The sequence below is a fragment of the Saccharothrix xinjiangensis genome (assembly GCF_039527585.1).
In the GTDB taxonomy this organism is placed as follows: Bacteria; Actinomycetota; Actinomycetes; order Mycobacteriales; family Pseudonocardiaceae; genus Actinosynnema; species Actinosynnema xinjiangensis.
On record NZ_BAAAKE010000027.1, the window covers coordinates 57,672 to 146,639 of the forward strand.

Annotated in this window: 82 protein-coding genes and 1 pseudogene (1 of these 83 cut by a window edge); 31 read left to right on the forward strand and 52 right to left on the reverse strand. The window is 74.0% G+C overall.

All coding sequences use genetic code 11. The annotated features are described in order from the left end of the window. The 6 genes from ABD223_RS35190 to ABD223_RS35215 all read right to left on the reverse strand — a co-directional run. Positions 1 to 310, reverse strand: partial view of an ABC transporter ATP-binding protein gene (locus ABD223_RS35190; RefSeq protein ID WP_344041063.1) — the 5' portion only. It extends 683 nt beyond the left edge of the window; only the first 310 of its 993 coding nucleotides appear in the window; it begins with the start codon at positions 308 to 310; its stop codon lies off the left edge, out of view. Continuing rightward, the gene (locus tag ABD223_RS35195) at positions 303 to 1,277 is read right to left on the reverse strand and encodes an ABC transporter ATP-binding protein (RefSeq protein WP_344041064.1); all 975 of its coding nucleotides are present in this window, start codon (positions 1,275 to 1,277) and stop codon (positions 303 to 305) included. Before ABD223_RS35195 ends, ABD223_RS35190 begins: the two co-directional genes overlap by 8 nt. Positions 1,278 to 1,285: 8 nt before the next feature. Beyond that, entirely contained in the window at positions 1,286 to 2,185 is a 900-nt protein-coding gene (locus tag ABD223_RS35200) for an ABC transporter permease (protein WP_344041065.1), read from the reverse strand. Beyond that, positions 2,178 to 3,101, reverse strand: coding sequence for an ABC transporter permease (locus tag ABD223_RS35205; RefSeq protein WP_344041066.1), 924 nt, complete (start codon positions 3,099 to 3,101; stop codon positions 2,178 to 2,180). The genes ABD223_RS35200 and ABD223_RS35205 overlap by 8 nt, the downstream gene beginning before the upstream one ends. A 66-nt stretch (positions 3,102 to 3,167) precedes the next feature. Beyond that, positions 3,168 to 4,793, reverse strand: a complete 1,626-nt coding sequence (locus ABD223_RS35210; RefSeq protein WP_344041067.1) for a peptide ABC transporter substrate-binding protein — start codon at positions 4,791 to 4,793, stop codon at positions 3,168 to 3,170. A 466-nt stretch (positions 4,794 to 5,259) separates the two neighbouring features. Further along, complete coding sequence (locus ABD223_RS35215; RefSeq protein ID WP_344041068.1) at positions 5,260 to 6,177, reverse strand: LysR family transcriptional regulator; 918 nt, start codon at positions 6,175 to 6,177, stop codon at positions 5,260 to 5,262. 137 nt (positions 6,178 to 6,314) lie between these two features. Here ABD223_RS35215 and ABD223_RS35220 point away from each other — a divergent pair, with 137 nt between their 5' ends. From ABD223_RS35220 to ABD223_RS35235, 4 genes are all read left to right on the forward strand, one after another. Next, the gene (locus ABD223_RS35220; protein WP_344041069.1) at positions 6,315 to 7,118 is read left to right on the forward strand and encodes an inositol monophosphatase family protein; all 804 of its coding nucleotides are present in this window, start codon (positions 6,315 to 6,317) and stop codon (positions 7,116 to 7,118) included. Between the two features lie 23 nt (positions 7,119 to 7,141). Next, positions 7,142 to 7,738: an NADPH-dependent F420 reductase gene (locus tag ABD223_RS35225; RefSeq protein WP_344041070.1), complete on the forward strand. Its 597-nt coding sequence runs from the start codon at positions 7,142 to 7,144 to the stop codon at positions 7,736 to 7,738. Positions 7,739 to 8,047: 309 nt separating this feature from the next. Next, positions 8,048 to 8,593, forward strand: coding sequence for a carboxymuconolactone decarboxylase family protein (locus ABD223_RS35230; RefSeq protein ID WP_344041071.1), 546 nt, complete (start codon positions 8,048 to 8,050; stop codon positions 8,591 to 8,593). Positions 8,594 to 8,724: 131 nt separating this feature from the next. Then, positions 8,725 to 9,342: a MarR family winged helix-turn-helix transcriptional regulator gene (locus ABD223_RS35235; RefSeq protein ID WP_344041072.1), complete on the forward strand. Its 618-nt coding sequence runs from the start codon at positions 8,725 to 8,727 to the stop codon at positions 9,340 to 9,342. Positions 9,343 to 9,483: 141 nt separating this feature from the next. Here ABD223_RS35235 and ABD223_RS35240 read toward each other — a convergent pair whose 3' ends face one another. Then, a complete protein-coding gene (locus ABD223_RS35240; RefSeq protein ID WP_344041073.1) occupies positions 9,484 to 9,792 on the reverse strand; it encodes a hypothetical protein in 309 nt (102 codons plus the stop codon). A gap of 665 nt (positions 9,793 to 10,457) precedes the next feature. Here ABD223_RS35240 and ABD223_RS35245 point away from each other — a divergent pair. The 10 genes from ABD223_RS35245 (at position 10,458) to ABD223_RS35290 (ending at position 23,092) form a co-directional block, all read left to right on the forward strand. Continuing rightward, positions 10,458 to 11,384, forward strand: a complete 927-nt coding sequence (locus tag ABD223_RS35245; RefSeq protein ID WP_344041074.1) for a carbohydrate ABC transporter permease — start codon at positions 10,458 to 10,460, stop codon at positions 11,382 to 11,384. Between the two features lie 56 nt (positions 11,385 to 11,440). Continuing rightward, complete coding sequence (locus ABD223_RS35250; protein WP_344041196.1) at positions 11,441 to 12,250, forward strand: carbohydrate ABC transporter permease; 810 nt, start codon at positions 11,441 to 11,443, stop codon at positions 12,248 to 12,250. 35 nt (positions 12,251 to 12,285) lie between these two features. After that, positions 12,286 to 13,629 (forward strand): ABC transporter substrate-binding protein, encoded by a 1,344-nt coding sequence (locus tag ABD223_RS35255; RefSeq protein ID WP_344041075.1) that lies wholly within the window; start codon positions 12,286 to 12,288, stop codon positions 13,627 to 13,629. A gap of 74 nt (positions 13,630 to 13,703) precedes the next feature. Then, positions 13,704 to 15,464 (forward strand): glycoside hydrolase family 35 protein, encoded by a 1,761-nt coding sequence (locus tag ABD223_RS35260; protein ID WP_344041076.1) that lies wholly within the window; start codon positions 13,704 to 13,706, stop codon positions 15,462 to 15,464. A 112-nt stretch (positions 15,465 to 15,576) separates the two neighbouring features. Further along, positions 15,577 to 16,632 (forward strand): LacI family DNA-binding transcriptional regulator, encoded by a 1,056-nt coding sequence (locus tag ABD223_RS35265; protein ID WP_344041077.1) that lies wholly within the window; start codon positions 15,577 to 15,579, stop codon positions 16,630 to 16,632. Positions 16,633 to 16,852: 220 nt separating this feature from the next. Further along, the gene (locus ABD223_RS35270) at positions 16,853 to 17,959 is read left to right on the forward strand and encodes a serine/threonine-protein kinase (protein WP_344041078.1); all 1,107 of its coding nucleotides are present in this window, start codon (positions 16,853 to 16,855) and stop codon (positions 17,957 to 17,959) included. A 10-nt stretch (positions 17,960 to 17,969) separates the two neighbouring features. Then, positions 17,970 to 18,794: an FHA domain-containing protein gene (locus ABD223_RS35275; protein WP_344041079.1), complete on the forward strand. Its 825-nt coding sequence runs from the start codon at positions 17,970 to 17,972 to the stop codon at positions 18,792 to 18,794. Then, positions 18,791 to 19,912 carry a hypothetical protein gene (locus tag ABD223_RS35280; protein WP_344041080.1) on the forward strand — a complete coding sequence of 374 codons (1,122 nt, stop codon included), beginning with the start codon at positions 18,791 to 18,793 and terminating at the stop codon, positions 19,910 to 19,912. Before ABD223_RS35275 ends, ABD223_RS35280 begins: the two co-directional genes overlap by 4 nt. Continuing rightward, on the forward strand, positions 19,909 to 21,567 hold the full coding sequence (locus tag ABD223_RS35285; protein ID WP_344041081.1) for a substrate-binding domain-containing protein: 1,659 nt from the start codon (positions 19,909 to 19,911) through the stop codon (positions 21,565 to 21,567). Before ABD223_RS35280 ends, ABD223_RS35285 begins: the two co-directional genes overlap by 4 nt. A 22-nt stretch (positions 21,568 to 21,589) precedes the next feature. Beyond that, a complete protein-coding gene (locus ABD223_RS35290) occupies positions 21,590 to 23,092 on the forward strand; it encodes a substrate-binding domain-containing protein (RefSeq protein ID WP_344041082.1) in 1,503 nt (500 codons plus the stop codon). Between the two features lie 208 nt (positions 23,093 to 23,300). Here the strand turns inward: ABD223_RS35290 and ABD223_RS35295 are convergent, their stop codons facing one another. The 7 genes from ABD223_RS35295 to ABD223_RS35325 form a co-directional block, all read right to left on the reverse strand. Next, a complete protein-coding gene (locus ABD223_RS35295; protein WP_344041083.1) occupies positions 23,301 to 24,167 on the reverse strand; it encodes a hypothetical protein in 867 nt (288 codons plus the stop codon). A gap of 159 nt (positions 24,168 to 24,326) precedes the next feature. Continuing rightward, positions 24,327 to 24,635, reverse strand: a complete 309-nt coding sequence (locus tag ABD223_RS35300; protein ID WP_344041085.1) for a DUF3140 domain-containing protein — start codon at positions 24,633 to 24,635, stop codon at positions 24,327 to 24,329. Continuing rightward, the gene (locus ABD223_RS35305) at positions 24,632 to 24,847 is read right to left on the reverse strand and encodes a hypervirulence associated TUDOR domain-containing protein (protein WP_344041086.1); all 216 of its coding nucleotides are present in this window, start codon (positions 24,845 to 24,847) and stop codon (positions 24,632 to 24,634) included. Before ABD223_RS35305 ends, ABD223_RS35300 begins: the two co-directional genes overlap by 4 nt. Positions 24,848 to 25,145: 298 nt before the next feature. Continuing rightward, on the reverse strand, positions 25,146 to 26,705 hold the full coding sequence (locus ABD223_RS35310) for an alkaline phosphatase D family protein (RefSeq protein WP_344041087.1): 1,560 nt from the start codon (positions 26,703 to 26,705) through the stop codon (positions 25,146 to 25,148). A 95-nt stretch (positions 26,706 to 26,800) separates the two neighbouring features. Beyond that, positions 26,801 to 27,736: a sigma-70 family RNA polymerase sigma factor gene (locus ABD223_RS35315; protein ID WP_344041088.1), complete on the reverse strand. Its 936-nt coding sequence runs from the start codon at positions 27,734 to 27,736 to the stop codon at positions 26,801 to 26,803. 10 nt (positions 27,737 to 27,746) lie between these two features. After that, entirely contained in the window at positions 27,747 to 28,937 is a 1,191-nt protein-coding gene (locus tag ABD223_RS35320; RefSeq protein WP_344041089.1) for an NAD(P)/FAD-dependent oxidoreductase, read from the reverse strand. An 80-nt stretch (positions 28,938 to 29,017) separates the two neighbouring features. Beyond that, positions 29,018 to 30,223 carry an MFS transporter gene (locus ABD223_RS35325; protein WP_344041090.1) on the reverse strand — a complete coding sequence of 402 codons (1,206 nt, stop codon included), beginning with the start codon at positions 30,221 to 30,223 and terminating at the stop codon, positions 29,018 to 29,020. A 57-nt stretch (positions 30,224 to 30,280) separates the two neighbouring features. Here ABD223_RS35325 and ABD223_RS35330 point away from each other — a divergent pair, with 57 nt between their 5' ends. The 5 genes from ABD223_RS35330 (at position 30,281) to ABD223_RS35350 (ending at position 34,109) form a co-directional block, all read left to right on the forward strand. Continuing rightward, complete coding sequence (locus ABD223_RS35330; protein ID WP_344041091.1) at positions 30,281 to 30,898, forward strand: TetR/AcrR family transcriptional regulator; 618 nt, start codon at positions 30,281 to 30,283, stop codon at positions 30,896 to 30,898. Positions 30,899 to 31,124: 226 nt separating this feature from the next. Next, positions 31,125 to 31,463 carry a hypothetical protein gene (locus tag ABD223_RS35335; protein WP_344041092.1) on the forward strand — a complete coding sequence of 113 codons (339 nt, stop codon included), beginning with the start codon at positions 31,125 to 31,127 and terminating at the stop codon, positions 31,461 to 31,463. Next, entirely contained in the window at positions 31,403 to 32,665 is a 1,263-nt protein-coding gene (locus ABD223_RS35340) for a helix-turn-helix domain-containing protein (protein ID WP_344041093.1), read from the forward strand. Before ABD223_RS35335 ends, ABD223_RS35340 begins: the two co-directional genes overlap by 61 nt. Positions 32,666 to 32,813: 148 nt before the next feature. Then, entirely contained in the window at positions 32,814 to 33,197 is a 384-nt protein-coding gene (locus tag ABD223_RS35345; protein ID WP_344041094.1) for a hypothetical protein, read from the forward strand. A 549-nt stretch (positions 33,198 to 33,746) separates the two neighbouring features. Then, positions 33,747 to 34,109, forward strand: coding sequence for a DUF1304 domain-containing protein (locus ABD223_RS35350; RefSeq protein ID WP_344041095.1), 363 nt, complete (start codon positions 33,747 to 33,749; stop codon positions 34,107 to 34,109). Between the two features lie 17 nt (positions 34,110 to 34,126). On the opposite strand, the gene ABD223_RS35355 is transcribed toward ABD223_RS35350, so the two are convergent. Further along, positions 34,127 to 35,077 carry a helix-turn-helix transcriptional regulator gene (locus ABD223_RS35355; protein WP_344041096.1) on the reverse strand — a complete coding sequence of 317 codons (951 nt, stop codon included), beginning with the start codon at positions 35,075 to 35,077 and terminating at the stop codon, positions 34,127 to 34,129. Between the two features lie 126 nt (positions 35,078 to 35,203). Between ABD223_RS35355 and ABD223_RS35360 the strand changes: the two genes are divergently transcribed. Continuing rightward, on the forward strand, positions 35,204 to 36,163 hold the full coding sequence (locus tag ABD223_RS35360; protein WP_344041098.1) for an alpha/beta fold hydrolase: 960 nt from the start codon (positions 35,204 to 35,206) through the stop codon (positions 36,161 to 36,163). Positions 36,164 to 36,274: 111 nt separating this feature from the next. Here the strand turns inward: ABD223_RS35360 and ABD223_RS35365 are convergent, their stop codons facing one another. The 17 genes from ABD223_RS35365 to ABD223_RS35445 form a co-directional block, all read right to left on the reverse strand. Beyond that, positions 36,275 to 37,423 carry an ABC transporter permease gene (locus ABD223_RS35365; protein WP_344041100.1) on the reverse strand — a complete coding sequence of 383 codons (1,149 nt, stop codon included), beginning with the start codon at positions 37,421 to 37,423 and terminating at the stop codon, positions 36,275 to 36,277. After that, a complete protein-coding gene (locus tag ABD223_RS35370; protein WP_344041102.1) occupies positions 37,420 to 38,613 on the reverse strand; it encodes an ABC transporter permease in 1,194 nt (397 codons plus the stop codon). The genes ABD223_RS35365 and ABD223_RS35370 overlap by 4 nt, the downstream gene beginning before the upstream one ends. A 26-nt stretch (positions 38,614 to 38,639) precedes the next feature. After that, entirely contained in the window at positions 38,640 to 39,578 is a 939-nt protein-coding gene (locus ABD223_RS35375; protein WP_344041104.1) for an ABC transporter ATP-binding protein, read from the reverse strand. A gap of 14 nt (positions 39,579 to 39,592) precedes the next feature. Further along, positions 39,593 to 40,621, reverse strand: a complete 1,029-nt coding sequence (locus ABD223_RS35380; protein ID WP_344041106.1) for a right-handed parallel beta-helix repeat-containing protein — start codon at positions 40,619 to 40,621, stop codon at positions 39,593 to 39,595. Next, a complete protein-coding gene (locus ABD223_RS35385; protein ID WP_344041108.1) occupies positions 40,612 to 41,115 on the reverse strand; it encodes a holo-ACP synthase in 504 nt (167 codons plus the stop codon). Before ABD223_RS35385 ends, ABD223_RS35380 begins: the two co-directional genes overlap by 10 nt. Beyond that, positions 41,112 to 41,885: an alpha/beta fold hydrolase gene (locus tag ABD223_RS35390; RefSeq protein ID WP_344041110.1), complete on the reverse strand. Its 774-nt coding sequence runs from the start codon at positions 41,883 to 41,885 to the stop codon at positions 41,112 to 41,114. Before ABD223_RS35390 ends, ABD223_RS35385 begins: the two co-directional genes overlap by 4 nt. Before the next feature lie 19 nt (positions 41,886 to 41,904). Next, a complete protein-coding gene (locus tag ABD223_RS35395) occupies positions 41,905 to 42,753 on the reverse strand; it encodes an ester cyclase (RefSeq protein ID WP_344041112.1) in 849 nt (282 codons plus the stop codon). After that, positions 42,744 to 43,202, reverse strand: coding sequence for a holo-ACP synthase (locus ABD223_RS35400; RefSeq protein ID WP_344041114.1), 459 nt, complete (start codon positions 43,200 to 43,202; stop codon positions 42,744 to 42,746). The genes ABD223_RS35395 and ABD223_RS35400 overlap by 10 nt, the downstream gene beginning before the upstream one ends. Beyond that, positions 43,199 to 44,113, reverse strand: coding sequence for an ACP S-malonyltransferase (locus ABD223_RS35405; protein WP_344041116.1), 915 nt, complete (start codon positions 44,111 to 44,113; stop codon positions 43,199 to 43,201). Before ABD223_RS35405 ends, ABD223_RS35400 begins: the two co-directional genes overlap by 4 nt. A gap of 98 nt (positions 44,114 to 44,211) precedes the next feature. Further along, positions 44,212 to 45,093, reverse strand: coding sequence for an alpha/beta fold hydrolase (locus ABD223_RS35410; protein WP_344041118.1), 882 nt, complete (start codon positions 45,091 to 45,093; stop codon positions 44,212 to 44,214). Next, positions 45,090 to 46,358, reverse strand: a complete 1,269-nt coding sequence (locus ABD223_RS35415) for an NAD(P)/FAD-dependent oxidoreductase (protein WP_344041120.1) — start codon at positions 46,356 to 46,358, stop codon at positions 45,090 to 45,092. Before ABD223_RS35415 ends, ABD223_RS35410 begins: the two co-directional genes overlap by 4 nt. Next, positions 46,337 to 47,068, reverse strand: a complete 732-nt coding sequence (locus ABD223_RS35420; protein WP_344041122.1) for a nitroreductase family protein — start codon at positions 47,066 to 47,068, stop codon at positions 46,337 to 46,339. Before ABD223_RS35420 ends, ABD223_RS35415 begins: the two co-directional genes overlap by 22 nt. Beyond that, entirely contained in the window at positions 47,065 to 49,323 is a 2,259-nt protein-coding gene (locus ABD223_RS35425; protein ID WP_344041124.1) for a beta-ketoacyl synthase N-terminal-like domain-containing protein, read from the reverse strand. Before ABD223_RS35425 ends, ABD223_RS35420 begins: the two co-directional genes overlap by 4 nt. A gap of 45 nt (positions 49,324 to 49,368) precedes the next feature. Further along, a complete protein-coding gene (locus tag ABD223_RS35430) occupies positions 49,369 to 50,442 on the reverse strand; it encodes an aminomethyl transferase family protein (RefSeq protein WP_344041126.1) in 1,074 nt (357 codons plus the stop codon). A gap of 7 nt (positions 50,443 to 50,449) precedes the next feature. Continuing rightward, the gene (gene fabZ, locus ABD223_RS35435) at positions 50,450 to 50,929 is read right to left on the reverse strand and encodes a 3-hydroxyacyl-ACP dehydratase FabZ (protein WP_344041128.1); all 480 of its coding nucleotides are present in this window, start codon (positions 50,927 to 50,929) and stop codon (positions 50,450 to 50,452) included. Then, on the reverse strand, positions 50,926 to 51,225 hold the full coding sequence (locus ABD223_RS35440; RefSeq protein WP_344041130.1) for an acyl carrier protein: 300 nt from the start codon (positions 51,223 to 51,225) through the stop codon (positions 50,926 to 50,928). The genes fabZ and ABD223_RS35440 overlap by 4 nt, the downstream gene beginning before the upstream one ends. A gap of 41 nt (positions 51,226 to 51,266) precedes the next feature. Continuing rightward, complete coding sequence (locus tag ABD223_RS35445; RefSeq protein WP_344041132.1) at positions 51,267 to 52,013, reverse strand: 3-oxoacyl-ACP reductase family protein; 747 nt, start codon at positions 52,011 to 52,013, stop codon at positions 51,267 to 51,269. 142 nt (positions 52,014 to 52,155) lie between these two features. Here ABD223_RS35445 and ABD223_RS35450 point away from each other — a divergent pair, with 142 nt between their 5' ends. Then, positions 52,156 to 53,772, forward strand: a complete 1,617-nt coding sequence (locus tag ABD223_RS35450) for an FAD-dependent monooxygenase (RefSeq protein WP_344041134.1) — start codon at positions 52,156 to 52,158, stop codon at positions 53,770 to 53,772. Positions 53,773 to 53,862: 90 nt separating this feature from the next. On the opposite strand, the gene ABD223_RS35455 is transcribed toward ABD223_RS35450, so the two are convergent. Both ABD223_RS35455 and ABD223_RS35460 read right to left on the reverse strand, forming a co-directional pair. After that, on the reverse strand, positions 53,863 to 55,353 hold the full coding sequence (locus tag ABD223_RS35455; protein ID WP_344041136.1) for an AfsR/SARP family transcriptional regulator: 1,491 nt from the start codon (positions 55,351 to 55,353) through the stop codon (positions 53,863 to 53,865). Then, the gene (locus ABD223_RS35460; protein ID WP_344041138.1) at positions 55,350 to 56,567 is read right to left on the reverse strand and encodes a macrolide family glycosyltransferase; all 1,218 of its coding nucleotides are present in this window, start codon (positions 56,565 to 56,567) and stop codon (positions 55,350 to 55,352) included. Before ABD223_RS35460 ends, ABD223_RS35455 begins: the two co-directional genes overlap by 4 nt. Before the next feature lie 257 nt (positions 56,568 to 56,824). Here ABD223_RS35460 and ABD223_RS35465 point away from each other — a divergent pair, with 257 nt between their 5' ends. Continuing rightward, positions 56,825 to 57,934, forward strand: coding sequence for a DegT/DnrJ/EryC1/StrS family aminotransferase (locus ABD223_RS35465; protein WP_344041140.1), 1,110 nt, complete (start codon positions 56,825 to 56,827; stop codon positions 57,932 to 57,934). A gap of 45 nt (positions 57,935 to 57,979) precedes the next feature. On the opposite strand, the gene ABD223_RS35470 is transcribed toward ABD223_RS35465, so the two are convergent. The 5 genes from ABD223_RS35470 to ABD223_RS35490 all read right to left on the reverse strand — a co-directional run bounded on the left by ABD223_RS35470 (position 57,980) and on the right by ABD223_RS35490 (position 64,992). Then, complete coding sequence (locus ABD223_RS35470) at positions 57,980 to 59,374, reverse strand: NDP-hexose 2,3-dehydratase family protein (RefSeq protein WP_344041142.1); 1,395 nt, start codon at positions 59,372 to 59,374, stop codon at positions 57,980 to 57,982. Positions 59,375 to 59,392: 18 nt separating this feature from the next. Next, complete coding sequence (locus ABD223_RS35475) at positions 59,393 to 59,959, reverse strand: dTDP-4-dehydrorhamnose 3,5-epimerase family protein (protein WP_344041144.1); 567 nt, start codon at positions 59,957 to 59,959, stop codon at positions 59,393 to 59,395. An 80-nt stretch (positions 59,960 to 60,039) separates the two neighbouring features. Next, the gene (locus ABD223_RS35480) at positions 60,040 to 61,011 is read right to left on the reverse strand and encodes an NAD-dependent epimerase/dehydratase family protein (RefSeq protein WP_344041146.1); all 972 of its coding nucleotides are present in this window, start codon (positions 61,009 to 61,011) and stop codon (positions 60,040 to 60,042) included. Positions 61,012 to 61,013: 2 nt separating this feature from the next. After that, positions 61,014 to 62,240 (reverse strand): methyltransferase domain-containing protein, encoded by a 1,227-nt coding sequence (locus ABD223_RS35485; RefSeq protein WP_344041148.1) that lies wholly within the window; start codon positions 62,238 to 62,240, stop codon positions 61,014 to 61,016. Between the two features lie 34 nt (positions 62,241 to 62,274). Further along, on the reverse strand, positions 62,275 to 64,992 hold the full coding sequence (locus ABD223_RS35490) for a helix-turn-helix transcriptional regulator (RefSeq protein WP_344041150.1): 2,718 nt from the start codon (positions 64,990 to 64,992) through the stop codon (positions 62,275 to 62,277). Positions 64,993 to 66,006: 1,014 nt separating this feature from the next. On the opposite strand from ABD223_RS35490, the gene ABD223_RS35495 reads away from it, so the two are divergent. The 6 genes from ABD223_RS35495 to ABD223_RS35520 are packed head-to-tail and all read left to right on the forward strand — an operon-like array spanning position 66,007 to position 71,133. Further along, on the forward strand, positions 66,007 to 67,173 hold the full coding sequence (locus ABD223_RS35495; RefSeq protein ID WP_344041152.1) for a glycosyltransferase: 1,167 nt from the start codon (positions 66,007 to 66,009) through the stop codon (positions 67,171 to 67,173). Next, positions 67,170 to 68,489 (forward strand): aromatic ring-hydroxylating oxygenase subunit alpha, encoded by a 1,320-nt coding sequence (locus ABD223_RS35500; RefSeq protein WP_344041154.1) that lies wholly within the window; start codon positions 67,170 to 67,172, stop codon positions 68,487 to 68,489. The genes ABD223_RS35495 and ABD223_RS35500 overlap by 4 nt, the downstream gene beginning before the upstream one ends. Next, complete coding sequence (locus ABD223_RS35505) at positions 68,486 to 68,998, forward strand: aromatic-ring-hydroxylating dioxygenase subunit beta (RefSeq protein ID WP_344041156.1); 513 nt, start codon at positions 68,486 to 68,488, stop codon at positions 68,996 to 68,998. Before ABD223_RS35500 ends, ABD223_RS35505 begins: the two co-directional genes overlap by 4 nt. A gap of 7 nt (positions 68,999 to 69,005) precedes the next feature. Further along, on the forward strand, positions 69,006 to 70,214 hold the full coding sequence (locus ABD223_RS35510) for an MFS transporter (RefSeq protein WP_344041158.1): 1,209 nt from the start codon (positions 69,006 to 69,008) through the stop codon (positions 70,212 to 70,214). A 3-nt stretch (positions 70,215 to 70,217) separates the two neighbouring features. Further along, positions 70,218 to 70,610: a carboxymuconolactone decarboxylase family protein gene (locus tag ABD223_RS35515; RefSeq protein ID WP_344041160.1), complete on the forward strand. Its 393-nt coding sequence runs from the start codon at positions 70,218 to 70,220 to the stop codon at positions 70,608 to 70,610. Continuing rightward, positions 70,600 to 71,133, forward strand: coding sequence for a hypothetical protein (locus ABD223_RS35520; RefSeq protein WP_344041162.1), 534 nt, complete (start codon positions 70,600 to 70,602; stop codon positions 71,131 to 71,133). The genes ABD223_RS35515 and ABD223_RS35520 overlap by 11 nt, the downstream gene beginning before the upstream one ends. On the opposite strand, the gene ABD223_RS35525 is transcribed toward ABD223_RS35520, so the two are convergent. From ABD223_RS35525 to ABD223_RS35570, 10 genes are all read right to left on the reverse strand, one after another. Further along, entirely contained in the window at positions 71,079 to 71,732 is a 654-nt protein-coding gene (locus tag ABD223_RS35525; RefSeq protein WP_344041164.1) for a flavodoxin family protein, read from the reverse strand. The genes ABD223_RS35520 and ABD223_RS35525 overlap by 55 nt on opposite strands. Positions 71,733 to 71,993: 261 nt before the next feature. Then, positions 71,994 to 73,049 (reverse strand): aldo/keto reductase, encoded by a 1,056-nt coding sequence (locus ABD223_RS35530; protein ID WP_344041166.1) that lies wholly within the window; start codon positions 73,047 to 73,049, stop codon positions 71,994 to 71,996. Then, complete coding sequence (locus ABD223_RS35535) at positions 73,046 to 74,035, reverse strand: lysylphosphatidylglycerol synthase domain-containing protein (protein WP_344041168.1); 990 nt, start codon at positions 74,033 to 74,035, stop codon at positions 73,046 to 73,048. The genes ABD223_RS35530 and ABD223_RS35535 overlap by 4 nt, the downstream gene beginning before the upstream one ends. Further along, positions 74,032 to 75,051 (reverse strand): glycosyltransferase family 2 protein, encoded by a 1,020-nt coding sequence (locus ABD223_RS35540; RefSeq protein ID WP_344041170.1) that lies wholly within the window; start codon positions 75,049 to 75,051, stop codon positions 74,032 to 74,034. The genes ABD223_RS35535 and ABD223_RS35540 overlap by 4 nt, the downstream gene beginning before the upstream one ends. 10 nt (positions 75,052 to 75,061) lie before the next feature. Next, a complete protein-coding gene (locus ABD223_RS35545; RefSeq protein WP_344041172.1) occupies positions 75,062 to 76,054 on the reverse strand; it encodes a UbiA prenyltransferase family protein in 993 nt (330 codons plus the stop codon). Beyond that, the gene (locus ABD223_RS35550; protein ID WP_344041174.1) at positions 76,051 to 77,187 is read right to left on the reverse strand and encodes a glycosyltransferase family 4 protein; all 1,137 of its coding nucleotides are present in this window, start codon (positions 77,185 to 77,187) and stop codon (positions 76,051 to 76,053) included. Before ABD223_RS35550 ends, ABD223_RS35545 begins: the two co-directional genes overlap by 4 nt. A 162-nt stretch (positions 77,188 to 77,349) precedes the next feature. Further along, positions 77,350 to 78,582, reverse strand: coding sequence for an endonuclease/exonuclease/phosphatase family protein (locus ABD223_RS35555; protein WP_344041176.1), 1,233 nt, complete (start codon positions 78,580 to 78,582; stop codon positions 77,350 to 77,352). Between the two features lie 104 nt (positions 78,583 to 78,686). Continuing rightward, the gene (locus tag ABD223_RS35560) at positions 78,687 to 79,790 is read right to left on the reverse strand and encodes an NAD-dependent epimerase/dehydratase family protein (protein ID WP_344041178.1); all 1,104 of its coding nucleotides are present in this window, start codon (positions 79,788 to 79,790) and stop codon (positions 78,687 to 78,689) included. Further along, positions 79,787 to 81,217 (reverse strand): aspartate aminotransferase family protein, encoded by a 1,431-nt coding sequence (locus ABD223_RS35565; protein WP_344041180.1) that lies wholly within the window; start codon positions 81,215 to 81,217, stop codon positions 79,787 to 79,789. The genes ABD223_RS35560 and ABD223_RS35565 overlap by 4 nt, the downstream gene beginning before the upstream one ends. A gap of 273 nt (positions 81,218 to 81,490) precedes the next feature. After that, positions 81,491 to 82,480: a hypothetical protein gene (locus ABD223_RS35570; RefSeq protein WP_344041182.1), complete on the reverse strand. Its 990-nt coding sequence runs from the start codon at positions 82,478 to 82,480 to the stop codon at positions 81,491 to 81,493. A gap of 223 nt (positions 82,481 to 82,703) precedes the next feature. Here ABD223_RS35570 and ABD223_RS35575 point away from each other — a divergent pair, with 223 nt between their 5' ends. Next, entirely contained in the window at positions 82,704 to 82,886 is a 183-nt protein-coding gene (locus tag ABD223_RS35575) for a hypothetical protein (protein ID WP_344041184.1), read from the forward strand. 78 nt (positions 82,887 to 82,964) lie between these two features. Here ABD223_RS35575 and ABD223_RS35580 read toward each other — a convergent pair whose 3' ends face one another. Beyond that, on the reverse strand, positions 82,965 to 84,035 hold the full coding sequence (locus ABD223_RS35580; RefSeq protein ID WP_344041186.1) for an aspartate-semialdehyde dehydrogenase: 1,071 nt from the start codon (positions 84,033 to 84,035) through the stop codon (positions 82,965 to 82,967). Between the two features lie 211 nt (positions 84,036 to 84,246). Next, a complete protein-coding gene (locus ABD223_RS35585; protein ID WP_344041188.1) occupies positions 84,247 to 85,008 on the reverse strand; it encodes an HpcH/HpaI aldolase family protein in 762 nt (253 codons plus the stop codon). 204 nt (positions 85,009 to 85,212) lie between these two features. On the opposite strand from ABD223_RS35585, the gene ABD223_RS35590 reads away from it, so the two are divergent. Further along, a complete protein-coding gene (locus ABD223_RS35590) occupies positions 85,213 to 87,522 on the forward strand; it encodes a hypothetical protein (RefSeq protein WP_344041190.1) in 2,310 nt (769 codons plus the stop codon). A gap of 580 nt (positions 87,523 to 88,102) precedes the next feature. Next, positions 88,103 to 88,468: a hypothetical protein gene (locus ABD223_RS35595; protein WP_344041192.1), complete on the forward strand. Its 366-nt coding sequence runs from the start codon at positions 88,103 to 88,105 to the stop codon at positions 88,466 to 88,468. A 310-nt stretch (positions 88,469 to 88,778) separates the two neighbouring features. Here ABD223_RS35595 and ABD223_RS35600 read toward each other — a convergent pair. Further along, positions 88,779 to 88,968, reverse strand: a pseudogene (locus tag ABD223_RS35600) (hypothetical protein); the annotation flags it as partial.

An 88,968-nucleotide genomic window follows, 5' to 3' on the forward strand; every position in this document is an offset into this window, starting at 1 on the left:
TGTACGGGTCCTGGAGCACGATCTGCATCTCGCGCCGCCAGGCCTTCTGCGCCGCCCCCCTCAGGGCGAACATGGGCGTGCCCTCGAACAGGGCCGTGCCGGCCGTGGGCGGTTCCAGGCGCATCAGCACCTGGGCGAGCGTGGACTTGCCGCAGCCCGATTCGCCGACCACGCCCAGCGTCTCGCCCGCGCGCAGCGAGAAGGACACGTCGTCCACGGCGCGCACGTGGCCGATCGTGCGCCGGAACAGCACCCCGCGCGTCACCGGGAAGTGCTTGACCAGGTTCCGGACCTCCAGCAGCTCAGCCACTGACGACCTCCTCCGCGAAGTGGCAGGCGCTGCCCCGCCCGGGTCCCAGGGGCACGAACGCGGGCACGTCCACCGCGCACACGTCCTCGGCGCGCGGGCACCGCGGGTGGAACGGGCACCCCGGCGGGATGCGCAGCAGGCTCGGCGGCAGCCCCTTGATGGTCTCCAGCGCCGAGTGCTTCGACGAGTCCAGGCGGGGCAGCGACCGCATCAGCGCCGCCGTGTAGGGGTGGCCGGGCGAGCGGAACAGCGACACCGCGTCGGCCTGCTCCACGATGCGCCCCGCGTACATGACGGCGATCCGGTCGGCGACCTCCGCGACCACGCCCAGGTCGTGCGTGATCAGCACCAGGCCCATGGACCGCTCGCGCTGGATGTCCCGCAGCAGGTCCATGATCTGCGCCTGCACGGTCACGTCGAGCGCGGTCGTCGGCTCATCGGCGATGAGCACCTCGGGGTCCAGCGCGAGCGCCATGGCGATCATCGCCCGCTGCCGCATCCCGCCGGAGAACTGGTGCGGGTACTCGCGGACCCGCTGCGCGGCCGACGGGATGCGCACCAGGTCCAGCAGCTCGATCGCCCGCGCCCGCGCCTCCTTGCGGGTCATGCCGCGCCGCAGCCGCAGCTGCTCCTCGATCTGGAACCCGACGGTGAACACCGGGTTCAGCGCGGACAGCGCGTCCTGGAAGATCATCGCGACGCCGGACGCCCGCACCGCGCGCCGCCGTTCCGGCGAGGCGGTCAGCAGCTCCTCGCCGTTGAACCGCACCGAGCCGCGGGTGACGAACGCGGGCGGGGTGTCCAGGATGCCCATGACGGCCTGGGCGGTGACGCTCTTGCCCGACCCGGACTCGCCGAGCACGGCCAGCGTCTCGCCCGGCGCCACGTGGTAGCTCACGCCGTTGAGCACCCGCGCCACGCCGTCGCGCGTGCGGAACTCGACGTGCAGGTCCTCCACTTCCAGCACAGCCCACCTCACCGCAACTTGGGGTCGAGGGCTTCGCGCACGGCGTCGCCCAGCATCACGAACGCCAGCACGGTGGCGGTCAGGAACCCGGCCGGGAACAGCAGGGCGTGCGGCGCGACCCGCAGGTAGTCCTTGGCGCTGTTGATCATCACGCCCCACGACACGACCGGTTGGCGCAACCCGATGCCCAGGTAGGACAGGGTCGCCTCGACGCCGATGAACGCGCCGAGCGCGATCGTCGCGTACACCAGCACGGGCGCCACGCAGTTGGGCAGCATGTGCTTGGAGATGATCCGCGACGGCGGCGCGCCGAGCGCCCGCGCCGCCTTCACGTAGTCCTGCTGCTTGGCGGCGATGGCGGTGGACCGCATGATCCGCATGGACACCGGCCAGGACAGCACCGAGATCGACAGCACGACCTGGGCGACGATCCGGACCGTGCCCGCGTCGCCGCCGGCGTTCAGGGTGGTCAGGATGACGATCGCGCCGAGCACGAACGGCACGCCGACGAACACGTCGGCGATGCGCGACACGATCGCGTCCAGCCACCCGCCGTAGAACCCGGCGAGCATTCCGACCGTCGCGCCCACCAGGACCACGCCGATCGTGGACAGCAGCCCGACCACGAGCGTGGCCCGCGCGCCGTGCACGACCCGCGTGTAGATGTCGTAGCCCTGGTTGTCGTAGCCGAACCAGGCGGCGGCCGACGGCGCGCCGCGCGAGCGGGACAGCTCCGCCAGGTTCGGGTCGCCGGACGAGAACAGCCCGGGGAACAGCGCCATCAGCACGACCAGCGCGATGATCGACACGGCCACCCAGAACAGCGCGCGGCGGCGCAGGACGTGCCAGGCGTCGCCGAACAGGCCCCGCGGGCGTTCCTCGACGAGCGAGGCGATCTGCTCAGTCATAGCGAATCCTCGGGTCCAGGACGGCGTAGAGGAGGTCCACCAGCAACGTCATCAGCAGGTAGACGAGCACCAGGACGGTGACCACGCCGGTGACCATCGCGCCGTCCTTGGTGAGGATCGAGCGGAACACCAGACCGCCGACGCCGGGCACGTTGAAGATGCCCTCGGTGACGATCGCGCCGCCCAGGAACGCGCCCAGGTCCGTGCCGAGGAACGTGATCACCGGGATCAGCGAGTTCCGCAGCAGGTGCACGCCGACCACCCGGCGCTGCGGCAGGCCCTTGGCCAGCGCGGTGCGCACGTAGTCGGCCCGCCTGTTCTCGGAGATGCTCGCCCGCGACAGCCGCGCGACGTAGGCCATGGACAGCGACGCCAGCACGAAGCCGGGCACGATCAGGTTGCCGATCGTCGGGCTCGTGACGGTCGGCGAGATCCAGCCCAGCTGGAGGCCGAACACCAGCTGCACCACGTAGCCGGTGACGAACACCGGGATGGAGATGAGGAACAGCGTCGACACCAGCACCAGGCTGTCCAGGAACCCGCGGTTGCGCAGGCCGGACACCACGCCGGCGGTGATGCCGATGACGGCCTCGACGACCAGGGCCACCAGGGCGAGCTTGAGCGTGACGGGGAACGTCGCCGCGATCCGGTCCGCGACCTGGAGCCCGGACGAGGTCAGCCCGAAGTCGCCCTGCACCAGGTTGCCCAGGTACTTGGCGTACTGCACGAGCAGCGGGTCGTCGAGGTTGAACCGCTCCCGCATCGCCGACACGTACGACTCGGGGCAGTCCCGCTCGCCGCACTTGCCCTCGAACGGGTCGCCGGGCACCGCCCACACCATCACGTAGATCAGGAAAGTCGTCCCGAGGAACACCGGGACCATCTGCAAGAGCCTGCGCAGCACGTAGCGCCCCAACGGAGCCTCCCACCGCCGGGGGCCGGCCCGGGTGGCGCACCCGGACCGGCCCGATCACACCGAGCGCTATGCCACTTCCACGGTTTCGAGGTCGAGGGCCCGGAACGGGTCGAGGTTGGCGACCTTCAGCCGGTCGGACTTGCCGCCGATGGTGAACTGCGTCCACAGCGGGATGGTCGGCATGTCCGGGGCCATGATCCGCTCGGCCTCCAGGTACAGCCCGATGGCCTCCTCCTCGCCCGGGGCCTTGTCGGCCTCGGCGAGCTTCGCGTCGAACGCCGGGTTCGAGTAGAGGCCGTCGTTGGAGGACGCGCCGGTGCGGTACAGCGGCGTGAGCCAGTTCTCGATCGACGGGTAGTCGGCGATCCAGCCCGCCCGGTACATGCCGGTCATCTCGTGCGCGTTGACCTTCTGGCGGAACTCGCCGAAGCTGGTCGACGGCACGAACCGGGCTTCGACGCCGAGCGTGTTCTTGATGCTGTTGGCCACCGCCTCGGCCCACTCCTGGTGGCCGCCGTCGGTGTTGGACAGCAGCAGGATCTCCCCGGTGTAGCCGGACTTCGCGAACGACTCCTTGGCCTTCTCCGGGTTGAACGCGCAGTAGTCGCCGCACTGGCCGGGCTGGTAGCCCTTCATCAGCGGGTGGACCCAGCCGTCGGCCGGTTTGCGGGTCCCCTCGAAGATGCGCTGGGTGATCTCCTCGCGGTTGATCGCCATGGAGATCGCGCGCCGCAGGTCGACGTTGTCGTAGGGCGGCAGGTAGAACGGCATGGCGATGGTCTGCATGTTCAGCGTCTCGCGCTGCACGACCCGGTCGCCGAGGTCCGTCTCGTACTTCTTGCCCGCCAGGGCGTTGGGCGGCAGCTCCTCGATGAAGTCGAGGTTGTTCGCGACGAGGTCCGCGTAGGCCGACTCGCGGCTCTGGTAGACCTTGAGCGTCAGGTCCTTGAACTTCGGCTTGTCGTCGCCCTTGTAGTCGTCGTAGCGGGTCAGCTTGATGTCGGTGCCGACCGCGCGCGAGACGAACTTGAAGGGGCCGTTGCCGATCGGGCTGTCCTCGAACGCCTTGCGGTCCTTGAAGAACGCCTCCGGCAGGGGCGCGAACACCTCGTAGCCGATGGTGACGGGGAAGACCGAGAAGGGCTCGGACAGGGTGATGGTGAACTGGTGGTCGCCGTCGACCTTGAGGCCCGACATCTCCTGGACGGTCGGCGTCGGCGCCTCCTGGGGGCCGTCCGCGCCGTCGGGGTCCTTCGGGTGGACCTCGTCGTAGCCCTCGATCTGGGAGAAGAAGCTGGCGCCCTGGGTGCCGTTGGGACCGTAGGCGGTCCAGTTCCAGGCGTCCACGAAGCTCTTCGCGGTGACCGGCGTGCCGTCGTGGAAGGTCCAGCCCTGCTTGATCTTGACGGTGAAGACCTTGGAGTCGGTCGTCTCGATCGACTCGGCCATCGCGTTGACGGGCTGGGCGTCCTCCGCCCGGTACTCGACGAGGCCGGTGAAGAGCGGGTCGAGCACCCGGCTGCCGCCCACCTCGGTGGTGTTGCCGGGTACCAGCGGGTTCTCCGGCTCGGTGTTGAAGATGGTGATGGCGGCGTCGGTGTTCGAGCCGGCCGGCGCCTCCTCGGCGCCGCCGCAGCCGGCCGCCACCACGGCGACCGCGACCGCGGCGGGAACTAAGCGTGCACGTGACATGGGTCCTCCCCACCTGTTCGGGTGTGCCCGAGCAGTGTTGACCGCGTTCCACAACGTTGGGAGGACGCTATGGGGCAGTGGCGGCGGCCACATGGGTGAGGTGATCACAACCTTGTCACGACTGATCCCAGTTGACAGTTGCGCGACAGGGCACCGAAGTCGATCACCGGGCGTCCCGAAGGCAGTTGTCCGGGGCGGTCCGCCCCCGCCCGGCCTGCGAGAACGTCCTTGTCAGCCGGCCGGTTGCCCGATGCCGGACAACGTCCGGGATCGAGGTGGATCGTCCGGACAAGGCTTGTCGCGCCGCCGGCGGGCGCTAACGCCCTGCCGGCGCCCGTGTCCTGTCGGCGCTCATGCCCTGCCGGCGCCCGTGTCCTGTCGGCGCTCATGTCCTGTCGGCGCCCGTGTCCGACTGGTGCTCATGTCCTGCCGGTGCGCGTCGACGTGATAGCGGGGATCGTGCGGGTCACGCTTCGATCCGGTCGCCGCCGCGACGCCGTGCCAGCGCGGTCCGCGCGAGGTCGCGCAGCCACGCGTGCGCGCGGTCGGTGTCGTAGCGCTGGTGCCACGACAGGTACACCGGGGCGGGCGGCAGGTCGAGGGGCAGCGGGAGCACGGCCAGGCCGGGGCCGGCCGCCGCGGCCGTGGTGGAGCCGGGGGCGGTGACGAGGAGGTCGGCGTCGCGCGCGAAGGCGAACGCGGCCGCTTCGGTGGGGACGGCGGCCACCACGCGCCGGGTGAGCCCGAGGCTGGCGAGGGCTTCGTCGAGGGCGTTGTCGAGCCTGCCCCGCCGCGAGACGGTGATGTGCTCGGCCGCGGCGTAGCGCTCGGCGGTGACGGCGCCGCCGCGGGTGAGCGGGTGTTCGCGCCGCACCACGACGACGTGGTGGGTCTCGGCGACCTTCTCGGCGCGCAGGTCGGGTGTCGTCGGGCGGCTCGCGTTCGCCTCCAGGTCGACCTCGCCGCGGCGCAGCCCGGGGGTGTCGGTGGCGGATTCCGCGATGAAGCGCAGCCGCACGCCCGGCGCTTGCTCGCGCACGGCCGTGAGCAGCGCGGGGCCCGCGAGGGAGATGAGCGAGTCGTGCCAGCGCAGGGTGAAGGTGCGTTCGAGGGTCGCGAGGTCGAGTTCGCGGCTCGGCGCCAGCACGCCGCGGACCTCCTGGAGCAGTTCGTGCACCTGTTCCCGCACGGCGATCGCGTATGGCGTGGGGGTCATCGTGCGCCCGGTGCGCACCAGGATCTGGTCCCCCGTGGTGCGGCGGAGCCGGCCGAGGCTCCGGCTCATGGCGGGTGCGGTGACGTGCAGGCGCTCGGCCGCGCCGGCCACGCTGCCCTCTTCGAGCAGGGCGTCGAGGGCGGAGAGCAGGTTCAAGTCCAATTGCACGGGAGTAATCCTAGCCGTGTTTTACATGCACTTGAAGTTAATCCGGAGCGTGAATACCGTCGAGGCACGGGCCCGGAGAACCACCGGAATTCCGCCCGATCGACCACGAAGTCCCTGTTCAGACGGGAAGCACCGCCATGCCCGAGAAGTCCCCGACCACCGATGCCGAACTGCTCCCCCGGGTCGCGATCGCCGTGCGCGAGGCCGGCGCGGTGCTGCGCGAGCGGTTCGGCGAGGTGGTCCGCCACCGGACCCGCGACGAGTTGACGGGCGCGCTCGCCGCCAACGACGACGCGGCCCTCGACGTCCTGCGGCCCCTCCTCACCGGCCTGCGCCCGGACGCCCGCTGGGTGCAGGACGAGCTCGCGGGCGGCGCCCTGCCCGCCGGCGAGTGGTGGGTGGTGGACCCGGCCGAGGGCAACGTCAACCACCTGCGCGGACTGCCGGGGTGGGCGGTCACCGCCACCCTCGTGCGCGACAACCGGCCGGTGCTCACAGCGGTCCACGTGCCGTTGGCCGGCGAGACGTACACGGCGCTGGCGGGCGCGGGCGCCCACCTCGACGGCCGGCCGCTGCGCGTGTCCGACACCGAGGACCTGGAGCTCGCACTGGTGGCGACGAGCCAGGCCAGGCCGGACGAGGACGACGAGGTCGTGCGGCGCGTCGGCTCCTCGATCACCGCGATGCTCCGCGACGCGCTCGTCGTGCGCACCTCCGTGCCCGCGACCCTGCACCTGCTGGACGTGGCCGCCGGCCGCGTCGACGCCTTCTGGCAGTTCGCCGGCGCACGCGCCGACCTGCTGCCCGGCGCGCTGCTCGTCACCGAGGCCGGCGGTCGGGTCTCCGACGCCTCGGGCCGCCCCTGGACCCCGGCGAGCGACGGCTTCCTGGCCGCCGCGCCCGGCGTGCACGCCGCGGCCGTCGCCACCCTCTCCCGCTGAACACCCCCCGGAAGGACCTCGCCATGACCAGGATCGCCGTACTCGGGAACGGCCGCGTCGGCGGCGCCCTCGCCGCCGCGCTCACCGGGGCCGGGCACGAGGTGACCGTCGCGGACCGCACGCCGGGCGCCGCCGCCGAGGCCGCCGGCGGGGCGCAGGTGGTCGTCAACGCCACGCCGGGCGCGGGCTCGCTCGACCTGCTGACCGGGTTGCGCGAGCAGCTGCGGGGCAAGGTCCTCGTCGACGTCGCCAACGCCACCTCGGACGGACCGGACGGCCTGCCCGCCGACCTGCTCCACCCCGGTTCGAGCCTCGCGGAGCAGCTCCAGTCGGCACTGCCCGGGACGCGGGTGGTCAAGACCCTCAACACGATGCTCCACCCGGTGATGACCGCGCCCGCCTCGCTCGCCCAGCCGCCCACCGCCTTCCTCTCCGGCCAGGACCCGCTGGCCAAGCAGGTCGTGCGAGGGCTCCTCGTCGACCTCGGCTGGCATGAGGAGTGGATCGCGGACCTCGGCGGGATCGAGACCGCGCGGGCCACCGAGGCCGCGATCCTGTTCGTGCCGCACGTGATCCGGTCGAGCGGGTTCGCGCCCTTCGCCATCTCGATCGCCCGCTGACACCGCGCCCTTGGGGCCCGCCGGGTGTCGACCCGTCCACCGCTCCGCGGGCGACACGCCGGGGAGCCCCGCTTGCCGACGAGGGCGGGCGCGACGGGATCGGACATGCGCCGGGAGCTCCGCCCCGGACCGCCTGGCATTCCTCGTCACCGGGTCCGACCCGCGACGGGCAGGGCGCGTGTGACCGGACCCACTCCACCTAGTTGTTAGGAGTCCTACCAAGTTTGTGAGAGGATCTTCCCCGTCGGCACCACGACGAGGAAGCCCGCGACGGGCGCCTCACCACACCACGACGGGAGAACCACCCCGATGTCCCGAGTTCCGCTGATCGACGCCCGGAACGCCTCCGACGAGGCCAAGCCCCTGCTGGACGACATCACCTCCGCGTTCGGCACCACCCCGGCCATGTTCAAGGCCGTCGCGAACTCGCCCGCCGCGCTGAAGATGATGTGGGCCGGCTTCGGCGCGCTCGGCGGCGGACGCCTGGGCGCCGCCCTGGGCGAGCAGGTCGCCGTGCTCGTCGCCGACCGCAACAGCTGCGAGTACTGCCTGGCCGCCCACACCGCCCTGGGGCGCAAGGCGGGCGTGTCCGCCGAGGACATGGGCCACGCCCAGGCCGGCCACTCCCACGACCCGCGCACCGACGCGGCGCTCCGCTTCGCGGCCAAGCTCGTGCAGGACCGCGCGCAGGTGACCGACGCCGACGTGGAAGCGCTGCGCACGGCGGGCTTCGACGACGAGGAGGTCGTGGAACTGGTGGCGCACGTGGCGCTCAACCTCTTCACCAACTACGTCAACGTCGCCCTGTCCGTCCCCCTCGACTTCCCGAAGGTCGCCCTGCGCCAGGCCGGCTGAGCCCGCGCGGGCGGACGGCGAGGCGCCCGCCACCCGCCCGCGCCGGCACCACCGGACGGATCGACGACCACCCCCGCCCACCCGATCAGTACCATCGACCGGTTGGGAGTCCTACGCTCAAGGCGGGTGGCATGACCGAGCACGTGGCCGGACCCGGCGGCGCGGCCGACCTGGACCGACGCCTGGCCGACGCGATCGAACGACTCGGCCACGGCCTGCGCTCCCTCGCCCAGCGCACCGCCAGGGAACACGGCCTCACCCCGCTGCAACAGCAGGTGGTGCTCACCCTGTCCCGCCAACCCACCGTCCGCCGCGAGGTCAGCGCGCTGGCCGCCGAGTTCGACGTCACCAAGCCGACCATGTCCGACGCCGTCACCGCGCTGGAGCGGAAAGAACTGGTGACCCGGTCACCCGGATCCGACGGCCGCCGACGACTGCTCACCCTCACCCCCACGGGCGACGAGGTCGCACGACGGCTCGAACCGTGGGACGGCCCGCTGCTCGACGCACTCGCCGGCGTGCCCGCCGACGACCGCGCCACGACGCTGCACAGCCTGCTCCGGGTAATCGCCGACCTGCAACGCCAAGGCGTGGTCAGCGTGGCCAGGACGTGCACCGGCTGCCGCTTCTTCCGCGCCGACACCCACCCCGACCCCACCGCGCCGCACCACTGCGGCCTGCTGGACGTGCCGCTCCCCCTGGCCGACCTGCGGACCGACTGCCCCGAGCACCAACCGGCCACCGCCTGACCCCGCCGCCCAACGGTCGGCGACGCGGCGAGGACGCGCCGCACCACCTCCCCGGGCGACCCCGCCGAAGAACTCACCCGTGATCCGCGCAGCCGCCCGCACCGGCAGGACCCGACCGAGCACGAAGGATCGCGGCCCCGATCAGCGGTAAGCCCACACGGCCTCGAAGCCGTCCGGGGCGACCAACCTGATCAAGACGCGGTCGGCGCCGCCCACCACGTTCGCCGGGACCGGGATGTCGATCGGCCAGTTGCCGTCGCAGCGCGGAGTCGAACTCGCGCTGCCGAGGTGGTTGCTCCCCGCGTAGGAATCGCCGTAAACGGCTCGGTCACATCCGACGGCGTGCAGCGTGCCCTCCAGGATCACCCACCGGTTGGTGAAGGTGGCGGTGCCCGAGGCGTAGCTGGCCCCGTAGTCGACGTAGAAGTCCCGGACAACGGACGCCGACACAGCCGTGGCGGCAGGCGTGCTCGCGAGGACAAGACCCATAGCCGCTGCGCAGGCCCCGACGGCCGTGCGACGGCGTCGGGTGCGGCTCGCGGTCGTTGGCGCAGACCTCGGCATGGAGAACAAGGCAATCCCCCCTCGTCATCAACTCGGCGCCCGAGATCGGGCCCGGATCCCACAATGCCGGTGTTGCAGGCCGTGTTGTCGCCCGTGGAGTGGTTTCACCCGAACGAGGGCACGCGGGCAGTCGGTTCTTCGCGACGCAGGTGACTCACCTGGATCCGAACACCGCCGGCGACCCCGCCAACCAACCCCGGACACCGCCACCTTCAGCCGGTCGGGACATCGCCGCACCCCGACCGACCCCCGCCACGGCTCCCTGCGCCCCGAGCACTGCGCACTCGTCCCCGAAACCGCCCGCCGGTGCGGTCGTCCTCGTGGCCGGTCTCGTGGTCACGGCCTGCCAATCCTCCAGGAAGTCATCGGCCTCCCGGAAGTCGTGAGCGCCCTGTGAGGTCGATATTTGTTATTGGCCTTCACTGAAGTAATAGTGACTGGCACATAGTCGTCGAACCCGACCTGGACACGCCGTGGTCCGCCCGCTAGCGTCTGCGGCCAATGTTTACGTAAACATCGCTGCCGCCGCGTTCGAGCAGGGAGAAGAGACGATGACGTCCACCCCGGTCCCGGTCGAGAGCCCGCCACCTCGGCGAGGACCCTCCCGTCGACGGCGGCTCGACCGGAAGGGCTGGTGGTTCGTCGCGCCGTTCCTGGTGGTGTTCGCCCTGGTGTTCCTGGCCCCGATCGCCTACGCGCTGTGGTTGAGCCTGTTCCAGGAACAGGTGTTCTTCGGCGGCACGCGGTTCGTCGGCCTGGACAACTACGCCACCGCCCTCGCGGACGCCAAGTTCTGGGAGTCGTTCCTGCGGGTGCTGCTGTTCCTGGTGGTCCAGGTGCCGGTGATGCTGCTGCTGGCGCTCGTCGCCGCGCTGGCCATCGACAGCGCCCGGCTGCACGCGGCCGGGTTCTTCCGGATCGTCATCTTCCTGCCCTACGCCGTGCCCGGTGTGGTGGCGGCGTTGATGTGGGGCTTCATCTACGGCGACAACTTCGGCCTGGCCGCCGACCTGAACGACCTGCTGGGCACGCGGGCGGTCCAGCCGCTGTCCGGCGACTGGGTCCTGTTGGCCATCGGCAACATCGTGACCTGGGAGTTCGTCGGGTACAACATGTTGATCTTCTACTCGGCGCTGAAGGTGATCCCCGGCGAGCTGCACGAGGCCGCGGCCATCGACGGCGCGGGCGCGTTCCGCACGATCGTGAGCATCAAGTTGCCCTCGATCCGCGGTGCGGTGATGATCGCGACGATCTTCTCGATCATCGGCAGCTTCCAGCTGTTCAACGAGCCCAACATCCTGCGGACGTTGGCGCCCAACGCGATCAACACCTCGTACACGCCCAACATGTACGCCTACAACCTCTCGTTCGGCGGCCAGCAGTACAACTACTCGGCCACCGTCGCGATCGTCATGGGCGTCATCACCGCGATCATCGCCTACGTCGTGCAGCTGCGCGGCGCGCGGAAAGGTGCGTGACGGCCGTGGCGAGCACCTCCGACCCCCGCCGCAAGTCCCCCGTCCTGACCGCCGTCATGGCGGTGTACCTGCTCTACACCCTGGTGCCGCTGGTGTGGCTGCTGATCAGCGCCACCAAGACCCAGCAGGCCCTGCTGACCACCTCGGGCCTGTCCTTCGGCGGCCCGTTCGCGCTGGTCGACAACGTCGTCCAGACCTTCACCCACGACGGCGGGATCTTCCTGCGCTGGCTGGGCAACACGCTGCTCTACGTGGTGGTCGGCGCGGGCGGCGCGACCGCGCTGGCGACCGCGGCCGGGTACGGGCTGGCCAAGTACCCGTTCCGGGGCCGCAACGCGGTGTTCGCCGTCCTCCTCGGCGCGATCGCCATCCCCGGCACCGCGCTGGCCGTGCCCACCTTCCTGCTGTTCAGCAACCTCGGCCTGACCAACACGCCGTGGGCGGTCATCATCCCGTCGCTGGTCAGCCCGTTCGGGCTCTACCTGATCTGGACCTACACCGCCGAGGCCGTGCCCGACGAGCTGCTGGAGGCGGCCCGCATCGACGGCGCGGGCGAGCTGAGGATCTTCCTCACCGTCACCCTGCGGGTGCTGCTCCCGGGCGTCGTGACCGTGGCCCTGTTCACCGTGGTGTCCACCTGGAACAACTACTTCCTGCCGCTGATCATGCTCAGCGAGCCCGGCTGGTACCCGCTCACCGTGGGCCTCAACCAGTGGAGCGCGCAGGCCACCGGGGTGGGCGCCCAGCCGATCTACCACCTGGTGATCACCGGCTCGGTCATCACCATCGTCCCGCTCGTCGCCGCTTTCCTGCTGCTCCAGCGCTTCTGGCAGTCGGGGTTGACCGCCGGCAGCGTCAAGCGATGACCTCCTCCGCCCACCGTCGCGAAAGGACCTGCCCCATGTCAACGACCAGGCGTCCCCGGAAGGTCGCCACCACCTTGGCGGCCGCGCTGCTCGCGGTCCTGTCCGGCTGTTCATCGGGTTCGGATGGCGCTGCGCCGGGTGGGGGTGGTGGGTCGCAGGAGGCGGTGGACGCGGCGTTGCGCGAGGGTGGGGAGATCACGTATTGGAGTTGGACGCCGTCGGCGAAGGCGCAGGTGGAGGCGTTCCAGCAGGAGTTCCCGAACGTCAGGGTGAACTACGTCAACGCCGGGACGGGCAATGATCACTACACGAGGTTGCAGAACGCGGTGAAGGCCGGTTCGGGTGCGCCGGACGTGGCGCAGGTGGAGTACCAGGCGTTGCCGCAGTTCGCCCTGACCGGGGCGCTGGTCGATCTGGGCCCCTACGGGTTCGGCGGGTTCGAGTCCGATTACACGCCCTCGACGTGGAACTCGGTGCGGGTCGGGGACGGGTTGTTCGGGCTGCCGCAGGACTCGGGTCCGATGGCGTTGTTCTACAACCGGGAGGTCTTCGACCGGCACGGCATCGCGGTGCCCGCGACGTGGGCCGAGTACGTGGAGGCCGGGAAGAGGCTGCACGCGGCCGATCCGACGAAGTACATCACCGCCGACACCGGTGACGCGGGCTTCGCCACCAGCATGATCTGGCAGGCCGGCGGACGGCCGTTCACCACCGACGGCCAGTCCGTGACCATCGACCTGCAGGACGAGGGCGCCCGGAAGTGGACCTCGGTGTGGGACCAGCTGGTCGGGCAGGGCCTGGTCGCCGAGATCCCGGGGTGGACCGACGCCTGGTACCGGGCGTTGGGTGACGGCACGATCACCTCGCTGGCCGTGGGGGCGTGGATGCCCGGGGTGCTGGAGGCCTCGGTGCCCGGCGGGGCGGGCAAGTGGGCCGTCGCGCCCCTGCCCACCCACGACGGCACCCCGGTCACCGCGGAGAACGGCGGCAGCACGCAGTCGGTGCTCCGGCAGAGCGCCAACCCCGCCCTGGCGGCCGCGTTCGTCCGCTGGCTCAACAACGGCAACGGCATCAAGCCCTTCCTGGCCGGCGGCGGCTTCCCCGCCACCACCGCCGACCTGGGATCCGCGGCGTTCAAGGACCGGGAATCGCCCTACTTCGGCGGGCAGAAGGTCAACCAGGTCCTCACCCGCGCCGCCGGTCAGGTCGCGCCCGGCTGGAGCTACCTGCCCTACCAGCTCTACGCCAACAGCATCTTCGGCGACACCGTCGGCAAGGCCTACGCCGACCGCTCCTCCCTCGACGACGGCCTGACCGCCTGGCAACAAGCCCTGGCCGACTACGGCAACCAACAGGGCTTCACCGTCACCACCGGCTGACCCCGGGGCGGGGGCGGTCGCACCGGCCGCCCCGCCCCACCCGGAAGGCGTTCCAGGAAGGAACCACCGTCCCCGTGCCAGAGTTCACCATCGGCGAGCACGACTTCCTGCTCGACGGCGAACCGTTCCGCGTCCTGTCCGGGGCGCTGCACTACTTCCGCGTGCACCCCGAGCTGTGGGCCGACCGCATCGACAAGGCCCGCCGGATGGGGCTCAACACCATCGAGACCTACGTGCCCTGGAACGCCCACGCGCCCCGCCCGGACGTGTTCGACCTGACCGGCGGGCTGGACCTGGGCCGGTTCCTGCGCCTGGTCGCCGACGCGGGCATGCGCGCCATCGTGCGGCCCGGTCCCTACATCTGCGCCGAGTGGGACAACGGCGGCCTGCCCGCCTGGCTGTTCCGCGACCCCGCCGTGGGCGTGCGCCGCGCCGAACCCCGCTACCTCGCGGCCGTCAAGGCCTACCTGGACCGCGTCTACGAGGTCGTCGCGCCGCTCCAGGCGCAGCACGGCGGCCCCGTCATCCTCGTGCAGGTCGAGAACGAGTACGGCGCGTTCGGCGACGACAAGACCTACCTCAAGGCCCTGGCCGAGCACACCCGCGACGCCGGCATCACCGTGCCCCTCACCACGGTCGACCAACCCACCGACGAGATGCTGGCGGCAGGCGGCCTGGAGGGCCTGCACCGGACGGCCTCCTTCGGTTCCCGCGCCGTCGAGCGGCTGGCCACCCTGCGCCGCCACCAGCCGACCGGGCCGCTGATGTGCGCCGAGTTCTGGAACGGCTGGTTCGACCACTGGGGCGCGCACCACCACACCACACCCGCCGCGGACAGCGCCGCCGAGCTCGACGCCCTGCTGGCCGCCGGGGCCTCGGTCAACCTCTACGTGTTCCACGGCGGCACCAACTTCGGGCTCACCAGCGGCGCCAACGACAAGGGCGTCTACCAGCCCACGGTCACCTCCTACGACTACGACGCGCCCTTGGACGAGGCGGGCAACCCCACCGCCAAGTACCACGCCTTCCGCGAGGTCATCGCCCGCCACCACCCGGTGCCGGGCGAACCACCCCCGGCCGCGCCGCCCTCCCCCGCGTTCACCGTCCCGCTCGGCGACCCCGCGCGCCTGCTCGACGCGCCCGGGAAGTGGGGCGCCCGGCGGCGCCACGACGCCCTGCCCACCCTCGACGAGGTGGACGGCGCGCCGCGCCTGGCCCTGCTCACCACGCGCGTCGCGGGCCCGGGCCCGGCCGTGCTGTGCTTCGGCGAGGTCCGCGACCACGCCTCGGTCTTCCTCGACGGCCACCCCGTCGGCGCCCTGCTGCGCGAGCACCACCAGCGCGCCCTGGGCCTGGGCCGGGCCACCGGGGAGCTGGCCGTCCTGGTCGAGGACCACGGCCGGGTCAACTACGGCCCCCGCCTCGGCGAGCCCAAGGGCCTCATCGGCGGCGCCACCCTCGACGGCGAACCCCTCACCGGCTGGGACGTCCTGCCCGTCGACCTCTCCGCGCCGCCGGCGGTGTGGGAGGACGGGGACGAACGCGCGCCCGTCGGGGGTCCGGTCGCGGGACCGGTGCTCCTGCGCGCCCGGTTCGCCCCGGACCGGCACGCGGACCTCCACCTGGACACCTCGGGCTGGGGGCGCGGAGTGGTGTGGGTCAACGGGTTCTGCCTCGGCCGCTACTGGTCGCGCGGACCGCAGCGCACCCTCTACGTGCCGGGCCCCGTGCTCCGGGCCGGCGACAACGACCTGGTCGTGCTCGAACTGGGCGCGATGACCGACCCGACGGCCCGTTTCGCGCCGGGACCGATGCTCGGGCACACGGAGGTGTGAACCTCGGGACACCACCGGCCACGAAGGGATGTTTGCGCAAACAACCATGGTTATAGTGTTCGCGGTGCGCCCGCGACGCGGTCGGCTCCGGCGCGGAAGGTGGTTGACCGAGGTGAGTCCGTCGGGATTCGAGGCGCGTGCGGCGCAGCAGTCGCCCGCGCGGCGCGCCCGCAAGGCGTCGATGGCCGACGTGGCCCGCCTGGCCGGGGTGTCGGCGCAGACCGTCTCGCGGGTCTCCAACGGGCACTCCAGCGTGGTGGAGTCGACGCGCGAGCAGGTGCTGGAGGCCATGCGGCAGTTGGGCTACCGGCCCAACAGCGCGGCGCGGGCGCTGAAGTACGGCGAGTTCCGCACCATCGGCGTCATCCTGTTCAGCCTCTCCTCGGTCGGCAACAGCCGGACCTTGGAGGCGATCGTGGACTCCGCCGCGCAGGAGGGCTACGCCATCACCCTCATCCCGGTGGCGGTGCCGACGCAGGACGGCGTGCTCGGCGCGTTCACCCGCCTGGGAGAGCTGGCCGTGGACGCGGTCATCGTCATCATGGAGGTCCACCTCCTCGACGCGGCCACCGTGAGCCTGCCGGTCGGCGTGCCCGTCGTGGTGGTCGACTCCAACGGCGGCGACCGCTACACCGTGGTGGACACCGACCAGGCGGACGGCGCGCGGCGGGCCGTCGGCCACCTGCTCGACCTCGGCCACCGCACCGCCTGGCACGTCGCCGGCCCCGAGGACTCCTACGCCGCCGAGGGCCGGGCCGTGGCGTGGCGCGCCGCGCTGGAGGAGGCGGGCGTGCCCGTGCCGCCCATGGCGCGCGGCGACTGGACGTCCGGCTCCGGCTACCGCGCCGGCCTGGCGCTGGCCGACGAGCCCGACTGCACGGCCGTGTTCGCCGCCAACGACCAGATGGCCCTGGGCCTGCTGCGCGCCTTCCACGAGAGGGGCAGGGTCGTGCCCCGCGACATCAGCGTGGTCGGCTTCGACGACCTCCCCGACGCCACCTCCTTCATCCCGCCCCTGACCACCGTGCACCAGGACTTCGCCGAGGTCGGCCGGCGCTGCGTCGAGCGCGTCCTGCGCCAGGTCCAGCACCGGCGGACCGAACCCGGCACCACGCTCGTGCCCACCCGGCTGGTCGTCCGCGGGAGCACCGCGCCACCTCGCGCCTGAAGGCCGCCGAGGAGTTCGGCACGACGCCGAACGCACCCGCGGGCGAACGCGAGGTGAATGAGCGGGGAACAAAGGGAATTCGCCTGCGGAGTCCCCTGAACGTGTAACACCCTTGTCCACCTGGCGATCACTCCGGTATTCGCGAATACCGGAATTCGGTCGCGCACCGGTCGTGGTGTTCGCGGCGCGGGACGAAGCGCGGGCTGGGCAGGGGTGGGCGGTGCACGACGAGCTCAGCAGGTACCGGCTGGTCCGGTTGCTCGGCCGGGGCGGCATGGGCGAGGTGCACGTGGCGGAGGACACGTCGCGGCACGACCGGCAGGTGGCGCTGAAACTGCTGTCCACCACGGCGTTGAGCGACCCGGAGCTGGAGAAGCGGTTCCGCCGCGAGTGCGAGCTGGCCGCGCAGATCGACCACCCCAACGTGCTCCCGGTCTACGACTACTCGGTCGGCGAGAACCCCTACATCGTCATGCGCTACGTCGACGGGACCGACCTGTCCACGGTGCTCCGGCAGCACGGCGCGCTGCCCGCGGAGCGCGCCGTGGCGATCACCGAGCAGGTGGCCGCCGCGCTGGACGCCGCGCACCGCAAGCACCTGCGCCACCGGGACGTCAAGCCGTCGAACGTCCTGTTGGAACCGGGTGCTCGGCACGGCACCGACCACGCCTGGCTGTTCGACTGGGGCATCGCCCAGCCGATCACCGCGCAGCAGATCACCCGCCTCGGCCAGGTGGTGGGCACACCGCACTACATCGCGCCGGAGCGGCTGGCCGGCGAGCGGCCGGCCGACCACCGGGCGGACGTCTACTCGCTGGCCGTGGTGCTCTACGAGTGCCTCGCCGGCCGGCGACCGTTCGAGGGTGACGACATGGTCGTGCTCGCCGGGCACCTGCACCGCCCACCCGACCCGCTGCCCGCCGCGGTGCCCGCGGGCCTGCGCGCCGTGGTGGTGAAAGGCTTGGCCAAGGACCCGGACGAGCGCTACCAGGCGGCCGGCGAACTGGCCGCCGCGGCGCGCGCGGCGCTGGAGGAGCGGTCGGGGCACGCGAAACCGGACCCCGCCACCCCCGGCCCGCCACCCGCCGCGCGGGACCTCCGCGGGGTGGCCGTCGGCGGCGCGGGAGGCGGCGCGCTGGGCGTGCTGCTCGCCGTGACCGGCCTGCTCGACGGCACGACCGCGCTGTGGACGGCGGTCGCCCTGGTCGCCGCGGGAGCGCTGCTGGCGTACGGCCTGCACGGCGACGGGTCGCCCGACCCCGGACCCGCGCCCGGCGACCCCACTCGCGACGCGGACCCGGGAGGGTTCCCGAGGTCCCGCCCGTAGCGTCGGCGTCGTGGCACCCCAGGAGCGGACAGCGGTCATGGCACTTCAGCGCAGGTACCACCTCGACGCGGCGACGCCCAGCCTGCTGCGGCGGCAACCGCTGCTCGGCGGCGCGCCCGCGCCGAGCGGCACGCTGTTCGCGCTGGGCGAGGACGGCGGGTACGCGGCGGCGCCGCACGCGGACAACCACCTCCTGCTGGGCCGCAACAGCCCGGACGTGCACGTGACGGTGGGCTCGGGCGACGCGCACGTGAGCCGCGAGCACGCCGCCGTGCGCTTCCTGCCCGGGAACCGGTGGCTGCTGCGCAACGACGGTCGGCTGCCCATCCGCGCCTCGGGCGGTCCGCCGCTCCTCAGCGGTCACGAGACCGTGCTGGCGCCCGGCTACACGCCCCTCTACATCCGGGGTTCCCGGCTGCACGTGGTGGAACTGCTGGTGGCCGGCGGCGCCGGCGCGCGGGACCAGGTGCGGCCGGACACCGGGACGCGGGACATGGGCTGGCCGCTGTCGGACCGCGAGCGGCTGGTCCTGGTGGCCCTGTTCCAGCAGGCGCTGCTGAGGGGCGCCGACCCGCACCCGCTCTCGTGGCGGGAGACCGGCGCGGTGCTCAACGACGTCCCCGGCGAGCGCCGGTGGACCGAGCGGAAGGCGGAACACGTGGTGGACGTGGTGCGGCGCAGGTTGGCCGCCGCGGGGGTGCCGGGCATCACCGCGGACTCGGCGCCACCCGAGGCGATCAAGCGGAACCTCGCGGCGGTGCTGGTGGAGACCGCCACGCTGACGCCGCCGGACCTCCGGCTGCTCGACACGGGATTGCGGGGTGGGCGGTCGTGACGCCGTCGCGGAACAGGGCCGGCGCGCGGGTGGCGGCGCTCGTGGTGGGCGTCGCGATCATCGCCGTGGTGGCCGTGGTGGTGGCCGACCGGGTGCGCGGCGACGCGGAGGCGGAGGCCGGCTGCGCGAGCTCCACCACGTCGGTCACCGGCGTCATCGGCTCGGAGAAGGAGTCCTACTTCAAGGACCCGCGCGTGGTGGAGCGGCTGGCCTGCCGGGGGCTGCGGGTCACCGCGGACAGCCTGGGATCGCGTGAAATGGTGGTGGCGCTGCGCAAGCCCGAGCACGGGTACGGCTTCGCGTTCCCCTCCAGCACGCCGACCGCGCAGAAGATCCTCGGCGAGTTCCGGCTGAGCGACAGCTACCCCCTGTTCTCCTCGCCGATGGTGGTGGCCACGTTCAACGGCGTCGCGGACACCCTCCAGCGCAACGGGGCCGTCCAGGCCGAACCCGACGGCAGCCGGGTCGTGGACGTCGCCACGCTGCTGCGGTTCGCCCGCGAGGGCACGAAGTGGGACCAGCTGGAGGGACCAGACCGGTACCGGTTCCCCAAGGCGGTGGAGCTGCGCACCACCGACCCGCAGGACTCCAGCTCGGCGATCATGTTCCTGTCCCTGGCCGCGCACGTGGCCAACAACGGCTCGGTCGTCCAGACCGCGGACGAGGTGCGGCGGGTGGTGCCCGACCTGTGCGCGCTGGTCGGCCGCCAGGGCGACAAGCAGCGCACCAGCCAGGATCTGTTCAACGACTACCTGACCAAGGGCTACGGCCGGGTGCCCATCGGGCTGGTCTACGAGGCCCAGTTCCTCACCAGGTCGCCCGCGCCCGTGCTGCCGCCGGACGCGGTGATGCTGTACCCCCGGCCCACGGTCTACTCCCGGCACACCCTGATCCCGCTCGACGACACCGGCGGTCAGGTCGGCCGCGCCCTGCGCGACGACCAGGAGCTGGTGCGGCTGGCCGCCGAGCACGGTTTCCGGCCCGAGTCGCCGACCTCCCAACCGGTCGGCGCCGACCGGTCGCCGACCTCGGTGGTCGAGTCGCCGTCGTTCGAGGTGCTGGAGACCATGCTGGACGAGCTGGCGGCGATCCAGCGCTCGGGGAGGGGTTGCCCGTGACCCGCCGATTCCGCGCCCCGACCGCCGCGGCCCTGCCCGGAACGGCCCTGACCGGAACGATCCTGACCGGCGTGGTCCTGGCCGGCGCCGTCCTGGCCGGGTGCACCGCCACGACGCCCGAACCCGTGGCGCCGTCGACGGTGCCGTCCGGACCGCCCACCACGCTGCGCGTCCTCGCCGGCAGCGAGCTGGCCGACCTGGAGCCCGTCCTCGACGACGCCGAGCGCGCCACCGGGGTGAGGGTGGAGCTGGAGTTCACCGGCAGCCTCGACGGCGCGCAGAAGGTCGCCGAGGGCAAGGCGGACGGCGCGCACGACGCGCTGTGGTTCTCCTCCACCCGGTACCTGCGCACGATCCCGGAGGCCCGCGACCGCCTGGGGCCCGAGGTGCAGGTCATGACCTCGCCCGTGGTGCTCGGCCTGCGCGAGCCGGTCGCCCGCGAGCTGGGGTGGGACCGCGCGCCGGTGCGCTGGTCGGACGTCGCCGCGGCGGTGGACCGCGGCGCGCTGACGTTCGCGATGACCGACCCGGCGGCGTCCAACACCGGGTTCTCCGCGCTGGTCGCGGTGGCCACCGCCCTCGACGGCGGCGGGCGCGCGCTCGACCTCGACGCGATCGCCCGGGTCTCCGGCGCGCTCTCGCGGCTGTTCACCGGGCACCGCGTCACCGCCGGTTCCTCGGAGTGGCTCGGCGACGCGTTCGTCCGCCGCGCCACCGGCGAGGACCCCGGCGGGCCGGTCGACGCCCTGATCACCTACGAGGCGTCGCTGCTGTCGCTCAACCGGTCCGGGAAGCTGTCCGAGCCCCTGGTGCCGGTGTACCCGCAGGACGGCGTGGTCAGCGCCGACTACCCGCTCACCGTGCTGGCCGGCGCGAGCCCGGAGGCCCGCGACGCGCACCGGCGGCTGGGCGAGTACCTGCGCGGTCCGGAGGCGCAGCGCGCCATCGTCGAGCTGACCGCCCGGCGACCGGCCGTCCCCGGTGTGCCGCAGCCGCCCGACGTGCCCGCCACCCTCGTGGAGATCCCGTTCCCGGACAACCGCGCGGTGGTCGACGCCCTGCTCGACGCCTACGCCGACCGGCTGCGCCGCCCCGCGCGCACCGTGTACGTGCTGGACGTGTCGGGGTCGATGGAGGGCGAGCGGATCGACCAGCTCAAGCGGGCGCTGACCGGGCTGACCGGCGTGGACCGGTCGCTGTCGGGCCGGTCGTGCCGCTTCCGCGGCCGCGAGGAGGTGGTCCTGCTGCCGTTCAGCCAGGCGCCCGGCGCACCCCTGTCGTTCACCGTGGACGAGACGGCGCCGGAGGCGTCGCTGGCCTCCGTCCGCGCGGCGGTCGAGGGCCTGGCGGCCGGGGGCGACACCGCCGTCTACGACAGCGTGATCCGCGCGCACGACCTGATCGGCGACCCGGGCGACCGGTTCACCAGCATCGTGCTGATGACCGACGGCGAGAACCGCCAGGGCGCGGGGTTGGCGGAGTACCGGGCGTTCCTCTCCGGGCGGGCGGGCGCCGTGCCGGTGTTCCCCATCCTGTTCGGCGAGGCCGCCGAGGGCGAGATGCGCGAGGTCGCGCGGATCACCGGCGGCGCGCTGTGGGACGCCCGGCACGACCCGCTGGACCGGGCCTTCTGCCAGATCCGCGGCTACCAGTGACCGACCACCGGAGGGGAACGACGTGGCACAGGACGGCTCGACGCTCGGCACGTGGATCTCCGAGAACCCCGACGCCTCGGTCGGCGCGGTCACGCTCGCGGTGACCGTCGCGGCCTACCTGGCGAAGCTGTGGCTCACCCGCAAGCGGATCACCTACCGCGTCCACCTCGACTCACCGGTCGGCGTGACGCCGCGGGGGGTGCCGGACATGATCGAGGTGGAGCTGCGCAACAAGCAGAAGACCGTGCCCGAGCCGAGCTTCGCGCTGGTGCGGATCATGAACACCGGCAGCCGGGAGATCCACGAGAACGACCTCACCCGACCGCTCACCCTGGAGTTCGGCGGTCGCCGGGTGGTGGACGCGCAGATCGTCGAGGCCCGCAAGGACCTGCGCGAGGAGGTCGCCAAGGACGCCGACTGGCCGCCGCCGGGCGACACCCTGGTCCTGCCGAGGGTGCCGCTCAACCGCAGGGACCGGATCAAGGTGCTGGTCCTGCTGTCCGGGCCGGTGACGCGCGAGCCCGCGGTGGACTGCCACACCTTCCTGCGCGGCGGCCGGGTCGTCCGCGACACGGCCAGGGGGAACGGGCCGGGCCGGCGCAGCATGGTCCTGGGCGGCCTCGCCCTGCTCCTGGTCGGCGCGTCGCTGGTGCTGCTGACCGGTCTCGGGCCGGGCCCGTCGGAGTCCCACTGCGCCGCCGGGACCCTCCGGATCTCCGGGTCCAGCGCGTTCGAGGCCGTGACCGAGGAGGTCGCCGCGCGCTACCGGGAGGACTGCGGCGACGCGGTGGTGGAGGTCGACGGCGGCGGCACGATCGCGGGCCTGCAACAGCTCAGCCCGTCGCGGCGCGAGGAGCGGGCGGCCCTGTCCGACGGCCCCGCGCCCTTCGGCGACGCCCGGTTCACGCCCCACACCGTCGCGGTGGTCCCGTTCGCGGTGGTGGTGAGCGACGACGTCCCCGTCCGCGACCTCACCACGGCCCAGCTGCGCGCCGTCTTCCTCGGCGAGATCACCAACTGGGACCAGGTCGGCGGACCGGACCGCAAGGTGCTCGTGGTCAGCCGCGACGCCAAGTCGGGCACGCGGGACGCGTTCCGGGCCGCGGTCCTCGGCGGGGCCGACGAGCCGGCCGAGAACTCGCCGGACTGCGCCACCGCCTCCAACGGGGCCGGGCTGACGCGGTGCGAGATGAACTCCACCGGCGGCGTGCTGGAGAAGGTCGCCGAGCACGACAACGCCATCGGCTACGCCGACCTGTCCGCGGCCGACCGCGCGGCCGGGGTCGAGGTGCTCGCGATCGACGGCGTCACCGCCACCCGGGAGGCGATGGCCGACGGCCGGTACCGCTTCTGGATCGTCGAGTACCTCTACACCTACGGCCGGGGCCGGGACGACGGCCTGCTGAGCAGGTTCACGCGGTACCTGGCCTCCGACGACGCCAAGGCGATCCTGCGCGAGGAGGGCTACTTCCCGTGCGGCGACCCGTGGCCGGGCGACGGCCGGCACCCGTGCGACGCCCCGTGACGGCCGGTGGGGTCCGGGCCCGGTCGGGCATGGCGGCGTGCCCGGCCATTCCCGCGGTGCGGGTCCACCGGTCGGCCGCCCTGAGGGGGGGTCGGGCGCCAGGACCGGCACGGGACACCTGGGGGTTCACCCACCGTGCGCGCGGATCACCCGCCGCGACCCGGGCGCCGCGACCCGGTGGGCGCGTGCCCGGTGACCACGGCGGTGGTCACGGCGTGCGCGTGGCCGCCAGGTCCGCCAGGCCGTCGCGGTCGAGCACGTCGAGCCGCTGGTCGCCCTGCTGCCCGGAGCGCGCGACCAGGCCCTGCCGCTCCAGCAGGCCCATCGCCTTCCTGAGCTTCTCGGTCACCAGCGAGCCCTTGCCCCTGGCCGCGAACTCGGCCCTCTCCTCGGACGTCAGGGTCGGCGCGACCTTCTTCTTCCAGACCTCCAGCAGGTCCGCGCGCGCGACCGACGTCGCGTCACCGGTCAGGTCCAGGATGATCCCGGCCAGCACGCGCGCGTGGTTGTCCTGCCGCTCCGCCTGCTGCGCGACCAGCGCCTCCAGCGAGGTGCGGTCCGCCGCGCCGGTCGTGCCCGGCACGTCGAGCGCCGCCAACCGCTCCCACAGCGCCCGGTCGGCCCGGGTCGGCTCGCCGCCACCGCCGAGCACGGCGGTCCGGTGGGAGTCGATCGCGGCGCCCAGGGTGATCACCAGGCTCATCAGCTCGTCGCGGACGTCGTCGCCGCGCAGCCGGCGCACCCGGGCGGCGATCAGCCGGTGCTGCTCCCGCACCAGGGTCTCGAAGTGCGCGGTCCGCTTGGCCAGCTCACCGCTCTCGGCCAGCTCGCGGTCGTACTCGGCCCGGGTGATCTCACCCTCCGCCAGCCGCGCGCGCGAGGTGTCGCGCTCCGCCTTCCGGTGCACGCGGTCCGCCGCGATCCGGTCCAGCATCGCCAGCAACACCCGGCCGGTCTGCTCGACGTGGGTGTCGGAGGCCAGGTGCCGCCACACCTCGGGGTCGCGGTTGCGCAGCGCGTCGTTCACGAACCGGTCGGCGTCGTGGTCGTCGTCTGGCCCGTAGGGCAATGCCACAGTGTCAGTCCTTCGTGTTGCGGTCGGGGAGACCGGCGTGCCGTGCATTGTCCCCCAGCCCGCCGGCCGCCGCCTCGCGCCGGCCCGGAACCGCCGGCTGCCCCGGCTCGGCGCCGACGGGGTGGCGGTGTCGAGCCGGCCGGGACCGGTCCCCCGGTGTCAGTCCTTGACCGGGTCGTGCCCCCAGTTCATCAGCGAGTAGCGCCACCTCGTGTGCTCCACGTCCCCGTCCGGCCGCTGCGCCAGGTGCCGGTGGACGTACCCGACGACCTTGCGCATGTGCGCCTGGTCGTCCTCGGTCAGCTCGCCCTTCTTCTTCCGGAGCAGCTCCACGATCCGCCTGCCGGACTCGTGCCCGACCGATTCGCCGCCGTCGGACTGGCCGACCGACTTCGACTCGTCGCTCCCCAGCCACTCCTCCAGCTCGGACGCCGTCATGTTCACGGCCTCGTCGAACTCGCCGCTCACGAGTCCTCCCCCAGGGCGGACGGCTTGTGCACCGCGTCCTTGCCGCTGTTGTCGCTGCGCACCCGGTACTGCGGCTCGTCCTCCGACGCCCGGACCGTCCGGCCCGCCGCCTCGGTGTCCTCCGTGATCTCCTCGACCACCTCGCCGCGCACGGTCTTCCCGTGGCTGGACCAGGTGACCTCGTCGCCCTTGTCGAACTTCTTCTCACCCATGGGGAAATCCTGTGTCGGCACGCCGGCCCGCGCACGGCGGTCGCGTGCCGGCCAGGCGTGCGGCCCTCCGCTTTCACCCGGTGGGGTGGTCCGGGAGGTGTGGGCGGGCCCGCCCGCCGCCGTCCGGTCCCGGAGCGGCCACCGAGCTCCTACCAGGGCAGTCTCGAAACCGATGCCCTTGTCGGCGCCGGTGATCAATGCGACGGTCAGGGTGCTCCTCGCGGTGAGCGGCCCAGGTCGTCCTGCGCCGATTTCCGCAACGATCGTTGCGGAACGCGCCGCCGCCCGACCGCCGCGGTCACACCTGGTGCGCGCCCGGCCGGCCGGATTCGACGACGAACGACGCGAAGACGGACTCGGGCGCGTCGCGGCGGCTGACGGTCGGCACGGTCCTGAGGTCCGCGCTCATCCGCGAACCGCTCACGTGGCAGCGGACGTACCCCCGGCGGTCGCCGTCGAAGAACTTGATGTGGGGGTTGTGCCTGATCATCGGCCCGTAGTACGGCCCGTACACCTGGCCGTCGCCGTTGGACGAGATCGACGTCCCGACGAACTCCGTGCCGACGACCGGCGAGGAGGGCCGGTCGAAGTCCTGGTGGACGTCGTTGACGAACGTCGAGTGCCAGTCCCCGGTGATCACGACCGGGTTGGCGACCCGGTGCCGGACCCACGTGTCGGTCAGCCGCTTGCGCGCGGCCGGGTAGCCGTCCCAGGCGTCGTGCCACAACCGGTCGCCGGCCGCGCCGTCGTGGTCCAGCCGGCCCACCATCACGTTGCTGCCCAGGATGTTCCACCGGGCGCGGGAGGCGGCCAGCCCGTCGAAGAGCCACTTCTCCTGCGGGAAGCCCAGCATCGTCACGCCCGGGTCGTAGCCGCCCGTGCACGCGTCGGCCTCGCCCCAACCGCAGGGCGGGACGCTCCGGTACTGCCTGCCGTCGACGATGTCGAGCTGGGCGAGCCCGCCCCAGCGCAGGCGTCGGTAGATCCGGGCGCGGTCGAGCGCCGCCCGGCGAACGGGCTGGTGCTCGTACCACGCCTGGTACGCCGCGGCCCGCAGCGCGGTGATGTCGCCGGCGTGCTCCTGGCGGGTGCCCGCGTAGTCGTTCTTCACCTCGTGGTCGTCCCACGTGACGGCCCACGGGAACCTGGCGTGGGCCGCCTGGAGGTCCGGGTCGGCCTTGTAGAGGGCGTACTGCATCCGCCAGCGCTCCAGGTCCTGCGGCGCCGACCTCAGCACGTCCGGCGTGGCGGTCCGCCGGAGGCCGCCGTCCGCGGGGATGCCGCCCTCGTACACGTAGTCGCCCAGGTGCACCACCAGGTCGAGGTCGTCGTCCGCCATGTGCCGGTACGACGGGTAGTAGCCGCTCGCCCAGTCCTGGCACGACGCGAACGCGAAGGCCAGCGAACCCCCCGGCGCGCCGACGGGCGGCGCGGTGCGCGTGCGGCCGACCGGCGAGGTCTCGCCGCGGTAGCGGAAGCGGTAGAACCACTCCCGGTCCGGCGCCAGGCCGTCGACCTCGACGTGGACCGAGTGCGCCAGCTCCGGGAGCGCCCACGTGGTCCCGCCGGCGACGACCCGGCGGAACCCCTCGTCCCGGGCGACCTGCCACTGGACCGGGACCTTGACGCGCGGCATCCCGCCGCCGGGCTCGAACGGCTCCGGGACGAGCCTCGTCCACAGCACCGCGCCCGTCGCCGTCGGGTCGCCGCTGGCCACGCCGAGCCGGAACGGGTGGTTCCCGCTGCCGGGCCGCGGTGATGCCGCCGCGAGGTCGGCGGGCACCTGGGACAACGCGGCCGCACCTGCCGCGGTCGAGAGCGCGGCGAGGAACCGCCGCCTACCCATGGAGGTCGTCACGGCGCACTGTCTAACCCGTGCCGATGGCCGGCAGGCGAGCCCCGGGTGAACAGGCCCTGGAGTTCGACCCCCGATCTCCTGGACACCGGCCCGGCTCACCACGACCCGACCAGGGGGTCGCCGTGCCCGCCCCGCCTCCACCCCTCGGTGAGCCGGCCGAGCCGGGCCGGTGCGGCCATGCCGCGCACGGTCGCGACCTTGTCGCCGCGCACCTCCAGGACCACCACGCCCACCACCCGGTCGTCCAGCACGGCGATCACGGCGGGGCAGCCGTTGACCACGCCGGCGTGGATGGCCGGGGAGCCGCCGACCCGCCTCCGCTTCCCCGGCGTCGGCCGGTACCCGGCGCGGAGGGTGGCGGCGATCCGCTCGGGTCCCGAGAGCAGCGTCAGCCTGCCGCCCGACCCGGCGCCGTCGGAGATCGCGGTCGCGTCGTCGGTCAGCAGCGCGACCAGCCGTTCGGTGCGGCCCGAGGCGGCGGCGTCGAGGAACGCCTCGGCGATGCGGCGCGCGGCGGCGCGGTCGACCTCGTTGACGGTGCGCCGGGCGGCGACGTGGCGCCGGGCCCGGTGCGCGTGCTGCTGGCTCGCCGACTCGCTGATGTCGAGGATCCCGGCGATCTCGGCGTGGCTGTGGGAGAACGCCTCGCGCAGGACGTAGACGGCCCGCTCGACCGGTGTGAGGCGTTCCAGGAGGGTCAGCACCGCGAGGCTCACCGATTCGCGCTGCTCGGCGGTGTCCGCCGGGCCCAGCATCGGGTCGCCGTCCAGCAGCGGTTCGGGCAGCCACGCGCCGGCCGCCCGCTCGCGCCGCGCCTTCGCCGAGCGCAGCCGGTCCAGGGCCAGGTTGGTGACCACCTTGGTCAGCCACGCCTCGGGCACCTCGACGCGCGCCCGGTCGGCGGCCTGCCAGCGCAGGAACGCGTCCTGCACCACGTCCTCGGCGTCGGCGGCCGAGCCGAGCAGGCGGTACGCGAGCGAGGCCAGCCGGTCCCGGCCGGCCTCGAAACGCGCCAAGGTCGCGGTGTCCACGATCGCCGAGCTAGGCCGCGGCCACCGCGGTGGCGCGGTCGGGTGGGAGGGCCAGGCGGCGCCTGCGGGTCGGCATCCCGAAGGTCGGGTGGCCCATGCCGAACACGGCTGCCCGGAGGATGACCGCCTTGACGCGCGCGGCCCCCCGGCCGCGCAGGGCCCAGGTCCTCGACCGCGCCTCGCCGTCGACCAGCTGGAAGATCGCGTCCTCACGGCCGAGGCTGATGTGGTTGCCGACGTGAGACAGCCTGCTCTTCGAGACCTCGCGACCGGTCAGGTCGCCGACGATCCCGGCCACCGCCCGCATCGCGGTCGCCCCCGCCGAGGCGCAGGACATCGGCAGCGGCCGGCCGTTCTCCCCGGTGGCGAGGACGCTGTCACCCGCCGCGTAGACGTCCGGGTGCGAGACCGACCGCATCAGGGGGTCCACCCGGACCCGACCGTCGTCGGTGACCGCGAGACCGCTCGCGGCGGCGATGGGGTGGACGGCGAAACCCGCCGCCCAGACGGTGGCGTCGGACGCGAGGGCGGCGCCGCCGGCGGTGGTGGCCCCCGTCGCCCCGACCCGGTCGACGGTGGTGTGCTCGTGGACCGCGACGCCGAACCGGTCGAAGGCGCGCAGCAGGTGGCGGCGGGCCTTCGGGCCGAGCCAGCCGCCCAGCTCGCCGCTGGTGGCGAGGGTGACGTCGAGCCCCGGCCGGGACTCGGCGATCTCGGTGGCGACCTCGATCGCGGTCAGGTTGCCGCCGACGACCAGCACCGACCCGGCGCCGGCCAGCTCGTCCAGCCGCCGGCGCAGGCGCAGCGCCGACGGGCGGCCCGCGACGTGGAAGGCGTGCTCGGCCACGCCCGGCACGCCGTGGTCGGCGACGGTGCTGCCGAGCGCGTAGAGCAGGGTGTCGTAGTCGAGCCGGTCGACGCCCGCGCCGTCGGTCACGGTGACCGCGCGGCGCTCGGCGTCGACCGCGGTGACCCGCGCCAACCGCAGGCGGATCCCGGTGCCCGCGAACAGCTCCGCCAGCCCGTGCCGGCGCAGTTCCCGCCCGGCGGCGAGCTGGTGCAGGCGCATCCGTTCCACGAAATCGGGTTCGGCGTTGACGACGGTGACCTCGACGTCGTCGGGGTGCAGGCGGCGGGCGAGCTGTCCGGCGGCGTACCCCCCGGCGTACCCGGCCCCGAGGACGATGATGCGGTGCGGCATGTCCTTGCTCCTGTCTGGTTCGACCGCATCTTGAACGGGACGGCGCCCCGATCCCTGACAGGGTTCGACTATGACGTGGGTCACTCCCGCCGGGTCTCCGGGCGGGGGTCCCGCCGCCCGGGTCGGCGAGACCGGACCAGGGCGGTGAGCCCGCCCAGGACCGAGAGCGCCGCGGCCGCCAAGGCCAGGGCGCCCAGGCCCCGGGTGTCCCTGACGGCCCCGAAGCCGGCGGAACCGACCGCCTGCCCGACGGCCAGGGCGATGAACAGCACCGAGGTGCCCGCTCCGGCGGCGTCGGGCCAGACCTGCCTGCTCCAGAGGACCAGCACGCCGGACAGCCCCATGTAGCCGACGCCGAACACCGCCATGCAGGCGTACGCCGCCCAGGCCGCGCCCGTGCCCACCGACAGCGCCAACCCGGCGCCGGACAGCGCCAGCGCGCCGGAGCAGAGGCACCACCCCCGGCGCCTGCCCCACCGCTCGACCACCACCCCGGTCAGCGTCGCGAGCACGCCTCCCAGCCCCAGGGCGATCCACAGCCCGCCCACCCGGTCGACGCCCACGACACCGGCCCCGGTGACCGACAGCGGCCCGAACGCCCAGATCAGGGCCGACCCCGCGCCGGCGATCCCCGCGGCCACCGCCGGCACGGCCAGCAGCCGCCACGGACCCGGAGCCGGGGGCGCGCCCGTCGAGGGTCGCCCCGAGGCGTCCGCGCCGGCCCGCGCGGAGCACCAGGCCGCCACCGCGGCCACCGCGCACACCAGCGCCATGAGCACCCACGCCGCGCCGACCGAGGGGACGAGCGGGACCAGCGCGCCGACGCCGATCACGCCCACGGCCGTGCCCGAGTTCACCAGCGACTGCCCCGTCGCGGCGGCGCGGCGGGCGACGGCCGCGTCGATGATCGGGACCAGCGCGGGGGACGCGAACCCGCCGCCCATCCCGCCGATGAACACCGCGATCACGAACACCGCCGGGTCCGAGGCCACCGCCACGCCCAGGCAGCCCGCGGTCGCGGTGACGCCGGCGAGGAGCACCCCGGCGCGGGGGCGGCGGTCGGCCAGTCGGGCGGCCACCGCGGCGGCCAGGGCGTACGAGGTGAACTGCGCGGCCGCGGCCCAGCCGAGGACGGCGGCCAGGTCCGGGCGCTGCGCGCCCAACCGCGGGGCGTACAGGCCGATCCCGAACCTGGCCATCCCGTAGGTGGCGGCGACCAGCGCCATGCCCGCCACCGCCGCACCCAGGCCGGACCGGGCACGGCGGTCCGCGGCGGTCGTCGACATCCGGCACCCCATTCGGCATAACGATCGTTTTGGTATAACGACCGTTACACTAGGGGCATGTCCGGTCCACCGCACACCAGGGAGCGCATCCTCGACGCCGCCGAGGCGCTCTTCTTCCACGACGGCATCGCGGTCACCGGCGTGGACCGGGTCGCCGCCTCGGCGGGCGTGGCGATCGTGACGCTCTACAAGCACTTCGGCACGAAGGACAACCTCCTGCGCGAAGTGCTGGCCCGCCGCCTGGAGGCGTGGACCCGGCACTGGGACGAGGCCGTCGACCGGGCCGGCTCACCGGAGGAACGCCTGCTGGCGGTCTTCGACGCCGTCGAGACCTTCCGCGCCGCCACCGGCCCGACCCAGTGGTGCTGCTTCCTGGCCACCGCCTCCGAACGACCCGCCCCGGCGGACGACCGGACCGACCCCGTGTTCGAGCTGATCCGGCAGGACACGCGGCTGGTGACCGAACGGCTCACCCGACTCGCCTCCGAAGCCCGGTGCGCCGACCCGGACGCCGTGGCGTCGATGCTGCTCCTGCTCTACAACGGCGTGCTGGCCGGCCTCCTGCGAGGAAGCCCCGCGAACCCCGTGGCACGGGCCCGCGACATCGCACGCCTGGTCATCACCCCCTCCGCACCTCACCGTCGCCGATCCCCCTCGCGCTCTCACGGAGGGTGAGGGGTCTTCCTGGCACACCCCTCCGATGCCCGGAAGACCTGCCTCGTCCCCGACGCCCCGGCCCCCTGGAACCGGCGCTCGCGGGTCACTCACGGTCACCGGAACGGTAGGCTGTCGGGACGAGCCGCCCCAGTGTCGACGTGCACAGTGCGCCCGGCCCCCGGTCACCCCGCGCTGCGCCGCGCGGGTCCGGGCGGGGAGAGCGACGGACGAGGAGCTGCCCGGAGTGCCGAGCCGGCCCGCGCGGACGGGCGCCAACCGCCGCACCGCCGACGACCACCTGCGACTGCTGTGCCAGGCGGCGGCCGGTCCGGACGGCGTGCGGCGCGTGCTGGAGCTGATCGCCCGTCGGCTCGCCGGCGAGGTCGTGCTCGCCGGGCCGCGCGAGGGGCAGTCGGTCGCGGTCCCACCGGACGCCGGGCGGCTCCTCCGCGCGGTCGACGAGGACCTCGCCGGGGAGGTGGCCCGGACTCCCGCGGCAGGCTCTCCTCGCGGTGCCGGGACGTGTTCGGCGAGGCCGCCTGGGTGGTGCCGTGCCCGGTCTACCGCGGGCACGTCATCGTGATCGCCCCCGGCGGCGAGGGCGGAGCGGGCCGCGCCCCGGTGCCGCCGCCGGGCAGCCTGATCCGGGAACTGGCCGAGGCGGCCCCCGAGACCCTGATGCGCGTCGGGCTGCGGGTGGCGCTGCGGGACGTCCCGATCGGGTACAAGCAGGCCTTCCACGCGCTGTCGGTGGCCCGCTCCCGGCCCGAGCGGTACGCCCGGTTCTCGCCCGGCGGCGAGCTGGGCGAGCTGCTGGGCCCCGCCGGGCGGGACTGGGCCGCGCGGACGCTCGCGCCGCTGCTGGCGTACCGGCCCTCCCGGTCCCAGGACCCCGACGCCTTCGAGTTGCCGACGACGCTGCTGTCCCGGCTCGACTTCGGCGCGCGGGCGGCGTCGCAGCTCAAGGTCCACCGCAACACGCTGTCCGCGCGCCTGCGGCGCATCGGCGACGAGCTGGACCGCGACCTCACCCGGTTCGCGACCCGGGCCGAGCTCCACCTGGCGCTCCAGCTGATCGACCAGCGGCCGCACGCCGGCGCGCCGGCCGAGGTGGTCGGGTTCACCGAGCTGTTCGACCGCCCGGAGGTCCGGCGCTCGGCTGTCCCCGCTGCTGCCGGCCAACCGGCGGGCGCTGCTGACCACCGTGCGGACCTGGTTCCGGCACGACCTGCGGACGGCGCCCGTCGCCGCCGAGCTGGGGATCTCGGCCCACGGCCTGCGCAAGCGCCTCGCACGGGTCGAGGAGCTCCTCGGCCGGGCGCTGCCGGCCGGCCCGTCGGCCCGGTACGACCTGCACCACGCGCTCCGCGTGCACACCGGCTCGGCGTCGGTGTGACCGCCTGGACCGCGGGTCCCGGGCCGGCCACCCGGACGCGGGTCCCGGGGCTCGGTCAGCGGCGCGGGCCGGCGCGCGCCGCGAGCGCGTCGTGGTCGGTGTGGGCCGTCGGCTCGATCTCCGGCGCGGGCGCGGCGAGGGTGCCGCAGGCGTGCTGGATGCCGGGGGCCTGGGTGGCCTCGGCGCCGGTCGGCGTCCAGTGGTCCCGCGGTGCGCACGAGGCGCGCCGGTTGACGTCACCGGCGAAGATCGTCGGCCGGCCGCGGGAGGACAGGACCGCGGCGGGCGGCCGCATCGAGGACGAAGGGCTCCACGACGCCCCGTCCTCCCCGAACCTCGGGCGAGGTTCCGGCAAGCGGCGAAGGCGGATGTCCTTCCACCAGGCCTGATACACGATCCGCGGCACGGGGTTCGGTGTGCGGGCGTCGGGGCTGCGGGAGCCCTGGGCCGATCGAGTGGCTGCTGTTCCACGAGGACCGGACGGAGGTGATCCTTGCTGCGACCGGGGATTCACGGACTTCGAGAGGATGGGACTCAGTGTCGAGAACCGTTCAGCGGGTTGCAGCAGTGGTGTTCGCGGTCCTGGCTCTGGCCGGGACCGGTGTGGCGGGCGCGCAGGCGTCGACGGCGTTGGCGGAGCGGGAGTTGGTGACCCTGCCGGTGCCGCCGCTCAAGCCCGCCGAGGGCAAGGTCGAGGCCACGTCGGTGCACTGCGTCTGGCGGTACTACCCCGGCCGCAACTCCACCGTCTGGGCGGACTGCCACCAGATCGGCGGCGGCGCGTCCGGCTTCTCGGTCTCGGTGTCGTGCAGCGACGGCAGCGTCCACAGCAGCAAGGTGACCCGGTTCGGGACCTCCGCGATGGCCTACTGCCCCGGTGCCACGACGATGCTCAGCTTCACCCTCCGGGCCCACTACTGACGACCGGGCGGCGCTCCGGCGCCGGGTCGGTGGAGGACGGATCCGTCGCTGCGGACCGGAGCGCGCTCGTCGACGCCGCGCTGTGCGCGGACCGACGTCGGAGAACCGCACCACGGCAGGGGTTCGACGCACCGCGCCGGGCCCCTGCCGCTCGCGCCCCCGAAGGTGGTGCCGGCTGCACCAGCGGTGTGCAGCACCGGGGATCGTGGAGCGCTCGGGGCGGTGGCGACACTGTGCGGGTCAGTGCGAACCGTCCAGAGGGGAGTGTCCCTCGTTACGTGATCCCAGTCGGCGTTACGTGATCCCAGTCGGTCCACCGGAACCCGCCCGAGCCCGGCGCGCCGGCGGCGCGGTGCGATCGCCGCGGCGATGGTGGCGGTGGCCGGTCTCGCGGTCACGCAGGTGGCGTCGGCGGGCGCGTCGGGGAGCAGGCCGAGGCCGGTTCACGACAAGGCCCTGTGCGCCACGAAGCAGGACCCCGATCACACGGCCGGCGCGGTGGCGCGTCCACCGCACCGGCCGGTCCGGACCGGGGTCTACGCTCCGACCGTGAAGATCGCAGCCGACGTCCTCACCGCCCTCGTGGCGGTCATCCACCTCTACATCCTGGTGCTGGAGATGTTCCTCTGGAACACCCCTCGCGGGCGCGCCGCGTTCGGCACGACCGAGGAGTTCGCGGCCGAGTCGCGGGTGCTGGCCGCCAACCAGGGCCTGTACAACGGCTTCCTCGCCGCGGGCCTGGTGTTCGCGCTGATCGCGCCGGGCACGACCGGGTTCGCGTTCGCCGCCTTCTTCCTGGGTTGCGTGGTCGTGGCGGGCGTCTACGGCGCGGTGACGGTGAGCCGCCGGATCCTGGTGGTGCAGGCCGTGCCCGCGGCGGTGGCGTTGCTGTTCGTGCTGCTGGCGGGGTAGTCGGCGGCGGGCAGGTCTCAGCCGTACCGCTCGACGAGCGCGTTGCCGATCGAGGCCAAGCGGTCCCGCACACCCGCGGGGCCGGTCACGTCGAGCCATTCGACCAGCCCGGCGAGCTCTCCGGCGAGCGCGTACTCGTTGTAGCCGCGGATCACGACCTCGATGCGGCCATCGGTCGTGGAACCTCCGACATCGAGCCGGTCGCCGAGCACCATCCGGAGCCGGGCCATCCCGTCGGGTGCGCAGGTCGCCTGGATCTCAAGGGGCGTCCGCCTGCGTTCGACCTCGTCGGCGATCTCGCGCCAGCTCTCGGCGAGGTCGAAGTCGTCGGGTCGGCGCACGGGGTCGTCGGTCGGGTCGGCGGACGACACGCGGTCGATCCGGAAGGTCCGCCGGCCGGCGTCGGTGTCGCAGACGAGGTACCACCACGGGCCTTTGGCGACGATGCCCAGCGGGTGGGTGGTCCTCTCGGTTCCGACGCCGTTGCCGTCGACGTAGCCGAGCCGCACCTGGACGCCGCGGATCACCGCGTCCTGGAGCTCGTCGAGGAAGCGGGGCGGCGGCCGGTGCTCGACCCGGCCCGACCCCCACCGCTGCGGGTCCCTGACCAACGACGACGCCGCCGCCTCGGCCTGCGCCCGGAAAGGCTCCGGCAGGGCGCGGACGAGCTTGCGCAGCGCTGCTCTCACGGCCGGCGTCGCAGCCGAGGCCGGGCCGGCGACCAGGAACAGGGCGCGGGCCTCGCCCGCGGTCAGCCCGGACAGGTCGGTGCGGGCGCCGCCCACGAGGCGCCAGCCGCCGCCCCGGCCCTGGATGGAGTAGACGGGCACGCCGGCCATGGCCAGGGCGTCGAAGTCGCGGCGGGCGGTGCGCTCGGACACCTCCAGCTCCCGGGCGACGTCCGCCGCTGTCAGCTGCTCGCGCTGTTGCAGCAGCAGGAGGACGGCCATCAGCCGGTCGGCTCGCACACCGCCAACACTCCCACGGGAAACCGGTCACGGGGTGACCTGTTTCGGTCGGCACGATGGCGACATGACCGCATCGGCCGCCAGTCGCGCCGACGCTGACGCCCCGAACGACAGAGAGGAAACGCGATGTTCGATCCGACCGACTTCCCCGAACCCACCCTCGTCCCCGTCAACGGTGTGGAACTCGAGGTCTTCGAAGCGGGCCGGGAGAACGCGGGAAAGCCCATCGTGCTCTGCCACGGCTGGCCGGAGCACGCCTTCTCCTGGCGCCACCAGGTGCCGGCCCTGACCGCGGCGGGCCACCACGTCATCGTCCCGAACCAGCGGGGCTACGGCAACTCGTCCCGTCCCGCCGAAGTGACGGCCTACGACATCGAGCACCTGTCGGGCGACCTCGTCGCGCTCCTCGACCACTACGGCTACGAGGACGCCACCTTCGTCGGCCACGACTGGGGCGCGTTCGTCGTCTGGGGCCTGACCCTGCTGCACCCGAACCGGGTGAACGGCGTGGTGGCGCTGAGCCTGCCCTACCAGGAGCGCGGAGAGACGCCCTGGATCGAGTCCATGGAGGCCGTGCTCGGCCCCGACTTCTACTTCGTCCACTTCAACCGGCAGCCGGGCGTCGCGGACGCCGTGCTCGACGAGCACGCGGCCCGGTTCCTGCGCAACCTGTTCCGGAAGAACCAGCCCCCGGAACCGCCTCGGCCGGGTATGGCGATGATCGACCTCGCCAGGGCGGAGACACCCCTCGGCGAGCCCGTCATGAGCGAGGGCGAACTGGCCGTCTTCGTCTCCGCCTTCGCGTCGACGGGCTTCACGAGCAGCATCAACTGGTACCGCAACCTCGACCGCGACTGGCGTCTGCTGGCCGACGTGGACCCGGTCATCCGGCAGCCCGCGCTCATGATCTACGGCGACCGTGACGCGGTCCTGAGGTCCGAACGGCTGACGGAGTTCGTGCCCGACGTGGAAGTGGTCGGTCTGGACTGCGGTCACTGGATCCAGCAGGAGAAGCCGGACGAGACGAACCAGGCGATCCTGGCGTGGCTGGACCGTGCGAGCGGCCGCCCGAAGCAGGTCCGGTGAGCGGGTCGGAGCCATTCGCCGATCGCCGCGATCACGAACCCGCCACCGGATCCCATCGACCATCGCCACACCGGCGAACGGCCGGCAGCCCGACGACGTGCCGAACACGCCTCAGACCGACTCCAGCGCCCGCCGCCGGAACACCGCCACCGCCACGCCCAGCGCCACCACCGCCATGCCCGCCAGCACCGCCACCTCCACCAGCACCGAACCCAGCCCCGCCGACGGTCGGGAGAGCTCCAGCAGCGCGTCCATCGCCCACGAGTGCGGGAACAGGTACCCGATCGTGTTCAGCGGTTCGCCGGCCACCTCGCGCGGCCACAGGCAGCCGCCCAGCATGCCCAGCACGATGCCCACCGGCGGTCCGATGGCGGGCGCCTGCTGGGGCGCCCGCACCAGCGCGCCGACCAGCATCGCGGCGCCCGTGGCGATCAGGCAGAACAGCGCCACGACCACCGCCACGCCCACCGGGTCGCCCCACCCCACGTCGAACAGGAACCGGCTCACCACGATGATCAGCAGGGACTGGGCCACCGCGACCAGGAACCGGCTCAGCGCCTCGCCGAGCAGCACCTGACCCTGCCGGACCGGCGCCGCCAGCGAGCGGCGGACCATGCCGATGCGGCGGCTCTCCACCAGGGCGGCGGCCACGGCCATCGAGTTGACGAAGGTGAACAGCAGCAGGTTCGCGGGCGCGGTGTAGGCGAAGCCGGTCGGCCGGTCGGGCTCCTCGCCGCCCGACGAGGACACGGTGACCGCCACCGCCTCCTCCCGCGCCTTCCGCACGTAGGCGTCGGCCTGCTCCGGCGACGCGCCCGCGGCCCGCGCCGCGCGGGTCGCCTCCAGCACCGCCGACACCCGGCCGACCGCCACGTCGATCTCGCCGCGCGCCGCCATGCCGCTGCCGCTGGTCTGGTTCACCACCAGCTCGAAGCCGGTGTCGCCGGGCCGCATGACGAGACCGGCGGCGAGCGCGCCCCGGCGGACGCCGTCGCGGACGTCCTCGGCGGACCCCGCGCGCCGCACCTCCAGCGCCTCGTCGGCCTCCAGCTCGGCGAGCACGGCCGCCGACACCGGGTCGGAGGTGTCGGCGACCACGGCCACCGGCAGCTCCGCGTCCGCCGCGTCGCCGCCCAGGGCCATGCCGACGAACACGATCGTGATGAACGGCATGACGACGATGAAGAACATGCCGACCTTGTCGCGCACCTGGCGCTTCAGGTTGGCCAGCACCAGCGCGGTGACCGGGCGGGGCCTCACGCGAACCTCCCCTTGCGGAAGCGCAGGAGCGCGAGCGCGCCCGCGACGACGCCGATGCCGGTGACCACGGCGACCGGGAGGAGCACGGCGGACGGGCCGGCGCCGGTGGCCGCCAGCTCCGACAGCCCCGCCGACACCCACCCGTTGGGCGTGATCAGCGAGACCTCCCGGAGCCACTCGGGCAGGTTGTGGACGGGCACGATGCTGCCGCCCAGGAACGCGAACACGAACGCCACGCCGAGCGTCAGGCCGTCCGCCTGCGCGTCGGTCCTGGCCCCGCTGGCGACCAGCATCACGATCGCGGTCACCGCGAACACGTGCGCCAGCAGCAACAGGAACACCCCGCGCGGGTCGCCCCAGCTCGCGCCGAAGATCAGCACCGAGGACAGCCAGGTCGCGCACGTGCTGACCAGCGCCAGCCCGAACCCGACGACGCCCTTGCCGACCAGCGCCGTCCACAGCGGGACGGGCGCGGCGCGCATCCGGTCCAGGGTGCCGTTCTGCCGCTCGGTGAGCAGGCTGCGGGCCGTGGTGCCGACCACGAAGAACGCGAACATCACCGCCATGCCCGAGCCGTAGTGCACGGCCAGGTCCACCGGTCCGCCCGCGACCGGGTCGCCCTCCAGCGCCAGCGTCGGCCCGGCGGCCCCGTTCTCCTCGACGAACAGCTGCACCCGGTCGGCCGGCACGCCCGCGTCCAGCGAGGCGCGCACGGCCAGCGTCCGGGCCTGCACCAGCGAGGAGATCCGGTCGACCATGCCGCGCGCCACGACACCCGCCAGCGGCGACTCGGGCGACTCCAGCACGGACACCCGCCCGCCCCGGCCCGCGCCGACGCCCTCGCTGAACCCGGCCGGGAACACCAGCGCGGCGCCCGCCTCGCCGCCGTCCACGGCGGAGCGCGCCGCGCCCTCGTCGGGGTACCGGCGGAACGTCAGCACGCCCTTCAGCTCGTCGGTCTCCAGCGCCTCGCGCTGCACGCTCGCCGGGAACTCGCCGCCGTCGAGGTCGACCACGCCGATGGTCGCCTTGAGCGGCGGGTCGTCGTCGCCGCCCAGCGCCAGCCCGAACAGGGTGGCCAGCAGGATCGGCGCGAGCAGCGCGATGAGCGGCGCGGTGCCGTCCCGCAGCCGCGACCGCAGCTCGTGGCCGCCGACGACCAGCAGGGGCCGCACGGTGTTCTTCGCCAAGGTATCGACCCCTCGCTCGGCCCGCGTCAGTCGCGCAGGGTGCTGCCGGTCAGGTGCAGGAACGCGGCTTCCAGGTCGGGTTCCACGACCTCGACGCCGGTCACCGCCCCCGCGTCGCCCACGGCGGCCAGCAGGGCGGGCAGCACGTGCCGCCCGCCGGTGACCAGCAGCCGGAGGGACGAGGACCCGGTCGCCACGACCTCGGAGACGCCCTCGACCACCCGCAGCCGCTCCGCCGCCGCCTCGACGTCGCCGTCCAGGACCAGTTCCACGCGGTCCGTGCCGCCCAGTTCGGCGACCAGCTCGCGCTTGGTGCCGTCGGCGACCACGCGGCCCCGGTCGATGATGCCGACCCGGGTGCACACCCGCTCCACCTCCTCCATGTAGTGGGAGGTGTAGAGCAGGCTCATGCCCTCGGCGACCAGCGCCTCCACCCGGTCGAGGATGGCGACGCGGCTCTGCGGGTCCACGCCGACCGTGGGCTCGTCGAGGATGAGCAGCCTCGGCCGGTGCAGCAGGGCGACGGCGATGTTGGTGCGCCGCTTCATGCCGCCGGAGTAGGTGTCCACCTTGTCGTCGCCGCGGTCGGACAGGCCCACCAGCTCCAGCACCTCGCCGATGCGCGTGGTCAGCTCGCGCCTGGGCAGGCCGTACAGCCGGCCGAAGTAGCGCAGGTTCTCCCGCGCGGTCAGCTCCGGGTACAGCGCGATCTCCTGCGGCACGTACCCGACCAGCCGCTTGGCCGCCACCGGGTCCTCGGCGACGTCGACGCCGCCGACGCGCACCGAGCCGGCGTCCGGGCGCAGCAGCCCGACGAGCATGGAGATGGTCGTGGTCTTGCCGGCCCCGTTGGGGCCGAGCAGGCCGTAGGCCTCCCCCTCGTCGATGTGGAAACCGACCCGGTCGACCACCGCCTTGTCGCCGTAGCGCTTGACCAGGCCCTCGCACACCAGCGCAGGCGTCATGCCGTCCTCCCGGGTCAGGGTCCGCACCCGTCGATCGCCTCCGGCTGGGAAGAGCCCACCACGTTGTTCCGGAAGCGCTGGTTGCCCGGGTCGGTGCCGAGCTGCACGTCGAACGGGGTGTTGCCGGTGATGGTGTTCCACTCGAAGGAGTTGTCCACCGAGTCGGAACCGCCCCACTCGGCCGACGAGCCCAGCACCAGCGCCGCGCCCATCACCGACGGGCCGCCGGGCGCGTTGCCGTGCAGCCGGTTGCCGACGACGGCGACCCGCCGGACGCCGATGGCGCCGATGCCCACGCCGGAGATCGGCGGGCCGGCGAAGCCCGGCGCGTCGGGGTCGTCGCCGCCGGAGGCCAGGGTGTTGCCGGTGATGTCGTTGTCCGCCACCAGCACGTCGGCCACGCCGCCGGGCAGCTCGCCCTCGTAGGTCTGGTGCAGCAGCAGCACGCCCGCCGCGTTGCCGTGGCTGCGGTTGCGCACCACCCGTGCGCGGCTGGAGTTGTCGACGAACACGCCGAAGGCGTTGGCGGTGGCCTCGCAGTCGGCGATCAGCGCGTCGGCGGCGGAGCAGAACGCCAGCGCGATGCCGCCGTACTGGCTGCCCTCCGCGCGGCAGCGCAGCACCTCGACCTTCGAGGACTCCCGCACGTACAGGCCCCACACCTTGTTGGCGACCGACTCGACGTCGACCAGCCTCAGGTCGGTGGCGGTGTGGGCGTAGACGCCCGCGCCGGAGAAGCCGCGCACGGTCAGGCCCTCGACCCGCACGCCGGACACCCCGTGCGCGGTGATGCCGCTGACCACGCCGGCGGGCGCGTCGTGCAGCGGCGGCACGGCGGTGGGCGCGACGGGACCGGGGACGATCACCGTCCGGCCCGCGCCCGCGCCGACGAGCGCCACGTCCGGCCTGCCGATCACCAGGCTGCCCTCGTAGGCGCCCTCGGCCAGGCGCAGCACCGCGCCCGGCGCGCAGGCGTCCAGCGCATCCTGGATGGACTGTCCCGGTTGGATCCGAACTTCGGCCGCGGCCTCGGTCACGGGCATCGCAGCGCTCCTCTCGACGTCGTGGTCAGTATGGCAAGGGCGACGACCAGGTCACCGCGGAAGCCCCAGCGGGCCAGGCCCACCACGGCCGCGCCCTCGCGGGGATCGGCGAGGCGGGCCAGCGCGGCGGACCCGCTGGCCCCGCCCACGGCGTAGGCGCAGCGCTCGGTCATCGAGACCCCGGTGGCCGCTTCGACCTCGGGCACCGCGGCCGCCAGCAGCGGTTCGGCCCACTCCGCACCGGGCAGCGGCGCCTCGCCGCTCGCTTCGAAGTCGTGCCAGGAGAAACCGGGCGGGCGGCCCCCGACCGCCTTGACCAGGCATTCCTTGACCGCGACGGTGGCCGCGGTCGCCAGGCCGGGGTCGACGTGCAGCTCGCGCTCGGCGGGCGAGGCGACGTGCCGGGTGTAGGCGGGTCCGCTGTAGGACATGGCGCGCGTCACCCGGGCGACGTCCACCACGTCCACCCCGAACAGCACGAGCGGCGCGGTCATCCGGTGGCTCGGTCCAGGAACCGCAACAGCTCGGCGGTGTAGGTGTCGGCGCGCTCGATCATGGGGATGTGCCCGCAGTCCTCGACGATCACGAACTCGGTGTTCGCGTGCCCCGGCACCAGCTCCAGCCACGGCCCGACGGGCGTCATGCGGTCGTGGCGGCCCCAGATGTAGAGCGACGGGCAGCCGACCTCGGCCACGGCGGCGGGGACCTGGTAGGTCCGCGTGGCGCGGATGCTGCGGGCCATCGCGACCATGGCCGACCCCTGCCGCAGGAGCTGCGCGGTGGACTCGACCTGCTCCTCGGTGAACAGCGGCTCGCCGTGGAACAGAGCGGCCAGCATCCGGTCGCGGAACTGCTCGCCCTGCAACCGCACGTCGCCGCGCCGGTCCATGTTCAGGCCCACGTCGGGGTCGGCGCTCAGGCCGGGCGCCCCGCTGACCGCGATGGCCCGGACCCGGTCCGGGAAGCGGCCCGCCAGGTCGAGGGCGACCAGGCCGCCCAGCGAGTTCGCGCAGATCACGACCTCGTCGGCGCCGGCCGCGTCCGCGGCCTCCACCAGGGCGTCGCCCAGGCGCTCGATGGAGCCGGCGACCCTGGCGTCGACGCCGCAGATGGGCTCGACGGTGCGCAGCACGGGCCACCCGGCGTCGGCGAGCGCGGCGAACGGGCGGTCCCAGATCCAGCCGCCCGCGAACAGGGCGGACATGAAGGCCACCAGTGGCCGCCCGCCCGCCGCGGGCCGGTGTTCGGCGGTGAAGACCGTCATCGGGCAGCTCCTGGCGTGATCAGAAGAGGGGGCCGGGGGTGGGGGTGGCGCCGCACGCGCAGGTCCGGCCGGCGCTCGCGTCGACCACCTCCTGGCAGTCGGGGCAGCGCACGTGGACGCTCTGCCGGTCCAGCGTCCACACGCTGGTGTACGCGGCCGTGCACAGGCCGCCGCGGAAGAACTTGCGCATGGCGCGCTGGTGCGGGCGGGCGTGCACGGCGCGCACCGACTCGGGCCGGTCGAACGCGGTGAGCGTGTACTTGCGGTTGCCCATCTCGAACGTGCCGAAGCCGAGGAAGCCCTGGGAGGCGCGCAGCGACTTGACCACCTCGGTGCTGAGCAGGTCCACCTCCGGGCTCTCCACGTCGTCGCGGAAGTCCAGGTAGGTGAAAGCCAGCACGCCCGGGTAGGCGGTCCGGCCGGACGGCGTGCGGGCGCTGACCCCGTACTCGCGCAGCTCGTCGCGGGCGGGCAGGAACTTGGCCGACTGACCGAGGGACGCGGCCAGGGCCACGCGGTCGAAGTGCCGGCTCACCCGCACCTCGCCGTCGACGACGGTCAGCACGTCCGCTCCGGCGACCGAGGCCGTGCCGCCCGTGCCCGGTATGCCCAGGTAGGGCGCGCGGTGCGTGGCGGACAGGGTCCAGGTGAGCACGGCCGTGCCGCCCGCGCCGGCGGGCTCGGCGAAGTCCAGCGCCAGGTCCGGGAACCGGGTCAGCACGCTCTCGACGTGCGCGACGAGGTCCGCGCCGGCGACCGGCTCCGGGGTGTCGGGGTCGGCGAACGACGTCACCGCGTCGGCGATGGCGGCCGGGTCGCCCGCGCGCCAGGCGGCGGTCCACCGGCGGGCGGTCTCGATCAGGTCCATGCGCTCACCGCTTCCAGGTCGTGGTCCTCGGGCAGCCGGGCGGAGGACAGCGCCACCGCGAAGGCCAGGTCGGCGGTGTGGCTGACCGAGACCCGGATGCGGGCGCCGCCCGCCTCCCCGCCGCCCGCCTCCCGGCCGCCGAGGACGCCGGTCAGGCGCACGCCCGGCGGGTGGCCGTGCAGGCAGGCGGCCGTGCGGTGGCACAGCGGCGTCGGCCGGGGCAGGACCTCCACCGCGCCCAGGTTCGCGGGCGTCGCGGGCTCCCCCAGCAGCCGCAGCACGGCGTGCTTGGCCGCGAGCCGGCCCGCCCAGTGCTGGAGGGTGCGCCCGGCGCCGGAGCGCAGCCGCTCCGCGCGGGTGAACACGGCCTCCAGCGGCATCGGGTCCACCAGCTGCCACGGCGCGGTCAGGCCGCCGAAGGCCACCGACGCGCCACCCCACCCGCTCATGCCGCGGGCTCCGGGCGGCGCAGCCGGCGCAGCACCGCCGGGTCGGACGTGCTCGCGCACCGCACGCCCACGCCGCGCAGCAACCCGGCGAGCACCTTGCTGTCGCCGACCTCCACCAGCGTCCCGGCGCCGGCGAGCACGCGCATCGTCTCGGTCCACCGCACCCGCGCGGTCAGCTGCGCGATCAGCGCGTCCACGATGGTCGGCAGGTCGGTGGTGGGCTCGGCGGTCGCGTTGGGGATCACCGGCACCCGCGGCGGGCTCATCGGGGTGGCGCGCACGGCCTCGGCCCACCCGTCCAGCGCGCCCGCCATCAGCGGCGAGTGGAACGCGTTGCCGACCTTGAGCGCCACCACCTTGCGGGCGCCCGCCGCCTCCGCCGACGCGACCAGCCGGTCGATCGCGGCGGCCGCGCCGGAGACCACGGTGTGGTCCGGCGCGTTCTCCAGGCCCACCACCAGCGGCTCGCCCGGCCGGGCGGCCTCGGCGGCCAGCTCCTCCACCCGCTGCGGGGTCAGGCCCAGCACCGCGGTCATGCCGCCGGTGACGGGCAGGTCGGCCATCAGCCGGGCCCGTGCGCCGACCAGCCGGAACGCGGTGTCGACGTCCAGCACGCCCGCCGCGCACAGCGCGCTGATCTCACCCACGCTGTGCCCGGCGACGAGGTCCGGTTCGACGCCCGCGGCCCGCACCGCGGCCAGCGCGGCCAGGTTGCACGCGGTCACCGCGGGCTGCGCGTGCAGGGTGTCCACGAGCTTGGCCAGCGGTCCGCGGGCGCACAGCTCGGACACCGGCTCGGGCAGCAGCTCGTCGGCGCGCGCGACCACCGCCGCGGCCACCGGGTCGCGGCGCAGCCAGCCGCCCATGCCGACCCGGGCGGTGCCCTGCCCGGGGAACACGAAACCGATCACCCGCGTTACCTCCCTCGCCTGCGTCCCTGCCGTGCCCTGGTCCTGCCGTGCCCGCCCCGCCCGCCCTGCCCTCGTGCCCGCCCTGCCGGGGCCCGCCGCTAGAGCCGGCGGCGCCGCGTGGGCACGGCCGCCGCCCGCTCGGTGCCCAGGAAGCCCAGCAGCAGCTCGGTGACGACCTGCGGCTGGTCCAGGGGGATCCAGTGGCTGGCGTCCTCGACCCGCTCGTAGCGCCACGGGCCCTTGACGAACTTCTGCGAGCCCGTCATGCCCTCCTCCAGCAGCGCCTTGTCCCCGGTGGACCAGACGCCCAGGGTCGGCGCGAGCACGGGCGGGAAGTTGCTCTCCACGCGCAGCTCGGCGGCCGGCGAGCGGTTGGCGCGGTACCAGTTCAGCGCGGCCGTGAGCGCGCCCGGCTTGGCCAGCTCGCGCGGGTAGCGCTGGTGGTCGCCCTCGCCGCCCATGATCTCCTTGAACAGCCGCCACCCGTTGCGCCGCAACAGCTGCTCGCTGACGCCGGGGAACTGGTAGAAGAGCATGTACCAGCTGGCCGCGCGCTGCTCGATCGACGGCGTGCTGAACACGCCGGGGTGCCCGACCGAGAACACCGCGAGGTGGTCGACGCGGCGCGGCATCAGGAACGCGTACATCCAGGCGATGGCCGCGCCCCAGTCGTGGCCGACGACGTGCGCCTTGGCGATCCCCAGGTGCTGGGTGAGGCCCACGACGTCGTTGACGATCGTGCGCATCTCGTACGCCTCGGGCTCCTGCGGCTTGCCGGAGCCGCCGAAGCCGCGCAGGTCCGGCGCGACGACGCGGAAACCCGCCTCCACCAGGGGGTCGATCTGGTGGCGCCACAGGTAGTGCGAGTCGGGGAACCCGTGCAGCAGCACGACCGGGTCGCCCTCGCCCTTGTCGACGTAGGCGATGTCGACGCCGTTGACGTGCGCCGAGCCGGTCAGCAGACTGTCCTTCGTGGTCATGCCCTCTCCCTGAACAGCCTCTCGGCGAAGAACTCGCTGAAGCCGAAGTCCGGTACGTCCTCCGGTGGCACCATGTTGAGCAGGCCGGTCACCGACGCGGCGAAGTTCTCGGCCATCAGCTCGCGCGCCCGGCGGCGGCGCTCGGCCGCCTCCGGCCCGAACTCGCAGTGCAGCCGGGCGATGATGTCCGCGCCGAAGTGCAGGCGCCCCATGCGGAACGCCCGCTCGGCCAGGTACGGCTCGAACGCGGCGGGCGACCAGTCGTCGCCGCCGACGAGCACCTCGCACACCTCGCGGGTGTCGCGCAGGCTGCACGACAGGCCGGTGCCCAGCACGGTGTCGGCGTTGCCCGCCTCGTCGCCCACGAGCACCACGCCGTCCATCACGACCGGCTGCTCGGGGAACATCGCCACCGACGGCCACACCTTCAGCGGGCCGATGGGCCTCGCGGCGGCGTACACCGACTTGCCGCCGTCGGGCAGTGACCGCAGCTCGAAGTCGGCGATGAACCGCTTCTCGCCCTCGGGGCCCTGGTAGCGGCGGCTGTTGGCGGTCGGGAAGTTGATGTAGAGGCGGGCGTTGCCGTCGCCCTGCGGGAACACCATGAACATCTTGTCGTCCTCGGTGCCCATCGCCTGCACGTCCATCGGCCAGTCGTCCAGGCCGGTGACGCGCACGCCGCCGCCCCAGTGGTGGACCGAGGTCGCCATGTGCACGCCGACCTGGCGGCCGACCGTGCAGCCGCGGCCGGTGGCCCCGATGACCAGGCGCGGCTTGACCAGGTGGTCCTGGCCGCCGTGCCGGTAGCGCACCTCGGGCTTCGACCCGGCGGTCACGTGCGCCCGCTGCGCGCCCATCACGACCACCGCGCCGCTGTCCTCGGCCTGCTCGGCCATCAGCGCGCAGACCTCGTGGTGCGGGAACGACATGGGGCCGCCGACGCCGGGCACGAAGCGGGTCATGTCGACCGTCTCGGCCTCGTCCGGGTGGACCGTCTCGTCCCACTGCGTCCACTCGCGGATCTCCCACGCCCCGCCGAGGCCGAACGCGTCCTCGACGCCGAGCGTCTGGGCCTCGCGCAGGCCCCACGGCGCGATCCACTCGCCGCGCACGATGTCCTCGTAGGTGTCCTGCTTCTCCAGCATCACGACGGACAGCCCGTTGGCCGACAGGTACGCCGCCGCGGACGCGCCCGCGATGCCGCCGCCCACCACGACCACGTCGACACCGCTGTGCTCGACGGTCATGCCCGCCACCTCTCCCACGACGTGCGCTCCTTGGCCGGTACCCGCCTGGCCGGGCGGAACTCGGTGCCGATCGTGTAGGCGACCGGGACCATGCACACCTGCGTGACCCCGGCCGGGATGCCCAGCAGCTCGCCGACGTGGCGCTCGAACGGCAGGTGCATGTTGGTGATCGTGCTGCCGAGGCCGCGGGAGCGGAGCGCCAGCTGGAACGACCACACGGCCGGGAAGATCGAGCCGTAGAAGTTGCTGGCCCGCATCGCGCCGATGCGCACCCGGTCCTTCCACGTGCCCGCGTTCTCCGAGGCCAGGTCCTGCCCGAGCCACTCGGCGTCGATCGCGCCGATGTCCGGCGGGCGGCCCAGCACGCACGGGATGACCAGCACCGGCACCCGGGCGATGGTCCCGGCCAGCGCGGCGGCGGACTCGTTGTTCCGCCGCGCCTGCGCGCTGTTGCGCCGCCGGCCCGACCGCGTCCACACCTCCTTCTGGTGGAACTGCCAGGAGATGTCGAACAGCTCGGCCAGCCGGTCCTTGACGGCCTGCTCGGTGATCACGACCCAGCGCCAGTTCTGCTGGTCGTTCGCCGTGGGCGCCTGCACGGCGACCTCCAGCGCGTCCTCGATCACCGCCCGGGGCACCGGGCGGTCCAGGTCGAGCCTGCGCCGCACCGACCGGGTGGTGGTGAGCAGCCGGTCGGTCTCCGGGACGTCGAAGGGGGTGCCGGTCATACCGCACCCAGCAGGGTCCCGCCGCGCACCGAACCGGGCGCGGCGCTGAGCACGAGGGCCTTGGCGGGCGCGGACGGCAGCTCGGGCTTGGTCACGTAGGACTCGACCGCGCCCGCGCGGGGCTCGGTCAGCGCCGGGATGGCCGGGGCCACGCCGTCGCGCAGCGCCAGCGCGGCCAGCGCCAGGTTCAGCGCGCCGGTGGCCGCGCCCGCGTCACCGGTCAGGCCCGCGGTGGCGGTGAGCCTGGCGGACGGGACCGCGTCGAGCACCGCGCCCGCCTCCGCCCCGTCGGTCGCGACGCCGGTGGCCGCGCCGACGACCAGGTCCACGCCGTCGGTGGGCAGGGCGGCGAGGGCGCGCTCCACCAGGGCGCGCTCGTCGTCGCCGTTCGCGCTCGCGTGGGCGCTGGCCAGCACCCGCGCGTACGGGGTCGCGCCCCGGGCGGCGGCGTGCGCGGCGGACTCGACGACCAGCGCCACCGAGGCGGACGCGGGCGCCTCGGCCGAGTCGCGGTCGTACGGGGTGACCCGCGCGCCGTCGCCGGGCCCCGGGGCCTCGTCGGCGGCGACCACGACCACGACGTCCGCCTTGCCGGTGCGGATGGTCTCCACCGCGCAGTCCAGGGCGATGGAGGCCGACGCGTTGCCGTTGCAGATGGTGGTGGTCGGGCCGCGCAGGCCCAGGGTCTGGCAGACCGCGCCGCCCGTGGCGTTCAGCACCACGTTGGAGAAGCTGAGCACGGCGGGCTTGTTCGGGTTGGCCAGCACGCTCTCGTCGAACCCGTCGGTGCTCTCCACCGAGCCCGCGGCGGTGGCGAAGACGACGCCCACGTTGTCCAGGGCGGCGCGCGGCAGCTTGAGCCCGGCGTCCTCCCACGCCAGCCGGGAGGCGGCGATGGCCATGCGGGACAGGTTGTTCATGTGCCGCCACAGCGAGCGCGGCGCGAACGTGCGGCCTTCCAGGGACGGCGTCGCGCCGACCGCGGTGCGGCCGTTGGCGACCGCCTCGGCGATCTCGGCGATCCCGGTGCCCAGGCCGGTGACCGGGCCGAGCCCGGTGACGACGACCTCGGTGGCCGGCAGCTCGTCGTGCTCGCGCGGCCCGCCGGGGCGGCGCAGCACCAGCGAGGCGTTGTTGCCGCCGAACGCGTAGTTGTTGGACACCACGACGTCCATCTCCAGCGGGCGCGCGGTGTTGGGCACGAAGTCCAGCGCGGCCTCGGCGATCGCCTCCTCGGTGAACCCGATGGTCGGCGGCGCGGTCGCGGTGCGCAGGGCCAGCACGCCGGCCACCGCCTCGACCGCGCCCGCCGCGCCCAGGGTGTGCCCGATGAAGCTCTTGATGCTGCTGGTCGGCACCCGCGGGGCCCGCTCGCCGAACACGGCCCGCATGACCTTCTTCTCCATGGCGTCGTTGGCGGGCGTGCCGGTGCCGTGCCCGTTGACGTAGTCCACGGCGTCGGTGCCCAACCCCGCGTCGGCCAGCGCCCGGCGCATGGCGGTGACGCCGCCCCGGCCGGTCGGGTCGGGCGCGGTGGCGTGGTGGGCGTCGGCGGACAGGCCGTAGCCCGCCACCTCGGCCAGCGGCTCCGCGCCCCGGGCCAGCGCGTGGTCCAGCGCCTCCACGACCAGGAACGCCGCGCCCTCTCCCAGGTTCAGGCCGTCGGAGCGGCTGTACGGGCCGCACGGGCGGGAGCTGAGCGCCTGGAGGCCCGCGAACCCGGCGTACGTGCCGAACAGCAGCGGGTCCACGCCGCCCGCGAGCACCACGTCCGCCTCGCCGGTGAGGATCTTGTCCTTGGCCAGGCCGACCGCGTTGCCGCCCGCCGCGCACGCGGTGGAGACCAGGATGCGCGGGCCCGCCATGCCCAGCTTGCGGGCCACGACGTCACCGGTGGCGTGCATGGGCTGGTAGCCGCCGGCCGCGGTCGGGGTGGCCTGGCACTTGCCCAGGACGAGGCCGAACCGCTCGGCGGGGAGCGCGCCCAACCCCGCCTGGGCGACCGCCTGCCGGGCCGCGACGAGGGCGAGCCGGGCCGTGCGGTCCAGCCCGGCGTCCTCGGCCGGCAGCTGCCCGTCGATCCACTCGTCGGGCACCTGGCCCGCGAACCTGGCGTCGAACGCGGCGAACCGCTCGTCGGCGACGGCGGTGATGCCGCCCTCGCCCGCGGTGAGCCGCGCCCAGAACTCCTCCGGGTCCCGGCCCACCGCGCAGATCACCCCGAGACCGGTGATGACCACTGGGCGCAGCGCCATGCTTGCTCCTCCTCGCGGCCCCGGATCGCGATCCGGGGCACCGGGTCAGATGATCGGGGTGCTCCAGCTCTTGGGCGTGACGTACGGGCTGGTCAGCGTGGTCACCTCGGTGTCGCCGACGGTCAGCCTGAGCCCGGCGGCGGCCAGGTCCGGCGGCAGCCGCAGCAGGCCGAGGGTCGACTTCAGGCCGGTGCTGCGCACGGCGTGCACGACCTCGCCGATCGCCTCGCCGTCGACGGTGACCGGCGTGCCGGGCGCGGGCACCTCGTCGCCGCCGGCGAAGCCCACCGTGCGGCGCGTGGCCTCGCCCTCGAACGCGGCCACCACGGCGTCGCGCCCGACGAACTCCTCCTTGGTGATGTCCACGAGCCACCCCGCGCCCATCTCCAGCACGTCCACGCCCTCGCCCGCCTCGTGGCGGACGACCGGTTGGCGCACCTCCAGCATCGCCAGCTCCACGGCCTGCTGGCCGGCGGGCACGGCGTGCTCCAGGGCCTTGGCCCACAGCCGCTCGGCCGCCTCGCGCGGCACCAGCGCCTTGTAGCCGTACTCCCCCGTCACGCCGGTGCGGGCGAAGACGATGTCCGCGCCGTCCCACTGGGCGTCCACGACGGACTCGAACGGCAGCGCGGCCAGCTCGCCGTCGATCAGCCGGCCCACCACGCCCCAGGCGTACGGGCCCTCCAGGCCGAACAGGGCGTGCTCGGCGGTGCGGTCGGTGATCTCCACGTCGGGCCCGGCGTGCGCGCGCAGGTGCTCCAGCAGGCGGGTGCCCGCGCCGGTGGAGGACTCCAGCAGCAGGCCGTCCTCCCGGCCCCACACCACGACCTGGTCCACGACGGCGCCGTCCTCGGCGAGCACCAGGCTCGTCATGCAGCGCTCGGCGGTCAGGTACTCCACGTCCCGCGCCAGCACCCGCTGCGCGAAGTCGGTCGCCCCGCTGCCGGAGACCTCCACGATCCGCTCGCCGGACAGGTCCAGCAGGGCGGCCCGCTCCCGGATCGCCTCGTACTCGGCGTCGGGCGCGCCGAAGCTCAGCGCGACCTCGGCGTCCAGGACGGTGCCGTACGCGGCGCCCTCGGGGTGCGCGGACCTCACCGGCGACGTCAGGGGTTCCATTGTCGTGTCAGACCTTTCCGGTAGGGCTGGTGGCAGCCGGGTCGGCGATGGTGATGGTGCCCTCGGCGGCGACCTGGCCGTCGACCCTGGCGCTCACCTTGAACTCGCTGAAGCCGCGTCCACCCGCGGTGCGGTCGGCGGTGAGGACGAGCTGGTCACCCGGCACGACGGGGCGGCGGAACCGCATCGACCGCACGCCCGCCAGGTAGCCGATGGGTCCCGCGCCGGCGAGGGCGAACACCACGCCCGCCAGCTGGGCCATCGCCTCGACGAGGATCACGCCCGGCAGCACGGCCGCGGCCGGGAAGTGCCCCTGGAACCACAGCTCGGTGGCCGCCACGTTCTTGATCCCCACCGCGCCGACGCCCGGTTCGACCTTGTCGACCCGGTCCAGCAGCAGGAAGGGCCAGCGGTGCGGCAGGATCTCCCGGAGCTGGTCGTTGGTCAGCGGCTTCCCCGCGCGCACGGGCTCCCGGGTCGCGGTCATGCCGGGCGGGTCCGCTCGGCCAGGGCCGGGTTGACGTGGTCGGCCAGGCGCGACACCGAGCCGAACACCGACATGTCGCTGTCGTAGAGGGCGACGCCGAACTCGGCTTCGATCGCCACGTACAGCTCCAGCACGTCCAGGCTGTCCAGCTCCAGGCCGCGGCCGAACAGCGGCTGGTCGTCGGTGATCCACGCGGGTTCGATCGGCAGGTCCAGCCGCGAGACGATCATCTTCTTGATCTGGGCGCACGTCTCGTGGCGGGCAGCCGCCGTGGCGCGCAGTTCGTCGAGGGTCACGCTTCTCCTTCCGTCCGCTGGGGTGCTCGCGGCTCGATGGGTCAACCGAGCCCGCCGCCGTTGGCGACGAACGTCTCGCTGGTGATGTAGGAGGCCTTGTCGGAGGCCAGGAACGTGACCAGGTTCGCGATCTCCTCCGGCCGGCCCATGCGGCCGAGCCGGATGCGCGAGGCGTAGCCGTCGCGGAGCTTCGCGGGGATGACCCTGGTCATGTCGGTCTCGACGAAACCCGGCGCCACCACGTTGACGCGCACGCCGTGCGGCGCGGCCTCGTAGGACAGCGCCTTGGTGAACGCGATGATCGCGCCCTTGGAGGCGACGTAGTTGGTCTGGCCGGGGAAGCCGCCGTCGAGGCCGCTGGCGGAGCTGAGGGTCACGATCGCGCCGCGCCGCTGGTGCTGCATGATCCGCATCGCCTCGCGGCACGCCAGGAAGGTGCCGTGCAGGTTGATGTCCATCGTCTCGCGGAAGGTGTCGCTGCTCATCGCGACGAGGTGCCGGTCCCGCGTCACGCCCGCGCTGGTGACCAGCACGTCGAGCCGGCCGTGCTCGGAGCGCACGGAGCGGAACAGCTCGCGCACCGCGTCCTCGTCGGTCACGTCGGCCCGCACCGCGCTCGCGCTGCCGCCGTCCCGCTCGATCCGCGCGACCAGGTCCTTCGCCTGCTCCTCGGAGCGCGAGTAGTTGACCACGACGTGGACGCCGTGGGCCGCCAGGTCGATCGAGACGGCCCGCCCGATCCCCCGCGACCCGCCGGTGACCACGGCGACCGATCCTTCGGCGAACATGGCGCCTCCCCCCGTTGTCCCAGGCTTGCCCGCTCCGCGCCCGTCGTTCGTCCCAAACGGTACTGACCTGCGACTTCAAGGCTCTATCACTTCGATATCCGCCTCCTTGACGCTCCCGCGGCCGTGTCGCAGGCTCCTCCGCATGGCTGACTTCGAGGTCGACGTCCTGATCGTCGGTGGTGGCCCGGTCGGTCTCGCCGCGTCGATCGAGTGCTCGCGGCACGGGTTGACGTCGCTGCTGGTCGAGCGGCACGCGGGGACGTCGATCTTCCCCAAGGCGCGCCTGGTGTCCACCCGCACGATGGAGCTGGTGCGGGCGTGGGGACTGGCGGACGAGGTGGAGCGCGTCGGCCTGCCGCGCGAGGACAGCCTGGCCGTGGGCGTCGGCTCGTCGCTGACCGCGGCCGACTTCCACCGCGAGGTCGCGCCCCTGGCCGAGGACGCGCCGCACAGCCCCACGTACACCTACATCTGCGCGCAGGACAGGTTCGAGGTGGTGCTGCGGGCGGAGGCCGAGCGCGCGGCCGGCGCGGACGTCCGGTTCGCCACCACGCTCACCTCCCTGGAGCAGGACGGGTCCGGTGTGGACGCGGTGGTCGAGTCGGCGTCCGGCGTCGCGGCGGTCCGCGCCCGCTACGCCATCGCCGCCGACGGCGGGCGCAGCACCGTGCGCGCCCGGCTCGGCATCGGCGTGGAGGGGCCGCCACCGCTCGGCCACATGATCAGCATCATGTTCGACGCCGACCTGGTGCCGCTGCTGACCGACCGGATGTGCGCGCTGTACTTCGTCCGCAGCGCGATCCCGTGCGCGGTGGAGGCCGTGGACAACCGGCGGCGCTGGATCGTCCAGACCGGGTACGACCCGGCGGAGGGCGGCAGCGAGGCCGACTTCACGCCCGAGTTCTGCGTGCGGGTGGTGCGCGAGGCCGTCGGCGTGCCGGACCTGGACGTCGAGCTGGTCGGCGTGATGCCGTGGTTGCAGCAGGCGGTGACCGCCACGCGGTTCCGCTCGGGCCGGGTGTTCCTGGCGGGCGACTCGGCGCACGTGTCGACGCCGCAGGGCGGGTTCGGCATGAACTGCGGCATCCAGGACGCGCACAACCTGGTGTGGAAGCTGGCGGCGGTGCTGTCGGGCGTGGCGGGCGAGGCCCTGCTCGACACCTACGACGCCGAACGCCACCCGATCGGGGAGCGCACCGTCGGCGAGAGCCTGGCCAACGCCCTCATCACCTTCCGGATGATGGAGGGCGAGCTGTCCATGAAGGAGGCCATCGAGCAGCAGGCGGGCCGCCGCAGCTGCGAGGGCCTGGTGCTCGGCTTCCACTACGAGTCGGCCGCCGTCGTGCCGGACGGCACCGGCGCGCCGTCGCCCGACGACCCCTACCGGACCTACGTCCCCACCGCCCGGCCCGGCCACCGCGCGCCGCACGTGCCGCTGGCGCGGGGTGGCGAGGAACTGTCCACACTGGACCTCATCGGGCCGGGGCTCACCCTGTTCACGCCGGCGGGCAGCGGGTGGGCCGAGGCGGCGGAGGAGGTCGGGTCCCCGATCGGCGTGGCGGTCGGGGTGGTCGAGGTGGCCGCGTCCGCCGAGGGCTCGTCGGCCGTGGTGTCCCCGACGTGGGCCTCGGTCTACGGCGTGGGCGAGGCGGGCGCGGTGCTGGTGCGGCCGGACGGCCACGTGGCCTGGCGCACCACGGCCCCGGTGTCGGTGGACGCGCTGGCCGCGGCGGTCGACGCGGTGCTGGCCCGCGCCTGAGCGGTGCGCCGGATCCCGGGACCGGGTGTTCGGCCGGTCCCGGAGTTCGGCGCAATGCCGCCGATCGGATGCGCGCCGGTCGGATGCCGGTCAGGCGGGCACACCGGTCAACCTGCGGTGGTCCAGGCGGCGCGGTGCGGCCCGGACACCGGCCGCCGCGCGGCGCAGCGACAGCGGGAACCCGTCGGCCGAACCGACGATCCGGCCGGCCTCACCGCGCTGCTCGGCCACCCAGTCGTGTCCGAGCAGCAGGGTCAGCAGCTGCCACGACTCCTCCGGCCGCAGCGGTTCCACGAACGCCCGGTGCGCGCCCTGGCGGGCGACCAGCTCGTCCATCGGGTGCCGGCTGGTGACGATGACCCTGGCGTGCGCGCCGCCGGGCAGCAGCGGCCCGACCTGGGCGTGGTCCACCGCCCCGTCCAGCACCACCAGCACGCGCCTGCGGGACACGGTGCTGCGGTACAGCGCGACCTTCTCGCCCGGGTCGTCCGGGATGGACGCCACCGGCACGCCGAGCGCGCGCAGGAACCGGTCCAGCACCGCGGCGGGCGACACCGGTCGGCCGAAGTCGTCCACCAGGTCGGCGTGCAGCTGCCCGTCGGGGAACAGGTCGAGGCGCCGGTGCGCCCAGCGCAGCGCCAGCGCGGTCTTGCCCACCTCGCCCGGACCCGTCAGCACGGCCGCGCCGAGCACGTCCGGGCCGGGGGCGAGGGCGGCGTCCAGGTCGGCCAGCTCGGCCGACCGGCCGGCGAACGGCAGCACCTGGCGCGGCAGCTCGGCGGGCGGCGCGGCCCGGACCTCGGCGTTGGCCGGCGCGAGCCGGACCGGCGCGAGCAGCGCCGGCGCGTCGCGCAGGACCTGCTCGTGCAGCTCGCGCAGCTCCGGGCCGGGTTCCAGGCCGATCTGCTCGACCAGCGCCCGCCGCGCGTCCTGGTAGGTGCGCAGCGCGTCGGCCCGCCGGCCCGACCGGTACCGGGCCAGCATCAGCTGCGCCCGCGCGCGCTCGCGCAGCGGGTGCTCGGCCACCACGGCGGCCAGCTCCTCGCCGACCCGGTGGTGCAGGCCGAGCCGCAGCTCCAGCTCGGCGCACGCCTCCACCGCGTCCAGCCGCGCGGACTGGAGCCGCGCCGCCTCCGCGCGCAGGCCGGGCAGGTCCTCGAACGGCACGCCGCGCCACAGCCCCAGCGCCTCGCGGAGCAGCGCCACGGCGCCCGCCTCGTCACCGGCCGCCGCTCGCGACTGGGCCCGGCCGACCATGCCGTTGAACCGCGACCAGTCCGCCGCGCCCTCGTCCAGCCGTGCCACGTACCCGGGGCTCGCGGTGTCGACGGCGCGGCCCGCCTCGCCCAGCGCACGCCGCAGCCGGGACACGCAGATCGCGATCTGGCCCCGCGCGCTGGCCGGCGGGTCGCCGTGCCACACCGCCTCGATGAGCCGGTCCACGCTGACCACGCGGTTGGCGTCGCACACCAGCCGCGCCAGCACCGCCCGCTCCCGCGGACCACCCACCCGCTGCTCCACGCCGTCGCGCAGGACCCTGATCGGACCCAGCACGCCGAACTCGACCGGGCCGGGGGTCAACGCGACCGGGCCAGGTGCTTCTCGACCTCGTCGGCGGCGCGCGTCGTGCCGCCCGCCACCGCGACGGCCTCGCGCATCAGCTCCGACCGGGCCGCCGTCCCCGGGTCGCCGAGCACGGTCGTGATCGCGCCGACCAGCGCGTCCGGGGTGAGGTCGGCGGGGTCGAGCACGGCGCCCAGACCGAGTTCGCGGACCCGCCAGCCGGTCGGCCGGTCGAGCGCGGAGCCCGGCACGCACACCATCGGCGTCCCCGACCGCAGCGCCTCCATCACGGTGCCCATGCCCGCGTGGGTGACGCACAGGGCGGCGTGGTCCAGCACCGCCACGTGCGGCACGAAGTCGTGCACCTCGACGTTGGGCGGCAGGTCGCCGAGTGCGTCCCGGTCCACGCCGCCGCCGGTGGTCATCACGGCGTGCCACGGTCGACCGCGGAACGCCTCGACGCACGTGCGGAAGAAGCCCTCGTCCTGGTTGAACACCGCGCCCAGCGACACCAGCACCACGGGCAGGCCGTCGGCGGGCGGCTCCCACGACCCGAGGAAACCCCGGTCGCCGACGCACGGCCCGACGAACGCGAACCGCTCGTCGAAGGTGTCCCCCGCGTACTGGAACTCGCGCGGCACGGTGACCAGGCTCAGCGGCGGCACCTCGAACCACACCTCGTGCGGCGCGGCGGCCACCCCGTGGCGGGCGCACAGCTCGCCGATGCGCGCCATGGTGGCGCCCACCCACCCGGGCAGCTCGCCGGGCCGGGCCGGCGCGGGCCGGCCGGCGGAGGACTCGGGGTTGTACATGGCGTTGAGGAACGAGAAGTGCTCGTTGGAGGCGAACACCGGGATCACCTGCACGGCCGGGACATCCCAGTGCCGGGCCAGCACGCGGCCCGCGTAGAGCACCGAGGTGTCGTAGACCAGGCAGTCCGGCCGGTCGCCGGCCGGCTCGGCGGTCGCGGTGGCGAGCATGGCCTCGCTCTCGTCGAGCAGCACGCCCATCAGGTACCCGGGATCGTTCGCCACGAGGGCGAAGTCGGCGTCGCGGTACCGGGACGGGTAGGTCACGGCGGTGGCGCCGGCCTCGGTGACGACCTCCGCCATGCTCGGCGCGGTCAGGTAGGTGACCCGGTGCCCGCGCGCGGCCAGTTCGGTGACCACCGCGAGGTTCGGGATGACGTGCCCGTGGTCCGGGTGGCACAGGAAAAGAAAATGCCGCGACATTTGTCGTCCTCGTCCCGATGGATGTGCTGAATTCCGACGATCGTGCCGGAAGCGTGGTCACCGTAAATGTCCCGGAAGCGGCCAGGCCACCCCTAGTACCCCTATTCGCGCGCCGCTCGCCGTTCGGCCGCACGGAGTAGCGGTCGTTCACCCTTGGCGACCAGTGCGGCCGCCCTGACCTGCATGATAGGGGTTACCCCCTAGCCAGGGGTCGGACCTAGGCTGACCGGGAAGCCGACCTGTCGAAAGGGCTGCCGATGGCCACGCTCGTCTGGGACTACTCGCGTGAATACGAATCGGAGCGCAAGGACATACTCGACGCGGTCGAGACGGTGTTCTCCTCCGGCCGGCTCGTCCTCGGGCCCAGCGTGTCGTCGTTCGAGGCGGAGTTCGCCGCGTACCACGGCGTCGCCCACTGCGTCGGCGTCGACAACGGCACGAACGCGCTGCGCCTGGCGCTCCAGGCGCTCGGCGTGGGCCGCGGCGACGAGGTGGTCACGGTGTCCAACACCGCCGCGCCGACCGTGCTGGCCATCGACGCCGTGGGCGCGACGCCGGTGTTCGTCGACGTGGACCCGGCCACCTACCTGATGGACGTCGGGCAGGTGGCCTCGGTGATCACGCCGCGGACCAAGGTCCTGCTGCCGGTGCACCTGTACGGCCAGTGCGTCGACATGGACCCGCTGGTGGAGCTGGCGCGGCGGCACGGCCTGCTGGTGCTGGAGGACTGCGCGCAGGCGCACGGCGCGCGCCACGGCGGCCGGGTCGCCGGGTCGATGGGCCACGCCGCCGCGTTCTCCTTCTACCCCACCAAGGTGCTCGGCGCCTACGGCGACGGCGGCGCGACGATCACCAACGACCCGGAGGTCGACGCGAACCTGCGCCGCCACCGCTACTACGGCATGGAGAAGACGTACTACGTCGTGGAGACGCCGGGGCACAACTGCCGGTTGGACGAGGTGCAGGCGGAGATCCTGCGCCGCAAGCTCACCCGGCTGGACGACTACGTCGCGGCCCGGCAGGCGGTGGCCGCGCGGTACGCGGAGGCGTTGGCGGACACCGACCTGGTGCTGCCCGCGATCGCGCCCGGCAACACGCACTCGTACTACGTCCACGTGGTGCGCCACCCCCGGCGCGACGACATCCTGGAACGCCTGAAGGCGCACGACATCCACCTGAACATCAGCTACCCGTGGCCGGTGCACACCATGAGCGGCTTCGCGCACCTGGGTTGCGCCGAGGGGAGCCTGCCGGTGACCGAGCGGGTGGCCGGCGAGATCTTCTCGCTGCCGATGTACCCGTCCCTGCCCCAGGACGAGCAGGAGCGCGTGGTCGACGCGCTCAAGCAGGTGCTGAGCACGCTGTGACCGGGACCGAGGCGGGCGCGACCGCCCGCCTCACCCGCGCCCGCCTCACCCGCGCGGGACGAGGCTGCGCAGGCACAGCAGCAGGGTGCGGGCCTGGATGTTGACGTAGAAGCTGTGCCGCAGCAGCTCCTCGTACTGGTGCAGGGTCAGCCACCGGTACTCGGGGTCGTCCGGGGCGACCTCGGCGTCGGTCTCCACGACCACGTACCGGTTGCGGGCGCCCAGGAACCGGCCGCCCTCCTCGGACAGCACGGCGTCGAAGCGGACCCTCGACGAGGTGAGCACCTCGTCCAGGAACCGGGGCCGCGCCGACAGGTGCTCGTGGGTCTCGGGCACGCACTGCACGGTGGGCGCCAGCTCGGTCACGTCCGCGTAGCCCGCCTCGGTGCGGGCGTGGGTGAGCACGTGCAGCACGCCGCCGATCTCCTTGACCAGGAACGCGATCACGCCCGTGCCGACCGGCTCGACCATGGGCTGGGACCAGGCGCCCACCTCCCGCCCGTCGGCCCGCACGTCCACGCCGACGACGGTGAAGAACCGGCCGCTGCGGTGCGCGATGACGCCGTCCTCCCGGGTCCAGCCCGGCAGTCCGGCCAGCGGGCCCAGGGCGACCCGGAGGTCGGTGCGCGTGCGGACCTCGGTGATCCAGCTCAGCACGTCGCCGATGGTGTGCACGCCGGGCGCGGCCGGGTCGGCGGACCGGACCAGGGCTCCGGTGAAGGCGTCGACCGCCGCGCCGGCCAGGGCCCCGCCGCCGCCGGGCAGGCAGGCGAGCACCGTGCGGGCGTCCATGTTCACCAGGTCCGGCACGGCCATCAGCCCGGCGATCTCGCCGAGGGTGAACCAGCGGAACCCCTCGCGCGCCTCCACCTCGCCGTCGACCTCGACGACCATGTTGCGGTTGCGCTTGCGGTAGAACCACGCGCCCTGCTCGGACTGCCGGATGTCCACCAGGACCCGGTGGGCGGAGGTGTCGCGGAAGTGCTCCAGGTACGGGATGGGCTTGCCGCCGTGCACGCGGGTGTAGTTGCTGCGGGTGGCCTGCACGGTCGGCGACAGCTGGAGGCCGTTGGGGTTGCCCGGTTCGTGCTTGGCCTGCATCAGGCAGTGCAGCACGCCGTCGACCTCGCGCACCAGGATGCCGAGGATGCCGATCTCCGGCTGGTTGATGATCGGTTGCGACCAGTGCGGCACGGGCGCGCCGGGCAGGTCGACGGACAGCGACTCGACGCTGAAGAACCGGCCGGTGCGGTGCCGCAGGTTGCCGGTGCCGGGTTCGGTGACCCAGCCCGCGAGGGCGTCCAGCGGCACGCGGTCGACGTGCATCCGGCTCTGCTCGGCGGTGCGGGCGAACCAGGCGTGCGCGGCGTCGGCGTCGCGGGCGGCGAGCATCGACTCGGCCAGGCGCGTCTGGGTGGAGCGGCGGGTGGGCGCGGTCACCTGGTGGGTCTCCTCGGCTCAGGCGGCGTGGACCGGCAGCAGTCCGGCGTCCCGCGCGCCGGCCAGGGGCGGCGCGGCGCGGTCCCGTTCGGACAGCACCGCGTCCGCCGGGATCGGCAGCGCCAGGTCCGGGTCCAGGATGGACACCGCCAGCTCGTCGGCGGGGTCGTAGGCGCGGGACAGCAGGTAGTGGACGGTGGAGTGGTCCTCCAGGGCGAGGAACGCGTGGCCGAGGCCCGGCGGGAGGTAGACGGCGCGGAAGCCGTCGCCGGACAGCTCCACCGAGTCCCACGCGCCGAAGGTCGGCGAGCCGACCCTCAGGTCCACCACGAGATCCAGCACCCGTCCGCGCGAGCAGGTCACGTACTTCGCGCAACCCGGGGCCCGGCGGGCGTAGTGCACGCCGCGGGCCACGCCGCGGCGGGAGATGCTGGCGCTCGCCTGGGCCACGGCGAACAGCGGCGCGCCGACGGCCTCGGTGAACACCTCTTGCTGGAACGGGGAGACGAACAGGCCCCGGTCGTCCGGGAACACGTCGGGCTCGAACTCCCAGGCCCCGCCGACGGCGAGTTGACGGGCTTTCATCGGCAAACCTTCCGTCCACGGGGACGGAGGTCAGCGTGCAGCGGCCCGAACCGCCTGGTCAACAAAAGTAGGGGGGACCCCTAGCCGGGGTGTAGGGGTGGTCGACTCGGACCATCCACTCCGGACTGTACCAGAGCGGTGACGGTCCGCGACACCGCTTCCGCCAGGGGCACGCGGGCGCGCCAGCCGGTGGCGCGGGCGAGGGCCGACGGGTCGGCGACGAGGCTGCGGAAGTCCAGCGGGGTGGCGTGTTCCGGCGGCGGCACCGACCGCACCGGCACGGCCGGGCGGCCGGTGTGCCGGGCCACGGTCGCGGCGACGAGCTCGAACAGCGCGCGAACCGGCACCCCGGCGCCGGACCCGACGAGCCACGCCCGCCCGGCCAGCCGGTCGGCGTGCGCCACGGCCGCCGCGAACGCCTCGGCGACGTCCTCGACGAACACCAGGTCCCGCTCCATGTCCCCGGCGCCCCACACGGTCAGGGGCTCGCCGGCCAGGGCGCGGCGCGCCATCGCGGTCACCACGCCCCGGTCCGGCGACGCGGTGGCGGGGCCGAACACGGTGGGCAGCCGCAGGGAGCAGCCCCCCGCGTCGAGCACGAGCCGCTCGGCGGCGCACTTCTGCCGGTCGTACTCCGATTCGGGGCGGTCGGGTTCGGAGCCGTCGATCCGCTCCGGCGCGCCGGGCCCCACCTGCGAGGTGGAGCCGGCGAGCACGACGGCCGCGCCGGCCGCCGCCACCGCCTCGGCGACGACGCCGACGTTCACCCGGGCGGCGTCGGCCGCGCCGCCCTCGGCGACCCGCCACGTGCCGCCGCCGGTGAACAGCACCAGCGGGAGCACCACGTCCGCGCCGGAGACCGCGGCGGCCACCGCGCCGGGCGCGGTGAGGTCGGCGGCGACGACCTCGGCCGGGAACGGCGGCGCGCCGGGGGCGCGGGCCACGACCCGCACCCGCGCCCCCGCCGCCGCCAGCCGGGCGGCCACCGCGGACCCGACGAAGCCGGAGCCGCCGAGCACCGCGACGCGCGTGCCGGCCAGGTCCCGTGCCACGCTCACACCACGTGCACGTCGGGCACGTACAGGATCCACTTGCCGCCCGACTCCCGGAACGCCGCCTCCTTGGCCATGATCTCCTCGGCGTGGTTCCAGGCGAACAGCAGCGCGTAGCCGGGGTAGGGGTCGGCGAAGTCGGCGGGCGGGCGCACCGGGATGCGCGAGCCGGGCGCCAGCCGGTGCTGCTTGGCGGGCGTGGTGTCGCTGATGAACTCGACCAGGTCCGGTCCGATGCCGCACAGGTTGGTGACGGTGGCGCTCTTGGCGGTCGCGCCGTAGCCGACGACCCGCTCGCCCTTGGCCCTCAGGTCCTCCAGCAGCGCCAGGAGGTCGGCGCGGATGCCGCGGATGCGGTCGCCGAACGCGTCGAGGACGGCGCGGTCGTGCAGGCCGCGCGCGCCTTCCTCGGCGAGCAGGGCGGTGACGGCGGCGGAGCGGGCGCGCGCGCCGGGGAGCGCCAGGGTGTAGCGGACCTCGCCGCCGTGCACCGGCAGGCGTTCGACGTCGACCAGCTCCAAGCCGTGCCGGCGCGCCATGGCGTCCACGGAGGTGGCGCTGAACAGGAAGAAGTGCTCGTCGTAGATCTGGTCGAACGAGGTCTGCTCGACGATGTCGCCGAGGTAGGGGTCCTCGAACACGAAGGCGCCGCCGGGCTTGAGCAGCGCCACGACGCCCCGCAGGATCGACTCCGCGTAAGGGATGTGGCAGAACGTGTTGGCCGCGTACACGAGGTCGGCCGGCCCGTCCTGGTCCCGGATGGACAGTGCCGTGGACTCCTCGAAGAAGTCCTTGCGGACCCGCACGCCGGCCTCGGCGGCCAGGTCGGCGACCGCGCCGGACGGTTCCACGCCCAGGTGCCGCACGCCCGCCGCCGCCACGGTGCCCAGCATGGTGCCGTCGTTGCAGCCCAGCTCGACCACGAACGGGTCCTCGCCGGCCAGCTCGGTGGCGAGGAACCTCTCGGCCAGGGCGCGGAAGTGCTCGCGCATCACCGCGGAACCCCGGGACAGGTAGGGGTAGTCCTGGTGGAACATCCGCTCCCTGGGCACCTCCTCCATCAGCTGCACCATCGAGCAGCCCGCGCACGCGCCGACGGCGAGGCGGTAGGTGAACTCCTCGGTGGTGTCCTCGGGCAGCCGGAAGGCGTCCGACAGCGGCTGGGTGCCGAGGTCGACGAACTCGGTGACCGCTCCCGCGCAGACGCGGCAGGTCGACTGGTTGGGCATGGGTGGCTCTTTCTGCTCGACGGTGGCGCGCGGGTCACCCGCGGGCTTGGAACGCCCGCGGGCCGGCGCCCGCCCGCTGGGACAGTCGGGGTGGCAGGTCCGCCCGGCTGCGCACGCCCAGCTTGCGGTAGACCCGGGTGAGGTGCTGCTCGACGGTGCTGACGGTGATGTAGAGGATCCCGCTGATCTCGCGGTTGGTGTGGCCCTTGGCGGCGAGCTCGGCCACGCGCAACTCCGACTCGCTCAGGGCGGACCGCCCGTCGCCGCCCTCGTCGCTCCAGTCGACGGGTATGGGCACGGCGCCGGAGTAGGACGCCTTGGTCTCGGCCGCCGCGACCTCGGCCAGCCCGCGCGCCTCGCCGTGCTCGCCCAGGGCGTCGAGCACGTCGCTGAGGTCGGACAGGGCGCGGGCCAGCTCCACCCGGTCGCCCACCCGCCGCAGGTGCCGCACCGCCTCGCGCAGCAGCGCCGGCCGCTCGGCGGGCTCGACGGTCGCCGCGAGCACCCGCAGCGACGCGCCGCGGGTGCGGCGGTCGCCCGCGGGCAGCCGCATCTGCTCGTGGATGAGCGCGCGGGCCACGTCCGGGCGGCCCAGCGCCAGGTTGGCCTCCGCCAGGCCGCACCGCCACGGCGCGAGCACCGGCAGGTCGATGCCCCACTCGCGCATCCGCGTGCCGCAGTTCTGGAAGTCGCTGATCGCGGCGAGCACCCGCCCGGCGGCGAGGTTGCCGCAGCCGCGCGCGTGCAGGTAGCGCAGGCCCGCGACGGTGGCGAACATGGCGCCGGGCACGTGCAGCCGCATCACGTCGGCGACCACGCGGTGGCGCCCCAGCGCGGTGTTGGCCTCCAGCAGCACGGCCAGCGGGTAGCCGATGGACAGGCCCCAGCCCTGGTGCGGCAGCAGGCCCAGCGCCAGCTCCGCGCGCGCGGCGGCGACCACCACTTCGCCGCGCCGCAGCGCGATGTCGGCCCGGACGACCTCCAGGATCGCCTGCCAGGTCACCGCGCCGCCGCGGTCGGCCTCGGCGGCGAGCCGGTCGCACCACCGCTCGGCCCGCCCGGCGCGCCCGCCGTGCACCAGGATCAGCAGCGCGGTGAGCACGACCTCCAGCGACATGTCGCCGAGCCGGCAGCTGCGCAGGATGTGCTCGGCGCTGGCGACGGCGCCGGGGTCGAACTCCGCGGTCCAGAACGTGCCGACGGCCTGCGCCGCGGCCACCCACGGGTCCGCGTCGGCGACCACGTCGGACGCCACCGCGGTCGCCGGGTCGAGGCCGTGGAACCACTGGCAGATGATCCGCAGCTCGGCCGCGCTCTGCGCGTCCAGCACGCCGGGGTTGTCGTTCAGCACGGCGAGCGCGCGCACCGCCGTGGCCTCGTCGCCGATCCACAGCGCGTGCTGCACGACGGTCATGGCGTCCCGGCCGCGCAGCCGGCCCGCCCACATCGCCTCGTGCAGGGGTTCCGCGTGCACGACGGCGGCGGCCGGGTTGACCCGCCACAGCGCCCGGACCAGGACGCTGGTGATGCCCAGCCGCTCGTCCTGCTCGACCACCGGCAGCGTGGGTTCGAGGTAGCGCACGGCGGCGGCCACGTCGTCACCCACGAGCGCCTGCTCGGCGGCGACGCGCAGCACGGCCACCGGCCACCCGGGCGAGACCCGGTCAGCGGCCACGAGGTGGTCGGCGACCACGTTGGCCGCCGCCCCGCGCTGGTAGAGCAGTTCGGCGGCGCGGGCGTGCAGCCGCGCCCGCTCGGCGCCCGGCGTGCGGTCGAGGACCACCGACGCCGCGCCGGGGTGGCGGAAGCGGCCGTCGAGCAGCAACCCGGCGGCGGTCAGCACCTCGACCGCCTGCTCCGCGGCCTCGGGCGTGGCGCCGGCCAGCCGGCCCAGCAGGACCGGGGTCTGCGCCTCCCCCAGCACGGCGAGGGCACGGGCGACCTCGGGCAGCCCGGCCTCCCAGCGGTGCAGGCACTCCAGCACCGCCCGGCCGAACGCGGGCCCGACCCGGTCGGGCCCGGTCTCGTGCCCGCCCTCCAGGTCCTCGACCATGGCGCGGACCAACATCGGGTTGCCCCCGGTCAGGGTGTGCCAGGCGGCGGCCATGGCGTCGGCGTCGGGCACCCGGTCACCCAGCAGTTCGGCGATCCCCCCGGGCCCCAGCGGGGCGAGCCGGATGCGGTGGTGCGGTCGACGGGTCAGCTCGGCGTGGAACAGCGGCAGCGTCGGCTGCGGCTGCTCCCATTCGGAGAGCACCACGAGCACCCGCCCGGACCGCATCATCCGCCGTCGCAAGTAGAGGATGAACTGGAGCGAGGAGCTGTCGGCGAACTGCACGTCGTCCACGCACAGCACGACCGGCCGTTCCCGCGACAGTTCGAGCAGGATGCCGCACAATTCGTGCACGAGCCGGACGTGCGAATGGGGAATGGCCCGGACGTCCGACGCGGGTTCGTCCACGCCCACCGCGATCGGCGTGATCAGGTGCGAAACGCGATCCGCTATTTCCGGCGGCAACCCGGCGCCGTGGAACAACTGGTCGACCACACCGGCCTGGAGGGAGCGCTCGGCGGGCGCCCCGGTGGCGGTGAGCAGCATGGCGCCGGAGGAGCCGGCGTGCCGCTGGAACCGCTGGAGCAGTTCGGTCTTCCCGCCGGCCAGCCCACCCCGGACCAGGGCGAGCCTGCTCGCGCCCGCCGCGCACTCGGCGAGCAGACCGGACAGCGCGGCGAAGGCGTCACCCTGGTCCATCGGCACCAACCGTCCTGTTCCCCCCAGCGCAACGACCGGTGGTCCTCTTGCGACAGCACCTCCCCGAGAGACGCTTCACAACACGGTTTGCGGGCTTCCTCACCAGCGCGAACCTCGATTCCGGCGACGGCGTTGAACACGTTCGACGTCGCCACACGCGCTTCGGAGCCACGTGATGTGAAATTCCGCCGAGCGCTTGCCGACCGAGGCGAACGGCTCAGCGCGCGCTGCCGAACGGCCGATCGAGGTCTGTCTTCGCGGCTCCCCCGGACCCATGCGCCGCATGGTAGGGAGGAACCCGGGGCGGCGCTGTGGTGCGAACACACCACACGGGTGTGGCACTCACCCTCGTGGGTGAGTGCCACACCCGTTCGCCGAGCAGGTCCCGCCCCGGCGGTCACCCCTCGCCTGCGCGCGGTCGCCCTGGGAAGCCGTGGCGGTCCACCCGGGCGGCAGGCCGTGCACCCCGAAATCGAGGTTCACCGACCGGTTCCCGGTCACACCGAAGATCAGGCACGACCGGCGGGGGCTGCCGTCGGGGCTGCCCCGGGCGCACACCCGCTGCGGCCGATCGGGTGTTCGGGCCGAGCGAACCACGGTCCGCCACGCCGCGCCCGGCGTCGCCCCGTGCGCCCGACCGGACCAAGGCCCTCCCCCGCACCGGCCCGGGGGCGCACCCGAACGCCCCGTTCTTGCGCTACGCGAACGAATGCGCCGACAACGGTTCTACGTGGCATCCCGAAGGGCGCCTGCGGCCGGCGGTGACGAGGCGTTGACATCGATGGGACGCCCCGGCAGGCTTTGCGAAACCGCCGAGGGCCGGCGGTGAACCAGGTTGTTCCGCAATTGTTCCGAGCAGCATCGACCGATGTGCCCCGTCGGCAATGGCGGGGAATGCGCAAAGCCTCGTGGCATTACCTGGACGTCGACGGTCCTTTTCCGCCTGCCGGGCGCTCCCGCCTGCCCGGGGTGGAGTCGTGCCGTTCGCGCGTCGCCGTACGAATCGGAGATCTGATGCGCGTCGCCCTCCTCACCACGACCCAGCACGGTCACCTGAACCCGTACATACCGGTGGTCAACGCGCTGCGCGCCGCCGGTGCCGAAGTGTCGCTGCTGCTGTTGTCCGCGGACGGCGGCGTGCTCGACGAGCGGCGTCGCCGGGCCCTGGGCGAGGCCGAGGTGCACGCGGTCGGGCAGGTCGAGATGGCGCCGTGGAGCGGTCCCCCGGAGAAGATCGGCCCGATGCTCCGGTCCTCGCCGGTGGCGGACCTGACGGCCGACGTGCTGCGGGCGACGGCGCCGGACTTCGTGCTCGTCGATTCGCTGCCCGTCACGGCGTCGGCCATGGTCGGCGCGCGGGCGTCCGGCGTGCCGTACGGGATGATCTGGGCCAACCTGGGCGGGGTCTGCCCGCGGGAGCACCGGCGAGGTCGCTGGGCGTACGACGAGCAGCTCGGCGACTACCTCACCGAGCACGGGGTGCTGTGGTCGACCCGGACCCACTCGGCGCGCTCGCCGATCCTCAACCTGATGCCGACGATCCCCGCCCTCGTCGGGGCCGACGCGGTCACCGACGACGGGGTGCGGCTGGTCGGGTTGCCGGGCGCGGCGGGGCCGCGCGGCGACGAGGTCGACTTCCCGGACCTCGACCGGCTCGACCCCGACCGCCCGCTGGTGCACGTCTCCTTCGGCACGATCTTCTACCGGCGGCCGGACCTGCTGCGCACGGTGATCACCGGTGCGGCGGCGACCGGGGCGCGGGTGGTCGCCTCGGTGGGCGACCTCGCCGAGGAGCTCGCGCTGCCCGCCGACGTGCTCACCGCCCCGTACCTGCCGCAACGCGAGGTGCTCGACCGCGCCGACGTGTTCATCACCCACGGCGGGTACAACTCCGTCGCGGAGTCGATCCGGGCGGCGACCCCGATGCTGGTGATCCCGCTGGCGGTGGACCAGCCCATCCAGGCGCACTTCGTGCGCGGCGCGGGCTTCGGGACGGCGTTGGAGCCGGCCGCCGCCACCGAGCGGGCCGTCGCCGACGCCGTCACCGACCTGCTCGACCCAGCCCGGGACTACCGGGCCCGGCTGCGCGCCGCGCAACCGGAGTGCGGCGATTCCGCCGCGCGCACGGCCGAGCTGGTCGTCAGCACGGTCCGGGCGTTGCCGCGAAAGGAGGAGCAGTGACGATCGAACTCCAGCGACCGGTGAGCGACCCGATCGTGCTCGACGACCTCGAACGCCTCTCGTTCCGGGTGGATCGCCGCGCCTACACCGACGAGGACCTGGCCGCACAGGAGATCACCAGGATCTTCGACCGCTGCTGGTTGTACGTCGGGCACGAGTCGGAGGTCCCCGAGCCGGGCTCCTACGTGGCGCGCGACGTCGGCGGGCGCCCGGTGGTCATGGCACGTGGGTCGGACGGGGTGATCCGGGTGTTCGCGAACAGCTGCACCCACCGCGGGGCCCTGATCTGCTCGCAGCCGTCCGGGCAGGCCAGGTCGTTCCGGTGCCCGTACCACGACTGGACCTTCTCCAACCGGGGCGACCTGGTCGGGGTGCCGCTGCCGGACGGGTACGGACCCGGTTTCCGCAAGGCGGACTTCGGCCTCGCGCAGCACCGCAGCGACACCTACCGCGGTTTCGTCTTCACCACCTTCGACCCGCGGCAGCCGCGCACCCTGACCGAGTACCTGGCGGGCGCGACGGAGTACCTCGACCTGATCGACGACCAGTCCGAGGTCGGGATGGAGGTGATCCAGGGGGCGCAGCTGCACGGCGCGCGGGCCAACTGGAAGCTCATGATGGAGAACAGCGTCGACATCTACCACTTCCGGGCCCTGCACAAGCGCTACGTCGGCTACATGGAGTCGCTGGGGTCGGTGCCACCGCGACGACGGGGCGGCTTCGGCTCCGCCCTCGGACTGGGGCACGGGGCCAACGAGCTGCCACCGGCGGCGGCCCGCCCGCTCGCCTACTGGACGCCGATGTTCGGCCCCGAGGTCCGGCCGCGGATCGAGGCGACGGCCGCGCGGTTCGTCGACCGGTTCGGCCCCGAGCGCGCCGAGCGGATCACCGGCACCAACCGGGCGGTGCTGATCTTCCCCAACCTGATGATCATCGACGCGATCGCGATCACGATCCGCAAGATCGACCCGGTCGGCGCCGGCCGGATGGCCATCACCTCGGTCGCCCTGGCCCCCAAGGACGAGGACCCGGACATCCGGGAACTCCGCAAGAGCCACTACCTGACCTTCCTCGGCCCCGCCGGCTTCGCCACCCCCGACGACATCGAGATCGTCGAGTCGTGCCAGCGGGGCTACCTCAACCGCACGGTCCGCTACTCGGACCTGTCGCGCGGGATGGACAAGGAGGTCCCGGAGACGACCGACGAGCTGCCCGCCCGCGAGTTCTGGCGGCAGTGGGACCGGCTGATGCACGGCGACGACGGCCACGTGGAGGTCGCCCGCCGGGCCGAGGCGCGGGGGGCGGAACCGCGATGACCACCGAGCTGACGATCGACGAGGCGGCCCGGGTGCGGTTGTGGCACCGGGTGAACCAGTTCCTCTTCCGCGAGGCGCGGCTGCTCGACGAGTGGCGCCTGGTCGAGTGGTACGACGAGATGCTGACCCACGACATCCGCTACTCGGTGCCGGCCACCGACGTCCGCGGCGAGGCGCCCGGCGCGCTCGGGCTCATCGACGACGACCCCGCCCGGCTGCGCCAGCGGATCGAGCAGCTCCTCAACGGCGAGGTGTGGTGCGAGAACCCCCGGTCGCGCACCAACCGGATGATCACCAACGTGGAGGTCCTGACCGACCGGGGCACGCACCTCGACGTGGCGGCGAACGTCCTCGTGCACCGGTTCGGCCACGGGCGCTCCGACGCCTACGTCGGCAAGTACCGGTTCGAGCTCGTCGCCGACGGCGAGTCGTTCCGGGTTCGGCGACGGGTCGTGGTGCTCGACCACGAGACGTTGTACGAGCACGGGAAGCTCAGCATCATCCTGTGACCGGGCAGTGACCACGGCCGGCCCCGGCAGCGTCCCACCCGTTGCCGCCGCCCAGCCGGGCCTCCCCCGCGAGGTCTACGTCCTCGGCGTCGTCGGTGGCTGCGTCATGCTGGGCCTGGGGCTGATCCTCCCGGTGCTCCCGGTGTACGCGGCGACCTTCGGCGCCGGACCCGCCCAGGTCGGGGCGCTCGTCGCCCTGTTCGCGCTGACGCGGCTGGCCGCCGGTCCGTTCTGCGGCCGGCTCGGGGCCCGCTTCGGTGAGCGGCGGGTCCTGGTCGTCGGGCTGCTGCTGTGCGCGGTCTCCTCGGCCCTGATGGCGTTCGCCGGGTCCTACGGGCAGCTGCTCGTGTTCCGCGGCCTCGGCGGCGTCGGCTCGGTGCTGTTCTCGGTGTCCGCGCTGACGACGCTCCTGGCGGTCGCGCCGGCGGACCAGCGGGGTCGGGCCGGCGCCGTGTTCGAAGCGGGCTTCCTGCTCGGCGGGATCTGCGGACCGGCGCTGGGCGGGCTCCTCGCGCTCATCGCCCTGTCCGCGCCGTTCCTGGCCTACGCGGTGCTGCTGCTGGGTGCGGCGGCACTGACGTCGGCGGTGCTCCGCACCGGCCGGACCGCCGGCGCGGAGCCCGGCCGCGACGTGGTGCGGCTGCCGGTCCTGCTGCGGGACCGGCGCTACCGGGTGGCGTGCCTCGCGGCGCTGGCGCAGGGCTGGGTCCTGTTCGGACTGCGCGGCGCGCTGGTCCCGGCGGTGGTGGTGGCGTGGCGGCACGACGTGACGTGGGTCGGGTGGGCGTTCACCGCGTCCGCCGTCGTCCAGGCGCTGCTGATCGTGCCGGCCGGCCGGTTCGTCGACCGGGCCGGGCGCCCGCCCGCCATGGTCGCCGGCACCGGGGTGGCCGCGGCGGCGATCACGGCCATGGTGTTCGTGGACGGTTACGCCTGGCTCGTCGTCCTGCTCTGCCTGTACGCGGCGGGATCGGCGCTGCTCAACGCCGCGCCGGTCGCGCTGGTTGGCGACGTCGTCGCCGGTCGGGCCGGCAGCGGCGTCGCCGTGTTCTCGATGTGCACCGACGTCGGCGCCGTGGTCGGACCGGTCGTCGTCGGGGTCGTCGCCGAGCGGGTGGGCGTGCCGGCCGCCTTCGGCAGCGGCGCGGCGCTGCTGGTCGTCGCCTTCGTGGCGTCGTGGACGTTGACAACCGCTCGGCCAACGCGAAGGAGTTGATCGATGAATCAGCCTGCTGCCCGACGTGAGCGGGGTGAGGCGGTGTTCCGGCAGGTCTTCGGCCGCGAACCGCGCCCGGGTTCCCACCCGGAGTTCCTCCAGCTCACCGTCGACCACCTGTTCGGGGAGATCTGGAGCCGCCCGCACCTGAGCGTCGAGGAGCGCGAGCTCGTCGCGCTGACCGCGGTCGCGCTGGCGCGGACCGATTGGGAGCTGCGCGGCCACATCGGCGCCGCCCTGCACCTCGGGATGTCGCGGGAGAAGGTCGTCGAGGTCATCATCCAGCTCGCCTACTACGGTGGCTGGCCGGTCGCCAACAACGGGTTGCGCGTCGCCCAGGAGGTCTTCGCCGAGCTGGACGGCGCCGCGGAAGAGGATGCGGACCATGAGCGGTGAGCCGCCTCCCCTCGACCCGGCCGAGAAGGTCGACCTGTGGCGCCAGCGGTTCTTCGAGGCCCAGGCGGCGGCGGAGGAGTTCGTCCTGGGCGAGCACGGCGAAGAAGGCCTGGCCGCGTGGATCCGGGCGAACTCCCGCATCACCGCGGAGCTGCTGCGGGCGCAGCGACCCGCCGGCGTGTCCGCCACCGACCACTTCATGACCAGGTTGGAGCGCCAGCTGCTGCTGTACGACTCGGCGGTGACCAGCGAGCCGCGGCCCTCGGGCACCGTCCTGCGCAACGCCGACTGCGGGATCCTCCGGTACCGCAAGCGGGCCGCCCGCGCCGGCGTCGTGCTGACGTTCTCGTCACCGTGCCAGTACTGCCAGGAGCTCAACACCTCCATCGCCGCCCGCTACGTGGAGCCGGACGTGAAGGTGTCGTGCGAGCAGGCGGGCGACGGGTGCACCTGGCGCGCGGAGGTCCCTCACGCCCCGGAGGAGGACGCGGCCGGGTCACCGCAGCGCGGCCTGGCCGGCTGAACCAGCGGCAGTGCCGCGCGGCCGTCGGCCGGCGACCGGCCGCCGTCGAGCGTCATGCCGAGTTGCCGGCCGACGGCCGCGCACAGGTCGACCGCCGCGGTGCGGGTCAGGTCCTGGTGGCCGGCCTGCGTGAAGCACGCGGAGGCCACGTTCTTGTTGCGCAGGCGCAGGTACCACGGGAACAGGGAGGCCAGCGCGGGCTCGGTGAGCATCGTGCGCGAGTGCACGATCGTGCCCACCAGCAGGTTGCCGAACGGGCGCTGTTCGGCGTTCATGAAGCTCTTCAAGCGCTCCTGGAAGATCTTCAACACCGCCGGCACGTTCCCCGCGTAGACCGGCATGGCCAACAGCATCGCCTGGGCGCCCTCCGCCAACCCGACGACGTGCGTGAAGTCGTCATCGATCGTGCACCGGCCCACGTCGGGGTCGAGGCAGGTGTCCTCGCCCTCGCACATGGAGATGCGGTGGTCGATCAACCGGATGCGCCGGACCTCCGCGTCACCGACCTCCCGGACGAGGCCGGTGATCGCGGCGTCGAGGAGCGCGTCGGTCAACGACGGGAGCCGCTTCTGCGTGCAGGACAACGCGATGATCTTCACCCGGAGGGCCTCCCCTGTCCGCTCGGCGCCACCCGGAGCCGGTCATCCGGTCGGTGGCCGCACGCCGAGGAAACCCCAACCTACCCACGATCGCGCACCACCGGAACAGGGGAGGATTGCAATGGCGTCATCGGGTTCCAGCGCCTCTCCCGGTGGGGTGTTCGCCGGAACAGCCGATCGCCACCCGTGACCGACCGGGACTGCGGACACCACGCGGTGCTCGGCCCGGAAGCCGAGCACCGCGCCCACGCCCGCGGCGACTCAGGCCGAGGTGGCGCTGAGGGGTGCCTGGGCGTCGAGGTCCGCGCGGGCCTCGGCCGGGAGTTCGAACTCCAGGCCGTCCAGGGCCTCGTCCAGTTGTGCCACGCTGCTCACGCCCAGCACCGGCATCACCGGGACCTCGCCGCCCGCCATCCAGGCCAGGGCGAGTTGGTTGGCGGTGACGCCGAGCCGCTCGGCCAGGTCCCGCAGGTGCGCCAGGCGGCGCTCGTTGTCCTCGCTGCGGTACTCCGGCGACAGCTCCTTGTCCGGCCGGGTCAGCGCGCCCTGGAGCAGCGGCGAGTAGCCCTGGAGGACGATGCCGTGCTCCTGCGCGTGCGCCACCATCTCCCGGTCGAGCGGGCGCTGCGGGCGGATGTCGGCCGCCGGGTCGGGCCACAGGTAGGAGTGCCGCACCTGGAGCACCCTCGGGGCGGCGATCGCGTCCGCCGCGGCCAGGTCGGTGGCCTCGCGCAGCCGCTCGGGCGCCGAGTTGCTCGCGCCGACCACGCCGACGCGGCCGTCGCGCACCAGGTCGGACAGCGCCTGGGCGGTCTCGGCCAGCGGGGTCTTCGGGTCGTCGGCGTGGGTGAGGTAGACGTCGATGCGATCGGTGCCGAGCCGCTGGGCGCTCAGCTCGAACTGCTTGCGGATGACGGCCGGGTCGAGTCCTTCGGCGGACTCCGGGAACGGTCCGTCGAGCGGGTCGGGCAGGCAGCCGACCTTGGTGGTCAGCAGCATCTCCTCGCGCGACCCGGTGTCCGCGAGCCAGCGGCCGATCACCTGCTCGGACTCCTCGCCGGTGCCGCCCGGCGCCCAGAACGCGTAGCAGTTGGCGGTGTCGATCAGCCGGCCGCCGCGCTCGGCGAACCGGTCCAGGATCGCCCGGGACGTGGCCTCGTCCGTGGTGGTGCCGAAGTACATGGTGCCGAGCGCCACCCGGGTGTCGCGCAGTCGAGCCAAGACCGCGTCGCCGTAGGCGGTGGTGAGCATGGAGCTTCCTCTCATCGGTGGTCCGGTGGTCCGGTGGTCCGGGGTCTGGTCGGCCGGTCTGGTCACGCTGGGTCGAGGGTACGGTGGCGGGCGGTGAAGCTACCGTAGGCGAAGGCGAGCACGTCGGCGGCGGCGAGCACGAGCCGACTGGCCGCCGCCGCGGCGACCGCTTCCGGCGCGGGCAGCAGCGAGGCCAGCGAGACGGCCAGCAGCGCCTCCCGCACGCCGATGCCGTCCGGCACCACCACGACCAGGCTCGCCAGGGACGTCGCCAGCGCGAAACCGCCCAGGCACGGCAGCAGCGCCGCCGCCGGGTCGGCGCCCAGCGCGACGACCAGCAGCCACAGGTGCAGCCCCGTCACCGACCAGGACACCGCGCACAGCCACACCGAGCGGCGCAGCACGTCCGCCGGCACCTCGACCAGGCGCCGCGCCAGCGCCGGCACCCGGCGCACCAGCCGCACCGCCGCCGCCAGCAGCCACGGCATCGCCAGCAGCGCCACCAGGGCCAGGGCCGCCGCGGCCAGCGCCGTCCAGGCGCCGTGGGCGTAGCGCAGCAGCGTGGGCAGGCCCAGCGCCGCGCCGGTGGACAGCGAGACGGCGGCGTAGAGCCCGAAGGTCGCGGTGAAGTGGAAGACCGTGATCCCCGAGGACGCCGCCAGCCGGGTTTGCAGGACGATCGACCACATCACGCCCGGCACGTACTTGCCCAGGCTGCCGGCGGCGAACAGCCGCACCGCCGCCACCCGCCCCAGCGGCCGGGACAGGGCCTGCAACGGCTCCCGCCAGGACAGCGCGGTGAGCCACAGCCCGACCACCGCGGCGGCGAGGGCGGGCAGCAGCCACGGGCCGAGGCGCGCCAGCGCGGCGCCCGCGGCCTCGCGGTCGGCGGCCAGCGACCGCGCCAGGAACCCGGCGCACAGCAGCACGACCAGGGCGGTGGTGGCGCGGCGCACCCCGGGGCGGCGCAGGAACGCGCCGAGCGCCGACCCGACGGCCCGGGCGCGTGCCCGCCGCACCGGTGCGGCGGGCACGTCGGTGGTGGCGCTCACGCGCGGCCCCCGTTCTCGTAGAGCCGCCGGAACGACGGGGAGCACGCCCAGCGGGCCGCGCCGACCAGGGCGGCGGCGCCGGTGGTGGCGTTCATCAGCAGGTGGAGCCCCGCCATCAGCGGGAACTGCCGCAGCCCCGCCGAGGTGCGCAGGAACCGGAGCAGCCGCCGTTCCTCCACGACGAACAGCGCCACCCCGGCCAGCGCCGCCACCGCGCCCGCCGCCGGCCACAGCGCGGCGCCGGCGAGGCTCGCCAGGACCAGCCCGGTGCCGGCGACGGCCCGCGGCCGGTAGGCGGTGTCGGTCAACCGCGGCCGGGACCGCCGCCGGCCGGCGAACAGCGCCACCAGCGGCACCGAGCGGTGGTACTGCTTGCCCAGCAGCACGCCGAGCCGGTCGTCGTCGTCGTGGCGGCCCAGGATCGCGGCGTCGATCAGCACGGTGGAGGTCGCCGCCAGCCGCGCGCCGTACTCGACGTCCTCTGTGGCCCGCAGGCTGGTGTCCAGCGGGCCGGCCCGATCGTAGGTCTCGCGGCGCATCGCGCCGAGGGAGAAGTTGCACAGCCGGGTCTCGCCGGAGTTGCGCACCCGCCAGAAGTGGCCGTGGAGCACCTTGTACCGCTCCACCGGGCCGTCGTCGATCAGCGGCTCCTTGTCGTAGATGCCGCCGACGAAACCGATCCGGGGGTCGGACGTCAGCAGCCGGACGGCCCGGTCCACCGCCTGCGGCGCGAGGGCGATGTCGGAGTCGAGGAAGAACAGGATCCCGCCGGTGCTGTGCCGCACGCCGGTGTTGCGGGCCGCGGAGACGCCGGTGTTGGCGGTGCGCACGAGGGTGCAGGGGAACTCTGCGGCGATGTCCGGCGAGGCGTCGGTGCTGCCGTCGTCCACGACCACGACCTCGATGGCCGGGTAGGTCTGGTCGAGCACGGCTTGCAGGCACTGGCGCAGCGTGCGCGCGTAGTTGTAGTTGGGGATGATGACGGAGACGGTCGGGGTGGCCGGCGCGGACGACATCGGGATCACCTCAGAACAGCCGGCCGGCGGCCAGGCACACCAGCCACAGCGCGGCGTTGATCAGCAGCGGCAGGTCGCGCAGCACGTCCCGCCCCGGCTCGCCGCCGCTCCGGTCCACCGTCACCAGCTGGAGGTAGCGGGCCAGCGCGAACACCGCGAAGGGCAGGGTGAGCACCGCGAGCAGGGCGCCGCCGGGGCGGCCGGGTTCGAGCAGGTACAGCAGGTAGCTGATCAGCGTGGAGCCGACCAGCACCGCCATCAGCTGGTCCAGCAGCGGCACGGAGTAGCCCGCCAGCGCGGGGCGGGTGGCCGCGGCCTCGCCGGCCAGGGTGACCGCGGCCAGCTCGTGCCGGCGCTTGCCCAGCGACAGCAGCAGGCAGACGCAGTAGACGCACACGATCAGGGTGGGGCTGAACGGCGCGGCCACGGCCAGGCAGCCGGCCGCCGCGCGCAGCACGAACCCGAAGGCCACCACGCTGATGTCCACCAGCGCGTGGTGCTTGAGCACCAGGCAGTACAGCAGGTTCAGCACGAGGTAGGCGGCCACGGCCAGGCGGGCGGCCGGCGGCAGCGCCACGGCCGCCGCGCCGAGCGCGGCCAGGCAGCCGACGCCCAGCAGCAGCGCCCTGGCCGGGCCGACGCGCCCGCTGGCGATCGGCCGGTGCCGCTTGGTGGCGTGGAGCCGGTCGCGGTCCCGGTCCAGCCAGTCGTTGAGCACGTAGACCGCGCTGGACGCGGCGACGAACGCGAGCAGCGCGGCGGCGAGCAGCCAGGGGTGGCGGACCACGGCGGCCGGGTCCACGGCGAGGGGCGCGATCGGCACGAAGGCGTTCTTCACCCACTGGCGGGGCCGCAGCAGCGCCAGCCAGGCCGGCAGCCGGGACCCGCGTGGCTCGGCGCGCGGGTCGATCCGGGTGACGATGTGGACGGCCTCGTCCAGCGGGGGCAGCGCCTGTCCCCCGACGCGGTAGGGCCGGAGCACCGGCGGCGGGGGCGTGGTCACGGCCGCGCCCCGTTCAGGATGGCGCGGTAGGCCTCCTCGTGCGCGTCGAGGAAGGTCTCCCCGCCGAACAGCTTGGTCGCGGCCTCCTGCCCGACCTGCCGGTCCTCGGGCGGCAGCGCCGCCATCTCCAGCAGCGCCTCCCGCAGGGCCACCGGGTCGCGGGGCTCCACCAGGCGGCCGAAGCCCGTCGCCTCCACCGGGTAGCGGGAGCCGGGCAGGTTGGTGGTGACCGACGGCTTGCCCGCCATCATCGCCTCGACCTGCACGATGCCGAAGGACTCGGAGATCGAGGGCAGGGCGAAGACGTCGATCGAGGCGTAGAAGTCGCGCACCCGCTCGCCGCGCAGCAGCCCGGTGAAGCGGATCCGCGGGTCGTTCCCGGCTTCCTCGCGCAGCTGCGCGATGTTGCTGCCGCCGGCGACGGTGGTGTAGTCGCCCGCGATCAGCAGTCGCGCGGCGGGGTCGTCGATGCCGCGGAACGCGCGGATCAGGTACTCGATGCCCTTGTCGACGGTGATGCGGCCCATGAAGCCGATGTGCAGGCCGTCGCCCTCGCGCATGGTCGGGCTGCCGCCGTTGCGGTCCACGCAGGGTGAGGCGATGGGGCGCAGCGCCCGGCGCCGGATCACCGGCCAGATCCGGGAGCCGCGCGCCTGGTCCTCGCTGTTGGTGATGACGAGGTCGGCGCGGCGGATCGCGGCGGCGCAGGAGGCGTCCACCACGCGCATCCCGAACCGGTTGACCGGGCTGTCCGGCAGGAAGGTGTCGATGTGGTAGGTCACCACCAGCGGGGTCTTGCGGCGCAGCGCGGCGACGAACGCGGCCTCGGGGTTGGGCAGGTGCATGTGGAGGAGGTCGGAGCGGGCGGCCAGGCGCGAGGCGAGCACCGGCAGGTGGGGCGCGATGAAGCCGCGGCTGACGTGGGCGAGGACCGGCGCGCGGAAGACGTGCACGCCGTTGATCACCTCGTGGGCCGGCAGGGAGCGGTCGTGCCGGGCGCAGACCACGGCGATCTTCCAGCCGCGGGCGACGAGGCCCTCGGCGGTGATCCGGGCGGCCTCGGTGAGGCCGGAAACGTAAGGCGCGTAGTAGTCCAACATCACCGTGACGTCGAACCTGTCCGGTATGCGCATGGTGAGATCCCTCTCGGTGGCGTGCCGGGCGCGGACGGCGCCCGGGCGGTGCTGGTGATCGGGGCAGGACGTGGGCGTGCCGGGGTGGCGCGGCCCCGGGCCCGGTGGTGCGGGCGGGGTGCGCCGGGGGTGGTGCGGGGGGTCAGCCGCCGTCGGGAACGGTCAGCCGCCGTCGGGCGCCGGCCGGTCGGCGTCGCGGACGACGAGGGTGAACTCCTGGGCGGCGTGGTCGGAGAAGCCGGCGCTGTCGGTGAACCGGTACTCCGGCACGGCCGCCTCGCCGGTGGTGAACAGCCAGTCCAGCCGCCAGGCGCGGGGCACCGGGTAGTCGGCCAGCGGCCAGGAGAAGGCGGGCAGCGGGCCGGGTCCGGGTGAGTGCGCGGCGGTGCCGTCGCCGAGCCGGAGCAGGCTCCCCAGCCAGGGCGAGTTGAAGTCCCCGGCCACCACGGCGGTGTTCGGGTTGGCCGCGAGGTCCGACCGCAGCGCGTCCGCCTCGCGCGTCCACCAGTCGTGCTGCTTGGCCAGGAAGTTCCAGAACCGGCTGGTCAACGGGTTGTCGCCGACCCGGAAGGGCACCGGGAAGTGGACGTTGTAGACCGACAGCACCCGGCCGGGGCCGACCAGCAGGTCGGTGCGCTGCGCCTTGCCGCCCTGCCAGTACCAGGCGTTGTCGGTCGCCGGCGCCTCGCGGGAGTGGACGGCGGCCACCGGCAGCCGGGAGAGGGTGAGCAGCTCCCCCTCCACCACGGCCTCGTAGCCGGGGAACTCGGCGCGCAGCCGGGCCAGGCTGTCGATGAGGACCGGGCCCTCGCCCTCCCAGTGCAGGTACTCCTGGAGGAGGTAGACGTCGGCGTCCTTCTCCCGCAGGAACGCGTAGAACGCCTCCGGGTCGTCGTCCATCTCCCAGTAGTCGGTGTTCCAGGAGACGATCGACACCTCCGCGTCGCCCGGCCCGGCGGGTCGGGTGTCGCCGCGCCACCCGGGGCCGACGCCGGCGAGGTACCCGCCGGCCAGCAGCAGCACGACCAGGACGGGGGTGAGCCGGCGGCGGACCGGGCGGGCCCACCACACGACGGCCAGGAGCAGGGCGGGCACCACGGCGAACGCCACCGGGGGCACGGCCTCGACCAGGAACCACACCCACCAGCGGCCGGTCAGCGCCACGTGGAGGAGGAGGAAGGCGGCCCAGGCGGCGGTGGCCGCCACGACCAGTGTGGTGCCCAGGCACCAGCGCCGTCCTCCCGGCGCACCGGTGTCGTCGGCCGTTCGGCCTTGGCCGTCACCCACCGGTTCGCCGGGCCCCGGTTCGCCGGGCCGCGGTCCTCCCGGCCCGGCGGCGGCCGACGGCCCGGTGGATGACGGCCGCCAGAAGACGGCCGGGTTGGTCGTGGGCATGCCTGTGTCGCCTCCTTCGGCTCAACGGGATCAGGGCGTGACGGGTTCGGGCGTGCCGGGGCGAGGTGGCCGGCGTCGGCGCCGGCCACCTCGGGGGCAGCCGGTCAGAAGAAGACCTTGGCCAGCTTCAGGGCGCCCTGCTTCCAGGGCTCCTGGCTCGTCCGGCCGGTCGCGCGACCGGCGGTCGGGGCGCCGCCCGCCGCGGCCCGCGCCTCGCGCCACCACGCGTAGGTCTGGAGGATGGCCTCCTGGTTGGAGAACTTCGGCACGAAGCCGAGCCGCTCCCGGATCTTGTCCACGCTGACGTAGGAGTCGGCGAGCAGCTTGAACAGCAGCCGCCCGTAGACCGGGGACATGCCGGTGCGCTCCAGGGCGCGCAGCACGGCCACCGCCGGGCGGCCGGGGACGGACTTGACGCGCTTGCCGTGCCCGGCCGCGTCCAGCACGACCTGGAAGTCCTCGCGCAGCGTGCCGAACTCGGCCGCGCCCACGTTGAACGTGTCGTTGACGCGGTCGGCCGGCGCGGTCAGCACGGTGTGCACCGCGTCCACCAGGTCGGAGAGCGCCAGCATCTGGATGCGCACGTCGCCGCGGCCCAGGACGGGGAAGTTGCGGCCCTCCTCGGCCCACTGGTAGAGCATGTCGAACAGGCCCATCCGGCCGGGGCCGAGGAAGGTCTTGGGCCGCAGCACGGGCAGCAGCACCCCCTCGGCCCGGTGCCGTTCGGCGATGACCTCGGCCTCCGCCTTGGCGCCGCTGTAGGTGTCCACCGGCTCGCGCGGGTGGTCCTCGGGGGTGGGCACCAGCTTCGGCAGGCCGTAGACCGCGGTGGACGACACGTGCAGCACCCGCGGGACGCGGGCGGCGCGGGCGGCCTCCAGCACGGTGCCGGTGCCCTCCACGACGATCGAGCGGATGTCGGCCGCCGGGTAGCTGGGCAGCGCGGAGGCGCAGTGCACCAGGGCGTCGGCGCCGGCCACCGCCTCGGCCACGGCCCTCCGGTCGCGGATGTCGCCGGTGAACGGCACCAGGCCGGGGCCGGGCTCGATCGGCCGCAGGTCGAAGGCGCGCACCTCCACGCCCTCCGCCCGCAGCCTGCTCACCAGCTGGGAGCCGAGCACGCCGGCCGCGCCGGTGACCGCGATCCGGGCCGGCAGCGTCGTCGGGGAGGCGGCGCCGCGCGCGTCGTCGGGTCGGTTCGCGTTCACCACAGCGAGCTCACCCGCTCTCGCACGAAGCGCCCCACGAGCCGGTTCATCCCCTGCTCCAGCACGGCCTCGAAGGCGTCGAGGAAGCGCTCGCACTCCTCCACCCCGGCCACCAGCGGCGGCGCGACCACCAGCGGGCTGCGGCCGTTGAGGGTGTTGTAGGTGTAGATGTCGTGCTCGCGGTAGAGGGCGTCGATCACCGCCGCGGTGATGATCTTGGTGCGGATGAGCGGGTCCTTGGCCGGCCCGCCCACGGGCAGCTTGCCCACCAGGTCGAGGACCTTCGGCCCGCCCGACAGGAAGACCCCGTGCAGCGCACCGGCGCCGGCCACCTCCGAGATGAGGTCGGGGTAGGTCTTCTGGATGCGCTCCAGGCCCGGCCGCAACACCTCCTCGATCACCCGCGCCCGCGCCGGGAAGTCCTCCTCCACGGCGACCGCGATGGCCTCGATGGCGGTCGCCGCCTCCTCGCCGAAGCCGTAGTACGTGGTCGACGTGGACTGCACCATCGCGTCCGTCATGTTGTCGTAGGCGCGCCGGAAGATCGGCTCGCGCGCCACGTACGCCGAGATGGACGACTTGCCGCCGCCGAACGACTTCGACGTCGTCACCACGTCGGGCACGAGGCCCTCGTGGCGGGTGAAGTAGAACAGGCTGCCGGTCTTGCCCCACCCGGTGTAGATCTCGTCGAAGATCAGCACGATGTCCTCGGCGGTGCACAGCTCCCGCAGCCCGCGCAGGAACTCCTCCGAGCACCAGCGGATCGTGGAGGCGCTGAACGGCTCGATCAGCAGCGCGTACACGTCGCTGCGCCCGTTCGCGTCCCGCGCCTCGGCCAGCGCCTGGCGCACCGAGTCCAGGTCGCCGTAGGCGAAGGTGCGGATGCCCGGGATCGTGGGGAACGCGAAGTGGTTCTGCGTGCTGCCGGTCAGGCCGCCGGAGCCGAGCAGCTTGCCGTGGAAGCTGATGTCGGAGCGCAGGATCGTGTTGCGCTTGCCCTGGTGGTACTTGTAGGCCAGCTTGACCGCGCCCTCCACCGCCTCGGCGCCGGAGTTGGGCAGGAACGAGCGGTTCAGGTCGCCCGGCAGCAGTTGCGCCAGGTTGTGGCCGAGCGCGGCGAGGTAGGGCGAGAAGTAGGTCTTGTGCACCTCCATCCGCCGCTGCTCCTGGAACCGGCGGCGGGCGGCGAGGATGCGGGGGTGGTTGTGGCCGTGGTTGAGCACGCCGACGCCGCCGGTGAAGTCGAGGATGCGGCGCCCGTCGCTGGTCCACAGGTAGGCGCCCTCGGCGCGTTCGACCAGTTCCCGGCCGAAGCCGAACGAGGTCATCAGCCGGACCTGGCTCTTGTTGATGTACCGGCGGTGGAGGTCGTGGACCGAATCGACGTCCAGGCGCTCGGCCTCTTCCAGACCGATCAGGTCTGCCATCGGTTCTCCTCTGCGCGGGATGGGCACGCCACCCGGCGCCCCGGGCGGGGCCGGCGACGTGCGGGACCGCTCCCAGGAGCCGGCGTCCCACCGGCTCGGCGATCTCGTGCCGTCAAGCTCGCACGGATGGCGGGCGCTGTTCGAGGGATGGCGGATGTCAGCAGGAGGATCGGCCGGAAGTGGACAGCGGGCGGCCGTCAGTCGCCGTTCGGCCGCCACACGGCGGTCGAACGGCGACTGACCTGGCCTTTCACCCCTGCCAGGCCCCGGGGGTCACGACCGGTGCGCGGCGCCCTCCGCCTCGGCCGACGCCTCGCGGCGGCCCACCAGCAGCCCGGCCTGGAAGCGGCTGCCGGCCCCGAGCTCCTCCATCAGGGTCGAGATGTACCGGCGGCAGGTGCGGGTGGCCATGCCCAGGCGGCGCGCGATGACCTCGTCCTTGAGCCCCATGCCCATCAACCGCAGGATCGAGGCGCGCAGCTCGGAGCCCACGTCCTGGACGTCCTCGGCCTGGTCCGGTTCGGGGAAGGGCTGGCCGACCTGCCAGGCGGCCTCGAAGGAGCGGCACAGGTAGGCCACGAGCGTCGGGTCGGTGACCACCGCCGCCCCGGGCGCCTCCTGCCCGCGGCGCTCCTTGGGCACGAACGCGATGCGGCGGTCGTAGATGATCAGCCGCTCGGACAGCTCCTCCGCGGTGCGGATCTCGCCGCCCGCCTCGCCGACCCGCTTGGCGTAGGACCGGGTCGCCATGCTCGACCGGGCCGTGTGCTGGTAGAGCGTCCGGATGCGCACGCCGCGGCGCAGCAGCTCCTGCGTGTGGACGAGGTCCTGCTGGAGCAGGTGGGCCGCGCGGCCGCCACCGGGTTGCAGCGCCATCCGCTCCTTGGCGCAGCGGTGCCGGGCGAGGTCGAGCTCGCGCTGCACGTCCGCCGCGCTGTCCAGCACGCGGATCAGCGCGTTCTCCCGAGGGTGGTGCTCGGTCGAGCGGTAGACGGCGGCGAGGGAACGCAGCTGGCGGTGGATCCGGGAGACCTGGCGGCGCTGGCGGGAGATCGAGATCTCCAGGCTGGAGACGAGTTCGGCCTCGACGATCTCCGGGTCGAGCGGGACGGCCGGACACCCGTCGGCGACGTCGCTGAGGAGCCGCAGCTCCTGCAACCGCTTGCGGGCCTCGGCCACCCTGGGCAGCTCCAGGTCGAGCTCCTCGGCGATCTCCTCGTCGAGGAAGACACCGGCCCGCACCCCGGCCTGGTAGGCGTCCATGACAACATCGTCCAATAACGGCTGCTCGTCCAACGGTCCTGTCTCCCCCTGGGCGCGGCATCCACTTCATCCGGTTTCCACTTGTGGCCACTCCACCATAGGACACCGGTCGTCCCTCGAAGTTGAGCGCGATCGCTGAGAACCTTTGAGGCGTGCCGGGCACTTCGGCATCACACCACCAGGTACTTCGGCATCACACCACCCGGGTATCACTGGAGATGAGATGACACACCTTCGGCAGCGGCCCTTCCGCGAGCTGGCCGGTCTCGTCCTCACCGCGGCAGTCCTCGGCGCGGAGCGCGTCCTGGCGCTCTGCGCGGGATTGGGTGCCCGGGGCTCGTCGAGCTCCGGGAACGACGACAGGTGGGACAGCGCCCTGCTGGGCGGCCCGGCGGTCCTCTGCTGACGAGCGACCCCGCTCCCGCTCCCCCGCGCCCGTCACCCCCCGGCCATCAGCGGCCGGGGGGTGACGGGCGCGGGGGCCTCAGCCGGTCCGGCCGGACCGCCGCGCGGTGAGGGCGAGCGCCAGGCGGGCGATGTCCAGCGCGTTGAGCGCCGCCGCCGCGCGGAGGCTGTCGAAGGTGATCCACAACCACACGGCGCGCGGGTCGTGCGGCGTGACCCGCACCCGACCCACGTGCACCACGTCCGGGTCGGCCGCGGTCAGCGGGGTCGGCCCCGCGCTCTCCGGCGGCGCGGCGTCGTACACGCGCACGCGGGGCAACGACGCCAGCAGCGACACGAGGTCCCCGCGCGGCACCGGCGACTCGGCCTCCACGAGCACCGCGGCGGAATCGCCGCTGACCACCGGCACGTGGACGCAGGTGGCCGTGACGTTCAGCCACGGCCGGTCCAGCAGCCGGCGGGTCTCACCGGCCAGTCGCTGCTCCTCGGCGGTGAAGCGGTTGTGCAGCACCCCGCCGACCGCCGGCACCACGTTGAACGCCAGCGGGAAGGGCGCGCTGTGGGCGGGCAGCTCGGCATCCGGGTCCTGCAACGCCAGCTCCGCGCCCTCCAGCAGCTCCTCGACGCCCTGGCGGCCGAGGTGGGTGGCGGCCTGGTAGGTGCTCAGCACCACCTGGCGGACGCCGTAGTGCTCCTGCAAGCGGTGCAGCAGCCGGGTCAGCGCCGCCGCCATCGGGCTGGGACTGGCGATCAGGCCGTCGACGGGGCGGCGGTCGAGCAGGTGGCCGTTGACCTCGGGCACGATCAGCGGGACGTCCCGGTCGCGGTGGAAGGCCCCGCTGAGGTCGATCACCAGCGCGCCGCCCGCGCAGGCCGCCTTCGCCCAGCCGCGGCTGACCTCCTCACCCGCGCAGAGGAAGACCAGGTCCCCGCGGGTGAACTCCACCTCGTCCGCCGACGCGTGCCGCACCCGGTGCGGCGCGCCGCCCACGACGACCCGTCGGCCGATCGAGCGGGGCGAGGCGCACAGCACCAACTCGCGGTGGGCGAAGGACTTCTCGCCGACCAGCTCCAGCAGGGCGGAGCCGAGCGCGCCGGTGGCGCCGACCACGACCAGGCGGGGGAGCGCGGCGGCAGTGGAAATCACCATGGGTTCTCTTCTCGATCCGAGTGGTTCCCGCCCCCGACCGGGACCACTCCCGTCACCTCACGCCATGTAACCGCCGACCGACCGGGCGGAGAAGCCGAACCCGTTGTCCATAACCGGCCTGACCAACACCTGACACCGCACCCGACCCGCACCTGACACCGCACCCGCCCCCCGCCGCGCCGAACCCCTGGGCGACGGGCCGGCCTCCCGATCAACGCGCCTTCGCCGCGGCAGCGGCCTCACCCGCGCTGCGGGCGATCATCGTCAGGTCGTCGACCGCGGCGATCATCGTGAAGCCCGAGGCCCGGAGGAGGGCGGCCCGCTCCACCGACCCCGCGTACGCACCCGCCAGGACGCCGTTGGCCCGACAGGCGCGAACCACCCGCCGGAGCGGCGCGTCCGCACCACCGTCGGCCACCAACGCGGCCACGTCCAGCCCCAGCGCCAGCGACAGGTCGAACGGGCCGACGAAGACGCCGTCCACCCCGTCCACGGCCGCGATGTCGTCGACCGCCGCCAGCCCGCGCGCCGTCTCGACCATCACCAGGCACAGCACCTCCGCGTCGGCCCGCTCCGGCGCCGCGACCGCCACCGCGTCGACGGACCGGACCGGTCCGAAGCTGCGGGTGCCCCGTGGGGCGTACCGCGCCGCCGCGGCAGCCGCCCGCGCCTGCTCGACGCCGTCGACCATGGGGACGACGACCCCGTCGGCGCCGCTGTCCAGGGCCCGGCCGATCAGCTCGGGCCGGTTCCAGGCGACGCGGACGAAGGCCGGGACGCCCGCCGCGCGCACCGCGGAGATCAGGTCGGTGTTGTCCCGCCCGCCGGCGGCGCCACCGTGCTGCTCGTCGACGCACGCCCAGTCGAACCCGGCGCCGGCGGTCGCCCGCACCACCCGGCTGTCGGTGCAGCCGACCCACAGCCCGGTGCCGAGATCGCGCCGTGCGCCCGCGTCCTGGTCGGTCCCGGTCATCGTGCCTCCTGTGGTCCCCGTCGGAAACGCCGCTCCGCCGATCATGCCCAACCCGGCGACGACGGACACGTCGACGACGACCGGCGCTGGGCCGTTCCGCCGGAACCGGTTTGGGCGCATTGGCCGATCCGGGGCCGTTCGCCCGCGCGAGGGCGCCGCCGCGATCATCATTGACCCGGGTCAAGGCTCAACAGGGGGGAACAGATGAGAGCTGTGCTGATCAAGGCCGCCCGCGTGGCGGTCGCCCTGGCGGTGGTCACCACCGGGGTGGTCGCCACCGCCGCGCCCGCCCAGGCGGCGCAACAGCCGTCGAACGCGACGGCGCCGGTCGCGGCGTGGGCGACCACGGACTCGCGGCGCCCGAACGACACGATCACCACCGGCGACGCCGTCGTCGGCTCCTGGCTCGACGACCGCGGCAAGAAGCACACCGCCAAGTCGTACTTCACCTTCGACCTCACCCGGTTCGCGGGCAAGCGCGTCGTCGGCGCCTCCATCGCGGGGGCCGAGGCGCACGTCAACGACTGCGCCAAGCCGCGCTCCACCGAGCTGTGGGTGACCAGGCAGACCGGCGACCCCACCTGGGTCCGCCAGCCCCGGGAGAAGACGAAGCTTCCCGGCGGCACCGGCCACGGCTGCCAGTGGGACTACGTCGAGTGGGACGCGGGCCAGGCCGTGCAGCAGGCGGTCGCGAGCGGGCGGCTGACCGTGGCCCTGCGCATCACCGAGCAGCACCAGGGCGACCCGGCTTACGGCAGGCGCTACGGCCAACTGCGGCTGTTCGTCCAGTACAACACGACCCCCGACGCGCCGACCGGGCTGACCGTGTCCGGCAAGCCGTGCGGGGACACCCCGCTGTGGGTGGTCCGGTCCTGGGACGGAACCCGGTTGGCCGCCTCCGTCACCGACCCCGACCGGTTCGTCGGCGACCCCGAGGCCCGGTTCGCGTGGTGGCCGCAGGACGCGCCCGGCGAGCGCACGGAGGTCGTCACCACCGCCCACAGCGGCTCCCCGGCGGCCACGCGCCTGCCCGACACCCTCGCCGACGGCCGCACCTACGAGTTCGCCGTGCGCGGCGAGGACGGCATGGACGCCTCGGCGTGGTCGCCGACCTGCCGGTTCACCACCGACTACACCGCACCGGGTTCGCCCGTGGTCGCCTCGGACGACTTCCCGACGGTCACCGACCCGGCGAAGAGCCACCAGGGCGTGCCCGGCGAGCTGACGTTCAGCGCACCGGGCGCCGCCGACGTCGTCGCCTACAGCTGGGGCGACGGCATCCGCCAGGAGACCGTCCCGGTCGAGTCGCCCGGCGCGCCGGTCACGGTCACCTACACGCCGACGGGCTTCGGGCGGACCCAACTGGTGGTGCGCGCCGTCGACCGCGCGGGCAACCACTCGGCCTCCACCCACTACGAGTTCCACGTCCACGAGACCGCGCCCGGCATCTGGGCGGAGCGGTACCCGGAGGTCGGGTTCCCGGTCGACGTCCTGCTGCTCGCCCGGCAGCCGAACGCGGTGACCTTCACCTACTCGGTGGACGGCGGACCGGAGACCACCGCGCCCGTCGACCCGGCCGGCCCGACCACGATCACCCTGCCGGCCGTCACGTTGCCGAGCCCGGTGATCACCGGGTGGACCACCGACGCCGCGGGGCGGAAGTCGGCCGTCTCCTCCGCCGAGATCCGCGTCGACGGCGTCGCGCCGGAGATCGAGCTGACCCCGTACGACCAGGTCGCCGGGCTGCCGGTCGAGCTGTCCGTGCGTGCCGCCCAGACCGGGGCCGTCAGCGTCACGTACCGGATCGGGAGCGGCGAGCCCACCACCGTGCCGCTCGGCGCCGACGGCACGCTCCGCACCACCTTCACCACCGACCTGGTCGGGTGGCACGCGGTGCACGCGGTCACCCGCAACGCCGCGGGCGTCGCCTCGGCCGAGGCGGAGACCGAGCTCTTCTCCGACAGCGGCGCGCCGACCGTCGCCAGCACCGACTACCCGCGCGACCAGGAGGCGGGCGGCCCCGGCATTCCCGGCGCCTTCACCTTCACCTCGCCCCGCCCCGGCGTCACCGCGTTCCGGTACGCCCTGGCCTACGGCGAGGAGCAGGAGGTCGCCGCGGTCGACGGCGCCGCGACGGTGCAGATCACCCCGATGAGCCCGCAGTCGTACTACGTCCGCGTGCGGGGCGTCGGTGCGAATGGGCTGACCACCGACGACACGTACTACCACATCACCGTGCGCCGGTGGCTCCCGCAGGTCGCCAGCCCGCAGTTCCCGCCGGGCGTCGCCCCCGGTCAGCCGTTCGAGATCGTGGTGACACCGACCCTGCCGGGCAGCACCGAGGCCGTCCTCGCCTTCGACTGGACCAACCAGGTGGTGGTCCCCGTGGGCCCCGACGGCACGGCCCGCCACACCCACACCCAGGGGCAGTGGGGCTCGTCCATCCGCATCACCACCCGCACGGCCACCGGCGCGACCTCGGGTGAGGCGCACGGCTACTTCCCGGTCGGCTGAGCGCCGCGGGGCGCCCGGCGGGGTGGGTCCCGCCGGGCGCCCCGGCCGCGATCGGGGCGGGCGCATGGCCCGGCGGTGGTGGTGCGCGGGTTCCTCGCCGATCGACCGGCACGGTGCCCGCCACCTGTTCCGGACGCGTTCCGCGGCAGGAGGCGCCCGCCCCGACGGCCGCACGCACCGCTGCCGTCGAGCACCAGTGCGGCCAACCGAAGGGTTCGGCGGCAGATCCGCAGCGCCGTCGCCGGTTCGAGCGGGGCCGTCGAGGTGCCGCGCCGGTCGCGCACGTCGTCGATCCACGGCTCGATCGTCTCGCCGGCCGGATCGGGCCGGAGGACAGCTCGGCGTCCGGTTCGGGCGCCGCGTGGCTGCGCCTCTGGCGCCACGCGGTGGCGAGTGGGCGGTTCAGCCCGAGCGCGCCGGCGATCTCGGTGATGCCGCAGAAGGCCCGTCCGGGCCGTGCCGACACCGGCCCGGTCCTCCCCCTCACCCACCGAATCGCATCCCTTCGGAGCCCTTTGTCCCCCTTGACGGCGCCCGTTACGTTGACCGCCGTTCGAGGTGACAGAGATGGAGAGATGAGATGACAGGTTCGCGCGCAACCCGGATGCGTCGCGTCGCCGGCGGCGTCATCGCCTCCGCGGCGGTGGCTTTCACGACCGCGCTGCTCCCGACCGCGACCGCGGCCGCCCAGCCGCTCGACCCCGCGGCGTCGCCCGTGACGATCCAGGCCTCCTGCCACGTCGGCCAGGTGCCCATCGTCCTCGCCAACACCTGGGTCAGGCAGGGCCCCGGCCTCGGCTCCCCCTCGCTCTACACGCTGACCGTGGGCGCCGGCTACCGCATCACCGCCGGCCCGATCGACAACGACGGTATCCGCTGGTGGAAGGGCCACGGCAACGGCCTGGCCGACGGCTGGACCCCGGAGTACAACCTCAGCTGCCGGTGACGCGCCACGCCGTGCGGGGATGACCGCGGGGGCCGGGACCGCACGAGGTCCCGGCCCCCGCGTTCCTCGGCTGCCGGCGCCCCGCCGGCACGCGGACCTGCGGCCATCGTGCCGCGGGAGCCAATGCCGCGGGACTCCCGGAGACGAGCGGCCCTCGCCGTGACACGGGACGTCCACAATGGACTGCGCACGGGGCCGTCGCACCGGGCGTGCGGGCGCAGACCGGCGAGCGAACCCCCGCACGCCGGGGAGCACTCGCCGCAGGGGGCGTCCGGCGCGGCCGGATCGAGCGGGTCGGCGGCGGTCGTGATCAGGGTGGTGTGACGGCCGGGGACGTCGGCACGTGGTGCTCCACGAGGTGGGCGAGGGCGTCGGGGTCGTCGGCGATCTCCGGCAGTGCCGCCGGGGTGGCCCGCCGCAGCTGCGTCCAGCCGACGTACGCCGCGTACGCGGCCACGGCCCGGTGCCGGGCCTGCCCGGCCGGGAAGCCGAGTTCGGCG

Excerpts from the sequence above, each read along its gene's own strand:
- ABD223_RS35200 (WP_344041065.1), bottom strand. The coding sequence starts at position 2,185 with ATGACTGAGCAGATCGCCTCGCTCGTCGAGGAACGCCCGCGGGGCCTG.
- ABD223_RS35210 (WP_344041067.1), bottom strand. The coding sequence starts at position 4,793 with ATGTCACGTGCACGCTTAGTTCCCGCCGCGGTCGCGGTCGCCGTGGTG.
- ABD223_RS35220 (WP_344041069.1), top strand. The coding sequence starts at position 6,315 with ATGCCCGAGAAGTCCCCGACCACCGATGCCGAACTGCTCCCCCGGGTC.
- ABD223_RS35225 (WP_344041070.1), top strand. The coding sequence starts at position 7,142 with ATGACCAGGATCGCCGTACTCGGGAACGGCCGCGTCGGCGGCGCCCTC.
- ABD223_RS35230 (WP_344041071.1), top strand. The coding sequence starts at position 8,048 with ATGTCCCGAGTTCCGCTGATCGACGCCCGGAACGCCTCCGACGAGGCC.
- ABD223_RS35235 (WP_344041072.1), top strand. The coding sequence starts at position 8,725 with ATGACCGAGCACGTGGCCGGACCCGGCGGCGCGGCCGACCTGGACCGA.
- ABD223_RS35245 (WP_344041074.1), top strand. The coding sequence starts at position 10,458 with ATGACGTCCACCCCGGTCCCGGTCGAGAGCCCGCCACCTCGGCGAGGA.
- ABD223_RS35250 (WP_344041196.1), top strand. The coding sequence starts at position 11,441 with ATGGCGGTGTACCTGCTCTACACCCTGGTGCCGCTGGTGTGGCTGCTG.
- ABD223_RS35255 (WP_344041075.1), top strand. The coding sequence starts at position 12,286 with ATGTCAACGACCAGGCGTCCCCGGAAGGTCGCCACCACCTTGGCGGCC.
- ABD223_RS35305 (WP_344041086.1), bottom strand. The coding sequence starts at position 24,847 with ATGGGTGAGAAGAAGTTCGACAAGGGCGACGAGGTCACCTGGTCCAGC.
- ABD223_RS35320 (WP_344041089.1), bottom strand. The coding sequence starts at position 28,937 with ATGCCGCACCGCATCATCGTCCTCGGGGCCGGGTACGCCGGGGGGTAC.
- ABD223_RS35325 (WP_344041090.1), bottom strand. The coding sequence starts at position 30,223 with ATGTCGACGACCGCCGCGGACCGCCGTGCCCGGTCCGGCCTGGGTGCG.
- ABD223_RS35330 (WP_344041091.1), top strand. The coding sequence starts at position 30,281 with ATGTCCGGTCCACCGCACACCAGGGAGCGCATCCTCGACGCCGCCGAG.
- ABD223_RS35360 (WP_344041098.1), top strand. The coding sequence starts at position 35,204 with ATGTTCGATCCGACCGACTTCCCCGAACCCACCCTCGTCCCCGTCAAC.
- ABD223_RS35375 (WP_344041104.1), bottom strand. The coding sequence starts at position 39,578 with ATGACGCCTGCGCTGGTGTGCGAGGGCCTGGTCAAGCGCTACGGCGAC.
- ABD223_RS35380 (WP_344041106.1), bottom strand. The coding sequence starts at position 40,621 with ATGCCCGTGACCGAGGCCGCGGCCGAAGTTCGGATCCAACCGGGACAG.
- ABD223_RS35385 (WP_344041108.1), bottom strand. The coding sequence starts at position 41,115 with ATGACCGCGCCGCTCGTGCTGTTCGGGGTGGACGTGGTGGACGTCGCC.
- ABD223_RS35390 (WP_344041110.1), bottom strand. The coding sequence starts at position 41,885 with ATGACGGTCTTCACCGCCGAACACCGGCCCGCGGCGGGCGGGCGGCCA.
- ABD223_RS35395 (WP_344041112.1), bottom strand. The coding sequence starts at position 42,753 with ATGGACCTGATCGAGACCGCCCGCCGGTGGACCGCCGCCTGGCGCGCG.
- ABD223_RS35400 (WP_344041114.1), bottom strand. The coding sequence starts at position 43,202 with ATGAGCGGGTGGGGTGGCGCGTCGGTGGCCTTCGGCGGCCTGACCGCG.
- ABD223_RS35410 (WP_344041118.1), bottom strand. The coding sequence starts at position 45,093 with ATGACCACGAAGGACAGTCTGCTGACCGGCTCGGCGCACGTCAACGGC.
- ABD223_RS35420 (WP_344041122.1), bottom strand. The coding sequence starts at position 47,068 with ATGACCGGCACCCCCTTCGACGTCCCGGAGACCGACCGGCTGCTCACC.
- ABD223_RS35425 (WP_344041124.1), bottom strand. The coding sequence starts at position 49,323 with ATGGCGCTGCGCCCAGTGGTCATCACCGGTCTCGGGGTGATCTGCGCG.
- ABD223_RS35430 (WP_344041126.1), bottom strand. The coding sequence starts at position 50,442 with ATGGAACCCCTGACGTCGCCGGTGAGGTCCGCGCACCCCGAGGGCGCC.
- fabZ (WP_344041128.1), bottom strand. The coding sequence starts at position 50,929 with ATGACCGCGACCCGGGAGCCCGTGCGCGCGGGGAAGCCGCTGACCAAC.
- ABD223_RS35445 (WP_344041132.1), bottom strand. The coding sequence starts at position 52,013 with ATGTTCGCCGAAGGATCGGTCGCCGTGGTCACCGGCGGGTCGCGGGGG.
- ABD223_RS35450 (WP_344041134.1), top strand. The coding sequence starts at position 52,156 with ATGGCTGACTTCGAGGTCGACGTCCTGATCGTCGGTGGTGGCCCGGTC.
- ABD223_RS35460 (WP_344041138.1), bottom strand. The coding sequence starts at position 56,567 with ATGTCGCGGCATTTTCTTTTCCTGTGCCACCCGGACCACGGGCACGTC.
- ABD223_RS35465 (WP_344041140.1), top strand. The coding sequence starts at position 56,825 with ATGGCCACGCTCGTCTGGGACTACTCGCGTGAATACGAATCGGAGCGC.
- ABD223_RS35475 (WP_344041144.1), bottom strand. The coding sequence starts at position 59,959 with ATGAAAGCCCGTCAACTCGCCGTCGGCGGGGCCTGGGAGTTCGAGCCC.
- ABD223_RS35485 (WP_344041148.1), bottom strand. The coding sequence starts at position 62,240 with ATGCCCAACCAGTCGACCTGCCGCGTCTGCGCGGGAGCGGTCACCGAG.
- ABD223_RS35490 (WP_344041150.1), bottom strand. The coding sequence starts at position 64,992 with ATGGACCAGGGTGACGCCTTCGCCGCGCTGTCCGGTCTGCTCGCCGAG.
- ABD223_RS35495 (WP_344041152.1), top strand. The coding sequence starts at position 66,007 with ATGCGCGTCGCCCTCCTCACCACGACCCAGCACGGTCACCTGAACCCG.
- ABD223_RS35505 (WP_344041156.1), top strand. The coding sequence starts at position 68,486 with ATGACCACCGAGCTGACGATCGACGAGGCGGCCCGGGTGCGGTTGTGG.
- ABD223_RS35515 (WP_344041160.1), top strand. The coding sequence starts at position 70,218 with ATGAATCAGCCTGCTGCCCGACGTGAGCGGGGTGAGGCGGTGTTCCGG.
- ABD223_RS35520 (WP_344041162.1), top strand. The coding sequence starts at position 70,600 with ATGAGCGGTGAGCCGCCTCCCCTCGACCCGGCCGAGAAGGTCGACCTG.
- ABD223_RS35540 (WP_344041170.1), bottom strand. The coding sequence starts at position 75,051 with ATGTCGTCCGCGCCGGCCACCCCGACCGTCTCCGTCATCATCCCCAAC.
- ABD223_RS35550 (WP_344041174.1), bottom strand. The coding sequence starts at position 77,187 with ATGCGCATACCGGACAGGTTCGACGTCACGGTGATGTTGGACTACTAC.
- ABD223_RS35555 (WP_344041176.1), bottom strand. The coding sequence starts at position 78,582 with ATGCCCACGACCAACCCGGCCGTCTTCTGGCGGCCGTCATCCACCGGG.
- ABD223_RS35565 (WP_344041180.1), bottom strand. The coding sequence starts at position 81,217 with ATGGCAGACCTGATCGGTCTGGAAGAGGCCGAGCGCCTGGACGTCGAT.
- ABD223_RS35570 (WP_344041182.1), bottom strand. The coding sequence starts at position 82,480 with ATGGACGCCTACCAGGCCGGGGTGCGGGCCGGTGTCTTCCTCGACGAG.
- ABD223_RS35575 (WP_344041184.1), top strand. The coding sequence starts at position 82,704 with ATGACACACCTTCGGCAGCGGCCCTTCCGCGAGCTGGCCGGTCTCGTC.
- ABD223_RS35580 (WP_344041186.1), bottom strand. The coding sequence starts at position 84,035 with ATGGTGATTTCCACTGCCGCCGCGCTCCCCCGCCTGGTCGTGGTCGGC.
- ABD223_RS35585 (WP_344041188.1), bottom strand. The coding sequence starts at position 85,008 with ATGACCGGGACCGACCAGGACGCGGGCGCACGGCGCGATCTCGGCACC.
- ABD223_RS35590 (WP_344041190.1), top strand. The coding sequence starts at position 85,213 with ATGAGAGCTGTGCTGATCAAGGCCGCCCGCGTGGCGGTCGCCCTGGCG.
- ABD223_RS35595 (WP_344041192.1), top strand. The coding sequence starts at position 88,103 with ATGACAGGTTCGCGCGCAACCCGGATGCGTCGCGTCGCCGGCGGCGTC.